The sequence below is a fragment of the Caulobacter sp. UNC358MFTsu5.1 genome, assembly GCF_000712075.1.
In the GTDB taxonomy this organism is placed as follows: Bacteria; Pseudomonadota; Alphaproteobacteria; order Caulobacterales; family Caulobacteraceae; genus Caulobacter.
In genome coordinates this window covers 124,092-234,720 of sequence record NZ_JONW01000010.1, presented here as the reverse complement: position 1 = coordinate 234,720, position 110,629 = coordinate 124,092, and the positions used below count along the sequence as shown (strand labels likewise).

106 protein-coding genes, 1 other RNA gene, 2 pseudogenes and 1 riboswitch are annotated in these 110,629 nt (G+C 69.4%); of the genes and pseudogenes, 55 read left to right on the top strand and 54 right to left on the bottom strand.

The features are described 5' to 3' along the window. Positions 1 to 87: 87 nt before the first annotated feature. From BR39_RS26610 to BR39_RS0120470, 8 genes are all read left to right on the top strand, one after another. A complete protein-coding gene (locus BR39_RS26610; RefSeq protein ID WP_029915667.1) occupies positions 88 to 387 on the top strand; it encodes an Atu4866 domain-containing protein in 300 nt (99 codons plus the stop codon). Beyond that, positions 353 to 717: a transfer-messenger RNA gene (gene ssrA / locus BR39_RS26240) on the top strand. The genes BR39_RS26610 and ssrA overlap by 35 nt, the downstream gene beginning before the upstream one ends. Before the next feature lie 244 nt (positions 718 to 961). Then, on the top strand, positions 962 to 1,447 hold the full coding sequence (locus BR39_RS0120495) for an SspB family protein (RefSeq protein WP_029915666.1): 486 nt from the start codon (positions 962 to 964) through the stop codon (positions 1,445 to 1,447). A 4-nt stretch (positions 1,448 to 1,451) separates the two neighbouring features. Beyond that, positions 1,452 to 1,937, top strand: coding sequence for a PaaI family thioesterase (locus BR39_RS0120490; protein WP_029915663.1), 486 nt, complete (start codon positions 1,452 to 1,454; stop codon positions 1,935 to 1,937). Between the two features lie 7 nt (positions 1,938 to 1,944). Further along, complete coding sequence (locus BR39_RS0120485; protein ID WP_029915661.1) at positions 1,945 to 2,721, top strand: C13 family peptidase; 777 nt, start codon at positions 1,945 to 1,947, stop codon at positions 2,719 to 2,721. A 245-nt stretch (positions 2,722 to 2,966) separates the two neighbouring features. Next, positions 2,967 to 3,308 carry a ClpXP protease specificity-enhancing factor SspB gene (locus BR39_RS25915; protein ID WP_081916943.1) on the top strand — a complete coding sequence of 114 codons (342 nt, stop codon included), beginning with the start codon at positions 2,967 to 2,969 and terminating at the stop codon, positions 3,306 to 3,308. Between the two features lie 150 nt (positions 3,309 to 3,458). Next, entirely contained in the window at positions 3,459 to 5,621 is a 2,163-nt protein-coding gene (locus BR39_RS0120475) for a serine hydrolase (protein WP_029915658.1), read from the top strand. A 196-nt stretch (positions 5,622 to 5,817) separates the two neighbouring features. Then, complete coding sequence (locus BR39_RS0120470; protein ID WP_029915656.1) at positions 5,818 to 6,207, top strand: hypothetical protein; 390 nt, start codon at positions 5,818 to 5,820, stop codon at positions 6,205 to 6,207. Here the strand turns inward: BR39_RS0120470 and BR39_RS0120465 are convergent. The 4 genes from BR39_RS0120465 to BR39_RS0120450 all read right to left on the bottom strand — a co-directional run bounded on the left by BR39_RS0120465 (position 6,169) and on the right by BR39_RS0120450 (position 8,818). Further along, a complete protein-coding gene (locus BR39_RS0120465; RefSeq protein ID WP_029915654.1) occupies positions 6,169 to 6,555 on the bottom strand; it encodes a RusA family crossover junction endodeoxyribonuclease in 387 nt (128 codons plus the stop codon). The two genes, BR39_RS0120470 and BR39_RS0120465, sit on opposite strands and share 39 nt — an antisense overlap. Continuing rightward, positions 6,555 to 6,878 carry a YbjQ family protein gene (locus tag BR39_RS0120460; RefSeq protein ID WP_029915652.1) on the bottom strand — a complete coding sequence of 108 codons (324 nt, stop codon included), beginning with the start codon at positions 6,876 to 6,878 and terminating at the stop codon, positions 6,555 to 6,557. The genes BR39_RS0120465 and BR39_RS0120460 overlap by 1 nt, the downstream gene beginning before the upstream one ends. A 55-nt stretch (positions 6,879 to 6,933) precedes the next feature. Continuing rightward, a complete protein-coding gene (locus BR39_RS0120455; RefSeq protein WP_029915650.1) occupies positions 6,934 to 8,127 on the bottom strand; it encodes an acyltransferase family protein in 1,194 nt (397 codons plus the stop codon). A gap of 154 nt (positions 8,128 to 8,281) precedes the next feature. Beyond that, positions 8,282 to 8,818 carry a DUF1697 domain-containing protein gene (locus BR39_RS0120450; protein WP_029915648.1) on the bottom strand — a complete coding sequence of 179 codons (537 nt, stop codon included), beginning with the start codon at positions 8,816 to 8,818 and terminating at the stop codon, positions 8,282 to 8,284. A gap of 129 nt (positions 8,819 to 8,947) precedes the next feature. Between BR39_RS0120450 and fumC the strand changes: the two genes are divergently transcribed. The 5 genes from fumC (at position 8,948) to BR39_RS0120425 (ending at position 12,116) form a co-directional block, all read left to right on the top strand. Continuing rightward, positions 8,948 to 10,339 carry a class II fumarate hydratase gene (gene fumC, locus BR39_RS0120445; protein ID WP_029915646.1) on the top strand — a complete coding sequence of 464 codons (1,392 nt, stop codon included), beginning with the start codon at positions 8,948 to 8,950 and terminating at the stop codon, positions 10,337 to 10,339. Between the two features lie 63 nt (positions 10,340 to 10,402). Further along, positions 10,403 to 10,849, top strand: a complete 447-nt coding sequence (locus BR39_RS0120440) for a GNAT family N-acetyltransferase (protein WP_029915644.1) — start codon at positions 10,403 to 10,405, stop codon at positions 10,847 to 10,849. Continuing rightward, complete coding sequence (locus BR39_RS0120435) at positions 10,846 to 11,523, top strand: phytanoyl-CoA dioxygenase family protein (RefSeq protein ID WP_029915642.1); 678 nt, start codon at positions 10,846 to 10,848, stop codon at positions 11,521 to 11,523. The genes BR39_RS0120440 and BR39_RS0120435 overlap by 4 nt, the downstream gene beginning before the upstream one ends. Positions 11,524 to 11,564: 41 nt before the next feature. Further along, a complete protein-coding gene (locus BR39_RS0120430) occupies positions 11,565 to 11,807 on the top strand; it encodes a type II toxin-antitoxin system CcdA family antitoxin (protein WP_051695968.1) in 243 nt (80 codons plus the stop codon). A gap of 30 nt (positions 11,808 to 11,837) precedes the next feature. Continuing rightward, positions 11,838 to 12,116, top strand: a complete 279-nt coding sequence (locus tag BR39_RS0120425; RefSeq protein WP_255347304.1) for a CcdB family protein — start codon at positions 11,838 to 11,840, stop codon at positions 12,114 to 12,116. Here BR39_RS0120425 and BR39_RS0120420 read toward each other — a convergent pair. Beyond that, positions 12,113 to 12,514, bottom strand: a complete 402-nt coding sequence (locus BR39_RS0120420; RefSeq protein WP_029915639.1) for a YccF domain-containing protein — start codon at positions 12,512 to 12,514, stop codon at positions 12,113 to 12,115. The two genes, BR39_RS0120425 and BR39_RS0120420, sit on opposite strands and share 4 nt — an antisense overlap. A 178-nt stretch (positions 12,515 to 12,692) precedes the next feature. On the opposite strand from BR39_RS0120420, the gene BR39_RS0120415 reads away from it, so the two are divergent. Next, positions 12,693 to 13,547: an FkbM family methyltransferase gene (locus BR39_RS0120415; RefSeq protein ID WP_029915638.1), complete on the top strand. Its 855-nt coding sequence runs from the start codon at positions 12,693 to 12,695 to the stop codon at positions 13,545 to 13,547. A gap of 4 nt (positions 13,548 to 13,551) precedes the next feature. Here the strand turns inward: BR39_RS0120415 and BR39_RS0120410 are convergent, their stop codons facing one another. Then, positions 13,552 to 14,127, bottom strand: coding sequence for a hypothetical protein (locus BR39_RS0120410; RefSeq protein WP_231499524.1), 576 nt, complete (start codon positions 14,125 to 14,127; stop codon positions 13,552 to 13,554). A gap of 34 nt (positions 14,128 to 14,161) precedes the next feature. Next, positions 14,162 to 15,172 (bottom strand): polyprenyl synthetase family protein, encoded by a 1,011-nt coding sequence (locus BR39_RS0120405; protein ID WP_197026736.1) that lies wholly within the window; start codon positions 15,170 to 15,172, stop codon positions 14,162 to 14,164. 170 nt (positions 15,173 to 15,342) lie between these two features. Between BR39_RS0120405 and BR39_RS0120400 the strand changes: the two genes are divergently transcribed. Next, entirely contained in the window at positions 15,343 to 16,071 is a 729-nt protein-coding gene (locus tag BR39_RS0120400; protein ID WP_029915634.1) for a tRNA1(Val) (adenine(37)-N6)-methyltransferase, read from the top strand. 52 nt (positions 16,072 to 16,123) lie between these two features. Beyond that, a riboswitch (cobalamin riboswitch) is annotated at positions 16,124 to 16,352 on the top strand. A 119-nt stretch (positions 16,353 to 16,471) separates the two neighbouring features. After that, the gene (metE, locus tag BR39_RS0120395) at positions 16,472 to 18,799 is read left to right on the top strand and encodes a 5-methyltetrahydropteroyltriglutamate--homocysteine S-methyltransferase (protein ID WP_029915633.1); all 2,328 of its coding nucleotides are present in this window, start codon (positions 16,472 to 16,474) and stop codon (positions 18,797 to 18,799) included. Positions 18,800 to 18,885: 86 nt separating this feature from the next. On the opposite strand, the gene BR39_RS0120390 is transcribed toward metE, so the two are convergent. Then, positions 18,886 to 19,449, bottom strand: coding sequence for a nucleoside 2-deoxyribosyltransferase (locus BR39_RS0120390; RefSeq protein ID WP_029915631.1), 564 nt, complete (start codon positions 19,447 to 19,449; stop codon positions 18,886 to 18,888). Positions 19,450 to 19,498: 49 nt separating this feature from the next. Here BR39_RS0120390 and BR39_RS0120385 point away from each other — a divergent pair, with 49 nt between their 5' ends. Further along, positions 19,499 to 20,323 carry a CAP domain-containing protein gene (locus BR39_RS0120385; RefSeq protein WP_029915629.1) on the top strand — a complete coding sequence of 275 codons (825 nt, stop codon included), beginning with the start codon at positions 19,499 to 19,501 and terminating at the stop codon, positions 20,321 to 20,323. 67 nt (positions 20,324 to 20,390) lie between these two features. On the opposite strand, the gene ilvC is transcribed toward BR39_RS0120385, so the two are convergent. After that, positions 20,391 to 21,410, bottom strand: coding sequence for a ketol-acid reductoisomerase (gene ilvC, locus BR39_RS0120380; RefSeq protein ID WP_029915627.1), 1,020 nt, complete (start codon positions 21,408 to 21,410; stop codon positions 20,391 to 20,393). 167 nt (positions 21,411 to 21,577) lie between these two features. Between ilvC and BR39_RS0120375 the strand changes: the two genes are divergently transcribed. After that, complete coding sequence (locus tag BR39_RS0120375) at positions 21,578 to 22,513, top strand: NAD(P)H-dependent oxidoreductase (protein ID WP_029915625.1); 936 nt, start codon at positions 21,578 to 21,580, stop codon at positions 22,511 to 22,513. Here BR39_RS0120375 and BR39_RS0120370 read toward each other — a convergent pair. Then, positions 22,510 to 22,911, bottom strand: coding sequence for a DoxX family protein (locus BR39_RS0120370; RefSeq protein ID WP_029915623.1), 402 nt, complete (start codon positions 22,909 to 22,911; stop codon positions 22,510 to 22,512). The genes BR39_RS0120375 and BR39_RS0120370 overlap by 4 nt on opposite strands. 197 nt (positions 22,912 to 23,108) lie before the next feature. Further along, complete coding sequence (locus tag BR39_RS0120365; RefSeq protein ID WP_029915621.1) at positions 23,109 to 24,038, bottom strand: RcnB family protein; 930 nt, start codon at positions 24,036 to 24,038, stop codon at positions 23,109 to 23,111. A gap of 130 nt (positions 24,039 to 24,168) precedes the next feature. Between BR39_RS0120365 and BR39_RS0120360 the strand changes: the two genes are divergently transcribed. From BR39_RS0120360 to BR39_RS0120325, 8 genes are all read left to right on the top strand, one after another. Next, positions 24,169 to 24,723 (top strand): DUF924 family protein, encoded by a 555-nt coding sequence (locus BR39_RS0120360; RefSeq protein WP_029915619.1) that lies wholly within the window; start codon positions 24,169 to 24,171, stop codon positions 24,721 to 24,723. 204 nt (positions 24,724 to 24,927) lie between these two features. Next, complete coding sequence (locus BR39_RS0120355; protein WP_029915617.1) at positions 24,928 to 25,770, top strand: thymidylate synthase; 843 nt, start codon at positions 24,928 to 24,930, stop codon at positions 25,768 to 25,770. Further along, a complete protein-coding gene (locus BR39_RS0120350; protein WP_029915615.1) occupies positions 25,767 to 26,195 on the top strand; it encodes a PaaI family thioesterase in 429 nt (142 codons plus the stop codon). The genes BR39_RS0120355 and BR39_RS0120350 overlap by 4 nt, the downstream gene beginning before the upstream one ends. A gap of 67 nt (positions 26,196 to 26,262) precedes the next feature. Next, entirely contained in the window at positions 26,263 to 27,360 is a 1,098-nt protein-coding gene (locus tag BR39_RS0120345) for a hypothetical protein (RefSeq protein WP_156035847.1), read from the top strand. Positions 27,361 to 27,407: 47 nt separating this feature from the next. Next, on the top strand, positions 27,408 to 27,923 hold the full coding sequence (locus BR39_RS0120340; protein WP_029915611.1) for a dihydrofolate reductase: 516 nt from the start codon (positions 27,408 to 27,410) through the stop codon (positions 27,921 to 27,923). Beyond that, positions 27,920 to 28,315 carry a hypothetical protein gene (locus BR39_RS0120335; protein ID WP_231499523.1) on the top strand — a complete coding sequence of 132 codons (396 nt, stop codon included), beginning with the start codon at positions 27,920 to 27,922 and terminating at the stop codon, positions 28,313 to 28,315. The genes BR39_RS0120340 and BR39_RS0120335 overlap by 4 nt, the downstream gene beginning before the upstream one ends. Positions 28,316 to 28,496: 181 nt before the next feature. After that, positions 28,497 to 29,408 carry an SMP-30/gluconolactonase/LRE family protein gene (locus tag BR39_RS0120330; RefSeq protein WP_029915607.1) on the top strand — a complete coding sequence of 304 codons (912 nt, stop codon included), beginning with the start codon at positions 28,497 to 28,499 and terminating at the stop codon, positions 29,406 to 29,408. A gap of 105 nt (positions 29,409 to 29,513) precedes the next feature. Further along, entirely contained in the window at positions 29,514 to 30,305 is a 792-nt protein-coding gene (locus BR39_RS0120325; protein ID WP_029915599.1) for an SDR family NAD(P)-dependent oxidoreductase, read from the top strand. Positions 30,306 to 30,436: 131 nt separating this feature from the next. On the opposite strand, the gene BR39_RS0120320 is transcribed toward BR39_RS0120325, so the two are convergent. The 3 genes from BR39_RS0120320 to BR39_RS0120310 all read right to left on the bottom strand — a co-directional run bounded on the left by BR39_RS0120320 (position 30,437) and on the right by BR39_RS0120310 (position 33,171). Then, the gene (locus tag BR39_RS0120320; RefSeq protein WP_029915597.1) at positions 30,437 to 31,528 is read right to left on the bottom strand and encodes an NADH:flavin oxidoreductase; all 1,092 of its coding nucleotides are present in this window, start codon (positions 31,526 to 31,528) and stop codon (positions 30,437 to 30,439) included. 135 nt (positions 31,529 to 31,663) lie between these two features. Next, positions 31,664 to 32,875, bottom strand: a complete 1,212-nt coding sequence (locus BR39_RS0120315; RefSeq protein ID WP_029915595.1) for an acyl-CoA dehydrogenase family protein — start codon at positions 32,873 to 32,875, stop codon at positions 31,664 to 31,666. Positions 32,876 to 32,880: 5 nt separating this feature from the next. Further along, a complete protein-coding gene (locus tag BR39_RS0120310) occupies positions 32,881 to 33,171 on the bottom strand; it encodes a putative quinol monooxygenase (protein WP_029915593.1) in 291 nt (96 codons plus the stop codon). Between the two features lie 169 nt (positions 33,172 to 33,340). Between BR39_RS0120310 and BR39_RS0120305 the strand changes: the two genes are divergently transcribed. After that, positions 33,341 to 34,726: a serine hydrolase gene (locus tag BR39_RS0120305; protein ID WP_051695966.1), complete on the top strand. Its 1,386-nt coding sequence runs from the start codon at positions 33,341 to 33,343 to the stop codon at positions 34,724 to 34,726. Positions 34,727 to 34,733: 7 nt separating this feature from the next. Here BR39_RS0120305 and BR39_RS0120300 read toward each other — a convergent pair whose 3' ends face one another. Continuing rightward, positions 34,734 to 35,039 (bottom strand): hypothetical protein, encoded by a 306-nt coding sequence (locus BR39_RS0120300; protein ID WP_029915589.1) that lies wholly within the window; start codon positions 35,037 to 35,039, stop codon positions 34,734 to 34,736. A gap of 141 nt (positions 35,040 to 35,180) precedes the next feature. Beyond that, the gene (locus tag BR39_RS0120295) at positions 35,181 to 35,876 is read right to left on the bottom strand and encodes a DnaJ family molecular chaperone (protein ID WP_029915587.1); all 696 of its coding nucleotides are present in this window, start codon (positions 35,874 to 35,876) and stop codon (positions 35,181 to 35,183) included. 371 nt (positions 35,877 to 36,247) lie between these two features. Here BR39_RS0120295 and BR39_RS0120290 point away from each other — a divergent pair, with 371 nt between their 5' ends. Next, positions 36,248 to 37,156: a hypothetical protein gene (locus BR39_RS0120290; protein ID WP_029915585.1), complete on the top strand. Its 909-nt coding sequence runs from the start codon at positions 36,248 to 36,250 to the stop codon at positions 37,154 to 37,156. Positions 37,157 to 37,196: 40 nt separating this feature from the next. Here the strand turns inward: BR39_RS0120290 and BR39_RS0120285 are convergent, their stop codons facing one another. The 3 genes from BR39_RS0120285 to BR39_RS0120275 form a co-directional block, all read right to left on the bottom strand. Continuing rightward, positions 37,197 to 38,645, bottom strand: coding sequence for a GH1 family beta-glucosidase (locus tag BR39_RS0120285; protein ID WP_029915583.1), 1,449 nt, complete (start codon positions 38,643 to 38,645; stop codon positions 37,197 to 37,199). Between the two features lie 143 nt (positions 38,646 to 38,788). Continuing rightward, positions 38,789 to 40,621, bottom strand: a complete 1,833-nt coding sequence (locus BR39_RS0120280) for a DUF885 family protein (RefSeq protein ID WP_029915581.1) — start codon at positions 40,619 to 40,621, stop codon at positions 38,789 to 38,791. An 85-nt stretch (positions 40,622 to 40,706) separates the two neighbouring features. Next, entirely contained in the window at positions 40,707 to 41,447 is a 741-nt protein-coding gene (locus tag BR39_RS0120275; RefSeq protein ID WP_029915579.1) for an SDR family oxidoreductase, read from the bottom strand. 168 nt (positions 41,448 to 41,615) lie between these two features. On the opposite strand from BR39_RS0120275, the gene BR39_RS0120270 reads away from it, so the two are divergent. Further along, entirely contained in the window at positions 41,616 to 42,179 is a 564-nt protein-coding gene (locus BR39_RS0120270; RefSeq protein WP_231499522.1) for a TetR/AcrR family transcriptional regulator, read from the top strand. A gap of 21 nt (positions 42,180 to 42,200) precedes the next feature. Here BR39_RS0120270 and BR39_RS0120265 read toward each other — a convergent pair whose 3' ends face one another. Further along, positions 42,201 to 42,809 carry an FMN-dependent NADH-azoreductase gene (locus tag BR39_RS0120265; protein WP_029915575.1) on the bottom strand — a complete coding sequence of 203 codons (609 nt, stop codon included), beginning with the start codon at positions 42,807 to 42,809 and terminating at the stop codon, positions 42,201 to 42,203. Positions 42,810 to 42,930: 121 nt separating this feature from the next. Here BR39_RS0120265 and BR39_RS0120260 point away from each other — a divergent pair, with 121 nt between their 5' ends. Next, complete coding sequence (locus tag BR39_RS0120260) at positions 42,931 to 43,842, top strand: LysR family transcriptional regulator (RefSeq protein WP_029915574.1); 912 nt, start codon at positions 42,931 to 42,933, stop codon at positions 43,840 to 43,842. Between the two features lie 108 nt (positions 43,843 to 43,950). Here BR39_RS0120260 and metH read toward each other — a convergent pair whose 3' ends face one another. From metH to BR39_RS0120215, 9 genes are all read right to left on the bottom strand, one after another. Beyond that, positions 43,951 to 46,620 (bottom strand): methionine synthase, encoded by a 2,670-nt coding sequence (gene metH / locus BR39_RS0120255; protein WP_051695964.1) that lies wholly within the window; start codon positions 46,618 to 46,620, stop codon positions 43,951 to 43,953. Then, positions 46,617 to 47,018, bottom strand: coding sequence for a DUF4259 domain-containing protein (locus BR39_RS0120250; RefSeq protein ID WP_029915570.1), 402 nt, complete (start codon positions 47,016 to 47,018; stop codon positions 46,617 to 46,619). Before BR39_RS0120250 ends, metH begins: the two co-directional genes overlap by 4 nt. A gap of 2 nt (positions 47,019 to 47,020) precedes the next feature. Next, a complete protein-coding gene (locus tag BR39_RS0120245; RefSeq protein WP_029915568.1) occupies positions 47,021 to 48,025 on the bottom strand; it encodes an ATP-grasp domain-containing protein in 1,005 nt (334 codons plus the stop codon). A gap of 3 nt (positions 48,026 to 48,028) precedes the next feature. Continuing rightward, the gene (locus BR39_RS0120240; protein WP_029915566.1) at positions 48,029 to 49,105 is read right to left on the bottom strand and encodes a homocysteine S-methyltransferase family protein; all 1,077 of its coding nucleotides are present in this window, start codon (positions 49,103 to 49,105) and stop codon (positions 48,029 to 48,031) included. A 95-nt stretch (positions 49,106 to 49,200) separates the two neighbouring features. After that, on the bottom strand, positions 49,201 to 50,058 hold the full coding sequence (blaCAU, locus tag BR39_RS0120235) for a CAU/MBL1b family subclass B3 metallo-beta-lactamase (RefSeq protein ID WP_369795663.1): 858 nt from the start codon (positions 50,056 to 50,058) through the stop codon (positions 49,201 to 49,203). Between the two features lie 14 nt (positions 50,059 to 50,072). After that, positions 50,073 to 51,017: a methylenetetrahydrofolate reductase [NAD(P)H] gene (gene metF, locus BR39_RS0120230; protein ID WP_029915562.1), complete on the bottom strand. Its 945-nt coding sequence runs from the start codon at positions 51,015 to 51,017 to the stop codon at positions 50,073 to 50,075. Further along, on the bottom strand, positions 51,014 to 52,003 hold the full coding sequence (locus BR39_RS0120225) for a metalloregulator ArsR/SmtB family transcription factor (RefSeq protein WP_029915560.1): 990 nt from the start codon (positions 52,001 to 52,003) through the stop codon (positions 51,014 to 51,016). Before BR39_RS0120225 ends, metF begins: the two co-directional genes overlap by 4 nt. A 97-nt stretch (positions 52,004 to 52,100) precedes the next feature. After that, entirely contained in the window at positions 52,101 to 52,475 is a 375-nt protein-coding gene (locus BR39_RS0120220) for a VOC family protein (RefSeq protein WP_029915558.1), read from the bottom strand. 2 nt (positions 52,476 to 52,477) lie between these two features. Beyond that, a complete protein-coding gene (locus BR39_RS0120215) occupies positions 52,478 to 52,843 on the bottom strand; it encodes a helix-turn-helix domain-containing protein (RefSeq protein WP_231499521.1) in 366 nt (121 codons plus the stop codon). A gap of 31 nt (positions 52,844 to 52,874) precedes the next feature. Here BR39_RS0120215 and BR39_RS27130 point away from each other — a divergent pair. Together BR39_RS27130 and BR39_RS27125 are read left to right on the top strand one after the other, a co-directional pair. Then, positions 52,875 to 53,207: pseudogene (locus BR39_RS27130) on the top strand (carboxymuconolactone decarboxylase family protein); the annotation flags it as partial. A gap of 3 nt (positions 53,208 to 53,210) precedes the next feature. Further along, a pseudogene (locus tag BR39_RS27125) lies at positions 53,211 to 53,417 on the top strand (carboxymuconolactone decarboxylase family protein); the annotation flags it as partial. Here the strand turns inward: BR39_RS27125 and BR39_RS0120205 are convergent. The 3 genes from BR39_RS0120205 to BR39_RS0120195 all read right to left on the bottom strand — a co-directional run bounded on the left by BR39_RS0120205 (position 53,414) and on the right by BR39_RS0120195 (position 55,742). Then, positions 53,414 to 54,070 carry a hypothetical protein gene (locus BR39_RS0120205; RefSeq protein WP_029915551.1) on the bottom strand — a complete coding sequence of 219 codons (657 nt, stop codon included), beginning with the start codon at positions 54,068 to 54,070 and terminating at the stop codon, positions 53,414 to 53,416. The pseudogene BR39_RS27125 and the gene BR39_RS0120205 overlap by 4 nt on opposite strands. Positions 54,071 to 54,076: 6 nt before the next feature. Further along, positions 54,077 to 55,036, bottom strand: coding sequence for a 2-hydroxyacid dehydrogenase (locus tag BR39_RS0120200; RefSeq protein ID WP_029915549.1), 960 nt, complete (start codon positions 55,034 to 55,036; stop codon positions 54,077 to 54,079). Positions 55,037 to 55,190: 154 nt separating this feature from the next. Further along, entirely contained in the window at positions 55,191 to 55,742 is a 552-nt protein-coding gene (locus BR39_RS0120195) for a type 1 glutamine amidotransferase domain-containing protein (RefSeq protein WP_029915547.1), read from the bottom strand. 152 nt (positions 55,743 to 55,894) lie between these two features. Here BR39_RS0120195 and BR39_RS0120190 point away from each other — a divergent pair, with 152 nt between their 5' ends. Next, on the top strand, positions 55,895 to 56,311 hold the full coding sequence (locus BR39_RS0120190) for a hypothetical protein (protein WP_029915545.1): 417 nt from the start codon (positions 55,895 to 55,897) through the stop codon (positions 56,309 to 56,311). Positions 56,312 to 56,378: 67 nt separating this feature from the next. Here BR39_RS0120190 and ettA read toward each other — a convergent pair whose 3' ends face one another. Next, positions 56,379 to 58,046, bottom strand: coding sequence for an energy-dependent translational throttle protein EttA (gene ettA / locus BR39_RS0120185; RefSeq protein WP_029915544.1), 1,668 nt, complete (start codon positions 58,044 to 58,046; stop codon positions 56,379 to 56,381). A gap of 183 nt (positions 58,047 to 58,229) precedes the next feature. Between ettA and BR39_RS0120180 the strand changes: the two genes are divergently transcribed. The 3 genes from BR39_RS0120180 to lepB all read left to right on the top strand — a co-directional run bounded on the left by BR39_RS0120180 (position 58,230) and on the right by lepB (position 63,136). Further along, positions 58,230 to 59,714 carry an alpha/beta hydrolase gene (locus BR39_RS0120180; RefSeq protein WP_029915542.1) on the top strand — a complete coding sequence of 495 codons (1,485 nt, stop codon included), beginning with the start codon at positions 58,230 to 58,232 and terminating at the stop codon, positions 59,712 to 59,714. A gap of 141 nt (positions 59,715 to 59,855) precedes the next feature. Further along, complete coding sequence (locus BR39_RS0120175; RefSeq protein ID WP_029915541.1) at positions 59,856 to 62,234, top strand: TonB-dependent receptor; 2,379 nt, start codon at positions 59,856 to 59,858, stop codon at positions 62,232 to 62,234. Between the two features lie 134 nt (positions 62,235 to 62,368). Continuing rightward, positions 62,369 to 63,136, top strand: coding sequence for a signal peptidase I (gene lepB / locus BR39_RS0120170; RefSeq protein WP_029915537.1), 768 nt, complete (start codon positions 62,369 to 62,371; stop codon positions 63,134 to 63,136). A gap of 83 nt (positions 63,137 to 63,219) precedes the next feature. Here the strand turns inward: lepB and BR39_RS0120165 are convergent, their stop codons facing one another. Both BR39_RS0120165 and BR39_RS0120160 read right to left on the bottom strand, forming a co-directional pair. Beyond that, a complete protein-coding gene (locus BR39_RS0120165) occupies positions 63,220 to 63,555 on the bottom strand; it encodes an EF-hand domain-containing protein (protein ID WP_029915535.1) in 336 nt (111 codons plus the stop codon). A 237-nt stretch (positions 63,556 to 63,792) separates the two neighbouring features. Beyond that, positions 63,793 to 65,802 carry an SPFH domain-containing protein gene (locus BR39_RS0120160; RefSeq protein ID WP_029915533.1) on the bottom strand — a complete coding sequence of 670 codons (2,010 nt, stop codon included), beginning with the start codon at positions 65,800 to 65,802 and terminating at the stop codon, positions 63,793 to 63,795. Between the two features lie 210 nt (positions 65,803 to 66,012). Here BR39_RS0120160 and BR39_RS0120155 point away from each other — a divergent pair, with 210 nt between their 5' ends. Continuing rightward, positions 66,013 to 68,229, top strand: a complete 2,217-nt coding sequence (locus BR39_RS0120155) for a S9 family peptidase (protein WP_029915531.1) — start codon at positions 66,013 to 66,015, stop codon at positions 68,227 to 68,229. An 83-nt stretch (positions 68,230 to 68,312) separates the two neighbouring features. Here the strand turns inward: BR39_RS0120155 and BR39_RS0120150 are convergent, their stop codons facing one another. Next, positions 68,313 to 68,846 (bottom strand): AAA family ATPase, encoded by a 534-nt coding sequence (locus BR39_RS0120150; protein WP_029915529.1) that lies wholly within the window; start codon positions 68,844 to 68,846, stop codon positions 68,313 to 68,315. Between the two features lie 947 nt (positions 68,847 to 69,793). Here BR39_RS0120150 and BR39_RS0120145 point away from each other — a divergent pair. Together BR39_RS0120145 and BR39_RS0120140 are read left to right on the top strand one after the other, a co-directional pair. Continuing rightward, entirely contained in the window at positions 69,794 to 70,591 is a 798-nt protein-coding gene (locus BR39_RS0120145; RefSeq protein WP_029915527.1) for a thioesterase family protein, read from the top strand. A gap of 26 nt (positions 70,592 to 70,617) precedes the next feature. Then, positions 70,618 to 72,261, top strand: coding sequence for an amidase (locus BR39_RS0120140; protein ID WP_029915525.1), 1,644 nt, complete (start codon positions 70,618 to 70,620; stop codon positions 72,259 to 72,261). Between the two features lie 32 nt (positions 72,262 to 72,293). Here BR39_RS0120140 and BR39_RS26605 read toward each other — a convergent pair whose 3' ends face one another. The 8 genes from BR39_RS26605 to BR39_RS0120100 form a co-directional block, all read right to left on the bottom strand. Continuing rightward, entirely contained in the window at positions 72,294 to 72,455 is a 162-nt protein-coding gene (locus tag BR39_RS26605; protein ID WP_156035845.1) for a hypothetical protein, read from the bottom strand. After that, the gene (locus BR39_RS0120130) at positions 72,449 to 72,982 is read right to left on the bottom strand and encodes a hypothetical protein (protein WP_029915523.1); all 534 of its coding nucleotides are present in this window, start codon (positions 72,980 to 72,982) and stop codon (positions 72,449 to 72,451) included. Before BR39_RS0120130 ends, BR39_RS26605 begins: the two co-directional genes overlap by 7 nt. After that, a complete protein-coding gene (locus BR39_RS0120125; protein ID WP_029915521.1) occupies positions 72,979 to 74,400 on the bottom strand; it encodes a hypothetical protein in 1,422 nt (473 codons plus the stop codon). Before BR39_RS0120125 ends, BR39_RS0120130 begins: the two co-directional genes overlap by 4 nt. Next, entirely contained in the window at positions 74,397 to 75,908 is a 1,512-nt protein-coding gene (locus tag BR39_RS0120120; protein WP_029915519.1) for a tetratricopeptide repeat protein, read from the bottom strand. Before BR39_RS0120120 ends, BR39_RS0120125 begins: the two co-directional genes overlap by 4 nt. Before the next feature lie 217 nt (positions 75,909 to 76,125). Beyond that, the gene (locus BR39_RS0120115; RefSeq protein ID WP_051695959.1) at positions 76,126 to 76,590 is read right to left on the bottom strand and encodes a hypothetical protein; all 465 of its coding nucleotides are present in this window, start codon (positions 76,588 to 76,590) and stop codon (positions 76,126 to 76,128) included. Positions 76,591 to 76,615: 25 nt separating this feature from the next. After that, complete coding sequence (locus BR39_RS0120110; protein ID WP_029915516.1) at positions 76,616 to 78,325, bottom strand: phospholipase D-like domain-containing protein; 1,710 nt, start codon at positions 78,323 to 78,325, stop codon at positions 76,616 to 76,618. Between the two features lie 79 nt (positions 78,326 to 78,404). After that, positions 78,405 to 79,628, bottom strand: a complete 1,224-nt coding sequence (locus BR39_RS0120105) for an acyl-CoA dehydrogenase family protein (protein ID WP_029915513.1) — start codon at positions 79,626 to 79,628, stop codon at positions 78,405 to 78,407. 14 nt (positions 79,629 to 79,642) lie between these two features. Further along, positions 79,643 to 80,758, bottom strand: coding sequence for an acyl-CoA dehydrogenase family protein (locus BR39_RS0120100; protein ID WP_029915511.1), 1,116 nt, complete (start codon positions 80,756 to 80,758; stop codon positions 79,643 to 79,645). A gap of 138 nt (positions 80,759 to 80,896) precedes the next feature. On the opposite strand from BR39_RS0120100, the gene BR39_RS0120095 reads away from it, so the two are divergent. Beyond that, on the top strand, positions 80,897 to 81,466 hold the full coding sequence (locus BR39_RS0120095) for a hypothetical protein (RefSeq protein ID WP_029915509.1): 570 nt from the start codon (positions 80,897 to 80,899) through the stop codon (positions 81,464 to 81,466). A 770-nt stretch (positions 81,467 to 82,236) separates the two neighbouring features. On the opposite strand, the gene BR39_RS0120090 is transcribed toward BR39_RS0120095, so the two are convergent. After that, complete coding sequence (locus tag BR39_RS0120090; RefSeq protein WP_051695958.1) at positions 82,237 to 83,145, bottom strand: CPBP family intramembrane glutamic endopeptidase; 909 nt, start codon at positions 83,143 to 83,145, stop codon at positions 82,237 to 82,239. A 67-nt stretch (positions 83,146 to 83,212) separates the two neighbouring features. Continuing rightward, the gene (locus BR39_RS0120085) at positions 83,213 to 83,740 is read right to left on the bottom strand and encodes a hypothetical protein (RefSeq protein WP_051695957.1); all 528 of its coding nucleotides are present in this window, start codon (positions 83,738 to 83,740) and stop codon (positions 83,213 to 83,215) included. Positions 83,741 to 83,837: 97 nt separating this feature from the next. Between BR39_RS0120085 and pepN the strand changes: the two genes are divergently transcribed. From pepN to BR39_RS0120070, 3 genes are all read left to right on the top strand, one after another. Then, positions 83,838 to 86,429: an aminopeptidase N gene (gene pepN / locus BR39_RS0120080; protein WP_029915496.1), complete on the top strand. Its 2,592-nt coding sequence runs from the start codon at positions 83,838 to 83,840 to the stop codon at positions 86,427 to 86,429. Positions 86,430 to 86,603: 174 nt separating this feature from the next. Further along, complete coding sequence (locus tag BR39_RS0120075; protein ID WP_029915494.1) at positions 86,604 to 89,138, top strand: PAS domain-containing sensor histidine kinase; 2,535 nt, start codon at positions 86,604 to 86,606, stop codon at positions 89,136 to 89,138. A gap of 7 nt (positions 89,139 to 89,145) precedes the next feature. Beyond that, on the top strand, positions 89,146 to 89,466 hold the full coding sequence (locus tag BR39_RS0120070; protein WP_029915492.1) for a low molecular weight protein tyrosine phosphatase family protein: 321 nt from the start codon (positions 89,146 to 89,148) through the stop codon (positions 89,464 to 89,466). Here the strand turns inward: BR39_RS0120070 and BR39_RS0120065 are convergent. Next, entirely contained in the window at positions 89,463 to 89,951 is a 489-nt protein-coding gene (locus BR39_RS0120065) for a hypothetical protein (protein ID WP_035018806.1), read from the bottom strand. The two genes, BR39_RS0120070 and BR39_RS0120065, sit on opposite strands and share 4 nt — an antisense overlap. A gap of 166 nt (positions 89,952 to 90,117) precedes the next feature. On the opposite strand from BR39_RS0120065, the gene pelA reads away from it, so the two are divergent. From pelA to BR39_RS0120040, 5 genes are all read left to right on the top strand, one after another. Further along, positions 90,118 to 91,449, top strand: coding sequence for a pectate lyase (pelA, locus tag BR39_RS0120060; protein WP_029915489.1), 1,332 nt, complete (start codon positions 90,118 to 90,120; stop codon positions 91,447 to 91,449). 105 nt (positions 91,450 to 91,554) lie between these two features. Then, complete coding sequence (locus BR39_RS0120055; protein ID WP_029915488.1) at positions 91,555 to 94,035, top strand: TonB-dependent receptor; 2,481 nt, start codon at positions 91,555 to 91,557, stop codon at positions 94,033 to 94,035. 169 nt (positions 94,036 to 94,204) lie between these two features. Continuing rightward, positions 94,205 to 94,546: a helix-turn-helix transcriptional regulator gene (locus BR39_RS0120050; RefSeq protein WP_029915487.1), complete on the top strand. Its 342-nt coding sequence runs from the start codon at positions 94,205 to 94,207 to the stop codon at positions 94,544 to 94,546. 24 nt (positions 94,547 to 94,570) lie between these two features. Then, positions 94,571 to 95,047: an SRPBCC family protein gene (locus BR39_RS0120045; protein ID WP_029915486.1), complete on the top strand. Its 477-nt coding sequence runs from the start codon at positions 94,571 to 94,573 to the stop codon at positions 95,045 to 95,047. A gap of 42 nt (positions 95,048 to 95,089) precedes the next feature. After that, complete coding sequence (locus BR39_RS0120040) at positions 95,090 to 95,743, top strand: glutathione S-transferase family protein (RefSeq protein ID WP_029915485.1); 654 nt, start codon at positions 95,090 to 95,092, stop codon at positions 95,741 to 95,743. On the opposite strand, the gene BR39_RS0120035 is transcribed toward BR39_RS0120040, so the two are convergent. Then, on the bottom strand, positions 95,740 to 97,128 hold the full coding sequence (locus BR39_RS0120035) for a PAS domain-containing methyl-accepting chemotaxis protein (protein WP_051695956.1): 1,389 nt from the start codon (positions 97,126 to 97,128) through the stop codon (positions 95,740 to 95,742). The genes BR39_RS0120040 and BR39_RS0120035 overlap by 4 nt on opposite strands. A gap of 232 nt (positions 97,129 to 97,360) precedes the next feature. Between BR39_RS0120035 and BR39_RS0120030 the strand changes: the two genes are divergently transcribed. Further along, complete coding sequence (locus BR39_RS0120030) at positions 97,361 to 97,774, top strand: PAS domain-containing protein (protein WP_081916929.1); 414 nt, start codon at positions 97,361 to 97,363, stop codon at positions 97,772 to 97,774. Here the strand turns inward: BR39_RS0120030 and BR39_RS0120025 are convergent. Further along, positions 97,771 to 98,397 (bottom strand): glutathione S-transferase family protein, encoded by a 627-nt coding sequence (locus BR39_RS0120025; RefSeq protein ID WP_029915480.1) that lies wholly within the window; start codon positions 98,395 to 98,397, stop codon positions 97,771 to 97,773. The genes BR39_RS0120030 and BR39_RS0120025 overlap by 4 nt on opposite strands. A gap of 96 nt (positions 98,398 to 98,493) precedes the next feature. On the opposite strand from BR39_RS0120025, the gene BR39_RS0120020 reads away from it, so the two are divergent. Next, entirely contained in the window at positions 98,494 to 99,828 is a 1,335-nt protein-coding gene (locus BR39_RS0120020) for an MFS transporter (protein ID WP_029915479.1), read from the top strand. Here the strand turns inward: BR39_RS0120020 and BR39_RS0120015 are convergent. Further along, positions 99,825 to 100,007 (bottom strand): hypothetical protein, encoded by a 183-nt coding sequence (locus BR39_RS0120015; protein WP_029915478.1) that lies wholly within the window; start codon positions 100,005 to 100,007, stop codon positions 99,825 to 99,827. The two genes, BR39_RS0120020 and BR39_RS0120015, sit on opposite strands and share 4 nt — an antisense overlap. A gap of 223 nt (positions 100,008 to 100,230) precedes the next feature. Here BR39_RS0120015 and BR39_RS0120010 point away from each other — a divergent pair, with 223 nt between their 5' ends. The 3 genes from BR39_RS0120010 to BR39_RS0120000 all read left to right on the top strand — a co-directional run bounded on the left by BR39_RS0120010 (position 100,231) and on the right by BR39_RS0120000 (position 103,658). After that, the gene (locus tag BR39_RS0120010) at positions 100,231 to 101,736 is read left to right on the top strand and encodes an MFS transporter (protein ID WP_029915477.1); all 1,506 of its coding nucleotides are present in this window, start codon (positions 100,231 to 100,233) and stop codon (positions 101,734 to 101,736) included. Positions 101,737 to 101,850: 114 nt separating this feature from the next. After that, positions 101,851 to 103,161: an adenylosuccinate lyase gene (gene purB, locus BR39_RS0120005; RefSeq protein WP_029915476.1), complete on the top strand. Its 1,311-nt coding sequence runs from the start codon at positions 101,851 to 101,853 to the stop codon at positions 103,159 to 103,161. Positions 103,162 to 103,169: 8 nt separating this feature from the next. After that, the gene (locus BR39_RS0120000) at positions 103,170 to 103,658 is read left to right on the top strand and encodes a DNA-deoxyinosine glycosylase (RefSeq protein ID WP_029915475.1); all 489 of its coding nucleotides are present in this window, start codon (positions 103,170 to 103,172) and stop codon (positions 103,656 to 103,658) included. 237 nt (positions 103,659 to 103,895) lie between these two features. On the opposite strand, the gene BR39_RS0119995 is transcribed toward BR39_RS0120000, so the two are convergent. The 3 genes from BR39_RS0119995 to BR39_RS0119985 are packed head-to-tail and all read right to left on the bottom strand — an operon-like array spanning position 103,896 to position 106,853. Continuing rightward, on the bottom strand, positions 103,896 to 104,336 hold the full coding sequence (locus BR39_RS0119995) for a cupin domain-containing protein (RefSeq protein ID WP_029915474.1): 441 nt from the start codon (positions 104,334 to 104,336) through the stop codon (positions 103,896 to 103,898). A 10-nt stretch (positions 104,337 to 104,346) separates the two neighbouring features. Further along, complete coding sequence (locus BR39_RS0119990; protein ID WP_029915473.1) at positions 104,347 to 105,699, bottom strand: Gfo/Idh/MocA family protein; 1,353 nt, start codon at positions 105,697 to 105,699, stop codon at positions 104,347 to 104,349. A 14-nt stretch (positions 105,700 to 105,713) separates the two neighbouring features. Further along, the gene (locus BR39_RS0119985; RefSeq protein WP_029915471.1) at positions 105,714 to 106,853 is read right to left on the bottom strand and encodes a Gfo/Idh/MocA family protein; all 1,140 of its coding nucleotides are present in this window, start codon (positions 106,851 to 106,853) and stop codon (positions 105,714 to 105,716) included. Positions 106,854 to 107,063: 210 nt separating this feature from the next. On the opposite strand from BR39_RS0119985, the gene BR39_RS0119980 reads away from it, so the two are divergent. After that, positions 107,064 to 109,073, top strand: a complete 2,010-nt coding sequence (locus BR39_RS0119980) for a M13 family metallopeptidase (protein ID WP_029915469.1) — start codon at positions 107,064 to 107,066, stop codon at positions 109,071 to 109,073. 83 nt (positions 109,074 to 109,156) lie between these two features. On the opposite strand, the gene BR39_RS0119975 is transcribed toward BR39_RS0119980, so the two are convergent. Beyond that, the gene (locus BR39_RS0119975; RefSeq protein WP_029915467.1) at positions 109,157 to 109,474 is read right to left on the bottom strand and encodes a DUF1476 domain-containing protein; all 318 of its coding nucleotides are present in this window, start codon (positions 109,472 to 109,474) and stop codon (positions 109,157 to 109,159) included. 302 nt (positions 109,475 to 109,776) lie between these two features. Between BR39_RS0119975 and purC the strand changes: the two genes are divergently transcribed. Then, positions 109,777 to 110,535: a phosphoribosylaminoimidazolesuccinocarboxamide synthase gene (purC, locus tag BR39_RS0119970; RefSeq protein WP_029915465.1), complete on the top strand. Its 759-nt coding sequence runs from the start codon at positions 109,777 to 109,779 to the stop codon at positions 110,533 to 110,535. Positions 110,536 to 110,629 lie beyond the last annotated feature (94 nt).

Here is a 110,629-nt window from a genome sequence, read left to right as displayed (position 1 = left end):
GCCCCAGGCCGCGCCACGGTGGTTCGTCGCCGCCTGGCTGACCGCCACCGCCCTCATCACCGCCGCTTCAGCTATCGGAGCTTCCCATTGATCGGCCGCCGCATCTCGGGCGTCTGGGCCAGCGCCAACCAGGCGGTCGCCCTAGAACTGAGCCTCGACGGCCGGTTCGAGGAGCGTCATGACGGCGAGCTGGTGTTCGAAGGCCACTACGAGCTGGTCGGCGACGACGTGCGCCTGTTCGAGGACGGCGGCGGCCAGCTGACCGGTCGCCTGACCGAGGGCCGCCTGAGCCTGACCCCGCCGCCCCCGGCCCAGCGCCGCCGCCACCCCCGCTACGGCCAAAAGTACGGGCGGCCTTCCATCCATGCCCCCCAGCCTCTATATTGAGTCCGTCCGGGTTCGCCCGGACTATGGGGATAAACGCGCACGTAATAAGCGGACTGGACCCGGGTGCGATTCCCGGCGGCTCCACCAAAACCTCCCGAGTTATCACGGGAATGCATGGGGCCGATCAGCATCGACAGACGTGTAAAGGTGTCTGCTTTCTCTCGGCGTGGCTCACCGTATCGGGCCGCTAAACTAACTGCGAACGATAACTTCGCTGAAGAGTTCGCCATCGCCGCGTAATGCGGTGCGGGTGATCTCGCCTCTTAAGTCCTAGGGGTTCAGATCCTTAGGCGGGGCCCGGAGGGAGCCTGCCAACAGAATCCCTCCACTTTCCACGACATCGCCGAGGCTCCCTCCTCTTCCTTGCGAAGGGATGCGGGAGCCTGCCAACAGAATCCCTCCACTTCCTCCCTCGCGAAGCGGGGGAGGTGGCGCGGCGCGAAGCGCCGTGACGGAGGGGGCCAGCGCCGACCTCCTCTTTCTTCGAAATTCGCCACTCCCCCCACCTTCTCGCCGCCCCCGCGACAGGCTAATCTGCGCGCTTCGTTCCAGTTCTCGCTTTACGATGGACCGCATGGCCCAGACCAATCCGCCTGAAGACCTGATGCAGTACGAGGCGATGGCCCAGGACGCCCTGCGCGGCGTCGTGAAGGCCGCGTTGAAGAAGGCCGCCGCGCCCGGCGGCCTGCCCGAACCGCACCACCTCTACATCACCTTCAAGACCCAGGCGGCGGGCGTCTCCGGTCCCCAGGACCTGCTGGGCAAGTATCCCGACGAGATGACCATCATCCTGCAGCACCAGTACTGGGACCTGGCGCCGGGCGAGACCTTCTTCTCGGTCACCCTGAAGTTCGGCGGCCAGCCCAAGCGGCTGTCGATCCCCTATGCGGCGGTGACCCGGTTCTACGACCCGTCGGTGCAGTTCGCCCTGCAGTTCGAGGCCCCCGAGATCGTGCCGCAGGAGCCCGAGCCGGACCCGGAACCCGAAGTGGTCGCGACCACCGAGGGCGGCGAGGAAGCGCCGAAGATCATCTCCCTCGACCAGTTCCGCAAGAAATAGCCGCGTGAGCGACATCGCCCCTAAAGACTTGGTGGGGGAGACTCCGCAGACCCTGACGGACGAGGCGATCCTCGCGCGGTTCCACGCGTCCAAGAACCCGCCGGGCAGCGCCCGCACCCTGGGCTTCCGCATGCTGTCGGTCAGCCAGGCCGAACGCCGGGTCGAGATCGCGTTCGAGCCGTCGGTCGAGGCGGTCGGCAATCCGATGGGCCAGGTCCAGGGCGGCTTCGTCTGCGCCATGCTGGACGAATGCATGTCGGTGGCGGGGATGATCACCTCGGGCATGACCTGCGTGGTCCCCACCCTGGAGATGAAGACCAGCTTCCTGCGTCCCGCCCTGCCCGGCCCGCTCAAGGGCGTGGGCTGGGTGGTCAAGTGGGGCAAGACCGTGTGTTTCCTCGAGGGCGAGCTCTACGACCCCGAGGGCCGGCTGCTGGCCAAGGCCAGCGCCACGGCGATCCCGACGCCGTTCACGAAGTTCAAGAAGTAGCGCGGCCATGCGGCGGTTCGCGAGCCTGGTCCTGGGTTTGCTTCTGTCGCTGTTCGCGCTGTCCGCGTCCGCCCAGGCGCGGACCGCTCCGCCCTTCGCCAACTGGGCGGCCGTGGTCGTGGCCGGCGACTGGCACGCCCATTCCGGCGCCCCCACCGAGGCCTTCGACAACGCCCGCCGCGACGTCGGCGCCACCCTGGCCGGCCTGGGCTTCTCGCCGGACGCCATTCGCCAGTACTCCGTGCGCCCCCAGCGCTACCCCGCCGTGAAGCCGGGCAAGACCGACCTGCGCGCCATCCACGCCGATCTGAGCGCCCTGGCGGCCAAGAACACCGCCGGCTGCCTGTTCTACCTCACCAGCCACGGCGCGCCCGAGGGCGCGGTGCTGGACGAGGACATCCTGCCGCCCAGCCTGCTGGCCGCGGTGATCGACGACGCCTGCCCGGCGCGCCCCTCGATCGTGGTGGTGTCGGCCTGCTTCTCGGGCGTCTTCGTCCGTCCCCTGCAGCGCGACGACCGGATGATCCTGACGGCGGCGCGGTCGGACCGCACCTCGTTCGGCTGCAGCGAGGACGACAAGTACCCCTATTTCGACGACTGCTTCCTGTCGTCCGCCCCGACCGCCCGCGACTTCGCGGCCCTGGGCCGGGCGGTGCAGGCCTGCGTGGCCCGGCGCGAGCGCGACACCGGGGCCAAGCCGGCCTCCGAACCCCAGCTGTGGATCGGCGCCGGCCTGCGGCCGCTGCTGCCGCTGTATGCGTTCCCCCGCGCCCCCTCGCGCTAACGCCGCCGCCTGGTTGACACGTAGCTTGACCGGACCCTTCCCTCCGACACCGTCGGCCTCTACGATCATCGGAGGTTGATTAGGGACGGGGGCTTGGTTTGGCGACGCATTCTCCGTTCAAGGGCATTGGCCTGGCGGTACTGACCGGCCTCTTGTCCCTGGCCCACGCCGTAGGACAATCCGCGCACGCCCAGGATGGTCCTTCCGAGCCGTCCCTAGCCTGCGAAGCCACGACCCGGGCGGACATGGGCAACGCCTTGCGGAGCGCGTTGACTTACGCGGCGGCCCCCGGCGGATTGCCCGAACCGCACGCGCTCAACATCACCTTCAAGACGGCGGTTCCGGGTGTTTCCCTCCCCGCCTATCTGGCCGCCCAGTATCCCGACGAGATGACGGTGATCCTCCAGTACCAGTACCGGGACCTCTCACTTGGCAAGTCCCGATTCGAGGTGACCCTAAGCTTCAAAGGTCGCCCGGAACGCGTCTCGGTTCCCTACGCGGCCGTGACAACCTTCTCCGATCCGGCCTCGGGCTTGTGCCGGTTCTACAGCCCCGACGCGGCCTCGCAGGCCGTCGCCACGCTCTAGCGCCCGAGAGGACGCCTTTTCGGTCATTGCCGAAGGATCAAGCGTCCACGGGAAAGCGCCCAAGGCCGGCCACAGACCCTTTGATCCCCGGCCGGAACACCCTAGAAGTCTGCTCACCCTTATTTTCCATGAGCCGACGAGGTCTTGTTCGTGACGCTGCGTCTTTCGTTCAGGGCCGTTCTTTCGGCGGCGATCATCGGCTGCGGTCTGTTCGGCGCGACGATGGCCGAGACCCAGGACGCCGCGCCCATTGCGCCGCCGCCGTCGGCGCCGGCCGCCAACCTGCCCTCGGCCCCGGTCCCCTATACGGCCACCGTCCGCCGCCGCGCGCCGCGTCCGCGCGCCGCCGCTCCGGCCGCGGTGACGCCCGCCGCGACGCCCGCGTCCCCGACCGCCGCGGCCGCGACGCCCGACGCCGCTGCGCCGCCGGTCCTGACCAGCCACGCCCCCCTGCCGGTCGCCGACCTGGAATCCTATGTCGACGGCGTCGTGCGCGACCGCATGGTCCGCGACCACATCGCCGGCGTGACCATCGCCGTTGTCCAGAACGGCCAGGTGGTGCTGAAGAAGGGCTACGGCGTGGCCAGCCTGAAGGACGGCCGCAAGGTCGATCCCGACAAGACCTTGTTCCGCATCGGCTCGATCTCCAAGACCTTCACCTGGATCGCCCTGATGAACGAGGTGGACGCCGGGCGCATGCGCCTGGACACCCCGATCAACATCTACCTGCCCGAGAAGCTGCAGCTGAAGGACCAGGGCAAGAAGACCCCGGTGCGACTGCGCGACCTGATGACCCACACCGCCGGGTTCGAGGACCGGGCCCTGGGCCAGCTGTTCGAGCGCGACCCGCGCCGCGAACGGCCCCTGGAGCTGTACCTGCGCCAGGAGCGCCCCAACCGCGTGCGCGAGCCGGGCCTGCTGCCGGCCTATTCGAACTACGGCGTCGGCCTGGCCGGCGCGGCTCTGGCCAACGTCACCGGCCAGCCGTTCGAGAAGGAGGTCGCCGACCAGGTGATCCTGCCCGCCGGCCTGACCCACACCACCTTCCGCGAGAACCGTCCGTGGCGTGACGACCTGCCGCCCCCAATGGCCGCGAACCTGGCCGCCGACCTTTCGGACGGCTTCCGCTGGACCCCGCTGGGTTTCCAGACCGAGGATCCCGAGTTCATCGGCCACATCGCGCCCGCCGGCGCCGCGTCCAGCACGGCCGGCGACATGGCCCGCTACATGACCCTGCTGCTGAACGGCGGGACGATCGACGGCAAGACGGTCTTCTCGCCCAAGACCAGCGCCCTGTTCCGCACGCCGATGTACCGCCCGGCCGAGGGCGCGCCCGGCTGGAACGCCGGCTTCATGGACATCCCCCTGCCCGGCGGCAAGCGCGGCTTCGGCCACGCCGGCGCCACCCTGTGGTTCCACTCCAACATGGTCATGGTTCCCGAGCTGGGCTTGGGCGTCTTCGTGGCGGTCAACACCGACACCGGCGCCGACCTGCCCGCCACCCTGCCCGCGACGATCATCGAGCGCTTCTACGCCCCGCGCCCGGACATCCCCGCCGCCAGCCCGATCTCGCACGACGAGGCCCGCGCCTATGAGGGTCGGTTCCTGACCACGCGCCGCTCGTACGGCGGGCTGGAGGGCTTCATCGACCGCCTGATCGGCGAGGCCTCGGTGCGCGCCGCGCCGGACGGCCGCCTGACCCTGACGATCGACGGCCAGTCCAGCCAATGGACGGCGACCGGCCAGCCCGACACCTTCGCCCCGGTCAGCGGTCCCGGCCTGCTGGTGTTCCAGCGCGACGACGGCAAGGTCGTGCGCTTCTTCTCGCCGATGGGCGGCGCGGCGTTCGAGCGCATCGGCTTCCCGCACCAGCTGGGCCTGCTTATCGCCTTCGCCGTGCTGACCGCCCTGGCGGCCGTGGCCACCCTGATCGGCGTGGCCACCCGGGACCGCCGCGAGGCGCGCCAGACCCCGACCCAGGCCCGCGCCAGCCTGATGCAGACCATCCAGTCCATCCTGTGGCTGATCGCCCTGATCGGCGTGGGCGTGTTCGCCGGCGGGGCGTCCGACGTGGCCAACGTGGTCTATGGCTGGCCCAGCGGGTGGCTGCTCAGCGCCTCGGCCTGCGCCTTCGTCTCCGCCTGGCTGACCATCGCCACCCTGGCCATGCTGCCGGTGGTGTGGCGCGGCGGCCGGCGGGTCGACAGCTGGACCTCGCTGCGCAAGCTGGCCTTCACCTGCACGACCCTGATCTTCCTGGGCTTCACCCTGCTGCTGGGCGCCTGGGGCTTCCTGGAATTCTGGAACACCTGACTTTTATCCGCTCATCCCGGCGAATGCCGGGACCCAGATGGAATGGCTTTGAGGCTGACGCCATCAGCACCGCGCCCTTCCAATCATCCACACCGCCATAGGATCTGGGTCCCGGCATTCGCCGGGATGAGCGGAGTTTAAATCGGCACGTCCCATGCACCACCTCTCCCGAGCAAGCCTCGGGGGAGAGCCGATCGTGTCAAAACTGGACGCCGCCATCTTCGGTCTGGCCGGCCTTATGGCCTGGCTCGCGGCCACCCTGTTCTACGCGGCCTACGGCGGCGGGCTGCTGGAGAAGGCCTTCTGGTTCTACGCCCTGAACGCCTTCGCGGCGGCCGCGGCGGCCACCTTCGTCTTCCAGGTCGCCGCGCGGCTGCGGCGCATTCCCCGCGCCCGGCGGCTGTTCCCGGCCATGGCCTTCGGCCTGCCGATCCTGGCCGGCGCCGATCTGGTTCTGGCCCACTTCGAGAAACTGATGTCCGACGACCCGGCCAGCGTGGGCCGCTACGGCGCCTTCATGCTGGTTCTGCTGGTCTCGGTGGGGGCGTCAATCTTCGAGCGTGGACCGCAGAAAGCGCGAGTCTAGCTTCCGCACCACGATGACGATGCGCTCGCGCTCGGCCGGTCGGCGCTCGACCAGCAGTCGGGCCACCTGGGCGTCGTCGTGAAAGGCGTAGCCCTTGATGGCGTCCAGCAGGGCCTTGGCCAGGTTGTCCAGGTCCATCCATGGCGGCTCGCCGACGAACTCCATGCCGATCTCGACCGAGAACTCGCCCCAGGCCGGGCGCGAGCCGCGCCAGACCTTGCGGAAGAACTCGTAGATCAGGGGCTTGTAGTACTTGGCCTGGGTGGTCAGGCCGTCGACCACCAGGGTCAGCTGGCCGTCCGCCTCGCGGGCCCGGACCTTGCCGTGATGCGTCCAGCCGTCATCCATTACGCGATCGGCTCGACCTTCACGGCCGTGCCGTAGGCCAGGACCTCGGTGATGCCTTCCATGATCTCGTTGGCGTCGTAGCGCATGGCGATGACGGCGTTGGCGCCCAGTTCGGCCGCGTGGGCCGTCAGCAGGTCGTAGGCCTCCTTGCGGGCCGCCTCGGCCAGGTCAACATAGATCGACAGCTTGCCGCCGAAGATCGACTGGATCGATCCGCCGATGTTGCCGATCACGCTGCGCGAGCGGACGGTGACGCCGCGCACCAGGCCCAGATGGGCGACGATGCGATAGCCGGGCAGATCGTTGGTGGTGGCGACGAGCATGGGATGTCTCCTGACGTCCCGTCCGTATATCGGACCGCCCGCCGCCTCGCCATCACTAGAGCCGCAGGTGGATTCCCTTGCGATGCAGCGGGGCGATCGCCGCGGTGATCAAGGCCAGAATCGCCAGGGCGCACAGAAACGAGGCCAGATAGGGATCGGTGGTCAGGCGCTGGGCCGTCTCGTAGCCGAAGCCCTGGGGCGTCAGGTCGGTCCCGCCCGTCCGATGGATCAGCGCCAGGCCCGCGCAGGCGCCCAGCACCTGCGAGACCACGAAGGCCAGGATGGCGTTGCCGCCCAGCACCTTCAGCGGCGCGGCGACGATCTCGATCGCCCGGAGCTTCAGGACCACCTGCAGCACGATCAGGGCGACCAGCGACGCGCCGCTGCTGAACAGGGCGAAGCTGGACGTCCAGATCCGCTTGTTGACCGGCACGACCGGGTCCAGCGCAAGGCCGACCATCACCAGGGCCGCGCCGAGGACCAGCAGCGGGACCAGCCCGCCCGCCGTCTCCCCGCCCCGCTCCGCGCGCCGGGTCAGCAGGGCGGCGGCGATCGCGCCGACCAGGACGTTGACCGTGGCCGGGAAGGTCGAGAGCAGCCCCTCCGGATCGTAGGTCACGCCCACGCCCTCGGTCAGGCCGTAGGGCCACAGGTGCGGGATCGTGAACACCGCCCGGTCGATGAAGGCCGGCAGCGAGCCGTTGGAGTCCAATCGCCCGACGCCGAAGCCGGGAACCGGCGTGAAGGCCAGCAGCGCCCAATAGCCGACCAGCAGCGCCGCGGCGGCCAGGGCGGCGCCGCCGATGTCGATCCGCAGCGTCCCGTCGGCGGCGGGCTTGGCGGGCAGCAGGCAGATGGCGCTGGCCAGGGCGTAGCAGAGGCCGATCCGCTGCAGGATGCCGGGGATGCGCAGATGGGCCAGGTCGAAGGTGGGCAGGGCGTTGAGCACGAGGCCCAGCAGGATCAGCAGGCCGGTGCGCCGGGCGATCTTGATCCACAGCGCGGCGGACGTCGGGTCCCCGGCCCGCAGGCGCGGCGCCGACAGGCCGATCGCCATGCCGACGCAGAACAGGAAGGTGGGGAACACCAGGTCGGCCGGGGTCCAGCCGTTCCAGGCCGCGTGCTTCAGCGGCGCGTAACTGTGATCCCAGGACCCCGGACTAGTCACCAGGGTCATGCCCGCGACCGCCAGTCCTCTCAAGACATCGAGCGCAATCACTCGCCCGGATCCGACTTTCGTCGATCCCATGGTCACCTCCCCTATCGTTGCGGGAGTTATGACCAAGAAAGACAGCGCTGTCAAATATGAGATGATTTTTCGATTACCTGATCACTCCCGTGCTGGGATGGATTTCAGGCCGTTTCGAGCTTCAAAGCCTTATGAAACAAACGGATGATCGCAGTCAGAGCCCGACCATCGCCGCAAGCTTCAGGACGGTGTTCCAGTTGCGGGCCGTGCCCAGCGGGGCCCGCTTGGTCTTCTTCCAATCGCGATCCAGCATCGAATGGCCGACGTCGTCGGGATAGTCGATGTAGAGCTCCCGCGTGCCGACCTTGAAGGTCTCGGGGCCCGTGATCGCCGCGCGCAGGATCGCCTCGTCCTCGTCCGGCAGCCGCGCCTTCATGAAGTGCACCAGCAGGTGGTTGGGGTGGCTCTTGACCTCGTCCGGATAGGGATTGCCGTCGATGATGGCCTTCAGCTCGGCGGGCGATCGGACGAAGAACTCTGTGCGCAGGCCCATGCGCTTCTCGAGGCCGTCCTCGAGGCGCTTCTCGATGTCGGCGTCCCCGCCCTTGCCCCACAGCACCAGGTTGCCGCTGGCCAGCAGGGTCTTGGCGTCGTCGAAGCCCAGGTCCTTGGCCAGGCCCAGCAGGTCGTCCTTCAGCACCTTGCGGCCGCCGACATTGACGCCGCGCAGCAGGGCGATGTGAGGGCTCATCAGACGAACTCCGTTCTTCGAACGTTCTTGTCGTAACCTCGCCGTCGCGCCTTCGCAAGCCGGGAGCGTTGCCCTCCGCGCGCCTTGGGTCTAGACCCCGCTCGACCGTTTTTCCGGGAGACCCGCCGCATGACCGCCACGCGCAACGAGACCGACACCTTTGGCCCGATCGCCGTCGAGAACGACAAGTACTGGGGCGCTCAGGCCCAGCGTTCGCTCGGCAACTTCAAGATCGGCTGGGAGAAGCAGCCGCTTCCCGTCGTCCGCGCCCTGGGCATCGTCAAGCGCGCCGCAGCCGAGGCCAACCTGGCCCTGGGCAAGCTGGACCCGAAGATCGCCGAGACCATCGTCGCCGCGGCCAACGAGGTGATCGAAGGCAAGCTGAACGAGCACTTCCCGCTGGTGGTCTGGCAGACCGGCTCGGGCACCCAGTCGAACATGAACGCCAACGAGGTGATCTCGAACCGCGCGATCCAAATGCTGGGCGGCGAGATGGGCAGCAAGAAGCCCGTCCACCCCAACGACCACGTCAATATGAGCCAGTCGTCGAACGACACCTATCCGACGGCGATGCACGTGGCCTGCGCCGAGCAGATCGTCCATGACCTGCTGCCGGCCCTGAAGCACCTGCACGCGGCCCTGAAGGCCAAGTCCGACGCCTGGGCCAAGATCATCAAGATCGGCCGCACCCACACCCAGGACGCCACGCCCCTGACCCTGGGCCAGGAGTTCGGCGGCTACGCCCAGCAGGTCGAGAACGGCATCGCCCGCATCGAGAGCACCCTGCCGGCCCTGATGCAGCTGGCCCAGGGCGGCACCGCCGTCGGCACCGGCCTGAACGCCCCGATCGGCTTCGCCGAGAAGGTGGCCGCCCAGATCGCCGCCATCACCGGCCTGCCCTTCACCACCGCCCCGAACAAGTTCGAGGCCCTGGCCGCCCACGACGCCATGGTCTTCAGCCACGGCGCGATCAACACCGTCGCCGCCAGCCTGTTCAAGATCGCCAACGACATCCGCTTCCTGGGCAGCGGCCCGCGCGCGGGCCTGGGCGAGCTCTCCCTGCCGGAAAACGAGCCGGGCTCGTCGATCATGCCGGGCAAGGTCAACCCCACCCAGTGCGAAGCCCTGACCCAGGTCTGCGTGCAGGTGTTCGGCAACCACGCCGCCGTCACCTTCGCCGGCAGCCAGGGCCACTTCGAGCTGAACGTCTTCAACCCGGTGATGGCCTACAACTTCCTGCAGTCGGTGCGCCTGATGGCCGACGCCGCGATCAGCTTCACCGACAACTGCGTCGTCGGCATCGAGCCGCGCGTCGACAACATCAAGAAGGGCGTCGAGAACAGCCTGATGCTGGTCACGGCCCTGAACGGCAAGCTGGGCTACGACATCTGCGCCAAGATCGCCAAGACCGCGCACAAGAACGGCACCACCCTGCGCGAGGAAGCCGTCGGCGGCGGCTACCTGACGAACGAAGAGTTCGACCAGTACGTCCGCCCCGAGAACATGATCTCGCCGGGCTAAGCGCATTCCGCCGAAGTGGAAGCCGGTTCGGCGATCAGAATGCGCGCCAACTAGGAGTCCTTCTTGATCCAGCTGATCCGGATCATCGACGACCTGCCGGACGGCTTCGACGCCCTCCTCGCCGACGCGGCGAGCGAGGGCGTCCGCAACATGGCGCTGTTGGCCCAGGGCTGGGCCGACCGCTGCCAGCGCTTCGACCGCGACGGCGAGGCCCTGCTGGGCGCCTTGCTGGCCGGCGAGCTGGCGGGGATCGGCGGCCTGTCCGTCGAGACCGCCGCCGCCGAGCCAGCCCGCCGCGTGCGCCGCTTCTACGTCCGCCCCGCCTTCCGCCGCCAGGGCGTGGCGCGCACCCTGGCCTCGGCCCTGGTGCAGGAAGCCCTCGACCAGGTCGACCTCCTGACCTGCAACGCCGCCGCCTCCCCCGCCGCCGCGCCGTTCTGGGAAGCGCAGGGCTTTTCGCCAGATGCTTCAGGCCCTTGGACGCATGTGCTGCGGCGGAGTCTCGGATGAGCGCACCTCTCGACTTCGCCCGCGACGGCGCGGCGCTGTTTCCCGGCGCGCTCGCCGCCCGGACCGTCGAAACCCTGCGAACCCTGGCCGACGAACGCGTCGGCGCCCGGCCAGGCGCAAGACTGCGGGGCGACGCCATCCTGGCCGACCTGCTGGCGCCGGCCGGAACGATCGGCGCCCTGGCCGCCCGCCTCACCTCCCCCGCCGCTCGTCCCGTGCGCGCGGTGATGTTCGACAAGACGCCCGACGCCAACTGGGCCGTGGCCTGGCATCAGGATCGCGTCCTGCCGGTCGCCCAGCGGGTCGAGGTCGAGGGCTTCGGCCCCTGGTCGACTAAGGATGACCTGTTGCACGTCGCACCACCGTTCGAGATCCTGGCGCGGATGGTCACCTTGCGCGTCCACCTCGATCCCGTCGACGCCGCCAACGCCCCGCTGCGGGCGGCCCTCGGCTCGCACCGCCTGGGCCGCGTGGCCGCCGGGGACGCAGCCGCCCGCGCCGCAGAGCATCCAGTGATCGACTGCCTGGCGGAAACCGGCGACGTCTGGGCCTACGCCACCCCGATCCTGCACGCCTCGGACCGCGCCGAACCGCCGCGCCGTCGCCGCGTTCTGCAGGTCGACTACGCCGACTTCGACTTGCCGGGCGGCTTGGCCTGGGCGGGATTGGCCTGACGCCCCGAGCTGTCGGCCCGGCGCCGTGTTAGCCTTCGCCCATGGGCAAGGTCGAACTCGACATCGGCGTCGATCCGGAGCTGCTGGCGCAGGCCAAGCGGCTGCGGATTTCCGTCGCCGGCATGAGCGAGACCCAGCTGCGGCTGCACCTCCAGAAGATCGACCCCGCCGGCGCCGAAGAGCGTGCGCGGCGGTGGGCTGAGGAGAACGCCGAGGCGATCAAGGAACACAACGAACGCATCGCGCGCCGAGGCCTGATCTCGGACCACTTCAGAAAGTGGTGATTTGCGGCAGTTCGACGTCTTCCGAAATCCATCTCTGGAAGCTCGGAGGTCGCGCCCTTCCTTGTGATGCTTTCATCGCATCACTTGCGCGGCATAGACGAGATCATTGTCGCGCCGCTGGTCAACGATGCCGCCGAAACCGTGGGCGAACTTGAGATCCTTGCGGAAGTTGAAGGCGAACGCCTGACCCTGGTGATCAGCGAAATGTTCAGCGTCACGCCGACTGGACTGCGCGGTGCGGTCGACAACCTGTCCTATCTCGAAGACGATATCCGCCGCGCCGTCGATCGCTTGTTCACCGGCTTCTAGCGCCGGTCCACCACCGTCCGGCCGATCGGGGCGATGGCGGCGATGGCCAGCTGCAGGTCCTTGATGGCGAACGGGATGCCGATGATCGTCACGGCCTCGGCGGCGGCGGCGATCAGGTGCGACAGGGCGATGTACCAGCCGCCCAGCACGAACCAGATCACGTTGAGCACGCAGCCCAGGCCGCCGGTCCCCAGGTCCTCGCGGCCGGTCACCAGCTCGCGGGGGACCATCTCCTTGCCGAACGGCCAGAAGGCGAAGCCGGCGATGCGCCAGGCCGCGCCCGCATAGGGCAGGCCCACGATGGTGATGGCCAGCAGCGCGCCGCCCAGCAGCCAAAGGCAGCCCGAGATGAAGCCGCCGCAGATGAACCACAGGATGTTGAGCAACAGGCGGATCATGACCGTCTCCGACGCGCGCCTCCGGGCGCGACCTAGGCGTGCGACGAATCGCGGACGATGTCGAGCTTCACCTTTCTCCTCCGGCGGACGTGACCTTGCCACAAGCTGACGCTATGTGACGGTCCAGAAACAAATGTCGCGCCTTTGATTCCGAGGCGCCGCGCCGCACGAGGTCACGATGGGTCTGTTCCGTAAGAAGAAGCACCAGGCGATCTCCCTGCCGGTCGGCGTCACCCCCGTCCCCGCCTCGGTCAAGTTCCGCGGCTGCACCTTCCGCATGCCCGACCACTGGGTGATCACCAAGCAGCTGCTGGACGGCAAGAACTACGAGCCCTGGGTGCTGGACTACTTCCTGCAGATCCTGAAGCCCGGCATGACCGTGCTGGACGTCGGGGCCAGCTGGGGGGCCTTCGCCCTGCCCGCGGCCAAGAAGGTCGGGCCCGACGGCCGGGTGATCGCCATCGAGATGAGCCCGGGCAACGGCCGGGTGATCCTGGAAAGCGCCAAGGCCAACGCCATCGACAATATCCGCCTGATCCTGGTGGGCGTGTCCGACCGGCTGGAGACGGCCTTCCTGCGCCGCCAGACCATGCACAACAACCACCAGCTGGAACCGGCCGGCCAAGCCGCGCCCGACGACCTGAGCGACTACGACTTCGCCCCCGTCGTGCCGATCGACCTGCTGCGCGGCGAGCTCGGTCAGGTCGACGTGATGAAGATCGACATCGAAGGCATGGAATACCGCGCCTTCATGGGCGCCAAGGCGTTCATGGCCGAACAGAAGCCGATCACCTTCCTGGAATATTCGCCGGCCTTCCAGGCCGAGACCTCGCGCGCCGAGGGCTCGGCCCTGCTGGGCTTCTTCCTGGACCTGGGCTACGGCGTCGAGATCCTGCACCGCAAGAAGAAGCGCGAGGCCGTGAAGGGCGCGACCGCCGCCGAGGTGATCGCCAATGTCGATGCGGCCTGGAAGCGCCACGTCGAGGACGACAACGGCACCCACCTGGACCTGTGCCTGAAGGCGAAGGCCTAGCCGCCTACTTGATCAGCTGCCACGTGCGCGCCCACCGGCCCTTGCCGAAGCGCGTGAGGATCAGCAGGTAGAGGCCGGCATAGATCACCGTGCCGACGCCCACGAGGCCCATCGCCCAGGGGCCCGGCGCATGCCAGGGCGGCGGGACCAGCCAGTTGTGCGGCGGGGCGGTCAGCTCCAGCCACAGCCCGCCCACCCAGGCCAGCGAGAACAGCAGCACGGCCGGATAGCGCAGGACCGGGCTCTTCTGGACCAGCAGCAGGAACTGCACGAAGGCCACGACCAGGCCGGCGGCGATCGCCGCGCCGGCCGTCAGCCAGCCGTTATGCGCCAGGGCCTTGACCCGCACGCCGGCCGAGAAGGCCGCCCACAGCGGGGCCCACAGCACCGGACCGAAGGTCAGCAGCAGAATCCCGAAGCCGATCACCACGCCCAGGCCGCCGCCGATCACCTTGCCGGCCGCCTCGCCCGCCTCGTGCGCATGGCCGTGACCGTGCGGATCGCCGCTGGGATTGTCCGGCGTGGTCTTCAGCACGGTGTTGAGGGACGGCAGCGGGCCTTCCGGCGGCAGCGGAAGCATGTTGCTGAGCTTGGATCCCCCCGGCCCCATCGCGTCAGGTCCGTCGGCTGACCGCGAAGTCGGCCAGGCTTTCCAGGCTGGTGCGCCAGTCGTTGGCCGGGAAGCCCGACAGCGCGGCCTTGGCCTTGTCGGCGTAGCCGCCCGCCAGGTCCAGCGTGGCTTCCAGCGCGCCGGTGCCGACGATCAGCTCGCGGGCCCGGCGGAAGTCGGCTTCGGTCTGCTCGCGGCGGCCGATGGCCCGTTCCCAGAACTCGGCCTCGCGCGGGCCCGAGCGGGCGATGGCCAGCAGCAGGGGCAAGGTGGCCTTGCCTTCGCGGAAGTCGTCGCCGGCGTTCTTGCCCAGGGCCTCGGTCGTGCCGCCGTAGTCGAGGGCGTCATCGGCCAGCTGGAAGGCCAGGCCCAGGTTCATGCCGTAGTCGCGCAGGGCGTTGGACTTCTCGGCCGACACCCCGGCCGAGACGCCCCCGGCCTCCGAGGCCGCGGCGAACAGCTCGGCGGTCTTGGCGCCGATGATCTCCAGATACAGGGCCTGGGACAGGTTCAGGTCGTGGCTGCGGGTGAGTTGAAGCACTTCGCCTTCGGCGATCACCCGGCTCGCACGGGCCAGGATCTCCAGCGCCTTCATCGAGTTGGTCTCGACCATCAGTTCGAAGGCCCTGGCGAACAGGAAGTCGCCGACCAGCACGCTCTGAGCCGCGCCCCAGATCAGGTGGGCCGCGACCTTGCCGCGCCGCAGCTGGCTGCCGTCGACCACGTCGTCGTGCAGCAGGGTGGCGGTGTGGATGAACTCGACGGCGGCGGCCAGCTTCAGGCAGGAGTCGTTGTCCGAGCCGGCCAGGCGCGCGGCGGCCACGGTCAGCAGCGGGCGCAGGCGCTTGCCGCCGGCGGCGATCAGGTGCTCGGCCAGGGCCGGGATGACCGGAACCTCGCTCTGCATGCGCGCGGTGATCAGGGCGTCGACCCCAGCCATGTCGGCGGCGGCCAGCCGCACGAGACGATCCACCGATCCCGGCTCCCGGGCGAGGGTCGCTGCAGCTGCGTCCAAAACCATACTCTCCCTGCTGACGCCCGCCGGAGGTCGGCTTGCGCCTCGCGTCCCTTGGGCTTGATCAGCCGTTGCGAGCGACAATGCTGGCGGGATAGGTCAGGGTCAAGGCGAGCACAAGGCTTGAAACGTTGCCGGACGCGTTACCCACATCCCCCGAGCCCCTCGCGGTGACCGAAGACGCCGTCCTGAACGGCCGCGTCAAGCTGCGCCAGGCCGTGGCGGGCTACCGGGCCGGCATGGACGCGGCCCTGCTGGCGGCCGCCTGCGACGCCGCCCCCGGCGACCGGGTGATCGAGGCCGGCTGCGGCGTGGGCGGCGCGCTGCTGGCGGCGGCGACCCGCCGTCAGGGCGCCCGATTCGTCGGGCTGGAGCGCGATTCCGCCGCCGTCGAGCTGGCGCGGGGCAATGTCGCCCTGAACGCCCTGGCTGATCGCGTCGAGATCGTCGCCGGCGACGTCGAAGCCGGCTTCCGCGCCCTGGACCGGCCCGTGTTCGACGCCGTGATCAGCAATCCGCCCTTCTTCGACGACCCCGCCGCCCTGCGCGCGCCCGCGCCGGAGAAGTCCGGCGCCTGGATGGCCGACGGCGGCCTGAAGGCCTGGACCGGTTTCTGTCTGAAGGCGGTGCGCGAGGGCGGGACCATCACCCTGATCCACCGCGCCGACCGCTTGGCCGACCTCCTGGCCCTGCTGGCGCCCAAGGCCGGCTCGTTCCGGATCCGCCCCGTCGCGCCCTTCGCCGACGCCCCGGCCAAGCGGGTGATCGTGCGGGCGACCAAGACCGGCAAGGCGCCGCTGGTGCTGCTGCCGCCCCTCGTGCTGCACGAACGGGAGGAATCGGGGCACTCGCCCCAGGCGGAGTCGATCCTGCGCGGCGACGCGGCGCTCGGCTGGTGAAAATCATATAAGGATATCTTTATATCCCTCTTGACGGTCGGCTGGAACGGGCGCTCTCTAGGCTCGTCGTGGTCTGCGGACGTTCGCGTCCGGAGCTAAGAGGGAAGTCGGTGCGGGGGTGAAATCCCAAATCCGGCGCTGCCCCCGCAACTGTGAGCGGCGAGCCGCTGTCCGATACGTGTCACTGACGCGCCGAAGCTGGATCGGTGGCGTGTCGGGAAGGCCAGGACAGGGGCGCTGACCCGTGAGCCAGGAGACCTGCCCCGACAGATAACGTCCTCCGGCGGGGTGCCCGGTCTGGTCGCTTGCAAAGGCGCGGCCGGGGCGTGAGCACCCGTGCGCGACCGGCCGCGCGCGCCCCGATCAGCCTCCGCCTTCACACCGGCAGAGGCTTTTTGAAATGACCGTCACCGTCGCCACCCTGGGCTTTCCCCGCATCGGCCCGCGCCGCGAGCTGAAGCTCGCGCTCGAGGACCATTGGGCGGGCAAGACCGACGCCCCGTCCCTGCTCGCCACCGGCGCCGGCCTGCGCGCCCAGGCCTGGAAACGCCAGAAGGCCCTGGGCGTCGATCACGTGCCCAGCAACGACTTCTCGCTCTACGACCACGTGCTGGACGCCAGCGTCATGGTCGGCGCCATCCCCGCGGCCTACGGCCGGGTCGGCGACGCCGTCGACACCGCCACCTACTTCGCCATGGCGCGCGGAACCCAGGGCCAGGCCGAGGCCTGCGAACACGGCCACGTCCACGGCCACGGCGCGGGCCTGCCGGCCATGGAGATGACCAAGTGGTTCGACACCAACTACCACTACCTGACCCCCGAGGTGTCGCGCGACCAGGTCTTCGCCCTGGCGTCCACCAAGCCGATCGACGAATTCCTGGAGGCCAAGGCCCTGGGAATCCGCACCCGCCCCGTGCTGCTGGGCCCGGTCACCTTCCTGAAGCTGGCCAAGAGCCGTGATCCGGACTTCTCGCCCCTCACCCTGCTGTCGTCGCTGATCCCGGTCTATGTCGAGGTGCTGCAGCGCCTGACAGCGGCCGGCGCCGACTGGGTGCAGATCGACGAACCCTGCCTGGCCCTGGACCTGACCGAGTTCGAGCGCGGCGAGCTGCGCCGGGCCTACGGCCTGCTGACCCACGCCACGCCCGGCCTGCGGATCATGCTGACCAGCTATTTCGGAGCCTATGGCGACAACCTGTCGACCGCCGCCAACCTGCCGGTCGACGGCCTGCACATCGACCTGGCCCGCGCGCCCGAGCAACTGGACGCGGTGCTGTCGGCGACCCGCGAGGGGCTGGTGCTGTCGCTGGGCGTGATCGACGGCCGCAACGTCTGGCGCGCCGATCTGGAGGCCCTGCTGGACCGCCTGGACCCGATCGTCTCCAAGCGCGGCGGCGACCGCGTGATCCTGGCGCCGTCGTGCTCGCTGCTGCACACCCCGATCGACCTGGAACTGGAGACGGCCCTCGATCCGGAGGTCCGTCAATGGCTGGCCTTCGCCGTCCAGAAGATCGAAGAGCTGGCGATCCTGGCCAGGGCGCTGAACGAGGGCCGCGAGGCCGTCCGTCCGGCCCTGGAGGCCGCCTCCAAGGCCGCCGCGGCGCGTCGGGCCTCGCCGCGCATCCATGACCCGGCGGTCCAGGCCCGGCTGGCGGCCGTGACGCCGGACGACGCAGAACGCGCCTCGCCGTTCGCCCAGCGTATCGCCCTGCAGCAGGCCCGCCTCAACCTGCCGCCGCTGCCGACCACTACGATCGGCTCGTTCCCCCAGACCAGCGCCGTGCGCAAGGCCCGCGCCGCCCACGCCAAGGGCGCCCTGGCCGACGCCGACTACCAGGTCTTCCTGCGCGAGGAGACCGCCGCCGCCGTGGCCTGGCAGGAGGAGATCGACCTGGACGTGCTGGTGCACGGCGAGTTCGAGCGCAACGACATGGTCCAGTACTTCGGCGAGCAACTGGCCGGCTTCGTGTTCACCAAGCACGCCTGGGTGCAGTCGTACGGCTCGCGTTGCGTGCGGCCGCCGATCATCTACGGCGACGTCTCGCGTCCGCGACCGATGACGGTGGAGTGGTGGCGCTACGCCCAGTCGCTGACCGACCGGCCGATGAAGGGCATGCTGACCGGCCCGGTCACCATCCTGCAGTGGTCGTTCGTCCGTGACGACATCCCGCGCAGCCGGACCTGCCGCCAGATCGCCCTGGCCATCCGTGACGAGGTGCTCGACCTGGAGGCGGCCGGGGCCAAGGTCATCCAGATCGACGAGGCGGCCCTGCGCGAGGGCTTGCCCCTGCGCCGCGCCGATCGCCAGGCCTATCTGGACTGGGCGGTGGAGGCCTTCCGCCTGACCGCCTCCGGCGTCCGCGACGAGACCCAGATCCACACCCACATGTGCTATTCGGAGTTCAACGACATCATCGCCGCGATCGGGGCGATGGACGCCGACGTCATCTCCATCGAGACCGCGCGCTCGAAGATGGAGCTGCTGGACGCCTTCGAGGCCTACGCCTATCCGGCCGAGATCGGGCCCGGCGTCTACGACATCCACGCCCCGCGCGTGCCGGGGTCCGAGGAAATGGTCGCCCTGCTGGCCAGCGCCGGCGCGCGCCTGTCGCCCGGCCAGCTGTGGGTCAATCCCGACTGCGGCCTGAAGACCCGCAAGTGGGACGAGGTCCGCCCGGCCCTGGTCAACATGGTGGCGGCGGCCAAGGCCGCGCGGGCGGCGTTGTAGCCTGAAGAAGGGGACACACACTCACCCCACGGTCTTCGCCGAACTGGCTAGGCCTTGCCGTGAGTGTGTGTCCCCACCTTAATCCCCTACTCCGCGTACAGCGCCAGGGCGTCCAGGCACATCTCCAGGCCCGTCAGGTCGTGCAGCGGGTCATCGGTGATGATCACGAACAGCCGCCGGGCCTCGGCCCACAGCATCAGGGTCTCGGGCAGGCCGAAGTCCTCGACCACGCAGCCGTCGCCGTCGCGCCAGACGCCGTGCTCGTCGCGCTGGGCGCCGACGTGCACCTCGACGCGGTCGACATATTCGGCCTCGCTCTCGTCGGCGATGTTGACATAGGCCATGATCGGCCGCCCCAGCCCGGCCAGCACGCCGGCCTCGAAGGCGGCGGCGCTGGCGCAGGACGGGCCGCGGAACGGGGTCAGGTTGATGATCCCGGCGTCCGCCTGCCGCAGCTTGGCCATCCTCTCGGCGTACAGTTCCCGAGCCTGGACCTCGACATTGTCGGCCTGGGTCTCGACGATGGCGGGAGCGGTCAGGCCGGTGAAGCCGTTATCAGCACAGAGGGCGCGTTGGCGCGAACCTTGCGCCTCGGCGTCGGGAAGCCAGGGTTCGGGTCCGGCCAGCCAGATGGAACGTACGGGTCTCATGGCCCTTAGAACTTGCCGAAACGGGACGCTGTCAACCGCCTTGAGGACCATGCTCGCCCCCAAAACCGTCCTGGACCGCCGCACCCTGATCGCCGCGACCGCCTCCGCCCTGGTCCTGCCCGGGCTCGTCCCCGCCCGCGCCGGGGCCGCCATGAGCGACCCGTGGCTGGCCTATGACCGCCGCCTGCGCCGCCAGCTGGCGGAAAACCGGGGCGACTTCGATCCCGATTTCGAGACCGACCTGCACGATCTGGGCGACATCTTCCGGCGCGCCCAGGGCCTGGCCGCCCTGGCGCCCGATCCCGGCCTGACCCTGGCCGCCCGCGCCCACGCCGCCGACATCGCCCGCACCGGCGTCTTCGACCACATGACCCGCGAAGGGTTCGGCCCGGCCGCCCGCGTGGGCCTGCTGGCCCGCGACCTAGTGGGGGCCCCGGGCGAGAACATCGCCGAGCGGCTGAACGCCAGCGGCGCCGTGCGCCCCGACCAGATCATGGGCCAGTGGAAATCCAGCCCCGGCCACCGCGCCAACCTGCTGGCGCCCGGCTTCACCCACGTGGGCTACGGCGTGCTGCGCCAGGGCCGCGAGGTGATGGCGGTCGGCGCCTATGCCGAGGTCTCGGCGCGCCTCTCCGCCCCCGCCCCGCTGCGCGTGGCGTCGGTCGGCGTGATCGCCGCGGCCCTGTCCGGCGCCGTCCCGCGCATCGACCAGTTCTCGGTGTCCGAACCGGGCGGCGAGGCCCTGGTCGAGACCTATGTCGAGAGCCCCAACGCCCAGACCCTGCCGCCCGGCGCCTGGCAGTTGCGCCCGCACCTGTCGACCGGTCCACGGAAGTATCAGGTGGCCTGGGGGCCGGTCTTCGTGCTGGGGTGAGCGCACAACGAAAAACGGCGGGCCCTTTCGAGCCCGCCGTTCGTCGTTTCAGCGATGAAGCCGAAGCCTAGTTCTTGGCCACGTCCACCAGCTTGTTCTTGGCGATCCAGGGCATCATGGCGCGCAGGCGGCCGCCGACTTCCTCGATCTGGTGCTCGGCCGAGCGGCGACGGGTCGCCTTGAAGCTGGGCTGGCCCACCTGGTTTTCCAGCATGAAGTCGCGGACGAACTTGCCCGACTGGATGTCGTCCAGCACGCGCTTCATCTCGGCCTTGGTCTCCGGGGTGATGATGCGCGGACCGGTGACGTATTCGCCGTACTCGGCCGTGTTGCTGATCGAGTAGTTCATGTTGGCGATGCCGCCTTCGTACATGAGGTCGACGATCAGCTTCAGTTCGTGCAGGCACTCGAAATAGGCCATTTCGGGCGCGTAGCCGGCTTCCACCAGCACTTCGAAACCGGCGCGGACCAGCTCGACCGTGCCGCCGCAGAGGACGGCCTGCTCGCCGAACAGGTCGGTTTCGCATTCCTCGCGGAAGTTGGTCTCGATGATGCCCGAGCGGCCGCCGCCGATGGCGCTGGCGTAGGCCAGGCCGAGGTCGAGGGCGTTGCCGGTGGCGTTGTGGTGCACCGCGATCAGGCAGGGCACGCCGCCGCCCTTCTGGTACTCGCCGCGCACGGTGTGGCCGGGGCCCTTCGGGGCGACCATCAGCACGTCGATGGTGTCCTTGGGCTCGATCAGGCCGAAGTGCACGTTCAGGCCGTGGGCGAACAGCAGGGCCGCGCCGTCGCGGATGTTGGGCGCGATGTCGTTCTTGTAGATCGCGGCCTGATGCTCGTCGGGGGCCAGGATCATCAGCAGGTCGGCCCAGGCGGCGGCTTCGGCCACGGTCATGACCTTCAGGCCTTCGCCCTCGGCCTTCTTGGCGGTCGGCGAGCCGGCGCGCAGGGCGACCGCCACGTTCTTGGCGCCGGAGTCCCGAAGGTTGAGCGCGTGGGCATGACCTTGCGAACCATAGCCTACGATCGCGATCTTCTTGTCCAAGATGCGAGCGAGGTCGGCGTCGCGATCATAATAGACGCGCATGTTTTTTCTCCAAGACTGGTCAAATACGGCCGCCCCACGCAACGGCGAAGCGACAAAGGCCGGGCGTTTGAGCGTTTTTTTGCCGTTTCGTCAAGGCGATGACGACAGAACGTTGTGACCCGAAAGCCTCTGTGGCGACGTTTTAAGCCTTGAGGCGTTCCACCGCCATGGCCAGCCCGCGAGAAGCCCCCGAAGACGCCCCGATCGTTTCCCCTGAACCCGCCGAGGATCGCGCCCTTCGCGTGCTGCTGATCGCCGGCTCGCAGCGGCGGCACAACAGCTGTCCGGGCCTGGACTCCAAGGCTCGGGCGCTCATGCTGCGAATGGCCGCACGCCTGCCGGCCGCGTGGCAGATCGACACCGAGGACCTGGGCAACCAGCACGGCAAGCCCAAGATCCAGGCCTGCAACGCCTGCGTTTCCTCGTCGATGGCGCTCTGCGTCTGGCCCTGCAACTGCTACGGCCCGCGCAGCACCACCCAGCCCGATCTGATGTGGGACCTGGACCTCTACGGCCGCCTGGCCCGCGCCGACGCCTGGGCCTTCATCGGTCCGACCAACTGGTACGGGCCCACGACCAATTTCAAGCTGATGTTCGACCGGCTGGTCTGCGCGGCGGGCGGCAATCCGCGTCCCGACCTGATCGACAAGAAGGACACGCTGAAGGCCCAGGCCCTGGAGCGCTCGCCACAGTGGAAGCGGCTGACGAAGAACCACCTGGAGGGCCGCACGGCCGCCTTCTTCACCTATTGCGACGGCGGGGCCAACGAGATGGGCGAGGACGGTCGGCCCAAGCTGGTCAAGGAGAAGGCCTGGTTCGATCCGAAGAAGGAGCCCTACGCCGACGAGCGGCTGGCCTATCAGGGCCTGGTCTGGCAGTGCCGCTACAGCGGGATCGAGGTCCCGGACGAGCTCTGGACCGCCGGGGTGTTCGGTGAAGGCAAGCCCTATGCCGACGACCAGGCCGACGACATGATGGCCGAGGCCGATCATGTCGCCCAGTTCGACGCCTGGGTCGAACGCTTCGTCGCCCATGTGGTCCCGAAGGGGATCGTGGCCACCAAGGACGACGAGCGGGCGGCGAAGTCGACGACGAACGTCTAGGCGGTCGCCCCGTCGCGCCACGGGAACAGCGCCCGCAGCGCCGGGGTCCGCAGCCACAGGCCGCCCCACATGAACAGGCCCAGATAGATCGAGAACAGCTCGTGGCTGAACAGCGGGTTCTCGACCCGCACCTGGGTGGCCATGGCCCCGCCCAGCAGACCGGTCATCAGCACGGCGCCCAGCAGGGCGGTGCGCGGGAACAGGTACAGGGCGACGAAGGTCAGCTCCATGATCCCGATCATCAGGACATAGTCGGCCTTCCAGCCCAAGGCCGTCAGGGTGTCGGCCGCCACCGGCATGCCGGTCAGTTTCGGCAGGACGGACGCGCCCAGCATGAACAGGGCGAACAGGCCGGTCAGGACGCGTCCGGTCCAGACCATGGGCGAAGCTTTCAACATCGTCGTTCCTTTCGAGGCCGCGACACGGCGGGGAAGGCGTTGCGCCTGGGCCCCTAGGACGCGCGTTCGGCCCGCCGGCCGACACGCCGCCTCGAAAAACTTCACCGCCCTGGCCTTGGCCCGCGGGCGACCGCGAGAAACGACAAACCCCGGGCGGATGGGAATCCGCCCGGGGCTCGCTCAGGACAGGACCGGTCCTACCAGAACAGGCCGTAGTAGACGCTCAGCACCTGGCCGCTCCAGACGTCGACCAGCAGGGCGTCGTTGCCGACGCGGACCCACTCGCAGCCGACCGGCGGATACGGCAGGCCGTACTGCCAGGCGTCCAGGTAGTAGGACGACCCGTACCAGCCGCCGGGCAGGTAGTCGCCGAACGACCAGTGGCGCACGTAGAAGCCGCGCGGATAGCGATAGGCCGGGGCGCGATAGCGCTGCACGGCGCGGTAGGACGGACGGTACTGGCGCTGGTCGTAGCGCGGGCGGTCGTTGTCGCGGTCGCGCCAGCGGCCGTCGCCCGGGCGCGGACCGGGACGGCCCTGGTCGCCGCGTCCGGGACCACGGTCCCAGCCGCCGTTCTGGGCGTTACGGTCCCAGCCGCCGCGACCGTCACGGCCGTCACGATCGCCTCGGTTCTGGTCGCCGCGATTCTGGTCGCCACGATTTTGGCCCTGGTCGGGTCGGCCTTGGTCGGGACGGCCCTGGTCGCCGCGGTTCCAGCCGCCGCCGCGTCCGCCTTGGCCGCGCCAGCCGCTGTCGCCGCCCTGTTGCGGCGCCTGAGCCTGGGGCGCGGGGGCGGGCTGCTGGGGCTGAGGCGCCGGCCGGTCGCCGCGGTCGGGACGGCCGCCGCGGTCACCACGGTCGCCGCCGCCGGACTGACGCCAGCCGCCGCGATCCCCGCCGCCCGACGGCGGCTGCGACTGTTGTTGAGGCTGCTGCTGCGGCGCGGCCTGGGGCTGCTGCTGGCGCCAGCCGCCGCCGTCGCCGCGCCCGCCGGCGCCCGGCCCGCGCTCGCGGCCCTGGCGGTCGACGCGCTCGGCGCCATCTTGTCCCAGGCCCGCGCCGGCGGCGTGCGCCGAGACCCCGCCCAGTAAGGACAGAACCACAGCCGTCGTGATCAGACGTTTCATTGCTTTCCAAGTGCTCCAAGGGGCCTTGCATCGGCCCTGTCGCTCATCCCTTGTAAGCAGTGTCGTCCTTGCTCGATGAACCGCGTTTGAACGACGCGATCCGTCGAACGCCGCCGCCGGGAGAGACTTGATGACCGCCAAACCACAGGACGTGCTGGGCTTCTGGACCGCCGCCGGACCCGACAAGTGGTTCGCCAAGTCCGACGCCTTCGACGAGGCCATCCGGCTGAAGTTCGAACCCGTCCACCTGGCCGCCGCGCGGGGCAAGTACGATGCCTGGGCCGAGCAGGCCGAGGGCGCCCTGGCCCTGCTGATCCTGCTCGACCAGTTCCCCCGCAACCTCTACCGGGGCGGCGGCCACGCCTTCGCCACCGACGGCAAGGCCCGCGCCATCGCGGCCGCCGCCATCGCCGCCGGCCACGACAAGGCCGTCGAACCCACGCTGCGGCCGTTCTTCTACCTGCCCTACGAGCACTCCGAATCCCTGGCCGACCAGGAGACCAGCATCGGGCTGTTCGAAGGGCTGCTGAAGGACACCGGCGACGCCGACAGCCTGAAATGGGCCATCGCCCACCGCGACATCATCGCCCGCTTCGGCCGGTTCCCGCACCGGAACGCCGCCCTGGGCCGCACGACCACGGCGGCGGAACAGGCGTTCCTCGACGAGGGCGGCTTCGCGGGTTGAAGGAACACGCCTTCCCTCCCCCTTGTGGGGAGGGGGGACCAGCGAAGCTGGTGGGTGGGGTCTGCTGACTCATCAAACCCCACCCGACCCTGGCTCCGCCAGGGCCACCCTCCCCTCAAGGGGGAGGGACAAGTCTCCATCGGATGTGGATGAGTGCCTGTGCCGCACTGGATGGAAGGCTGATTCTGTCCCACCTTGGGGACCATGAACGCCATCGCGCCGATTCACGCCGAACAGGCTCCCGCCGACCATCCCGAGCGGCAGTACCTGAACCTGCTCGCCGACATCCTGGAGAACGGCGTCCAGCGCGGCGACCGCACGGGCACCGGCACGCTGGGCGTGTTCGGGCGGCAGATCCGCTTCGACCTGTCGCAAGGCTTCCCGGTGCTGACCACCAAGAAGCTGCACCTGCGCTCGATCATCGTCGAGCTGCTGTGGTTCCTGAAGGGCGACACCAACGTGCGCTACCTGCAGGACAACGGCTGCAAGATCTGGGACGAGTGGGCCGACGAGAACGGCGACCTGGGTCCGGTCTACGGCAAGCAGTGGCGCTCGTGGGCCGCGCCCAACGGTCAGTCGATCGACCAGATCGCCAACCTGGTCGAAGGCCTGAAGACCAATCCCAACAGCCGCCGCCACATCGTCAGCGCCTGGAACCCGGCCGACGTCGAGGACATGGCCCTGCCGCCCTGCCACTGCCTGTTCCAGTTCTTCGTGGCCGACGGCAAGCTGAGCTGCCAGCTCTACCAACGCAGCGCCGACGTGTTCCTGGGCGTGCCGTTCAACATCGCCTCCTACGCCCTGCTGACGATCATGGTCGCCCAGGTCGTCGGCCTTGAGCCAGGCGAGTTCGTCCACACCTTCGGCGACGCGCATCTCTACCTGAACCACCTGGACCAGGCCCGCGAGCAGATCCAGCGCGAGCCCAAGCCCTTCCCCACCCTGAAGATGGCCGACAAGCGCGACCTGTTCGCCTTCGAATACGAGGACTTCCAGCTGGAAGGCTACGAGGCCCACCCGCACATCAAGGCGGCGGTCGCCGTTTGACCTGGGCCACCGACCGGCTCGACCAGATCAAGGGCGGCGACGTCGTCCTGCCGGCCGTGGTCCAGACCCTGAAGCTGGGCGGCCTGGACGACTGGGGCGACGGCTGGGTCCGCAAGACCTGGACGCCCGCTCCCGAACTGCTGAACGTCGACGGCTCGCTGTTCGGCGGCTACATCGCCGCCCTGGCCGACCAGATCCTGGCCTTCGCGGCCATGACCGCCGCGCCGGCCGACGCCATGTTCCGCACCAGCAACCTGAAGGTCGACTTCATCCGGGTGGGCAAGGCCGAGGTCCTGACGATCGAAGGCCGGGTGGTCGCCCGGACCAAGGGCATGATCCACGTCGAGGCCGACTTCCGCCGCCCCGACGGCGAGCTGATCGCCCGCGCCTCGGCCCAGCAGGTCGTGGTCCCCTTCGGCGGCTGACCGCGACCGCCGTCTTCCCCCTCAATGAACCTGTGGTAGAGCTTTCACCTCGAGTTGGGGGATGCTCATGCGGTTTCAGGTCTTTCGCGCACTGGCCAGCGCGCTTGTCGCGGCGCTGACCGTCTCGTCGGCCCAGGCCGCCGCGCCGCCCCCGGTCAGCCTGCGCTCGACCATCATCGTCCCGGTCATCCCGCAGGGCTGGTTCGTCGGGACCTATTCGGCCGACGGCCGCTCGGAGCTGGGCGAGATCACGCCCAAGGATCAAGGCGGCGCCGCCTATGTCGATCTGATCGGCTTCAGCGTCACGCCCGTGCCGCCGGGCGCCACCTTGGCGCAGGTGATGGAGGGCGTCCGCCAGTCCAAGAATGCGCGCTGCGCCGAGCAGAGCAAGCGCGTGGTCGTCGATCCCGCCCTCCCGGGCTGGGGCCAGATCATGGTCTACTGCCTGTCGCCCAAGGACGGCGACACCGTGCTGGAAATCAGCGCCATGGCCTTCCAAGTCCGCGACGACTACCTGTTCTCGACCTGGCGCGCCCGGCGCGAACCCGTGGCCAAGATGGCCGCCTTCATCAAGGCGCGCCAAGCCTCGAGCGCACCGATCACGGTCCAGCGCGAAGGCGCCTGGCGCTTCGACGAGACCGGGCTGGACAAGGCCGACCCCGGCTTGGCCGCCAGCTTGTACGGCGAACTGGCCAAGACCGAGATCTGCAATCTTTCGGCCGGCGAGATCTGCCCCTCGCTGCGCGCGCCGCCGGAGATCGCCGCGCCCACGATCGCCATGCTGCACATCGACGGCACGAACGAACTGACCATGCGCCAGACCATGACGGGCGCTGACGGCAAGCCGGTCAGCGAGATCGCCAAACAGACCCTGGCCGCCGTCAAGGACGGCTCGGCGGACAAGCCGTTCGAGACCCTGCAGGCGATCTCCCTGACCGATCACGACTGGTCGAGCGGCGCCGGTCTCGCCGCCGCCCTGGCCCAGCCGCTGGCGGGCGCGCGGTCGGGCGGCGGGACCCTGTCGGCGGTCGATCACGGGGCGAAGGCCGATCTGGCCACCCGGGGGCGGATGCAGGCCTATGTGGTCATGCTTTCCCGACTCGTCTGGCGGGCCGGCGTGACGCCCGAACGCGAGCATTTGGTGCTGACCGCTCCCGCCCGCTAGCGTCGACTCATCGACATCCTGCGGGGTTGGGGGCTAAGACAGGCCCCATGTCCGTTATCCTTACCGTCGGCCCTGTAGCCCGTTCGCTCAACGGCGTCATCGGCCGCGACAACGACCTGCCCTGGCGGTTGAAGTCCGATCTCCAGATCTTCAAGGCCTGCACGATGAGCAAGCCGGTGATCATGGGCCGCAAGACCTGGGACAGCCTGCCCCGCAAGCCCCTGCCCGGCCGGATGAACATCGTGCTGTCGCGCGACGGCTCGTTCGACCCTAGCCAGGCCGTGGTCTGCGAGAGCTTCCTGGAGGCCGTGCAGATGGCCAAGGAACAGGCGGCCGAGGACGGCGTCGACGAGGTCTGCGTGATCGGCGGCCGGGCCCTGTTCGAGACCGCCCTGCCCAAGGCCAGGCGCCTCTACCTGACCGAGGTCCAGGCCAAGGTCGAGGGCGACGTCAGCTTCCCAGCCTTCGACGAAGCGGCCTGGACGGAAGTGCGCCGCGAGGCGCATCCTGCCGGTCCGGACGACGACCACGCCTTCGTCTTTCGTGTGCTGGAGCGCCGATGATGCGTCAGCTGACCGCCCTGCTCTGCGTGCTGGCCCTGGGCGCGGCCGGAGCCGCCTCCGCCGACGTCAGCCTGGGCCAGAGCGACAGCCTGGCGCGGGCCGCAGCCACCGACGTGGTGATCTTCAACGTGGTCAAGGTGCGGCCGCTGGACGGCGGCGAGGTCGCCAGCTGCCGGGTGTTCGGCCGGGCGATCCGGGCCGAGCGCGGCAAGCGCTTCAAGCCCCGCCAGTCCGTCCGCCTGACCGTGCCCTGCGCCATGGAGGGCGCCGACGCCTCGGACGCCACGCCCAAGTGGGTGGACCGCGAGGCCCTGGTCCGCTCGGCCCACGGCCGCGCCTTCCTGGGCGGCGACGGCGGCCTGATCGCCTATGAGCTTTATGATCTGAACTAGAGCCGGGGACATGCCCTTGCGGCGTGTCTCCAAGTCTTGGCTCCGTGACTGCCGATGGGGACACGCCGCAAGGGCGTGTCCCCGTCCCGGACGCTGCCCCACCGGAAACTTGCCGCCACCTTCAAACGCCCGTTTACTCCCTGGGCGCGCCCGTCAGAGGCGTCATCCCAGGGAGAGACGCATGCAGCTGGAACTCGTCGCCGAGGGTCTGCGGTTTCCGGAAGGCCCGATCGCCATGGCCGACGGCTCGGTGATCCTGACCGAGATCCAGGGCCAGGTCCTGACCCGGGTGCATCCCGACGGCCGCAAGGAGACCGTCGCCGAGGTCCCCGGCGGCCCCAACGGCTCGGCCATCGGCCCGGACGGGGCCATCTACGTCACCAACAACGGCGGCGCCTTCCAGTTCTTCGAGGCCAACGGCCTGAACATCCCCGGCCCCACGCCGCCGACGCACACGGGCGGCTCGATCCAGCGGGTCGACATCGCCACCGGGGCGATCACCACGCTCTACACCGAATGCGACGGCAAGCGGCTGGTCGGGCCCAACGACCTGGTGTTCGACAAGCAAGGCGGCCTCTGGTTCACCGACCACGGCTGCTCGACGCCCGAGGGCCGCAAGTACGGGGCGCTGTACTACGCCCTGACCGACGGCTCGAAGATCACCCGCTGGCGCGACCACTTCGTCTCGCCCAACGGCGTGGGCCTCTCGCCCGACGAGAAGACGGTCTACATGGCCGACACCATGCTGGGACGGCTGTGGTCGTTCGACGTGGCCTCGCCCGGCGTCCTGGCCGACCCCGCGCCCCTGCAGCCCGGCAACGTGGTCTGCAACCTGCCGGGCTACCAACTGCTGGACAGCCTGGCGGTCGAGGCCGACGGCAAGGTCTGCGTGGCCACGATCATCAACGGCGGGATCACCGCCTTCTCGCCCGACGGGACCACCGAGCACTTCGCCTTCCCGGACGTGATCGTCACCAACATCTGCTTCGGCGGGGCCGACATGCGCGACGCCTGGATCACGGCGTCGGGCACCGGCAAGCTCTACAAGGCCCGTTGGCCCAGGCCGGGCCTGAAGCTGAATTTCAACGCGTGATCGTCCTGATCGTGACTTGAATTCACAAGTCCAGGTCGCCGCGGCGGCGTAGTTTGGCGTCGTCGCGGGACCATCTGAGGCCTCGTCAGACAACGGAGCCCAGCCATGGACCTCAAACTGCAAGACAAGACCGCCCTGGTGACCGGCTCGACCGCCGGCATCGGCCTGGAGATCGCCCGCACCCTGGCCGTGGAAGGCGCCAAGGTGTTCGTCACCGGCCGCAGCCAGGCCAAGCTGGACGAGGCGCTGGCCGACATCCGCGCCTCGGGCGGGGACAAGGTCGAGGGCGTGCTCGCCGACGCCGGCACGGCCGACGGCGCCGCCGCCATCCTGAAGGCCGTCCCCAGCATCGACATCCTGGTCAACAACCTGGGCATCTACGAGATGAAGGCGTTCGCCGACATCCCGGACGAGGACTGGCTGCACCTGTTCGAGGTCAACGTGATGAGCGGCGTGCGCCTGTCGCGCGGCTATTTCCCCGGCATGCTGGCGCGCAACTGGGGCCGGGTGATCTTCATCTCCAGCGAAAGCGGCCTCGCGATCCCGGGCGAGATGGTCCACTACGGCATGACCAAGAGCGCCCAGCTGGCCGTCGCCCGCGGCATGGCCCAGCAGACCAAGGGCACCGGCGTGACGGTCAATTCCGTCCTGCCCGGCCCGACCCGCGCGGCGGCCATCGCCGACTTCCTGAAAAGCGTGTCCAGCAACCCGGACGCCTCGACGGCGGAGCACGAGGCCGAGTTCTTCTCCAAGCACCGCTCGTCGTCGCTGCTGCAGCGGATGATCGAGCCGCAGGAGATCGCCAGCCTGGTGGCCTATGTCGCCAGCCCCCTGTCGGCGGCGACCAACGGCGCGTCGCTGAAGGCGGAAGGCGGGCTGGTGACGACGATCGCGTGACGATTGCTCCCTCCCCTTTATGGGGAGGGTGGACGCGAAGCGGACGGGTGGGGCCTGCTGACTCATCAAGCCCCACTCGACCCTGGCTCCGCCAGGGCCACCCTCCCCACGAGGGGGAGGGAAAGCTCAGATCAGTACAGCACCCCCAGCGCCGAGCGCTCGAAGTTCTTCAGCTCGTCCGTCCGGCCCTCGTGGACCTTCACCACCCATTCGGGGTCCTGCAGGATCGCGCGGCCGACGCCCACGAGGTCGAACTCGTCGCGCTCCAGGCGTTCCAGCAGGCCGTCCAGCGAGGCCGGCTGGCTGCCTTCGCCGCCGAAGGCCGCGATGAATTCGCCCGACAGGCCCACCGAGCCCACCGTGATGGTCGGGGCGCCGGTCAGCTTCTTGGCCCAGCCGGCGAAGTTCAGGTCGCTGCCCTCGAACTCCGGCTCCCAGAAGCGGCGCTGGCTGCAATGGAAGATATCGGCCCCGGCGTCGGCCAGGGGCTGCAGCCAGGCCTCCAGCAGCTGGGGCGTCTCGGCGTTCTTGACCGCGTAGTCCTGCTGCTTCCACTGCGACAGGCGGATGATCACCGGATAGTCCGGGCCGACGGCGGCGCGGACGGCCTTCAGGATCTCGGCGGCGAACTTGCTGCGCTCGCCGATGGTGGGCCCGCCGAACACGTCGTCGCGGACGTTGGTGCCGTTCCAGAAGAACTGATCGATCAGGTAGCCGTGGGCGCCGTGCAGCTCGATGGCGTCGAAGCCCAGGGCCTTGGCGTTACGCGCGGCGTCGGCGAAGGCGGCGATGGTGTCGGCCACGTCCTCGTCGGTCATCGGCTCGGTGAACGGATTGCCGCCCGCCTTGGAGAGGCCCGAGGGGCTGTCGATCTTGCCCAGCACGTCCTTGCCCTTGGCCGAGCCCACGTGCCACAGCTGCGGCGCGATCAGGCCACCGGCCGCGTGCACCTCGTCGACCACCTTCTTCCAGGCCGCCAGCTCCTTCTCGCCATGGAAGCGCGGGATGTTGGCGTCGTTCAGCGAGGCCGGCCGGGCCACGCCCGTGCCCTCGGTGACGATCAGCCCGACCTGGTTCTCGGCGCGCCGGCGGTAGTAGGCGGCCACGTCGTCGGTGGCCACGCCGCCGGGCGAGAACGACCGCGTCATCGGGGCCATCACCACCCGGTTGGGCAGCTTCAGCGACTTGAATTCGAACGGCTTGAACAGGGCGTCGAGGGCCATGGGCGGCTCCGGAGAAAACAGTTGTTTGAAAGCTTATGCGGTGGGTTTCGTTTCAAGACCACGCAGAAAAACTGAAACCAAGTTTGGAGCCGCAAGACGCCCCCTCCGTCGGCTTCGCCGCCACGTCCCGCAGCGTCAGATCCCCAGCACCAGCTTGGTGATGATGTTCTTCTGGATCTCGCTGGAGCCCGCATAGATCGTGGTCTTGCGGTAGCTGAAATAGGCCGGGGCGACGGGGCCGGCGTAGTCGGGACCCGCGCGGCCGTCGTTGGTCGGGGCCCAGGTGTCGCGGACGAACGGCGCGGCGTAGCTTCCCACCGCCTCCAGGGCCAGTTCGGTGATCGCCTGCTGGGTTTCCGAACCGGCCAGCTTCAGCATCGACGAGGCCGAGCCCACCGTCTTGCCCGCCCCGCGCCCGGAGAAGATCCGCAGCTCGGTGGCGTTCAGCGACTCCACCGCGATCTCCAGCTCGGCGACCTTGCGGCGGAACTCCGGATCGTCGATCAGCGCCCCGCCGTCGTCGGCGCGCTCCAGGGCGGCCATCTTCTTGACCTTGCGCAGCATGTGCATCAGGCCCGGTGCGTAGGCGTTGCCACGCTCGAACTCCAGCAGGTACTTGGCGTAGGTCCAGCCCTTGTTCTCCTCGCCGATCCGGTTGGCGACCGGCACGCGGACATTGTCGAAGAAGACCTGGTTGATCTCCTGCTCGCCCTCGGCCGGGCCGTCCAGGGTGGGCAACGGCTTGATCTGGATGCCGGGCAGGGTCATCGGCAGCAGCAGGAAGCTGATCCCCTCCTGCGGCTTGCCCTCGGTCGAGGTGCGCACCAGGCAGAACATCCAGTCGGCCCACTGGGCGTGGGTGGTCCAGATCTTCGAGCCGTTCAGCACGTAGTCGTCGCCGTCTCGCTCGGCCTTCATCTGCAGGCTGGCCAGGTCCGAGCCCGAGCCAGGTTCGGAATAGCCCTGGCACCACCAGATGTCGGACGACAGGATCGGCGGCAGGTGCTGGGCCTTCTGTTCGGGCGTGCCGAACGCCATGATCACCGGCGCGCACATCTTCAGCCCCATCGGCGAGGGGTTGGGCGTGCCGGCCAGCGACAGCTCCATGTTGAAGATGTAGCGCTGCGACGGCGTGAAGCCCGCCCCGCCCAGCTCGACCGGCCAGTCGGGCGCGACCCAGCCCCGCTCGTACAGCTTCTTCTGCCACTTCACCTGGCCGGCCTTGTCGAGATAGCCGTTCTTCGACTGCGCCACCTTGCGGCGCAGGTCGTCGTCGAAGGCGGTGGCGATCCAGTCGCGGACCTCCTGCTGGAAGGCCAGATCCTCGGGCGAGAAGGCGAGATCCAAGGCCCCTACTCCACCGCGTCCAGATATTCGATCTCGGGAGCGCCGGCCATGAACGGCCCCATGGCCGCGCCGGCGGCCTTGAAATAGTCGGTCCCTCCGTGATGCTTGAGCGCATCCTTCGAGGCGTAGAGCTCCAGCACCTTGTAGACGCCGGCCTCGGCCCGGCTGCGGGTCAGCTGATAGACGAGGCAGCCCGGCTCGTTGGCCTTCACCTTGCTCTGCAGGTCCAGGAACACCTTCTCGAAGTCCGCCGCCTTGTCCGGTTGCACCTTCAGCACCGCCACCACGCCGATCATGTCGTCCTCCCGCGAACAGTTGTTTGAACCACTGTCCAGCAAGACGCCGCCGAGGGCAAGGGGCGCTCCCCGCGCGGCGCCGCTTGACAACCCAAGGTCGCGCCTATCGAAAATGGAGAAACCAGGGGGCCCCATGACATCGACGCGCCGAGACCACCTCCGCGGAGCCTTGGCGCTGGCCGCCGCGACGACCGTTCCGGTCGCCGCGTTCGCGGCCGACGCCCCGCCGATCGGCGTCTGGTCCGGGACGATGATCGCCGAAGGCCGCCCCTATCGTTCGAAGGTGACGGTGGCCGACGGGCGGGCGAGCCTGACCATCATCGACATGGGCGAGCTCACGATCGAGGCCAGCCGGTTCCAGTGGTCCGCCCCGACCCTGTCCGTCGAATGGAAGACCAACGACATCGCCTTCGAGGGCCGCCTTTCGGGTCCCGACGCGCTCGAGGGCGTCGTCACCCAGGACGGCCAATCCTATCCGATCAAGTTCAGGCGCGGCGACCTGTTCAAGGTGGACCGGACGGTGCTGGCGCCGGGGCCGCTCACGGCGGCCCGGCTGACGCAACTGCACGCGATCTCCGGCGCCCCGGCCTTCGGAGCGGGCTGGGCGTTCAAGGGCGGCCCGGACAACGTGCTGGTCGAAGGCCGGCGCTCGACGGAAGCGGCGATCCCGGTCGCCGCCTCGGACCAGTGGCATATCGGCTCGGACACCAAATCGATGACCGCCACCCTGGCCGCGCGGCTGGTCGAGGCGGGACAGATCGACTGGACCACCACCATCGCCCAGATCCTGGGTCCCCGCATCGGTTTCGACCCGGCCTACGGCCAGGCCAACCTGCTGCACCTGCTGTCGCACCGTTCCGGCCTGGCGCACGACGCGCCCGATCCCGACGCCCGGTTCAGCCGGCTGCCGCTGGCCGATCCGCGCGCCGAACGGCTGGCCTATGCGCAGGCGGCCCTGAAACCGCCGCCCCTGGCGGCGGTCGGCCAGGTCGAGAGCTACAGCAACGCCGGGTTCGTGGTCGCGGCGACCATGCTCGAGACTGTGACGGGCCGATCCTGGGAGCAGTTGATGCGCGAGCGGGTCTTCTCGCCCCTGGGCATGAAGAGCGCCGGCTTCGGCCCGCCCCAGGCCGGCCGCCCGCCTCGGCAGCCCCTGGGTCACGCCCGAGGCCTGGACGGCGCCCTGCATCCCGAGACCCGGCGCGACAAGGCCGACCTGCCCGTCGTCCTCGGCCCGGCCGGGCTGGCGCACGTCGGTCTCGGCGACCTGCTGACCTATCTGAAGGCCCATCGTGATCGCCCCGAGGCCTTCCTGAGCCGGGCGTCGTGGGAACGCCTGCAGACCCCGCCCTTCGGCGGCTACTCCGCCCTGGGCTGGGGCGTCGACGCCAACGGCAGCCTGGGTCACGTGGGGTCGAACGGCCTGTGGTGGGCGCACGTCTTCATCGACCGGCCGGCGGGCATGGTGTTCGCGGGCGTCCAGAACGCCGTCACGCCGGAGGCGCAGTCGGTGATGCAGCAGGCGTTGGAGGCGGCTCGGCTGAGCCGGGCCTAGGCGGGTCTCAGCGCCGCTCGTTCCAGCCGTAGGCCACCCAGGAGTGCCCGCCCATGTGGCGAGCTTCGATCAGGCCGGGATCGCCGCTGGGGGCGGCGGCGCGGGCGGAGGAGCGGCCGCGGAAGGCGAAGGCGGCCAAGCCCAGGAGCGCGGTGGCCATGAAGCCGATGACCACCAGGGTGGCGGCGAACACCACCGCGATCACGGCCGCGACGGCGACGGCGACCGAGGTGGCCACGGCGCCGGCCACAGTGGCCAGGCTGCGCCAAGCGATACCGGTAGCCTTGCCTGAAGAAGTGCCAACCGTCTCCATCGTCGTCCTCGCAGGCGTGCCCCGCCCTCGCAAATCAAGATGGGGCGCCACTCGTGAACGTCAACTGAACACCCAGCGGATCGTTCCGCAAAATGAATTCCGCTCTAACCACGGCGAAATGACGGCTTAGTTCGCGGCCAACTAGTTCGCGGGGAGGCCGGCCAGTTCGCGGCGCTCGCGCATCACCGTCGAGAAGGCGGCGTTGATCGCGGCCGACTTGGCCTCGGCCACCTCGATGAACTCCAGCGGCAGGCCGCGGGCCCGGGCCCGGTCGGGGTGGGCTTCCGACATGGCCGAGCGCCAGGCCTGGTGCACCACCGCGTCGTCGGCGTCGGCCGGCACGTCGAGGATCCGGTACGGGTCGTCCGGCTCGGTCCCCACGTGGGTGGCGGTCAAGCGGCGGAACGACAGGGGCGACATGCCGAACAGGTCGGCCACCCGCTCCAGATAGGCCAGCTCCTCCTGGGTCACCGCCCCATCGGCCTTGGCGATGTGGAACAGGCCGTCCAGCACGTCCTCGAGGATCTGCGGACACGTGCGGTAGCGCTTGGCCAGCCGCTTGGCGTAGCTCTCGAAGCCGTGCGTCGTCTGCCGCGCCAGGTCGTACAGGCGATGGATGTTGTTCTCCGACTCGGGGTCGGGGTGGAACACCTCGGCGAAGGCGGCGTACTCGTCGCCGTCGGCCGAGCCATCGGCCTTGGCCAGCTTGGCCCCCAGGGCCGTGACCGCCGTCGAGAAGGCTGGGTCCTGGCCCGGCAGGCCGGGCGGACATTCCTGGCACTCGGCCAGGTCCAGCCGCCGCGCGGCGAGGGTTGCGATGTTACGCCAGAAGGTCATGGCAGCGACGACAGTCCAGAAGCGTGGCGGAGTGATGACGGCGGAGGCACGTCCCCGCCTCTCAACGGACCACGCTCCCTTTTCGCCTTCTAGCACAAAAACGCCGCGCCCCCACCCGGTCCTTGCTGCGGCGCACATTGAAACTTTGTAACGTGTGGAAGAACGGGCAATCTTCGCAACGCTCGGCTGTACACAGGAATCTTTGCCGCAAGAGGGAGCTTTTTGGCTTATCCGTTCGTTATGGCGCCGCTTGGCCGACCGCGGTGCAAAACATCCGGGCGCCACGCTCCGGTCCCAATGAGGCCGGAAATGCTCTATTCGAACGCGACCGACTCTCTCGAGCGACGCCCTACAAGAGGACTTCCGCCCGCATGGCGACCGCCTTCCTTTTCGCCCTGGCCCTGATCGCCCAGGACGCTCCCGTCTCCACCGCGCCGGCTCCGACCGCTCCTCCGCCCCGCACCACCCCGGCCGCCACGCCGCCGACGGACGACTACGGCTATGTCGGCTGGTGCTATGGCGCGCTGGGCGGCTATGTCGAGCTGTACGACAAGGTGATGCCGGAAGTGACCCGCATCGAGAAGACCTTCCCCGGCCCGGACGGTTTCGCCGCGGCCATGAAGGAATATCCGGCCATGCGCGACCAGGCCAAGAAGGACCTGGTGGTCTACCGCTCGGCCATCGTCGCGGCCGAGAAGGCCAGCCCCCGTCCGATCTCGGAATACGGCGCGGCGGCGATCAAGAAGGGCCATTCGGTCTGGGCCGGCGCCGACCAGGTCGAGAAGGCCCGCCTGGCCCAGGTGTGGATGAGCTGGAGCCCGCCCGGCGACTGCGAGACCCGCGCCAAGGCCCTGGAGACCAAGTCCAACCTGTTCGGCCAGGCCCTGAACTACAACGTCAAGAAGGGAGCGCCCGCGCCCGCCGAAGCGCCCCCCGCTCCGGAAGCCCCGCCCGAGACCGCGCCCGAAGCCCCTCAGGCGGCCGAGCCCGAGGCTCCGGCGCCGGTCGCCGAGACCCCCGCGCCCGTGGCCGAAGCCCCGGCCAAGCCCGCCGCGACCAAGGCTTCGACGGCCAAGCCCGCCCCGAAACCGGCCACGACCAAGCCCGTCGCCAAGAAGCCGGCCGCGGACCTGCCGCCGATCGGCGCCAAGCCCGCCGCCATGCCGATCGCCGCCAGGGGCGAGATCATCATCGACCCCGCCGATCCCAAGCCCTGCGCCGGCACGCTGACGCCCGCCAAGCGTGGCGGCAAGAACGTGCTGATCTGCAAGGCGGACTGAACGATCGGGGACATGCGCCTGCGCATGTCCCCGGCCGCGTCTACGCCGTCGGCAACGTCCCCGTCGTCGCCACCTGCCTGAACCAGGCGTAAGACGCCTTGGGCGTGCGCACGCCCGTGGTCCGGTCCATCGCCACCAGGCCGAACTTCGACGTGTAGCCGATGTCCCACTCCCAATTGTCGATCAGGGTCCAGGTGAAGTAGCCGCCGATCCGCGAGCCGGACTCCATGGCGCTCTTCACCGCCTCCAGGTGGCGGCGCAGGTACTGGCTGCGGAAGCCGTCGTCGATCACCGCCGGGCCGTTGCCGAACGGGTCCGAACAGCCGTTCTCGGTGATCATCACCGGCGGGTTGCCGTAGTCGTCGCGGACCATCTTCAGCACCTCGGCCAGGCCAGACGGGTCGATCTGGCGGCCGAAGGCGTCCAGTTCCGCGCCCTTCGGCGGCGCGCCGGGCGCGATATGGCTGGGGCTGGCCAGGTCCAGCTTCACATAGGCCGGGGCGTAGTAGTTGACCCCCAGGAAGTCGATCGGCTGCCGGACGGTCTTCAGGTCGCCGTCGCGGACGTGCCCCTTGAGGAAGTCGTCCATCAGCCCCGGATAGGTCCCCTTCAGCAGCGGGTCCAGCCAGGCGCGGTTCCACAGGGCGTCCAGCCCGCTCGACGCCGGGCGGTTCCAGAACGCCGCCGCCCCGCCCGCCGGCCGGCAGGGCTGCAGCGCCTGGGTCGTGCCGATCTTGAGGTCGCCGTGGGCCGCCCGCAGGGCCTGGATCGCCAGCCCCTGCCCCAGGTTCATGTGGTGGGTGGTGGGACCCAGCAGGGCGATGTCCTTCAGCCCCGGCGCGTGCTCGCCCAGCACGTGGCCGAACACCGTGTGCACGGCCGGCTCGTTGAGGGTGATGAAGTGCTTGAGGCGGTCGCCCATGCGCCCGGCCACGGCGGCGGCGTAGTCGGCGAAGCTCTTGGCGGTGTCGCGCGCGCTCCAGCCGCCCTTGTCCTGCAGGGCCTGGGGCAGGTCCCAGTGGAACAGGGTGGCGTAGGGCGCGATCCCCTTGGCCAGGCACGCGTCGACCAGCCGCTCGTAGTGGTCCAGGCCCGCGGCGTTGACCGTGCCCGACCCGGTCGGCAGCACCCGCGACCAGGCCATCGAGAAGCGGAAGGCCTTCAGCCCCGCCCCGGCGATCAGATCGACGTCCTCGGCGTAGCGACGGTAGCTGTCGGTGGCGACGTCGGCGTTCGAGCCGTCCTTGATCTTGCCGGGCAGCTTCTCGAACGTGTCCCAGATGGTGGCGCCGCGTCCGTCGGCGGTGGGCGAGCCCTCGGTCTGGAAGGCCGCCGTGGCCACGCCCCAGACGAAGTCGCTGGGGAATTGCCGCGACTTGACGGTCGCCTCGGTCGGCCCGGCCCGCTCGCAGCCGCTCAGGCTCGCGGCGGCCGCCCCGCCCACGGCGAGCGCGCCCAGCGCCCGGCGGTTGATGCCCTTGTCGCCCACGTTCGCCCCCTTATGCCCGCCGGGGATCGAACGCCCCCGTGCGGGAAGAGGATGGGGGTAAATCGATAGCTTTGGCTAGCTCCCCCGGCATCCCCTGCTCCGCTCATCCCGGCGAATGCCGGGATGAGCGGGTTTATGGGGCCTTAAACCGCGCGCCTACCCGCGATGTACGTGTCGATCACGCCCTCCAGTTCGGTCAGCGGGACGTTGCCGCCCATCACCACCGCGTCGTCGAAGGTGCGCAGGTCGAAGCGGCCGCCCAGCGCCGCCTGGGCCTTGCTCCGCAGGCGGACGATCTCGCTGTGACCCACCTTGTAGCCGCAGGCCTGGCCCGGCCAGGCGCAGTAGCGGTCCACCTCGCCCTGCACCTCCTCGCGGGTCGAGCCGTTGGTGGTGACGAACCAGTCGATGGCCTGGTCGCGGGTCCAGCGCTTGGCGTGGATGCCCGTATCGACCACCAGGCGGCAGGCGCGGAAGGCGATGGACTGCAGATAGCCCAGCTGGCCCAGCGGATCGCCCTCGTAGACGCCCAGCTCGTCGGCCAGCTGCTCGGCGTACAGCGCCCAGCCTTCCGAATAGGCGTTGAAGGCCAGCAGCGAGCGCACCAGCGGCAGCTTGTAGGTGTACTCGCCCTGCCAGATGTGGCCCGGCAGGCCCTCGTGATAGGTCAGGGTCGGCAGGCCGTAGCGCGGCCACATGCCCGTGTCGCGCAGGTTGATGTAGTAGTTGCCGGGCACGGTCCCGTCGATCGAACCGGCCGCCGCATAGCCGCCCGGCGCGCCGTCCTGGATCTCGACCGGCACCCGCTTGATCAGCAGGTTGCCCGGCACCAGCGTCGCGAAGGCCTTGGGCAGGCGCGTGCGGATGTCGGCCACCCGGCCGTTCAGATAGGCCAGGATCTGGGCCCGGCCCTCGTCGGTGTTGGGGAACAGGTTCTCGGGCTTCTCGCCCAGCGCCTTCATCCGCGCGCCGACGCTGCCCTGGGTCAGGCCCTGGGCCTTCAGCAGACCGTCCATGCGGGCGAACAACGCCTTGAGCTGCTCCTGGCCCATCTGGTGGACCTCGTCGGGCGTCATGCGGCTGGTGGTGCCGGCCCGCAGCGCCCAGGCGTAGTAGGCCTCGCCGTTCGGCAGCTTCCAGGCGCCGGCGTCCGACGTGGCCTTGGCGCGGTGGGCCAGCAGCTCGGCGATCTGGCGGTCCATGGCCGGGGCGATCTTGCCCTCGACGATGGCGGCGGCGCGGCGGGCGTGGTCGCCCGGGATGTCCTTGGCCTTCTTGGCCAGGCCGGCGACCAGACCCCAGTCCGCGATCGGCTGGGCGCGGGCGCCCTTCTGCTGCTTCAGCGTCTTGTCCAGCAGGAAGTCCGGCGCGATCACGCCCTGGGCGCCGTCGTGCTTCAGGCGCGCCGTCTCGCCGTCCAGCTGGGCGGCGTAGAGCTCCAGGCGATGCAGGTAGGACTCGACGTCCGCCGCATTGGCCACGCCGTGCAGGCTGTCCAGGAAGTCCGGCGTCTCGACGAACGCCCCGGTGTTCTGGGCCACCACATACGGCGCGTTGCGGTACGACCACTGCGACGACAGGCCGATGGCGTCGCCATAGGGGAAGTCGAAACCCTCGACGGCCAGTTCGTGGGCGGTCTGGACCACGCCCAGGTCGAGCGCGGCGGCGGGGCTGAGGGTCTTGCGGTCAACCGCCTTCATCTTGGCCACCCGGGCCTTGGCGGCGGCGGCCAGCTTGGCCCGGCCCTCCAACGAGCGGTCGGTCAGACTGGACTTCAGGGCGGCGCGCTTGTCCTTGTCCAGACCCAGGGCCGAGGCGTTCTCGGGATATTCCCGCATCAGGTCCTCGGCGACCTGGGACAGCAGGGCCTCGGCGGCGGCGTCGCCGGATGCGGCGGCGAGGGCCTTGCCCGTCGTCCCCAGGGCCAGGGTGGCGGCGCCCAGCGCCAGAACGTCGCGTCGATTGAACTGGCTCATGCTGGGTCTCCCGGATTCGCCGGGAAACCTAGCCGAGTTCGACGGGGACGCACACTCGCCGAGCCTGCGTCCCCGTTTCGGTCGTTTAGGCGTTGACGCCGCCGTCGATGGTCAGGCCCGCGCCGTTGATGAACCGGCCTTCCGGGCCGGCCACGAAGGCCACCAGGGCGGCGATGTCCTCGGGCTTGCCGTATTCCGGGATCGCCATCTGGGCGCGCAGGCCGTCGGCCTGGGGTCCGCTGGCGGGGTTCATGTCGGTGTCGGTCGGACCCGGATGCACGACATTGACGGTGATCCCGCGCGGACCCAGGTCGCGGGCCAGGCCCTTGGTCCAGCCGACCAGGGCCGACTTGCTCATGGCGTACATGGAAATGCCGGGGGTGAAGACGCGCTCGGCCAGGCAGCTGCCGATCGAGATGATGCGGCCGCCCTGCGGCAGGTAACGGGCGGCGGCCTGCGAGGCCACGACCACGGCGCGGACGTTGACGGCCAGGATCGCGTCGATGTCGTCCAGGGTCAGGCCCTCGATCGGCCCGCCGCGCGCCAGGCCGGCGTTGTTGACCAGGATGTCCAGCCCGCCCAGCGCCGCCGCGGCGTCGTCCACCGCCTGGCGCACGGCGGCCGGATCGGCGGCGTCCGCCTTCAGGGCGACGGCCTTGCGGCCGAGGGCCTCTATGCTCCTGACCACTTCGGCGGCCTTGTCGGCCGACCGTTCGTAGGTGATCGCCACGTCGGCGCCGTCCTGGGCCAGGCGCAGGGCGATGGCCGCGCCGATGCCCCGACTGGCGCCGGTGACCAGGGCGCGCTTCCCGCTGAGATCGCTCATATCGATTCCTTTCTGTGTCGATCGATACAGAAATAGCTATGACCTTGTCGCCCCAGATCAAGGGCCTTATTTATCGATCGATACAGAATTCATGAAAGTTGCGATTTCACAATGGCGGAACGAGGACGACCGCGGGGTTTCGACCGCGACGCGGCCCTGGCGAGGGCGATGGAAGTGTTCTGGGCGCGCGGCTACGAGGGCGCGTCCATGAGCGAGCTGACGACCGCCATGGGCATCGCCTCGCCCAGCCTCTACGCGGCCTTCGGCTGCAAGGAGGCGCTGTTCGCCGAAGCCTTGGCCCTGTACGGGGCCACCGAAAACGAAGGGATCTGGGGCGGGCTGGAGACGGCCGCCACGGCGCGGGAGGCGTGCGAAGGCATGCTGACGGCCTCGGCCCGCGCCTTCACCCGGCCCGACAAGCCGCCGGGCTGCATGGTGGTGCTGTCGGCCCTGCCCGGCGGCGACGCCAACGGGGCCCTGCGCGAGGCGCTGGTGCGCGGCCGGGCCGGCGCGATCGATCTGCTGGAAGCCCGGCTCCGGCGGGGCCAGGTCGAGGGCGACGTGCCGGCCGGAACCGATGTCCGAGCCGTCGCCACCTATCTGGCCACCGTCCAGCAGGGCATGTCGATCCAGGCCCGGGACGGCGCGACCCGGGCGACCCTCGAGGGGATCGTCCGGGCCACGATGGCGGGATGGGACGGGCTGATGGACAGCCTCCGGACCGACGCCTGACGCGGGTCCGGAGCGCGACCTCTAGGCCGCCAGCTTCAGGATCTCGCCCTGGGCGGTTTCCAGCGACTTGCCGCGGGCTTCCTCGCCCAGGGCCACGCCCTCCGCGCGGATGAAGCGGATGTCGGTGACGCCCAGGAAACCGAACAGGCCCTTCAGATAGGTCTCCTGGTGGTCCATGACGGCGGCGGACGTGCCCTCGCCGTAATAGCCGCCGCGCGACGAGGCGATGATCACCGTCTTGCCGCCGGCCAGGCCCTCGGGGCCGTTCTCGGTATAGCGGAAGGTGCGGCCGGCCACGGCGACGCGGTCGATCCAGGCCTTCAGCTGGCTGGAGATCGAGAAATTGTACATCGGCGCGCCGATCACCACGATGTCGGCGGCCAGGAACTCGTCGATGGCGGCCTGGCCCGAGGCGATGTCGGCGGCGATCGCGGCGCTCTCCGGCGTCGCGCCCTGGCCGGCGGCCAGGTGGGCGCCCGTCAGGTGGTCCAGCGGCTGGGCGGCCAGGTCGCGATAGACGATGTCGAGACCGGTATGCTGGGCGGTCTGGGCGGCGACGATCGCGGCCGACAGCGTGCGGCTCACCGAGCCGGCGCCCAGGATGCTGGAATCGATGTGAAGCAGTTTCATGACCTTGGAACTCCGAAGCGCCCTATGGCGCGACGGGTGATTTAGGCCTTTCGAACCCAGCGCAGCAGCCTATATGATTGGATGATATCCATCGCCAGAACCGATGGATGAGGATCGATCGATGTTGGACGGCGTCACCCTCGACCAGATGCGCACCTTCCTGGCCGCCGCCGACGAGGGCAGCTTCTCGGCGGCCGGACGCAGGCTGGGCCGGGCCCAGTCGGTGGTCAGCCAGACCCTGGCCAACCTCGAGGGCCAGATCGGCGTGCGGCTGTTCGACCGCGCCGCCCGCCTACCCGTCCTGACCGAGGCCGGCCGGGCGCTGCTGGTCGAGGCGCGCGAGGTGGCCGGGCGCATGGACGCCTTCAAGGCCCGCGCCGCCAGCCTGGCCGGAGGGCTGGAGCCCGAGGTCTCGATCGTGGTCGACGTGCTGTTCCCGATGGTGGTGCTGACCCACGCCATCGGCGACTTCCAGCACCACTTCCCCGACACCACGTTGCGCATCCATGTCGAGGCCCTGGGCGCGGTGCTGGCGCCCGTGCTGGACGGCCGCTGCGCCTTCGGCGTGATGGGCTCGCTGCCCGACGCGCCGCCGGAACTGACGCGCGAGCGGCTGATCTCGCTGCGCATGGTGCAGGTGGCCGCCGCCGGCCATCCCCTGGCCGCCCTGCCCGGCCCGCTGAGCCCCGAGGACGTGGCGGGTCACATCCAGCTGGTGCTGACCGACCGTTCGAAGCTGACAGAAGGCCGGGAGTTCGGGGTGTTCTCGGCCCGCACCTGGCGGCTGGCCGACATGGGCGCCAAGCACGCCTTCCTGCGCGCGGGCCTGGGCTGGGGCGGCATGCCCTGGGATCGGGTCGAGGACGACATCGCCGCCGGCGACCTGGTCGAGCTGAAGATGCGCGACGCCCCGGCCGGCGGCTACATCATGCCCATGTACGCCGCCCATCGCGCCGACACACCGCCGGGTCCGGCGGGACGCTGGCTGATCGAGCGGCTGAAGGACACGGCGGAACGGTGTCCGGCGCCTTAGGCGGCCCAGCCCCCTCCGGCCCTTCGGGCCACCTCCCCCAAAGGGGGAGGATCTACACCGAGCAGATGCTCCCCCTCTTGGGGAGCTGTCGCGGAGCGACTGAGGGGGTTACGCCGCCTCGCCTCGCGCCCGAGCGGCCGGGTCATAGTTGAGGATCGGCGACAGCCACTTCTCGGCCAGGGCCAGGTCCCAGCCCTTGCGGCGGGCATAGTCCGCGACCTGGTCGAGATCGACCTTGCCGACGCCGAAATAGTGGCTCTGCGGGTGGCTGAAATAGAAGCCCGAGACCGCCGCGCCGGGGCTCATGGCGTAGCTCTCGGTCAGGATCATGCCGGTGGCCGCCTCGGCGTCCAGCAGCTTGAACAGCGTGCCCTTCTCGGTGTGGTCGGGCTGGGCCGGATAGCCGGGCGCCGGGCGGATGCCCTGGTACTTCTCGGCGATCATCACGTCGACGTCCTCGCACTCGTCGGCGGCGTAGCCCCACAGCTCGACGCGGGCCTTGTAGTGCAGCCACTCGGCGAAGGCCTCGGCCAGGCGGTCGGCCAGGGCCGAGGCCATGATGGCGCTGTAGTCGTCGCCGGCGTCCTTGAACTTCTTGACGATCTCGTCCTCGCCGTGGCCGGCGGTGACGGCGAAGCCGCCCATGTAGTCGGCGCCCTGCCCCACCGGCGCGACGAAGTCGGCCAGGGCCAGGTTGGCCTTGCCCTCGGACTTGTCCATCTGCTGGCGCAGGGTGAACAGGCGGGTCAGCTCGGTCGAGCGGGTTTCATCTGTATAGAGAACGATGTCGTCGCCGTCGGCCTGGGCCGGCCAGAAGCCGACCACGCCCTTGGCCCCGAACCACTTCTCGGCCACCACCTTGTCGAGCATGGCGCGGGCGTCGCGATAGAGGTCGGTGGCGGCCTGACCGACGACGTCGTCCTCCAGGATCTGCGGGAAGCGGCCGATCAGCTCCCAGCTGGCGAAGAACGGCGACCAGTCGATGAACGGGACCAGCTCCTCCAGCGACGGCTCGAAGGTCCGCGCGCCGATGAAGGCCGGCTTGGGCGGGACGTAGCCGGCCCAGTCGATGACGTACTTGCGCTTGCGGGCCTCGTCGATCGCCGTGCGGGCCTTGACCGTCTGGCCGCGGGCGTACTGCTCGCGCACCTTCACGTACTCGGCCCGGGTCTCGGCGATCACCCGGTCGCGCTCGTTCGCCGACAGCAGGTTGGAGACCACGCCCACCGCCCGGCTGGCGTCCAGCACGTAGGTGGTCGGACCGGCGCGATAGGCCGGCTCGATCTTGACCGCCGTGTGGGTGCGGCTGGTGGTGGCGCCGCCGATCAGCAGCGGCATGGTGAAGCCCTGGCGCTCCATCTCGGCGGCCACGAACACCATCTCGTCCAGCGACGGGGTGATCAGGCCCGACAGGCCGATCATGTCGACCTTGTGCTTGCGGGCCTCGTCGAGGATGCGGTCGGCCGGGACCATCACGCCCAGGTCGATGACCTCGTAGTTGTTACACTGCAGCACGACGCCGACGATGTTCTTGCCGATGTCGTGGACATCGCCCTTGACGGTGGCCATCAGCACCTTGCCGGCCTGCTCGCGCGGCTTGCCGGCCTTCTCGGCCTCCATGAACGGCTCGAGCCAGGCCACGGCCTGCTTCATAACGCGGGCCGACTTCACCACCTGGGGCAGGAACATCTTGCCCGAGCCGAACAGGTCGCCGACCACGTTCATGCCGTCCATCAGGTGGCCTTCGATCACGTGCAGCGGACGCTCGACCGACAGGCGGGCTTCCTCCGTGTCCTGATCGATATAGTCGGTGATGCCGTTGACCAGGGCGTGGGTGATGCGCTCGTTCACCGTGCCGTTGCGCCATTCCAGGTTGGCGGTCTGGACCTGGCTCTTGTCGCCCTTGTAGCGCGGGGCCATGTCGACCAGGCGCTCGGTGTTGGAGACGTTGGTCCGCTGCGGGCGGTTGAGGATCACGTCCTCGACGGCCTCGCGCAGTTCGGGGTCCAGGGTGTCGTAGACCGGCAGGTCGCCGGCGTTGACGATGCCCATGTCCATGCCCGCCTCGATGGCGTGGTACAGGAACACCGAGTGGATCGCGCGACGCACCGGCTCGTTGCCGCGGAAGCTGAACGACACGTTCGACACCCCGCCCGAGATGCGGGCGTAGGGACAGCGCTTCTTGATCTCGCGCGTGCCCTCGATGAAGTCGACGGCGTAGTTGTCATGCTCCTCGATCCCGGTCGCCACGGCGAAGATGTTGGGGTCGAAGATGATGTCTTCCGGCGGGAAGCCCACCTTGTCGACCAGGATGTTGTAGGCCTTCTCGCAGATCTCGATCTTGCGGGCGGCGGTGTCGGCCTGACCGACCTCGTCGAAGGCCATGACCACCACGGCCGCGCCGTAGCGCAGGCACAGCTGGGCCTGTTCGATGAACTTGGCCTCGCCCTCCTTCATCGAGATCGAGTTGACGATGGCCTTGCCCTGCACGCACTTCAGACCGGCCTCGATCACCTCCCACTTGGAGCTGTCGATCATCACCGGCACCCGCGCGATGTCGGGCTCGGCCGCCATCAGGTTCAGGAAGGTGATCATGGCCTGCTTGGAGTCCAGCAGGCCCTCGTCCATGTTGACGTCGATGACCTGGGCCCCGGCTTCCACCTGCTGGCGGGCCACGGACAGGGCGGCGGCGTAGTCGCCCTCGACGACCAGCTTCTTGAACTTGGCCGAGCCGGTGACGTTGGTGCGCTCACCGATATTGACGAAGACAGGTCTCATTGGGCTTTGCTCAAGGTCGATTGCAGGGCGGCGATCTGGGTGAGCCACGCGTCGTGGCCGTCACCCTCCTGCCAGAGTTCGTCGAGTTCGGAAGCCGGGGCCACCACGCGGGCCAGGGCCGACCGCGCCAGGGCGACCGAGCCTTCCGGCGGCGCGCCGAGGGCGGCTTTCAGCTCGCGGTGATTGTCGGGAAGGATCGTCGCCTCGCCGACCGCGGCCGCGACGATGGCGGCGGCGGCCACGGCGATCTGGCCCTCGGGGGCCTCCAAATAGCCCGCCGTCTTGGAGACGTGGTCGAGCGCCTGCGTGATCGTGCGCCAGCCGGGCGCCTCGGCCAGGTCTTCGATGAAGTCCAGCGCGTCGTCGTTGTCGAAAGGTCCGTGGGCCCAGGCGCTCATGGTCAGGCCGCCCCTTCGCTGACGCGTTTGGCGCGCGCGACCGCCAGGGCGATCTGGCCGTCCAGGAAGTCGCGGAACGCGATCCCCTGGGCCTTCAGCGACTTGGGATACAGCGAGGCGGCCGTCATGCCCGGCAGGGTGTTGATCTCCAGGAAGATCGGGCCGTTGGGGCTGACGATGAAGTCGCTGCGCGAATAGCCGCCGGCGCCCACGGTCTTGTGGGCCTTCAGGGCGGCGTCCTGCATGGCGGCGTTGATCTGCGGCGCGAAGGTGGCCGGGCAGATCTCTTCCGTCGTCTTGGCCAGGTACTTGCCGACATAGTCGAAGGCGCCGTCGGCCGGGCGGATTTCGACCGGCGGCAGGGCGAAGACCTCGCCGTCCTGCTCCAGCACCCCGCAGGTGGCCTCGAAGCCGGTCACGAAGGGCTCGATCACATAGGCCTCGCGCGCGGCGGCGGCCCGAAGCGCGTCCAGGTCGGCGGCCTGGCTGACGAAGATCAGGCCGTAGCTGGAGCCGTCGGCCACCGGCTTGGCGACCAGCTTGCCGTACTGGGCCAGCGCGGCTTCCGCATCGGCCAGCTCGACCGTCGAGGGGGCGACGACCCCGGCCTTGGCCACGGCGGCCTTGGTGGCGATCTTGTCGAAGGCCAGGCGGCTGGACTTGCTGTCCGAGCCGGTGAAGGCCACGCCCCGCGCCTCGCAGAGGGCCGCCAGGTCGCCGTTCTCGGCCGCGCCGCCGTGCATGCCCAGGAACAGCACGCGGTCCTCGGCCTTGGCCTTGTCGAGCGCGGCCTCGATGCCGCCGATCGGCGCGCCTTCGGTCGGCAGGTCGATCTCGAACGGCCGCTCATGGCCCTGCAGCACCGCGTCGCTGGCGATGTAGACCTGGTCGTCGGGCGCCCAGAACCACAGGTCGGCCTCGGGCAGCGCCTTGGCCAGAGCCTTGGCGCTGGCCACCGAGACCAGGCGCTCGCGGCTCATGCCGCCGAAGAGAAGAGTGGTGCGCATCTCTTAAGCCAGCTCGAACGGTTCCAGGCCCGCCAAGCGCATGGCCTTGGGACGCTCGGGGATGGCCCGGGGCTTCACGCCGCGCACCTCGTCGGCCACATGGCGGATGTGGTCGGGGGTGGTGCCGCAGCAGCCGCCCAGGATGTTGACGATGCCGTCCTTGGCCCACTCGTGCAGCTGGTGGCCGGTCTGGTGCGGCTCCTCGTCGTACTCGCCCATGGCGTTGGGCAGGCCGGCGTTCGGATAGGCGGCGACCAGGGTGTCGGCGATGCGGGCCATCTCGGCGATGTGCGGGCGCATCAGGTCGGCGCCCAGGGCGCAGTTGAAGCCCACGGCGAACGGCTTGCAGTGCTTGATCGAGTTCCAGAACGCCTCGGCCGTCTGGCCCGACAGGGTGCGGCCCGAGCGGTCGGTGATGGTGCCGCTGATCCAGATCGGCAGCTCCTCGTGGCCCTCGTCGCGCAGGTCCAGGATCGCCTTGATCGCGGCCTTGCAGTTCAGCGTGTCGGTGATGGTCTCGATCAGGAAGAGGTCCACCCCGCCCTCGTAGAGCGCCGCCACCTGCTCGCGATAGGCCTGGTAGACCTGGTCGAAGGTCACCTTGCGCGCGCCGGGGTCGTTCACGTCCGACGACATCGACAGCATCACGTTCAGCGGGCCGATCGAGCCGGCGATGAACTTCGGCGTGGCCGGGTTCTCGGCGTTCCAGCGGTCGGCCACCGAACGGCCGATGCGCGCGCCCTCGAAGTTGATGTCGCGTACGGTGACGGCGTCCAGGCCGTAGTCGGCCTGGGCGATGGTGGTGCCCGAGAAGGTGTTGGTTTCGGAGATGTCGGCGCCGGCGGCGAAATAGGCGTCGTGCAGCTCGGCCACCAGGTCTGGCCGGGTCAGGCACAGGATGTCGTTGTTGCCCTTCATCTGGCCGTCGTAGTCGGCGAAGCGCTCGGCGCGATAGTCGGCCTCGGACAGCTTCTTCTTCTGGAACATCACGCCCCACGAGCCGTCGAGGATCAGGATGCGGTCCTTGGCGGCGGCCTTCAGCGCGGCGATGCGTCCAGCTCGGGTGGTGAGATCGGTCATGGTCGGCTCCTGCCGGAGGGGGAGTCCGGCGTTCGGGGGTCTTTCTAGCGCTTCGCGAGGAAGCGGAACTCAAATCTGCCGGCGCGGGGCCGGCGTCACGGTTTGCGGGCGGCCTGCTGCTCGGCCAGCGCCTTGTCGAAGGCCGCCTCCGAGGTGGTGGCGTAGCGGGCCAGTTCGGTGGGATCGACGAAGGCGTTGACGTCGCCGCTCAGCATCTTCCTGCGCTTGGCCAGCAGGTTCCCCTGCTCCTCGTGGCTGGGCAGCATCACGTCGGTGGGCAGGGCCTTCAGCGCCGCGAAGGTGGCGCGGTAGTCGGCGACGATGGTCTTGTAGGTCTTGTTGCCCACCAGCACGTTGCCGGCCACCGAGGTCGAGCAGTTGAAGGTCACGTTCAGCGGCCGGTCGCGGTCGACCACCTGGGTGGTCCAGGTGGTGCAGCCGATCGTGTGGCCGGGCGTCAGGTGGGCGATCAGGGTGATCTCGCCCAGCTTCAGCTTCTGGCCGTCGCCGAACGCCTTGTCGACCTTCACGGCCGGGAACGGCGTCAGGCCGTTGTCGTTGTCGCCGAAGTGCTGGCCCTTCTCGAGCGCCGGCTCGTCGGGGCGCGAGGCCCAGACCTTGGCGCCGGTGTCGGCCTTCAACTGGGCCAGGCCGCCCGCGTGGTCGTAGTGGGCGTGGGTGTTGATCAGGATCTTCACGTCCGAGAGCTTGAAGCCCAGGGCCTGGATGTTGGCCTCGATCAGCTTGGCCCCGGCGGCCGACGGCCCGCTGTCGAGCAGCACGTGGCCCTCGGACGACGAGATCAGCCAGGCCGACAGGCCTTCGGAACCGACATAGTAGATGTTGCCGACCACCCGGTAGGGGCGGATCGGCTTGGTCCAGTTGGCCGGATCGTCGGCGTGCGCCGTCGTCCCGGCGACGCAGGTCGCCAGGGTCAGGGCCGCCAGGAGGATCGAGGCCGCCCGTTTCACGCCGCGGCCTCCGACGCCGTGGGCGCGGTTTCGCGCACGCCCAGCACGCGGCAGATCGCATAGACCAGGTCGGCCCGGTTCAGGGTGTAGAAGTGGAAGTCGCTGAAGCCCTGCTCCTGCAGCTTGGCGCACATCTCGGCGGCCACCGAGCAGGCGATCAGGCGGCGGGTGTCGGCGTCCTCGTCCAGGCCGTCGAACAGGTTGGCCAGCCAGCCCGGCACCGCCGTCTGGCAGGCGGCCGACATCTTCACCAGACCCTTGAAGTTGGTCACCGGCATGATGCCCGGCACGATCGGGATGGTGATCCCGGCCTTGCGGACCTTGTCCACGAACCGCAGGAAGGCGTCGGTGTCGAAGAAGAACTGGCTGATCGCCAGGGTGGCCCCGGCGTCGACCTTGGCCTTCAGGACCTCGACGTCGTGATCCAGCGACGGGCTCTCGGGATGCTTCTCGGGATAGACCCCGACCAGCACGTCGAACGGCGCGATGCCCTTGATCGCCGAGGTCAGCTCGGTGGCGTTCTTGTAGCCGTCCTCGCGGGGCACATAGACGCCGCCGATGCCGCCCTCGCCCGGAGGCGGGTCGCCGCGCAGCGACACGATGTGGCGCACGCCCGTCTCCCAATACTCGCGGATCACCTCGTCGACCTCGTCGCGGCTGGCGCCGACGCAGGTCAGGTGGGCGGCGGGCTTCAGGGTCGTCTCTTCGAGGATGCGCTTGACGGTGCGGTGCGTGCGCTCGCGCGTCGAGCCGCCGGCCCCGTAGGTCACCGAGACGAAGGCCGGGTCCAGCGGGGCCAGGCGCTTGATCGCCGCCCACAGGTTCTCTTCCATCGCTTCCGTCTTCGGCGGGAAGAACTCGAACGAGACGCGCGGGCGGTCGGTGCGCTCGCCGGCGCGGGCGACCGGACCCAGGACGCGGCGGGGAGTAGGAACGGTCATGCGGCGCTTCTTTCAGCGTTCTTGGCGGCGGTTCGGGTCACCGGACGGCGGGCCGTCCAGATCTTGACGGTCAACCCCTCGGCGGAGGTCGGCGGCAGGGCGATGTTGGCGTCCAGGACCAGGCCGGTGGCCTCGATCCAGGGGATGATCTCGGCGTCGGCGAAGCCCAGGCGGCGATGCTGGTGGCTCTCGCGCAGGGATTCGTGGTCGTGCGGCGCGAAGTCGGCGATCAGCAGCAGGCCGCCGTCGGCCACCAGGCGCGCGGCCTCGGCCACGGCCGCGGCGGGGTCGCCCAGATAGTGCAGCACCTGGTGGACGGTCACCAGGTCGGCGCAGCCGCCCGGCAGGCCGGTGGCGAAGATGTCACCGTGGCGCAGTTCGCACCGCGCCAGGCCCGCCTTGGCCACCTCGTCGCGGGCGATGTTCAGCATCTGCTGCGACAGGTCCAGGCCCAGGGCCATCCCCGCGCGGTTGCCGAACAGGGTCAGCATGCGGCCCGCGCCCGCGCCCAGGTCGACCATCTCGTCGAAGGGCCCCTCGCCCGCCGCCTGCAGGATGGCGGCCTCGACCTCGGCCTCGTCGACGTAGAGCGAACGGATCTCGTTCCAGCGCGCGGCGTTGCGGGCGAAATAGGCCTGGGCGCCGGCCGTGCGCTCGGCGCGCACCAGGGCCAGACGTTCGGCGTCGCCCTGGACGACGGGGTCGTGCGGATCGATCAGGTCGAGGGCCTGATCGATCACGGCGCGGCCGGGCGACTTCAGGGCCAGGCGATAGAAGACCCAGGCGCCGTCGGGAAACCGCTCGACCAGCCCGGCCTCGGCCAAAAGCTTCAGGTGACGCGAGACGCGGGGCTGGCTCTGGTCGAGGATCCGGCACAGCTCCAGCACCGACAACTCCTCGGCCGCCAGCAGGGCCAGCACGCGCAGGCGGGTCGATTCCCCCGCCGCGCGCAGCAGATCCACGACCTGTTCGGACGACACCTTCATAGGGGATATAAAGATATCTTTATGTCCGATTTGGCAAGCTAAATCCGATCCCGCGACGGCGAGACGCGACGCGGCTCAAGCGGACCGGCGCGGCAAACTATGCCTCGGCGGAAGGCTTTGACGGCTGCCAGAGCTCGATTTTGACCCCGGCCGGATCGATCATCCAGGCGAACTTCCCCATGCCTTCGTCGTCCTGCCGCCCGGTCGGCTCCACGCCCTCGGACGCCGCGCGGGCCAGCACCCCGTCCAGGTCGTCGACGATGAAGTTGATCATGAACCCGGCCTGGGACGGCTCGAAGTAGCGCGTCGCGGCGTCGAACGGCGCCCAGGTGACCGCCCCCACCTTGGGATGCTGGAACATCGCACCCCAATCCGACACCTCCAGGCCCAGCACCCGGGCGTACCAGCCCCGCAGCGCGGCCGGATCCTCGGCCTTGAAGAACACCCCGCCCAGTCCCAGGACCTTCGCCATCCTCAGCCTCCCAGTTCGTCCGCCCAGGCCTGCGACCAGGCCATCAGCGGCCAGAGGGCCTCGATCAGCGCCGCCCCGCGCGGGCTGAGACGATAGCCGTCCTCGGCCGACACGATATCAGCGGCGCGCAGTTCCGCCAGACGGGTGTTGAGCGTGCCGGGCGGCAGCTCGGCCGCCGCCTGCAGGGCGCGGAAGGTCAGGACCCGCCCCTCGCGCAGCTCCCAGACGATCCGCAGCGCCCCGCGCCGGCCCAGCAGGTCCAGCGCCGCCATGATCGGCTTGCCGGTCGTCGAGCCGCGAACGGCGCGCCCCGGCAGAGGCGCCTCCAGGGGCGCTTCATTTTTTGTAGCAATATCGCGATCCGTCATGATACAAATTTTGTAGCATGGAGGATTTCGCATGTCGCCCAGGATCGCCCCGGCCACGCCGCCCTACCCGCCCGCCGTCGCCCAGACGCTCGACCGGCTGAAGACCCCCGGCGACGAACCGCTGTCGCTGTTCCGCACCCTGGCGCGGGACGAGCGGCTGTTCGCCCGCTTCACCGGCGGCGGCCTGCTGGATCCCGGCCGCCTGCCCCTGCGCGAGCGCGAGATCGTCATCCACCGGACCTGCGCCCTGAACCGCTGCGGCTATGAATGGGGCGTGCACGCGACCCTCTTCGCGGAGGCCGCCGGACTCGACGCCGAACAGCTGGCCGCCACCACGACGCCGGGCGTCGCCGCCTGCTGGACCCCGCGCGAGGCGCTGCTGATCGCCTTCTGCGACGCGGTCCACGTCCAGGCCGATATCGACGACGCGCTGTGGGCGCGGCTGGTCGAGGCCTTCTCTGAGGAGGCGCTGATCGAGCTGATGATGTTGGCCGGCTTCTACCGGACGGTCAGCCTTCTGGCGAACGGCCTGCGGCTGGAACCGGAGGCCTTCGCGGCGCCCTTCCTGGCCTAGCCGCAGCGGTCGGCGACCTTGGTCCAGACCTCGCGAACCGTCACGGTCGGACCGTTGGACGCGGCGGCACCGCCCAGGCTGGCCTTGAGCGCCGCCAGCTGCTGCTTGGCGGCCTCGGCCTCTTCGGGCGGACCCGAGCGGATGGTCTCCTCGATCTGGGCGATGACCGGGGCCATGGCCGCCGTCGTGCGCGGGTCCGTCCCGGCCGCCGGCGCCGTGACGATCCGGGTCTCGAACGTGTGCTCCCAGCGCCCGTCCGCCAGCCGCCGCCAGTTGGACGACAGGGTCTGGCCGCCGGCGCAGACCGCCTGCTGGCTCGAGCCGCCGCCCGGAAGGGCGCTGTACGCCCGGTTGACGCAGGCCGCCGCGCCCGGCGGCGGGGGACCCGATCCCGAGCAGAAGCGGTTGGGCCCCTGCCCCGGATAGTCCTGCCGCGTCGTGGTCCCGTCGGGGGCGGACTGCTCGACCGTGACGTTCCCCGTCGCGCCGTCGACCCGCTGCACGGATTTCAGGACCATCGGCCCCGCGTGAGAGAGAGTGGTCGTCTCGGAGTCGATCCGGTACTCGCCCGGCGACGGATGGGTCGCGTCGGCCGCCAGCACGGCGACGGCCGACACCAGGGCGATCGCGCCGCCCAGGCCGAGGGCTTTCATCCGCGCCTAGCCGTCCACCGGCGAGGCCAGGGCCTCGCCCTTGAAGAACCGACGCAGGTTCTCGACCGTCAGCCCGACCATGGCCGGGATGCTGTCCAGGGTCGCGCCGGCCGTGTGCGGCGTCAGCACGGTGTGGGGCACGCCGGCCCAGCGCGCGGCCGGGGTCGGCTCGTGGTCGAACACGTCCAGCCCCGCCATGCCCAGGCGGCCGTCCTTGAGGGCGGCGATCAGGGCGTCCTCGTCGACCAGCGAACCGCGCGCCACGTTGACCAGCAGCCCCTGCGGCCCCAGGGCGTTGAGCACGGCCTCGTTGATCATGTGCCGGTTGGTGGCGTCCGGCCGGGCGCACACCACCAGGATGTCGCTGTCGCGGGCCAGGTCCAGCAGGCTCTTGGCGCGCGGTCGCTCGGTCTCCTTGGGGCGCGGCGCCCACCACGAGACCTTCAGTTCGAAGGCCTCCAGCCGCTGGGCCACCGCCTCGCCGATATGGCCCAGGCCGACGATGCCGGCCTTGCGGCCGCGCAGGCCGTGGCGGGGGCTCATCCGCTCCATGCTGGTCCAGTGGCCGCTGCGCAGCTTCTGGTCGCCCTCGACGATGCCGCGCCAGGCGGCCAGCACCAGGCCCACCGCGTGGTCGGCGACATCGGCGGCGTTCAGGCCGGTGGAATGGGTCACGGCGATGCCGTGCTGCTTGCACCATGGCACGTCGACGCCGTCATAGCCGACGCTGACGCAGGCGATCAGTCCCAGCCGGGGCATCTCCGACAGCAGGTCCTTGGCCAGCACCATCTCGCCGGCGTGGACGATGGCCCGCACCTGGCGACCCGGCCCGTCGAGGAACGCCAGCCGATCCGGATAGTCCCACAGCCTGTGCACCTGGTACGCCCCCTCGAGAAGCGGCTGCAGCGGCATCAGCATCTCGTGGGAAAGGACGATGTGGGGCTTTTCGGCGGGCGTTTGGGGCATGCCTGTTCTCCATCCCGAACGACGTTGGACCAACGCGGCCCACGCCTTCGCGATCTGTACCTGAAGATCGGAATCCAGTTCGCGGGATCAAGCTACTCCAGTTCCCCGCGAACGCCATCGGCGCCCCGATCCCGGAGATGTGATCACGCGAATCCTAATGACGCCCCTCGGCGAATTCCTCGATCATCTTGGCGCAGAAGGCCGGCAGGTCGTCCGGCTTGCGCGAGGTGACCAGACCCTGGTCGACCACGACCTCGCGATCCGTCCAGTGCGCGCCGGCGTTGCGCAGGTCCAGCTCCAGCGACGGCCACGAGGTCATGTGCTTGCTCTCAACCCCGCCCGCGTTGATCAGGGTCCAGGGGCCATGGCAGATCGCCGCGATCGGCTTCTTCTGGGTGACGAAGTGGCGGATGAAGGCGATGGCCTTGGGCTCCAGCCGCAAGGCGTCGGGGTTCATCACCCCGCCCGGCAGGACGAGGGCGTCGTAGGCGGCCGCATCGGCAGAGGCCAGTTCGCGGTCCACCGGCACGGCGGAACCCCAGCCATGGCTCTTCCAGCCCTTGATCTGGCCGGCCTTGGGCGAGACCACCTCGACGCTCGCCCCGGCGGCCTTCAGGGCCTCGACGGGCGTCTCCAGTTCCGACTGCTCGAAGCCGTCGGTGGCGAGGACGGCGACCTTGCGGCCGGCGAGGGTCTGATCGGGCATGGGGCCTCCGGGCTGGCGAGGAACTGGCCAGCGAAACCCGGCCGCGCGGCGATGGGTTCCCCGCGAAAGGCCAAGCTGTGAACCGTCGCCGCGCCGAAGGGTTTCATTTGCCGACGCGTCCTTTCGGCGCGCCAGGCCTGGAGAAAACTCCCATGATGATCAGAACGCTCGCCGCAGGCGTCGCGCTGGCCGCGCTCGTCTCGGGCGCCGCCGTGGCCGCGCCGCAAGCCAAGGCGGCCGCGGCCATCGGTCCGTCGCAGCCGATCCCCTACGCCCAGCTGGACGCCTATCTGAAGGCCTCGCCCAAGGTCCGGGCCAGCAAGGACTGGTGGAGCGGCTCGGCCTCGACCGGCATGTCCACCGACACCGCCGCCACGGCCCCGCCCGCCTCGACCTCGACGACCACCGACACCTCGGTGAACCCGTCGGCTTCGACCAGCATGCCCTCAGACTCCTCGACCAGCATGCCGTCCACGCCGCCGACCATGCCGGACTCGGCCACGCCCGCGCCCGGCTCGAACCTGCCCGGCTCGACCACGACGCCCGGCGCGCCGACCGAACCGAAGTAGGCTCCGGAACGAAGACGGGGCGACCCTTTCAGGCCGCCCCGTCCGAAGTCCGACGATCCGTCCGCGCCTAGCGGGCGAACTTCTGGAACTTGATGCGCTTGGGGATCAGGCTGTCGGCGCCCAGGCGGCGCTTCTTGTCTTCCTCGTACATCTCGAAGTTGCCTTCGAACCATTCGACGTGGCTGTCACCCTCGAAGGCCAGGATGTGGGTCGCCAGGCGGTCCAGGAACCAGCGATCGTGGCTGATGACCACGGCGCAGCCGGCGAACTCTTCCAGGGCCTCTTCCAGGGCCTGCAGGGTCTCGATGTCCAGGTCGTTGGTCGGTTCGTCGAGCAGCAGCAGGTTGCCGCCGGTGGCCAGGGTCTTGGCCAGGTGGACGCGGTTGCGCTCACCGCCCGACAGCAGGCCGACCTTCTTCTGCTGGTCGCCGCCCTTGAAGTTGAAGCTGCCGACATAGGCGCGGCTGTTGATCTCGCGCTTGCCGACGATCATCACGTCGGTGCCGCCGCTGATCTCTTCCCAGATGGTCTTGTTCGGGTCCAGCGCGTCGCGCGACTGGTCGACATAGGACAGCTTGACGGTCTCGCCGACCTTGACCGTGCCCTGGTCGGGCTGCTCGCGGCCGGTGATCAGCTTGAACAGCGTGGACTTACCCGCGCCGTTCGGGCCGATGACGCCGACGATGCCGTTCGGCGGCAGCTTGAACGACAGGTCCTTGAACAGCACCTTGTCGCCGTATTCCTTCTCCAGGCCGGTGACCTCGAGCACGACGTTGCCGAGGCGCGGACCGGGCGGGATCTGGATGTGGGCCTGGGTCTGGGCGGCGCGGGCGTTCTCCTGCGCGGCGACCATCTCCTCGTACGACGCCAGACGGGCCTTCGACTTGGACTGACGGGCCTTGGGCGAGCTGCGGACCCATTCCAGTTCGCGGGTGAGCGCGCGCTGGCGGGCTTCCGATTCCGACTGCTCCTGGACGACGCGCTTCTGCTTCTGCTCCAGCCAGCCGGAGTAGTTGCCCTCGTAGGGGATGCCCTTGCCGCGATCCAGCTCCAGGGTCCACTTGGTGACCTGGTCCAGGAAGTAGCGGTCGTGGGTGACCAGGATCACGCAGCCCGGGAACTCTTCCAGGTGGTGCTGCAGCCAGGCCACCGACTCGGCGTCCAGGTGGTTGGTCGGTTCGTCGAGCAGCAGCATGTCCGGCTTGCTGAGCAGCAGGCGGGCCAGGGCGATGCGGCGCTTCTCACCGCCCGACAGGCTTTCGATGTTGGCGTCGTTGGGCGGGCAGCGCAGGGCGTCGATGGCCATCTCGACCTTGGAGTCGATATCCCACAGGTCGCGGGCGTCGATGATCTCCTGGAGCTTGGTCATCTCCTCCATGAGTTCGTCGGAGTATTCCTCGCCCAGCTTGTTCGCCAGCTCGTTGTATTTGTCGAAGACCTTCTTGTCCTCGCAGTCGGCGATGACGTTGCCCCAGACATCCAGGGTCGGGTCCAGCACCGGCTCCTGCGGGAGGTAGCCGCGCTTGATGCCGTCGGCGGCCTTGGCCTCGCCCGAGAATTCCTTGTCGAGGCCGGCCATCACCTTCAGCAGGGTCGACTTACCCGAGCCGTTGACGCCCACGACGCCGATCTTGGCGTCGGAGTAGAACGACAGCCAGATGTTCTCGAAGACCTTCTTGCCGCCGGGATAGGCCTTGGTCAGGCCTTGCATCTGGAAAATATATTGCTGAGCCATGGGGGGCGTCGGCCTCTTCGGTATTTTCGGATCGGGGGTCGGGCGCTCAGATAGCCTTCGGGGCGGGTTTACGCAATCTCGGCCGCTCCCGGACTCCGCCTCGCCGATGGCGAATTGTCTCGACGGCGGGTCTGTTGATACCAAGAGGGACGAACCGCGGCTCGCCTGGGGGATTTCGCCGCCATGATCAAGCGCCTCGCCCTGCTCCTGTCGCTGGCCTTGGCGGCCCCCGTGACCGCGCAGGAGATCAAGGGCGGCCGCCACGCGGGCGAGCTCGCGGTCGCGACCGGCGCAGCGACGGCGATCGACGGCTCGTCCATGCCCTACGAGATCGGCACACTCTACGTGCCCGAAAACCGCGACAAGCCCGGGAGCCGGCTGATCGGGGTGGGCTTCGCCCGGGTGAAGGCGACCCGGCCCACCGGCGCGCCGCCGATCGTGCTGCTGGCAGGCGGGCCCGGCGCCACCATGCTCGACATCGTGCTGGACCACGACGAAGCCGCCCGGCGCAGGGTCAAGGTCTGGCAGGCCTACGCCGAGGTCGCCGACTTGGTCGTCATCGAACAGCGGGGCTACACCCTGCGGGGCGACCTGATGACCCTGAAGACCCCGCCCCTGCCCCTGGATCGGCCGGGCGCGACGGCCGACGACGTGGCCATGGTGCGCGACATGGCCCGCCGCGCCCAAGCTGCCTACCCCCGGGCGGACCTGTCCGGCTACAGCATCGGCCAGATCGCCGACGACGTGGCCGACCTGGCCCACGCCCTGGACTATCCGAAGATCAGCCTGGTCGCCGCCAGCTTCGGGTCACAGTGGGGCTTCGCGGTGATGAAGCGTCATCCGGGCCTGGTGGCGCGGGCGGTGATCACGTCGGCCGAGCCCCTGGACTACGGCTATGACATGCCGTCCCAAGTCTACGCCGTCTACCAGCGCATCGCCTGGGAGGCAGACCGGGATCCCGGCCTGAAACCTTGGATGCCGCCCGGCGGGCTGCTGGCGGCGATCGAGGCCACGCGCGCGCGACTCGAGACCGCGCCGGTGACGGTGGCCACGCCGGACGGAACGGTCGTCCTGGGCGTCGAGGACTATCAGTACGCCCTGCTGGACGCCGCCCAGCACGCGGCCGGCTTCCCACGCTTCGTGCTGGATGCCTATCACGGCCGCTATGACGCCTGGGCCCGCGACGCGATCGCCGAACGCGCCGCCGGCGAGCGCTCGCTGATCAATCCCCTGATCAACATCGGCCTGGACATGACGGCTGAGCGGAAGGCCCTGCTGCGGACCGATCCGGCCTTGCCGGTCATCGGCCGATGGGACTTCGAGTCCTACATACAGACCAAGGGCGAATGGCCCACGCCCGACGCGGGCGACGCCTTCCGGCGGCCGGTGCGCGACACGACGCCGATCCTGTTCGTGCAAGGCGACTGGGACCCCTCGACGCCGATCGAGAACACCCTGGCCATGCTGCCCTGGTTCCCCAACGCCCGGATGATGATCCTTCACCGGGCCCAGCACGGCGGGACCTTCCAGTGGCTGCGGACACGTCCCGAGCTGGCCGCCAAGGCCTACGAGTTCCTGCGCTCTGGTTCCCTGGAAGATCTGCCCAGCCAGGCGGACCTGGATCCGGTGACCTTCGCCCGGCCCGAAGCCCCGCCCCCGAGCCCGTAAGGCTTTCAACGTCGTCATCGTTTGTTCGCCGGACTGTCGAACAGTCGACACACGGCCGTCGCCGAGGCGTCACCGAGCACTGTTACCGCAGCTCTCCAAGCCGGCGCCGCTCCCCTGAGCGCCGGCGTGGGGATCCAATCGATGAAACGACACCTGATGCTGGGCGGGGCCTTGTGCGCCCTGCTGTCGGCCACGCCGCTCCTGGCCCTGGCCGCCGAACCCGCCGCGGCCGCGGCTCCCGCCGACGCCGCTCCGGCCGACGCCAACGAAGTCGACGCGGTCATCGTCCTGGGCCAAGGCCAGAGCCGCCAGGTCCAGACCATCAACACCACCCAGATCGAAGTCCTGGCCGCCGGCTCCAGCCCGCTGCGCGCCATCGAGAAGCTGCCGGGCGTCAGCTTCCAGTCGGCCGACGCCTTCGGCGCCTACGAGTGGTCGACCCGCGTCGCCATCCGCGGCTTCGACCAGAGCCGCCTGGGCTTCACCCTGGACGGCGTGCCGCTGGGCGACATGAGCTACGGCAACTACAACGGCCTGCACATCAGCCGCGCCGTCACCAGCGAGGACCTGGGCAAGGTCGAGCTGGCCCAGGGCGCCGGCTCGCTGTCGACCGCCTCGACCTCGAACCTGGGCGGCACGCTGCAGTTCTTCACCCGCGACCCGTCGCAGGAGTTCCACGTCCAGACCAACGCCACCCTGGGCTCGGACTCGATGTACCGGGTGTTCGGCCGCGTCGACACCGGCGCCATCGAAAGCCTGGGCGGCCTGCGCGCCTACGTCTCGGCCGTCGACCAGAAGGCCGACAAGTGGAAGGGCGGCAGCGAGCAGAAGCAACGCCAGTACGACGCCAAGATCGTGCTGCCCCTGGGCGAGGCCGGCTCGCTGACCGCGTTCTATAACCACTCCGAACGCCGCGAGCAGGACTACCAGGACATGTCGTTCGACATGATCAAGCGCCTGGGCCGCGACTGGGACAACTTCCAACCCGACTGGGCCAAGGCCATCGGCGTCGCCACCGTGCTGAACAACCCGGCCTACTACGCCGGCCCGACCCCGATCCTGAACGGCGGCTACTGGACCGGCGTGGGGACCAACCCCTACGCCCAGTACGGCGTGGCCACGCCCGACGACGCCTACTACGCCGGCGCCGGCATTCGTGACGACGACATCTACGCCGTCACCCTCAAGCACGACCTGGGCGACAAGGCCCGCTTCGACCTGACGGGCTACGGTCACAAGAACCAGGGCCAGGGCCTGTGGTACACGCCCTACACCGTCAGCCCCGGCTACGGCACGGTGGGCTCCAACGCCGCCCCGCTGTCGATCCGCACCACCGAGTACGACATCGACCGCAAGGGCCTGATCGGCAACGTCTATGTCGACCTGGGCAGCCATGCGATCAGCGCCGGCTTCTGGACCGAGGACAACGACTTCCACCAGGCCCGCCGGTTCTACGCCGAGACCCTGGACCACCCGTCGCGCGACCCGCTGGACTTCCAGTCCAACCCGTTCCTGACCTCGTGGGAATACAAGTTCAACACCAAGACCACGACCGGCTACATCCAGGACGTCTGGTCGGTGACCGACGCCCTGAAGGTCAACTTCGGCTTCAAGGCCCTGAAGGTCGAGAACGAGGTCAAGTCGATCGTCGGCAGCCTGAACGGCAAGATCGAGAGCAAGGACAGCTTCCTGCCCCAGATCGGCGTCGTCTATGATCTGGACAACGGCGTGGAGCTGTTCGGCGGCTACACCGAGAACATGGCCGCCTTCGTCTCGGCCGCCACCTCGGGTCCGTTTGCCTCGCAGAACCAGGCCGTGGTCGACTACATCCGCGACAACCTCGAGCCCGAGACGTCCAAGACCTTCGAAGGCGGCGTGCGCTACCACAACGACCGCTTCCAGGGCGTGGCCGCGCTCTACCACGTCGACTTCGAGAACCGCCTGGACAGCGCCAGCACGGCCCCGCCGATCCTGGGCCTGCCCGCGGTGCTGTCGAACGTCGGCGCGGTCGAGACCAAGGGGATCGAGCTGGCCGGCCAATACCGCCTGACCGACGCCTGGTCGCTGTACGGCTCCTACGCCTACAACGACTCCCAGTACAAGGACGACGTCCCGGGCGCGAACGGCGCGGTGGCCATGCACACCGAGGGCAAGGACGTGGTGTTCACGCCCAAGCACCTGCTCAAGGGCACGCTGGGCTACGACGCCGGCCTCGGTCTCTTCGCCAATCTCGGCGTCAGCTACACCAGCTCGCGCTGGTACACGTTCGAGAACAACGGCGGGAAGGTCGACGGCTTCACCGTCGCCGACCTCACCGTGGGCTACCGCTTCAACGGCGAAACCAACGCCTGGCTGCGCGGCCTCGAAGTCCAGGCCAACATCACCAACCTGACCGACGAGGACTACATCTCGACGGTGGGTTCGGGCGGCGCGGCCAAGGCCGACCCGGCCGGCACGGCCATGACCCTGCTGCCGGGCGCCCCGCGCCAGTACTACGTGACGATCCGCAAGCAGTTCTAGGCTTCGGCGTCAAAGCATCGAGAGGGGGTCGGAAGCACGTCTTCCGGCCCCTTTCTCGTGTCCGGACAGGATTCCGCCGCTGTCCCGACAGGGCTTTGCTGGTCTTTCGCGGCGGGGCGGGCCGTTCTGCGGACATGACCGAGACACATCCCTCCCCCGCCCGATCCGCCGCCGGCCTCGGCCGCGAGATCCTCGACATCGCCCGCACCGTCGGCCTGGCCCTGACCACCGCCCTGGCCTTGCGGATCGTGCTCTTCCAGCCCTTCACCATCCCCTCGTCCTCGATGGAGCCGGGCCTCGTCACCGGCGACTACATCGTGGTCTCCAAGCTGGCCTACGGCTGGAGCCGCGCGTCGCTGCCCCTGAACCCGCCGCTGTTCGAAGGCCGCCTGCTGGAGCGCACGGCTCGACGCGGCGACGTGGTGGTGTTCCGGCTGCCGCGCGATCCGTCCCAGACCTGGATCAAGCGCGTGATCGGCCTGCCCGGCGACCGGGTCCAGGTCCAAGGCGGCCAGGTCTTCGTCAACGGCCAGGCCCTGGCGCAAACGGCCATCGGCCTGACATGGGACCACGATGCGCCGGACCGGCGGGTGCTGGCCGCCGAGGAGCGCGCCCCCGACGGCCGCCGGTACGTCACCTATGACGGCGGACCTGGCCAGCCGGGCGACGACACCGACGTCTATGTCGTGCCGCCGGGCCAGTACTTCGTGATGGGCGACAACCGCGACAACTCGCTGGACAGCCGCTTTCCGCGCGAGCTGGGCGTGGGCCTGCTGCCGGCCGAGAACCTGGTGGGCCGGGCGAAGGTCGTGCTGCTGTCCTGGCGACCGGGCGCGTCCATCCTCAAGCCCTGGACGTGGCTGGACCTGCAGTGGGACCGCTTCCTGAAGCCGATCCGGTAACGGCTGGGGACATGCCCTCGCGCGTGTCCCCATCAGCATGCACCGAGCCAGGACCTGGGGACACGCCCAAGGGCATGTCCCCGTCAGCGCCGGCTGAACTCCTCGCGGCTCAGCACGCCGTCATGGTTGGCGTCCAGGCGCTCGAAGGCCGCGTGGGCGGCGAGCGGACGGGCCAGCGAGGGGGCGGCGACCGCGCCGACGGCCAGGCCGGCCACCGCGGCGGCCACGACCCGCCACACCAGGTTGGACCGGCCGGGCCTGGCCGTCCGGCCTTGCAGTTCCTGATCGATGAAGACGCGGACCGCCTCGCTGGCCGTGCGCCGCGTCTCGCGGCACCGCGCCATGAAGGCGACCTTGGTCTCGTACGGCAGACGGACCTCGAGCATCTCGCTCTTCTTGGGCGGCTTGCCAGCGCTCATGGGAACATCCTCTCGGCCTAGGCCCGAGAGCTAGCATCTTTCCCAGCGGCCAAAAAGAAAGCCCGGACCAAACGGACCGGGCTTTTGAAGTCGTTAGGGAGGAAACGCCCAGGAAGGGCAGAGGCGCTCGGCGCCTCACGGGGCTGCTGGTACCGCTAACAGCGTGCGATTGCAAGCGATTCCCAACACGGAAGGCGCGGCGAGCTGACGCACCCGTCGCTCGCCGCTTCCCCGCCCCTACTCGGCCGCCTCCTCCTCGTACTGGACCGGGGCGGCCTCGACCGCCAGGCCCAGCTTCTCGGACATCAGCAGAGTCAGCAGGGCCTGCATCACGCCGCCCGAAGCGCCCTCGCCGCCCGCGCCGGTGATCTGGACCTTGGGCACCACGTCGACGCCGCTGGTCTCCAGGGCCTCGGCGAAGCGCTCGGCCACCTGGCGGGCCAGCTGGTAGCGGGCGCCGCCCGAGGCCTCGACCTGGCTGGCGATGGCCTCGGCGGTGGCGAGACCGACCTTGGTCACCTTCTCGGCCTCGGCCCGCGCCAGGGCCACGACCTTGCCGGCCTCGCCCTCGCCGAGCAGGCGGGTGGCGTCGGCCTCGGCCTTGGCCAGGGTCCGGCGCTGCTGGGCCTCCTGCTCCGAGCGGGCCAGGTTGGCCTTACCGGCGTTCTGCTGCACCTGGATCGACAGCTGGCTCTCGGTGATCGCCGTCTGCTGCTTGGCCAAGGCCTCGGCCTCGCGCAGCTCGCGCTCCTTCTGGGCGGCGAACTTCTGCCGCTCGTAGGTGCCGACCTGCTCGTCGGCGATCTGCCGCTGGCGCAGCTGGGTCAGGATCTTCTCGATCTGGTCGTCGCCGCTGGCCGAGGGACGCGGCGTGCCGATCAGGACCTCCTGGAGCTCCAGGTTATAGAGGCCGAACTTGGCCTTCATCTCCTCGCTCGACTGGCCCTGGATCGCGCTGCGGTCCTGCAGGAGCTCGATCAGGGTGCGGGTCTGGCCGATGTTCTTGAAGTAGGCGCTGACCATCGGGTCCAGGGTCTGCTCGACCAGCTTCTTGATATCGCCGAACCGTTGGATGACCAGCGGCGCCTTGCGGTAGTCGATGTGGACCACGACCGAGACCGGCAGGGTCGGCTCGAACGCGTCGCGGGTGATCAGCGACACCTCGGCCAGGTTCTCGTCGAACTTGTGCGAGCCCACGGCCATCGTCTCCCACTTCAGGATGAAGTTGGTGGTCGGCACCATGGTCACGCGGCCGGCATAGGTGTTGAAGGCGTACTTGCCCGGCAACAGCGGGTCGCGCCAAACACCGCGCTCGCCGTTGGCCACCAGCTCGCCGTGGCGATAGCCCTCGCCCGACGTGTCTGCGCCCAGCGCGCCGGTATAGGACACCACCACGCCCACCTGGCCGACCTCGACCACGGTCTTGTTGATCCGCTCGACGGTCGCGAACAGCCGGTTGATGTAATAGGTGCCTTCGACCAGCACCTGCAGCTGGCGACCCTTGCGGCCGCCGGCGGCCAGGAACTTGCCGGCCTCCTGGAAGCTGTTGTGGAAGGTCGCCGGATCGTCCGGGTCGCCGCCCACCAGCGGCGCGATCAGCTCGCCCGACGGCAGCCCTGGGCCGTCATGCACGGTGATCACCCCGATCTGGTCGTCGGCGTCCTTGATCACGACCGGTTCGAAGCCGCCGCGCTCCTCGATGATCTCCGACATCTGGGCCAGCAGGGCCGCCTCGTCGCGGTCCAGGCTGAGGGCGAAGGTCCGGTCCTTGGTCACCACCACGAACTGGGCCAGGTTTATCGCATAGGCGCCCTCGCGCAGGATCTTGCGTTGCGGGCCCTTCTGGCCGCCGGCCTCGAGGAAGGCGCGGGCGTTCTGGAAGTCGACGCCCTCGGGGTGCGTCGCCAGGGCCTGGTCGGCCTGCAGCGGCGCGCCGTCGCGGGCGAAGACGTAGCCGATCCGCCCCTGCGGAATCGTCACCAGGGTCTGGACGTGCAGCCGGTACTGGAACGGGAAGAAGAAGTGCAGGCCGCCGCGCAGGACGTCGGGCTGGAAACCCGCCTCCTCCTTCAGCGCGATCAGGCCGCCGGCGATCGAACCGCGCCGGCTCCACAGCTTCTCCACCACCGCCACGCGGTTGTTGCCGATGTAGCGGATCATACCCGACAGCGCGACGAACGCCGCCAGAGCGAGCACGACGAAAAGCGCCGAACCGACCAGCGGTCCCAACGCCAAGACGTTAGACATTTAGGTAGCCCCATATGGCCGCCTGGGAAGCGATCATCGCTCCATGAAACAGCGGCCACGCTTCAGGTATGCATGCTGCGGCGCAGCGCAATCATGGGGCGATCACATCGGATCACGGACGCGAGAACTTCGTTACGGGAAGTTTATCCGACTAGTTTTCTCCCACTTCCCTGCTGACAACGGCCGCGCTTCTGCATAGCGTCCCGCGCCATGATCAGACCCTCGCTCCTGGCCATCGCGGCCTGCCTCGCCCTGTCGTCGCCGGTCCTGGCGGAAAAACTGACCCCGGAGCGGATCTTCGCCGACCCGGCCCTGAACGGTCCCACGGCCAAGGGCGTGGCCCTGTCGCCGGACGGCAAGCGGGTGACCTATCTGAAGGGCAAGGCCGAGGCGGCCAACGTCCAGGACCTGTGGGCGGCCGACGTCAAGGGCGGCGAGCCCTACCGGCTGATCGACTCGGCGGCCCTGTCGTCGGGCGGCAAGGAGCTGTCGGAAGCCGAGAAGGCCCGCCGCGAACGGGCCCGCGTCTCGGCCCGCGGCATCGTCGAATACAGCTGGGACGAGGAAGGCCGCTTCATCCTGGTGCCGCTGGACGGCGACCTCTATCTGGACAGCGTCGCCGACGGCAAGGTCACCCGCCTGACCCAGACCCCGGGCGACGAGGTCGACGCCAAGGTCTCGCCCAAGGGCGGCTTCGTCTCCTACGTCCGCGACCAGAACCTCTACATCAAGCCGGTGGCCGGCGGGGCCGAGAAGGCCCTGACCACCGAGGGCAAGGACGCCCTGTCGTTCGGCACGGCCGAGTTCGTCGCCCAGGAGGAGATGGACCGCTTCACCGGCTACTGGTGGAACCCCGCCGAGACCAGCATCGCCTATACCCGCGTCGACGAGAGCACGGTCGACGTGATCCCGCGCGCCGACATCGGCCCGGGCGGCGCCACGGTGGTCGAGCAGCGCTATCCGCGCGCCGGCCGTCCCAACGCCGTAGTCGACCTGTTCGTCCAGGACCTGGCCACCGGCAAGACGGTCCAGATCGACCTGGGCCCGAACAAGGACATCTATGTCGCCCGCGTCGACTGGTCGGCCGACGGCAAGACCCTGTACGTCCAGCGCCAGACCCGCGACCAGAAGACCGTCGAGCTGATCGCTTATGACCCGGCCACGGGCATGGGAAAGACCATCGTCACCGACACCGACGCCCACTGGATCGAGCTGGGCGACGACTTCAAGCCGCTCAAGGACGGCACGTTCCTGTGGTCGTCCGAGAAGTCGGGCTACAAGCACCTCTACCACTACGCCGCCAGCGGCAAGCTGATCGCCCAGATCACCCAGGGCGACTGGCCGGTGAACGCCCTGGAGGGCGTGGACGAGGCCCGCAAGACGGCGATCTTCTCGGCCTCGATCGACACCCCGCTGGAGCGCCGCATCTACGAGGTCTCCTATGCCAAGCCCGGCAAGCCCAAGGCCCTGACCCCGGCCGGCGGCTGGTGGACGGCCAAGGTCGCCGAGACCGGCGGCGCCTTCACCGCCGGCTACAGCGATCCCAAGACCCCGCCGCAGACCGCGCTTTACGACAACACCGGCAAGCGCGTCCGCTGGATCGAGGAGAACAGGCTCGACGCCAGCCACCCCTACGCGCCCTACGCCGCCACCCTGCCCGTCCCCGAGTACGGCACACTGAAGGCTTCGGACGGCGAGGTGCTGCACTACGAGATCCTCAAGCCGGTCGGCTTCGACCCGGCCAAGAAGTATCCGGCCATCGTCTCGGTCTACGGCGGCCCGCACGCCCAGACCGTCAGCCGCTCGTGGCAGAAGGTGTCGGAGCGTCCGTACCTGGAAGACGGCTACGTCATCTTCAAGCTGGACAACCGCGGCAGCACCAACCGCTCGGCTAAGTTCAAGCGCGCCCTGGACCGCCGCATGGGCACGGTCGAGGTCGAGGACCAGCTGGCCGGCGCCAAGTTCCTGGCGGGCCTTCCTTACGTCGACGCCGACAAGCTGGGTGTCATGGGCTGGTCGTACGGCGGGTTCATGACCCTGATGCTGATGACCGCGCCGGACACCCCGTTCAAGGCCGGCGCCGCGGGCGCTCCGCCCACGGAATGGGGTCTGTACGACACCCACTACACCGAGCAGTTCATGGGCAAGCCGGACGAGAACAAGGACGGCTACGCCAATTCCGACGTGCTCAACCGCCTGAAGAACCTCAAGCCCGGCAGCCTGCTGCTGCTGCACGGCATGGCCGACGACAACGTCATCTTCGAGAACAGCACCCGCCTGATCGCGGCGCTGGAGACCAAGGCCATCCCGTTCGAGATGATGCTCTATCCGGGAGAGCGCCACAGCGCGCCCGGCAGCAAGACCAAGGGCCTCCACGTGCTGAAGACGCACCTGGAATTCTTCGATCGGCAGCTGAAGGGGCAGTAGGCGAAGCGGGGGACACGCCCTTGGGCGTGTCCCCAGAGCTCGCACGGCGGTTGGGGACACGCCGCAAGGGCATGTCCCCGCCCCTACTCCGTCCCGAGCCTCTCCAGCACGAACTCAGCTCGAGCGCCGACGCCGGCCTTCGGCAGGATCGTCACCGCGTAGTCCAGCCGCTCATAGGCTTCCAGCAACCGCCCATACTCCGCCGACGCCGCCTCGAACCCGTGGAGCCGCTCCGGGTCGTTGACGTAGATCTCCGGCCAGGGTGGGGCCAAGAACACTTGGCGGTGGTAGCGATGGGTCCGGCCCAGCGGCTCTAAAGCCGCTTCGCCCGTCGCGTGCTCCAGGGCCGCCGCGGCGTCGACCAGGCCCCGGTCGAAGAACACCCAGCCTTCGGCCACCGCCGCGACCTCGCGATCCGCTAGGGCCATGGCGACGGCCCGCCGCGCGAAAGCCGCCGGATCGACCCAAGGTAAGGCCGCCCCGTCGCCGGCCAATTCCTCCAGCACGATCCGCCGCCCGGGTTCCTCCACAATGACATGGCCTCGCCGCCGGAGTTCCTCCAGCAAGGTCGACTTGCCGCCGCCGGAACAGCCGGAGATCACGACGAAACGGTTCAAGGTCGAGCCTCCTTCCAATTCCCCCTCTCTCTTTGAGAGAGGGAGGGACCCGCCGCGAAGCGGTGGGAGGGTGAGTGGTTACAGTCTCTCAGGACGAAGCGGTGACGAAGACGGATCTGGATCGACGGCCGTACCGACAGTGGACATCTGGATTGTTTCGAAAGGGCTCGACGGCTGCGGGTTTGCCGGCCGGCGGTGAAACCACTCACCCTCCCACCGCCTGCGGCGGCGGGCCCCTCCCTCTCTCAAAGAGAGAGGGATTCTGAAGCGCCTATCCTATGCGGATAGCGAACGAACCCGAGCGAAATCAACGTCCTGAACTTTCTCGACCCCGATCTGTCCCCACCTTCCAAACCCGCCGTATCCTGTACCCACCTCGCCGCACCGGAAAGGGCGCATGGCCAGCGACCGATGCGGCGGCGGGGGGCGATCGAGCGGGACTGGGCTGGAGGGGGTTACTCCAGCGTGTCCGGGGACTTCCATCGTTGGGGAGCCCGCCCGCCGTCGGCGTCGAACGGGGACAAAGCGCGTGTTCGCCCTTAGGCCCGCGCCCCCGGCGGCCGGGAAAGCTGGAAACAGCCGCCCCGGGTCCGGCTAAGCCTCAACAGGGCTGCCCACCGGACGCTGGCGGATAACGCATCGCGCGGAGCGACTGGCTTCGTCGAAACGGTACACACTTTTGCACTCCGGACGTCGTCCGGCGCTCCGCGTCCCTTTCCACCAGCTCACAGCCATTGGCGTGGGATCACACCGACTTGCCCCCACCTGGCGGCTTCGCCGCCTGTCCGCCCCCGTAGGGGGCGGAGCCTTCGCACCAGCGCTCTCCCCCCGCGGGGGAAGACGACCGCGAAGCGGTCCGTAGGGGGCAAGTGTTCGCCGCACCGCCCTTGACTTCCGTAGCGAAAGAAAACGAACCTTCGCATGCGAAACAATCCAAGGCCCACAGCGTGACCTCCTACACCGACCTCCTCGCCGCCATGACCGCCGCCGACACCGGCTTCACCGCCCCAATGAAGGTCAATGTCACCGACGACTGGCGCCAGGGCCGCACCACCTATGGCGGTCTCAGCGCGGCGCTGTGCGTCGAGGCGGCCCAGCGGACCTTCGCCGACGCCCCGCCCCTGCGCTCGGCCCAGTTCGCCTTCGTGGGGCCGGCGGCGGGCGAGCTGTCGATCCAGGTCAGGCCGCTGCGCCAAGGCAAGTCGACCCTGTTCGTCGCCGTCGACCTGGTGGGCGAGCAGGGCGTGGCCACCCACGGCGTGCTGACCTTCGGCGCGGCCCGCGCATCGGTGGTGGCCTATGGCGAGGTCCCCTGCCCGACCGTGGCCCCGCCGCAGGCCTGCGAGCCCTTCTTCCCTGGCGAGCGCGGCGGCCCCAACTTCACGGGGCAGTTCGAGGTGCGCATGGCCGGCGGGGCGCGACCGCTGTCGGGCGGGGCTCCGGAATACCTGCTGTGGATCCGTCACCGCGACCCGGCCGCCCGCACGCTGTCGGCCCTGGTCGCCCTGGCCGACACCCCGCCGCCCCCGGCCATGACCCTGTTCCCGACCTTCGGCCCGATCTCGACCATGACCTGGGCCCTCGACATCGTGGGCTTGCCGGATGCGAAAGACGACGGCTGGCGGCTGCTGCGCAGCCGGGCGGAGACCATCGCCGACGGCTATTCGACCCAGGAGATGCACCTGTGGGACGCCGCCGGAACGCCGTTGATCGTTGCGCGGCAGAACGTGGCGGTGTTCATCTGAGGACTGGCCAAGTTGGGGGACGACGCGTGACTCGGAAGACCTTGCTGATCGGCGGCGCGATGGCCGCGCTCCTGTCCTGCGCGACGCCTTCGCTGGCGGCCCCGGCCCCTCAAAAGTCGAGCGTCATGGACGCCAAGACGCCGGACGAGTTCCTCAAGGCCCTGGCGGGGCCCCGCGACTTCGACATCATGCCGCGTGGCGGCTCCATCACCGAGACGCAGGCCAGCCTGAGCCGCGGCAGGTCCACCGCGAACGACGAGGTCCTGTACCTGCTCTGGGCCTATCACATCCACAACTCCAAGCTCCACGCCGTCATCGCCCTGAATCCGCACGCCCTGGCCGACGCCCGGGCGCTGGACGCCGAGCGCCAGGCCGGCAAGGTCCGGGGGCCGCTGCACGGCGTGTCGATCCTGCTGAAGGACAATATCGAAAGCGCCGACGACACGGCCACCACCGCCGGCTCGCTGGCGCTGAAGGACAATGTCACCAACCGCGACGCCCCGCTGGTCAAGCGACTGACCGACGCCGGCATGGTGATCCTGGGCAAGACCAACCTGTCGGAATGGGCCAACATCCGCTCCAACCACTCGATCAGCGGCTGGAGCGCGGTGGGCGGCACGGTGCGCAATCCGTATGTGCTGGACCGCAGCGCCTGCGGCTCGTCCAGCGGTTCGGGCGCGGCGGTGGCGGCGTACCTGGCCCCGGCGGCGATCGGCACCGAGACCGACGGCTCGATCACCTGCCCCGCCGCGATCAACGGCCTGGTCGGCCTCAAGCCCACCGTCGGCCTCGTCTCGCGCACCCACATCGTGCCGATCAGCCACAGCCAGGACACCGCCGGCCCGATGACCCGCACGGTCACCGACGCGGCCCTGGTGCTGACCGCCATCGCCGGCTCCGACCCCGCCGACCCGGCGACCAAGGAGGCCGACGCCCGCAAGACCGACTACGCCAAGGGGTTGTCGAAGGACGCCCTGAAGGGCGTGACCCTGGCCGTCGCACGCTTCTACACCGGTTATTCGCCGGGCACGGACGCGGTGTTCGAGCAGGCGCTGAAGGACCTCAAGGCCCAGGGCGCGACCCTGGTGGACGTGAAGGATTTCGACGAGGGCCCGATCGGCAAGGCCGAGGGCGTGGTGCTCTACACCGAGCTGAAGGTCGACCTGAACGCCTACCTGGCCTCGACCGACCCGGCCAAGGTCAAGACCCGCACGCTGGAGGACCTGATCGCCTTCAACAAGCAGACGCCCAAGGAGCTGGAATGGTTCGGCCAGGAGAGCTTCGAGAAGGCCCAGGCCACCAAGGGCTATGACGATCCGGAGTACATCAAGGCCGCCGCCGACGCCAAGCGCCTGGCGGGGCCCGAGGGCATCGACAAGATCCTGAAGGACACGGGCGCGATCGCCATCGTCGCCCCGACCACCGGCCCGGCCTGGACCATCGACCCGCTGAACGGCGACCACTACGGCGGCTCGTCCACCACCCTGCCCGCCGTGGCCGGCTATCCGCACCTGACCGTGCCGATGGGCGCCGTCGGCGGCCTGCCGGTGGGCTTGAGCTTCATCGGCCCGGCCTGGAGCGAGGCGCGGCTGCTGAACCTGGGTTACGCCTACGAACAGGCGACGCACCGGCGCAAGGACCCGAAATTCCTGCCGACGGTGGCGCCATAGACGCCCTCTCCCCATGGGAGAGGGTTCAAGGTTCAGACCTTCGGCCGGATCTTGTCGATCGGCGGCGGGGGCGGCGTCACGCGGGAGACGTCGGGCGACGGGACCGGCGGTGTGCGGGGGGGCGGATAGTAGCGATGCCCGCAGCCGCACAGGGCCAGGGCCAGGCCGCCCAGAAGCAGGGTCGTCCTCAGCATCCCGGACGTCCGTCGCCGCGCGGACCCAAGCCCAGGCCGCCGTTCGCGCCGAGGCCCAGCCCTTCGCGGAAGCAGCGGTTGTCGCCGCGCGGGTCCCAATACTGCGTCGAGCCGTCCGGAGCCCGGAACGCCCAGCGTTCGCCGGTCTCGCCGGTGCGGCCGGTGACCTGCATGTCGCCCGGTCCGCTGGAATTGACGCGATAGGCGTCGCCCGACAGGCGGTCGACGGCGCAGGACTCGGTGACGCCGGGCCGGCTGAGGTCGCCGCGCAGGGCGGCCGACGAGCCGGTGTCGCGGTTGAACGCGCTGACCTCGGTCTGCCCCTTGCCGCCGACGAACACCTGGGTGCCGGTGGCGCGATCATAGGTCATGACGTCGGGCGCCTCGCCGGTAAGGGGCGCGCCGCAGGGCATGGGGCGGCTGGCGGGACCGGTCCCGGCCAGGACCCGATCCTGGGCCGAGGCGACGCCGACCAGGCTGGTCGAGGCGACCAGGGCGGCCATCAGGCCGACGGCGAGCTTGCTCATCGCGGGGATCCCCCTTGCTGAGGAGTGGACGGGACATAGGGCTGCGGCGAGCCCGGGCCGACCGGTCCGCCGGCCAGGGCGGGCGCGGCGACGTCGGCCGTGACGATCGCCTGGGGCCAGTAGCCGTCGAAGTCCTGGCGGGCCCGGTCGCGGGGCGTGCGGAACAGCTCCGGCCCCTCGAACCACGGCTGGCAGGTCAGCTTGCCGTCGAAATAGCCGGTGATCAGGGCCTCGCAGCCGCCCGGCTTGGCGTAGACGCGGTTGTCGCGGGCCCGCACCTGGGCGCCGTTGTCGGCGAACAGGCCGGCGCGCATCACCCCGGCGATGGCGTTGTCGGCGGCGTAGACCGTGCCCGAGCCGGCGTAGACGCCCACGTCGGTGGCTTCGAGTTTGCCGTCCAGCACCCGCACGTCGGCGTTCTCGACCACCACCGCCCAGTCGGCGTCGCGGACCACGGGGCGCAGCAGGGTCGTCTCGTCGCCGCCGCCCACATAGATGCCGCGCGAGAAGCCGTCGACATAGAGGCCTTCGATCTGCACCAGCTGCGAGCGGTTCATGCCGGCCAGCACGAAGCCGGCCGAGTTGCGGCTGCGGCTGGAGCCGGTCCAGTCGCCCAGGCGGACGACGCGCATGTCGCGGATGCGGCTGTCGTCGCCGGCCTCGAACGCCGCGCCGATCGCGGTGGCCGCGACCTCGACATTGTCGGCCATGACCGTGCCGGTCGCCTTGACCACCGCCTGGCGGGTGCGGCCGATGAAGGTGGTGTTGGCGACCTCCAGGCGGCTGTCGCTCAGGTCCAGCGCCGAGCCCTCGCCGTCGTAGCGAACGACCACGTCCTTCAGGGCCAGCTCGGTGGCGCGGCCGGTGATGCACGAATTGGAGCCGGCGCGCATGGCGTCGATGCCCACGCCCTCGATCACCACGTAGCCCACGCCCGGCGCGATGCGGATGCAGGGCTGGTCGATCGCCGCGGCCAGGATCGGCCGGCCGCGCGACGGGACATAGCCGTCGACCTCGATGGTCACCGAACGGGTGATGTTCAGCGAGTCCACGCAGGCCCCGCCGCCGCGCGAACGCAGGGTCAGGGTGCCGCCCTCATAGAGCCGCTCCAGCGCGTCGCTGACCTCGCCCGGATAGGCCCGGTCGCAGTCGACGAAGGTGTGATAGCGCCCGCCGCCCCGGCCGTAGCCGCCATCGCCGTACCCGTAGCGCGGCTTGTGCTTGCGGTAGTGCCGGGTTCCGCAGCCCTTGGACAGGTTCGGCTCCAGCAGGAGGCCGAAGCACGGACGGATCTGCTGGTCGATCTTGGCGTCGGGCGATCCCGCGACGGCGGCCTCGGGCGCGACGCCCAGCGCCAGCCCGCCGACCACGGTGGTCCAGGCCGCCAGGGCCGCGACGAACGTGCGGGGGCGGATCATCGATAGTCCCTTTCGGCATAGGGCGGCGGCCGTGACTCGCCGGAGGCGCGCGGCGGCCGCGAGACCTGGGAGAGCAGCTGCTGCAGGCGCCAGACCGACGGCTTGAAGCCGGCCAGGGCGCCGTCCAGCTGGTAGACCACGGCCTTGGCCCGGTCCTGGTCGGCCACGCCCTGCAGGCCCAGCGAGAAGAAGGTCGACATGGCGTACTTGGCCTCGGCCGACCCCTGGCGTTCGGCCTCCTCGTACCAGTGGTAGGCCCGGGCGTAGTCGCGCGGCACGCCCACGCCCTCGGAGTACATGACCGCCAGGACCAGCTGGGCCTTGGACGAGCCGTTGACCGCCGCGTACTGGACGGCCCGCACCTTCTCGATGCCCGACAGGCGGCCGGTGATCGGCCGGCCGATCATGGCCTGGAAGGTCTGGGCGTCGTTGACGCTGAGCATGTGCTCGTCCAGCACCGGCGCCGGGATCACCCGCAGATAGGCCAGGGCCTCGCCGATGTGCACGAACGGCAGCTCGTTCATCCGCGCCAGGGCCGCTTCCTTGGCGTCGCCCGACGGGTCGCTCTCGTCGGAATGCGGCACGCCGCTGTCCGGCGATTCGGGCGGGTAGAACTCGTAGGGCGGGATCCAGCGCTTGGCCTTGGTCTCGACGAAGCCGCCGTACGAAGCCCGCTGCGGCGAAGAGCGCTCGAAGTCCTTGAGCATCACATAGGCCGACACGTCGCCCGTCTGCACGGCCAGGTAATTGTAGAGATAGGCGTCGACGTCGTTGCGGCGGAACAGGTCCAGGGCGGCCGGCGCGCCCATGCGCTTGGCCGAGCCGTAGGCCTCGATGGCCTGCGGGTTGTCGGACGGCTCGCCGAACGGCCCGAAGAAGCCGTCGTGCATGCGGGCCAGGGCTCGGTAGCCGTCGGCCCCCTGGGTGGAAAGTATGTAGATCACGCGGTTGCGGACCTTCTCGCGTTCCTCGGTCGACATCCGCGACAGAAGACGGTCCAGGGCGCCGTAGGCGGCGTGCCGCTCGAAGGCCCGGCAGTCGTCGAATCTGGACAGCGGCCCCTGGTCCTTGCCGCCGCGCCGCTCGTACGCCGCGATGGGCGAATAGCCGCCGGAATTGGCCAGGGCCATGGCGTACCAGACCGCCGCCTCGACCGGATCTTCCAGGTTCTTGTCGACCGCGCGCTGGCCCTCGTAGCGACGGGCCAACTCCAGCTGGGCGAAGAAATCGCCGCGGAATCCGCCCTGGCGAAGCGAGCGGATTTCCTGCTGCTGCTGATTGAACTGGCCGGAAACCCCTTGCGCGGCCTGGGGCCGGGGGCAGGCGCTGGCGCGCTTGTGGAACAGGAAGCTGGGTCCCGTGTCGCATCCGACGAGCGGAATCACGACCGCCGCCACCACCGCCCCGACCGGCAAGCGGCGGATCAGCGTCGCGCGGTTTTCAACCACATAGGCCAGCCCTCGCTTGAGGGCGGCGAGATGAGAAACAGCATTGCTGGTCTCGTGCATCGCTCCCCCCTCAGCACGCCGTTAACCATGATTGACAAATCCACTCATGTGCTTGGCCGTAAGGACTGTCAAGCTCGTGGAACGCCGTTCGCGAGACCGTCATGAAAGTGCCCACAGAAGGATTCCCGCCTCAGGGGAATCCCTAGGTTTTCAGTCATGGTCACGCTTGTTTTTGCGAGACTTTGGGTCAAGTCCGGCCGGCCGATCCGGCAGGCGGTCAAAGCCGCTCGCGGCGGACCCTGGCGATGGCCTTGAGCACCTCGTCGCGATTCTTGGCCGCCTTGGCCCAGGCCGGCAGGCGCGAGACGATCGAGGCGTTGCGGACCCCGCCGTCCGGCGCCGGAGTCTCCTCGTGCAGCGCGCCGGCCAAATAGCGCTCCAGGTAGTCGAGATGGTCCTCGTTCCAGGCGACGAGCGCCCCGTGGCGCGTCTCGGCCCGCAGGCGCGGCGGTCGGCCCATGAACGGATCGGCGACCACGCCCATCGGCGTTTCCGGCTGGTCCCGCGTCAGCCCGCAGTCCTCGCAGACCAGACGGCGGGCGGCGAAATCGACGGGGCGGCCGCCGGGATCGCCGACATGGATCACCGCCCTGCCCGCGCAGGCCGGACAATCGACCAGCAGGCGACGGCCGAAGGCTTCCGGCGGCAAGGCCGCCACGCGCGACCGGGATGTCTGGCTCATGGGCGCTCCGCGAAGAGCGCGCAGACTAGGTGTTCATCCCCAGGAAGGACAGCCGGTCGCGTTGCTCCCGAGTGCCCGGCGTGAAGTACTTCACCGACCAGCTGTCGTCGTCCTTCAGGGCGAAGACCTGGTTGGCCTGCAGCTTCTCGTCCTTGCGCGAGCGGAACCAGTAGTGCTCGAACATCCGCATGAAGTCGGCCACGTAGACGTCGGCCACCGCCGTGTCGCCGCGGAAGACCAGCACGTTGGAATCGTTGGCCACGGTCGAGTTGGTCGAGAAGTTGGCCGACCCCGTGACCAGCACCGGATCCGGACCGAACGGGTCGGCCAGGATGATCTTGGAGTGGATGTGGATGCCGGCGTGGTGGAAGCTCTCGTCGACCATCAGCCGATCGCGGTCCAGCTTGCGCTTCTGGAAGTCGGCCAGCTTCAGGCCCTCGAAGGGCTTGGCCACGGCGGCCATGTTGCCGGGGTCGGCGTTCAGCTTGTCGATATTGCCCTTCTCGCCGTACGACCCCTCCTTGTCGGCCAGCAGGAAGCGCATCGCGCCGTCGGTCGGGGTTCCTAGAACGTTGCGGATCCGCTCGTGCAGGGCGAACGGCGCGCTGACCATCAGCACCTTGGCCGTTCTGCAGATGTCGGCGTAGAGGTCGATCATCGACAGGCCGTTCTGCGGCGAGAACAGCGGCGTCGCCCCGTGGGCCAGGGTGTCGCGCGAGGCCGGGACGGGGGTGATCACGTCGTTCTTGGCCTGGGTCTCGTCGATGCTGAGGTCCTGGGTCAGGACCTGGAAACCGGCTTCGTAGCGTTCGGCCACGGCCGTGTCGTAGATCGCGTGGCCGACGTTCAGCTGGCCGTAGATGCCGCCTTCGGTCCAGTTGGTGCCGCCGGTCCACACCGCGATCGGCTTAAGGGCGCCCGTCGCGTCCTTCTTCAGCAGCACCAGGTACTTGTTGTGCATGATCGCCGAGCCCTTGGTGCGGGCCGTGGTGGCGAAGGTGACGCCCAGGCTGGCGATGGCGTGCTGGTTCTCGGCCTTCGTGTTGCCGCCGGCCCGGGCGTGATAGACGATGTGCACCTCAGCCCCGCGCCCCTGGGCCTGGATCAGCGCCTTGATCGGGGTGGGCTTCTCGAATTCGTAGATGCAGCCGTGCAGGGCGTAGTCGGGCCCGTCGGCCTTGGCGATGAAGGCGACGATCGCCTCCTCCAGCCCGCGCGACAGCCAGGTCAGGGCGTCGGGGATGTCGTCGGGATCGTTGTCGCCGAACCGGTTCACATAGGCCTGGCTGGCCGCGGCGCCGCGGTTGAAGAAGACCGAGGTGGCCTCGTTGCGGCAATCCTCGGTGCGCAGCTCCAAGGCCACGCCGCCGGCGATCACGTCGAAGCCGCCGGGGCGCTCGGCCAGCAGGCCCTGGGCGATGATGTCGGCGGGCGTCCCGTAGCGGGCGATCACCCGGTAGCGGTAGAGGCGGCCCGGCTCGGTGGTGTAGTCGCCCCAGCGGAACTTCTGCAGCGGCGCCCGGGCCGTCGTCACCTGTTCGGCGCGCGGGTCGCTCAGGAACCGCAGGGAATTGGGCAGCCAGCGGCGGTCGCCCGTCTCGACGTCGGTGCGCTCTATGGAGAAGCCCAGGCAGCCGGTCCGCCGTGCGTCGGCCAGATCGAACGCCAGCAGGACGGCGTGGGTCCCCGCGATGATCCTGACCGTCAGACCGTCCTTGGAAGCTCTCGCACGCATCGCCCACCCTTCCCGTGATCTTTCGCGGGAGGATGGACGAGACGCACTTTAAAGGCGAGTCATGTTCGACGAACCCCGGTCACCGCCCGGTCGGCATGTCCTTGAAGGCCACGTCCTTGTCGACCCGCACGTCGCCGGGCAGGCCCAGGACCCGTTCGGCGATGATGTTCTTGAGGATCTCGTCCGTGCCGCCGGCGATCCGCAGGCCCGGGGCCCACATCAGGCTCTGCTGGAACGCCGCCTCCATGGGGGCCAGGGCCGGATCGGTGAGGATCCCGTACTCGCCCTGCGCCTCGACGGCGGTGTTGGCCAGGTCCTGCAGCTGGTTGGCCGAGATGATCTTGCCGATCGAGCTCTCGGGTCCCGGCGTCTGGCCGCGCGACAGGGCGGTCATGGTCCGGAAGCGGGTGAACTTCAGCCCCTGGGAGTTGACGTACCAGTCGGCCAGCTTCTCGCGGAACGCCTGGTCCTTCAGGGCCGGGCCGTTAGCGCCCGACAGGCCGCGGGCCAGCTCCATCACCTGGCGGTAGTCCGGACCGGCCGAGCCGCCGACGGCCAGGCGCTCGTTCATCAGGGTGACCAGGGCCACCTGCCAGCCCTGCCCCACCTCGCCGAGGCGCTGGCTGTCCTTGACCCGCAGGTCGGTGAAATAGACCTCGTTGAACTCGCGGCCGCCAGACATCTGGTGGATCGGCCGGCACTCGACCGCGGCGTCGCGCATGTCGATCCAGAACATGGTCAGGCCCTTGTGCTTGGGCACGTCGGGATCGGTCCGGACCAGCAGGATGCCGTAGTCGCAATAGTGGGCGCCGGTGGTCCAGACCTTCTGGCCGTTGATCACCCAGTCGTCACCGTCCTTCACCGCCCGGGTCCGCAGCGCCGCCACGTCCGATCCGCCGGCCGGCTCCGAGAACAGCTGGCACCAGATCTCCTCGCCCTTCACGGCGGGCGAGACGAAGCGCTTCTTGGTGTCGTCGTTGGCGAAGGCCATGACGGTGGGCACGCACATGCCCAGGCCGATGGTGAAGTAGCCGTACGAGACGCCGGCCTTGGCCTCTTCCTGGCCGAAGATCACCGACTGGATCGGCGTGCCGCCGGCCCCGCCGATGGCCGCGGGCCAGGTGATGCAGGCGTAGCCGGCCGCCGCCTTGCGGGCCTGCCAGGCCTTGCCGGCCGCCATGTGCTCGGGCGTGGTCGGCTTGGGATCGCCGTGCTCGGCGCGATGGGCGGCGGCGTTCTCGGCCAGCCAGGCGCGGGCCTTCTCGCGATAGGCGGCTTCTTCGGGGGAGTCGTTGAAATCCATGATCTTCAGGTCCCTTAAGCCGCGTTCTTCTTCTCGAGTTCGCTCACCAGCCGCTCCTTCCAGAGCTTGGGCGAACCGGCCACCAGGCTCAGCTGCCGCGAGCGGCGGTAGTAGAGGTGGCAGTCGACGTCCCAGGTGAAGCCCATGCCGCCGTGCACCTGGACGCTTTCCTTGCTGGCGAACCAGAAGGCGTCCGAAGCGGCGATGCGGGCGGCGGCGGCGGCCGTCGGCAGCTCCGGCGCGTCGACGTTCAGGGCCCAGGCCCCGTAGTAGGCGTTGGAGCGGGCGACCTCGTTCTTGACGTACATGTCGGCCAGCTTGTGCTTGATCGCCTGGTAGCCGGCGATCGTCCGGCCGAAGGCGTAGCGGCCCAGGGCGTATTCCTTGGCCATCTCCAGGCAGCGGTCGGCCCCGCCCAGCTGTTCGAAGGCCAGCAGCACGGCGGCGCGGTCCAGGATCGCCTGGACCAGCTCGAAGCCCTGCCCCGGCTCGCCCAGCCGGTCGGCGCTGGCGCCCTCGAAGGTCAGGCGGGCCACGCCGCGCGTCGGGTCCAGGCTCTGCAGGGTCTCGACCTTGACGCCGCTGGCCTTCAGGTCGACCAGGAACAGGCCGGGACGCCCGCCCTCGTTGGCCAGCACCAGGGCCATGCCGGCCGCGTCGCCGTCGGTGACCGGGATCTTGACGCCCGACAGCTTGCCGCCCTCGACCCTGGCCTGCAGCGAAGACGGGGTGACCACGCCTGGGCCTTCCGAGGTCGCCAGGCAGCCGATCAGCTCGCCGGCGGCGATGCGCGGCAGGACGGCGGCCTTCTGGGCGTCGCTGCCGTGGGCCATCACGGCCTCGGCCAGGATGTAGACGGTGGAGGCGAAGGGGATCGGCGCCACCGCGCGGCCCAGCTCCTCGGCGATGGCGCACAGCTCCACCCGCCCCAGGCCCAGGCCGTTGTACTCCTCGGGAATGGCCGCCCCCAGCCAGCCCTGCTCGGCCACGGCGGCCCACAGGCCGTCGTCGTAGCTCCTGGCCGGATCGTCGAGCACGCCGCGCACCACGGTCGACGGACAGCGGGCGGCGAGGAACTTGCGCGCCTCGTCCTTGAGGAACTTCTGATCGTCCGAATAGTCGAAATCCACGTGGATTTCCTCCCTTGGACCGCTCTGCCGGCGGCGTCGGGAAGCACGATGAACGATCGTTCGTCCGAGGGAAAGATTGACCTCGCGTCAAGGATTTCAGGTTCTTATGGCGGCCCCGAACTCAGAGAGAACGTGTGCGTGGCCAAGACCGTCTTCCAGCGGAACCAGAAGGTGTGGGTCGAGAGCGTCGGCGCCTGGGCCACGATCGAGAAGATCGTGCCGGTCTGGGCCAAGGGCTTCGACGAACCCGTGCGCGTCACCTACGACGTCGGCCTGGGCCGCGAGTTCCAAGCCAGCGAGCTGAAGCCGGAAGACCGCATCGACGAAGCCGGCGCCGCGGCCACCGCCAACTGGCGCATCCTGCGGGCCCGCAACAAGTGGCAGCAGGAGAGCGACTGCCTGCACCATCCCTATCCCGGCACCTATCCGGTGGTGGTCACCGATCCCAACGACTGGGGCGGCTGGCGCACGCCGGGCGCCGAGTATGATCGCGACCCGCGCAAGATCGAGTTCCAGGCCCGGCTGATCGCCGCCGCGCCGCAACTGCACGCCCTGGCCCGCCAGCTGGTCGAGCTGGCCGCCGACAGCCCCGAGGACGCCCCGCCGGCCCTGGTGGCCCTGGCCCAGCGCGCCTCGGCCATCGAACGGGCGCTCCACGAAGTGCCCGCTGCGGCCGAAGCCGCGCCGGGCGTCGTCGAGGCGGGCTGAAGCCGGGGACATGCCCTCGGGCGTGTCCCCAACAGCCTCCACGGCGCCAGGACTTGGGGACACGCGCGAGCGCATGTCCCCGGCCGGGAACCCGGCGGGTGATGGGAAGGGTGCGAAGCGCCCGGGCCTCGCCCGGAAAAGCTTTGATGTTGTTACCGTTTCGACGAAGTGCAGGCGCTTCGCGCGACCGTTATCCGAAAGCCCGCGACGTTGAGCCCTGGTAGGGCCTCGCCGCCTTGAAGCCTCCGACGGGCGGGGCCGGAGCAACGCCTCCAGTCCCGGACCGCGAGCGCGTCACCGCCCGCCTGCCGCCAAGTCGGCCCCCATCCAACGCCGTTTATTTTCGAGGCCCGGCCGGCACCAGATGGACAGGGTTGTCCTCCGAAGAGAACACCGACAGAGCTTCCCGCTCGATCGCCCCCGAAAGCCGCATCGGTCGCCGTACGTGCGCCCTCCCCCGCCTTCAGGTCACATCAAGATACGGGCGCCTGGAAGGGTGAGGATAAGTTCGGTCGAAAAAGTTCAAGACCTTGAAAACGCTGAACTTCATTCGCTATCAGCCGAGGATAGATGGCCCTTCCCTCCCTTTTGTGGGGAGGGTGGCCCTGGCGGAGCCAGGGTCGGGTGGGGTTTGCTGACTCAGCGAAAAGCCCCGGCCGACACCCTGCACCGATCCCCCACCCGACCCGCTACGCGGGCCACCCTCCCCGCAAGGGGGAGGGACGGGGTTCTTGGTGAGGACACGCCCAAGGGCATGTCCCCGGGCGGCTCTAGGCCGCGTCGGGCGCCGGCTTGAAGTTGCCCCGCTTCCACGCCCAGTACAGCACCGCCACCGCCACGGCGGTGCCCACCACCATGGCCGGGACCGAGGCCTCCGGCCCGAAGGGACCGCCGCTCAGCCAGTCGGGCGCGCCCGCCTTGGGCTGGCTGAGATAGAGGCTCTGCTTGACCGGCAGGCCCGACACCCGCGCGCCGAAGATCCAGCCCTGGGTGAAGTTCCAGGCCCCGTGCACGCCGATGGAGATCCACAGCCGGCCGGTCAGCAGGTAGAACGAGGCCAGCATCAGGCCCGCCTCCACCGCGATGGCGACGGCCGCGATCGGGCTGGCGTTGGGGTTGCCCAGGTGCGCCAGGCCGAAGAACGCCGCCGAGACCGCCAGGGCGGGCCACGCCCCGAAGGCGCGCATCAGCAGCCGCAGCAGGATCGCCCGGAACATCAGCTCCTCGAAGCTGCCCGAGGAGACGGCGACGCCGATCATCTCCCAAGGCGACGCCGCGCGCGGTCCGGTGATCTCGTAGAGGCCGGAGAACACCAGCGCCCCGACCACCACGACCATCATCGCCACGCCCAGCCCGACGCCGACCAGCAGTTCCCAGGCGGCCTGCTTCAGCGCCAGTTCGCCGGGCCAGCGCGCCTCCGCCCCCTTGGTCAGGAGCGCGTAGAGGCCCAGGGCGGCGATGCTGACCACGGCCGTGAGCAGGGCGCCCGGCGCCGGGGCCATGAAGGCCCGGTCGGGCGAGGTGAGGAAGGCCAGGAGGCCGTAGATGAAGCCGAACAGGACGAACAGCGCCGCCCCCCAGCCCAGCGACCGCAGCCAGCGCAGCGGCCCGGGATGCAGGACGCGACGCGAGCCGATCTCCAGCCCGGCGACCGACGGCGAAACTTCTGTATGCGACATGAAACGGCTCCCCGGAACGAGCCCGAAGCCTTGGCGGGTTCGCGTCCGGGTTCAAGTGAAGAACTGTTCAGGCTTGGCCGTCCGTCGCCGCCGCCTCCGCCGCCGGGGGCCAGTCACGGCCCGAACCCGGCCGGCGCAGGCGTCCGTGGGTGGTGAACTCGACCACCGGCCGCACGACGCCCAGGTCGACCTCGCCGCCCGTCGGCGTCAGTCGCCAGCAGCGCCGCCCCACCCAGATCAGCACCTCCAGCCCGTCGGCCGCCCCCGCGGCGGCCCAGCCGCGCAGGGTGGCCTCGAACGGCGCGCGCCGCCAGGCGGTCGGCTGGCTGGGATCGAGCTCGACATTGACGGTCCGCCCGCCCTGCCCCGCGTGCAGCACGAAGCCGCTGCGGTCGGGCCGCCAGGCTTCGTCCAGCCGCTCGTCCAGCAGCCAGTCGCAGGCGAAGTCGGCGCAGCCCCGGGGCCGGACCTCGTAGATCCCGCAGCCCTTGTCGCGCTTGTAGTAGCGGCACCAGACGTGCGGCGCCTTCTCCAGCTCGCGCACGCCGATCAGCTTGCAGCACTGACCGCACGCGCCGCATTCCCGCACGCTCATGGACCATCCCCGGATCGATGGCGGCACACGCGGACAAATCGACGATCGGGTCAAGTGCGCCCTCGCCCCGCCCCACGTCCTTGCCTACATTGGCCGCATGCGCACAGACACGCCCCAGCCCGTCCGCCTGTCGGACTACCGCCCGTTCCCGTTCACGATCGAGACCACCGCCCTGGAGTTCCGGCTGGAGCCCAGCGCGACGCGGGTCAAGGCGACGCTGGCGATCAAACGTAGCGGCGCGGCGGGCGAGCCGCTGTTCCTGAACGGCGAGCGGCTGAAGCTGATCTCGGCGGCCATCGACGGCCAGGCGCTCAGCGCCAACCAATACCGCCTCGACGGCGAAGGCCTGACGATCCACCAGGTCCCGGACAGCTTCGTCCTGACCACCGAGGTCGAGATCGATCCGTCGGCCAACAAGGCGCTGATGGGCCTGTACATGTCCGGCGGCCGGTTCTGCACCCAGTGCGAGGCCGAGGGCTTCCGGACCATCACCTTCTTCCCCGACCGCCCGGACGTGCTGAGCCGCTTCACGGCGCGGATCGAGGCCGACAAGGCCTTCGCCCACCTGCTGAGCAACGGCAACCTGCTGGAGTCGGGCGAACTCCCCGGCGGCCGCCACTTCGCCGTCTGGAACGACCCCTTCCCCAAGCCGGCCTATCTGTTCGCCCTGGTGGCCGGCGAGCTGGACGTGCTGGAGGACAGCTTCGTCACCATGAGCGGCCGCACTGTGGCCCTGAAGGTGTTCGTCGATCCCGGCCAGGCCCCGCGCGCCGCCTACGCCCTGGACGCCCTGAAGCGTTCGATGAAATGGGACGAGGAGGCGTTCGGCCGCGAATACGACCTGGACCTGTTCATGATCGTCGCCGTGCGCGACTTCAACTTCGGGGCCATGGAGAACAAGGGGCTGAACATCTTCAACAGCAGCCTGCTGCTGGCCCAGCCCGAGACCGCCACCGACATGGACTACGAGCGCATCGAAAGCGTCGTGGCCCACGAGTACTTCCACAACTGGACCGGCAACCGCATCACCTGCCGCGACTGGTTCCAGCTGTGCCTGAAGGAGGGCCTGACGGTCTTCCGCGACCAGAGCTTCAGCGCGGACATGCGCGGCGAGGCCGTCCAACGGATCAAGGACGTCAAGGCCCTGCGCGCCCGCCAGTTCGCCGAGGACGCCGGCCCCCTGGCCCACCCGGTGCGCCCCAACAGCTATCTGAAGATCGACAACTTCTACACGGCCACGATCTACGAGAAGGGCTCCGAGCTCATCCGTATGCTGAAGACGATCCTGGGCGCGGCGACCTTCCGCAAGAGCCTGGACCTCTATTTCGAGCGCCACGACGGCGAGGCGACCACGGTCGAGGCCTTCATCGCCTGCTTCGCCGACGCCTCGGGCCGCGACATGAGCGACTTCTTCGCCTGGTACGAACAGGCCGGGACCCCGGCGGTGTCGCTGACCCACGCCTATGACGCGGCCGCCAAGGCGCTGGAGATCACCCTCGCCCAGTCCACCGCCCCGACCAACGGCCAGCCGACCAAGCGTCCCCTGCCCGTGCCGGTGACCATCGGCCTGCTGGACGGCGACGGCGCGGTGCTGCGCGACAGCGAGGTGGTGCTGCTGGACGCGGCGTCCAAGACCGTGCGCTGGGAGGGCGTGGACCGCGCCCCGGTGGTCTCGGCCCTGCGCGGCTTCTCGGCCCCGGTGAACCTGACCGCCGACACCCGCGCCGTCGACCGCTACGTCCAGTTCGCCGCCGATCCCGACCTGTTCAACCGCTGGGAAGCCGGCCAGACCCTGGCCCGCGAGCTGATCCTGGGCCGCGCCGCCGGAACGCCGGATGAGGTCGGCGAGGAGCGCTACGCCGACGCCCTGGGCAAGGCCCTGGTCGACGACGCCTCGGACCCGGCGTTCAAGGCCCTGCTGCTGGCCCTGCCCACCGAGGGCGACCTCAGCCTGGCGGTCGAGCCCGTCGATCCGGCCGCGATCCACGCGGCGCGCGACCACCTCAAGACCGTCATCGCCGTCCACCTGGGCGACCTGCTGCGGCGGCTGCACGGCGACCTGCAGAGCGGCGGCGAGTTCTCGCCCGACGCCCGGGCGGCCGGCAAGCGCGCCCTGCGCAACGCCTGCTGCGACCTGCTGGCGGCCGACCCGCACGCGGTCAATGTCGAGCGCGTGGTCGGCCACTTCGATAGCGCGGCCAACATGACCGACGCCATGGGCGGGCTGTCGGCCCTGGTGACGATCGGCGGCGCGCCCGCCGAGAAGGCCCTGGCCGCCTTCCACGCCCAGTGGCGGCACGAGCCGCTGGTGCTGGACAAGTGGTTCGCCGCCCAGGCCCGCGATCCGGGCGACGGCGCGATCGGCCGCATCCTGGCCCTGACCGCCCATCCCGACTTCGATGCCGGCAACCCCAACCGCCTGCGGGCCCTGGTCCAGGGCTTCGCCAGCGGCAACCCCGCCCGTTTCCACGACGGGAGCGGGGACGGCTATCGCTTCCTGGCCGACCAGATCCTGGCGGTGGACGGCTTCAACCCGATGACGGCGGCCCGGCTGGTCGAGCCGCTGGGGGCCTGGCGGCGCTACGTCCCCGCTCTGGGCGCCCTGATGCGCGAGCAGCTGGAGCGCATCCGGGGACACGAAGGCCTGTCGAAGAACGTGCTGGAGCTGGTCTCCCGCGCCCTGGACTGAGGCCTTCGCGTCCCGCTGCGGCGAGCCTGGGGCGATTCTCCGGCGGACCGGTTGCGACTAAAGGGCTCATGCCTTGTCAAAACCACGGTTCGGCGGTGACGCGCCCCTTCCGCCTGCGGTAGATTCACCATGTCGGCGAAGTGACTCGCCGGAGGCTTTCTGGAGCATTGGGCGTTGGAGCGTGGCGGGGCGAGAACCGGGAGGCTGGCGGGGGCCGGTCTTTCGGCGGCGGGCGCGGCCCGCTCCCGCGCCGCGCGGTCGCCGTCCCAGGCCTATGTGCGCCTGGCCATCCTGGCCGCCCTGCTGCTGCTGGCGGTCTACACCGCCTTCGGCGTCAACCGGCTGAAGGACGAGGCCAACGCCCCGCCCGGCGGCGCGACCCTGGCCGTCCAGGCCAAGCTGGTGGCCGCCGCCGCCGAGACCAACCTCGCCGCCCAGCGCGCCGGCCTGTCGGCCGCCGCCGACCTGCTGCAGCGCGACCCCAACAACCCGATCGAGGCGGCCGAGACCGCCCTGCGCGCCGCCGGCGGCGAGGCCATGGCCGTGGCCGTGGTCGGTCCGGCCGACGTCCTGGCGGTCGCGGGCCGCGACGCCTCGGCGGACTGGAAGACCGTGGCCCGCACGGCTGGCGGCTCGGGCCGCAGCCTGTGGATCGGCGGCGGCGCGGCCGGCCGCCTCTATGTCGCCGTGGCCACGCCGGTCGCCGGCGGGCGCGGCTTCGTCATCGCCTCCAGCGACCCCACCCGCCTGATCGCCGAACCCGCCAAGGGCGCGGCCGCCGCCCTGATGCTGTCCGACGGCCGCATCCTGGCCGGGGGCGGCCGTCCGATCCAGGGCGCGAGCACCCTGCGCGAGGCCTTCTCGCTGTCGATCGACGACGTCGGCGACGGCGCGGCGGCCCTGCGCGGCCAGGCGGTCGACGGCCAGGCCCTGGACGTCGCCATCCAGCCCCTGGCCCAGGGCGACCTGCTGGCCGCCGCCGCCGCCAAGCCGCGCACCGTGGCCAATATCGACCGCCAGGTCATGGAGGGGGCCTTCTCGCTGCTGGCCCCGCTGGCCGTCGGCATCGCCCTGGCCCTGATGCTGATGCTGCAGAGCCGCCGGGTCGAGACCGCCCAGCAGGAGTTCGTCGACAGCGAGCAGCGCTTCCGCCTGGCCGTCGAGGCCGCCCGCTGCGGCATCTGGGAGTGGGAGCTGAGCGGCGACCAGGTGTTCATGTCCGACGTGACCGGCGCGATGTTCGGCTGGGGCGGCGGCGGGGTGGTGCCGGGGCAGGAGCTGCTGGACCGCGTCTCGGTCGACCACCGCGACAAGGTCCGCCAGGCCCTGGCCAACGCCGCCACCTACGGCGCGTTCGACGTGTCGTTCCGCGTGCCCTCGCGCGACGGCGGCCGCGCCATCTGGATCGACGCCCGCGGCCAGGGCTTCGGCAAGCCCGGCGAGGACGGCTATTCGCGAATCATCGGCGTGGCGCTGGACGTCACCGAGGAGCGCCTGGCCCAGGCCCGCGCCCAGGCCGCCGAGAACCGCCTGCGCGACGCCATCGAGAGCGTGTCGGAGGCCTTCGTGCTCTGGGACCGCCAGGGCCGGCTGCTGATGTGCAACCGCAACTACCGCAACGTCTTCAACCTGGAGCCCAAGCTGCTGAAGCCGGGCGCGCCGCGCCACGAGGTCAACCGCTTCGCGGCCCTGGCCATCAAGCACGACCAGCCCGCCCCCGACGGGGCCAAGGGCGTGCGCGAGGCCGAGCTGAACGACGGCCGCTGGATCCAGATCAGCGAGCGCCGCACGGCCGAGGGCGGCCTGGTGATGACCGCCGCCGACATCACGGCCATCAAGAACCAGGAAGAGGCCCGCCGCCTCAACGAGGAGCAGCTGCAGTACGCCGTCACCGGCCTGGAGCGCAGCCAGGAGCAGTTGGCCGAGCTGGCGCGCAAGTACGAGATGGAGAAGGTCAAGGCCGAGGGCGCCAACAAGGCCAAGAGCGAGTTCCTGGCCAACATGTCCCACGAGCTGCGCACGCCGCTGAACGCCATCAACGGCTTCTCCGAGATCATGATGAACGAGATGTTCGGCCCGCTGGGCGACCAGCGCTACAAGGGCTACAGCCTCGACATCCACAATTCCGGCCAGCACCTGCTGGCCCTGATCAACGACATCCTGGACATGTCGAAGATCGAGGCCGGCAAGATGAACCTGAAGTTCGAGCCGCTGAACCTCGAGGACGTCACCGAGGACGCCGTGCGCCTGGTGCGCAACCGCGCCGAGTCCGCCGGCCTGAAGCTGGAGATCGACTTCCCGCCCCTGCCCGAGGTCGAGGCCGACTACCGCGCGGTCAAGCAGGTGCTGCTGAACCTGCTGTCCAACGCCATCAAGTTCACGCCCCGCGCCGGCCGCGTCACGGTCCGCGCCGAGGTGCGCCGCGACCCGCTGGGCGAGCGCGTGAAGGTCTCGGTCACCGACACCGGAATCGGCATCGCGCCGGAGGACCTGGCCCGCCTGGCCAAGCCCTTCGAGCAGGTCGAGAGCCAGCACTCCAAGACCACCCAGGGCACCGGCCTGGGCCTGGCCCTGACCAAGTCGCTGGTCGAGATGCACGACGGCGCGCTGGAAATGACCTCCACCCCCGGCGAAGGCACCACGGTCAGCTTCGTCCTGCCGATCAACCAGAGCGGCCTGTCGTCCCTGCGCGACTTCGCGGCGGCCTGACCCCCGCGTGAAGAAGGTCCTGTTCGTCTGCAGCCAGAACAAGCTGCGCAGCCCCACGGCCGAGCAGGTGTTCGCGACCTGGCCGGGCGTCGAGGCCAGCTCGGCGGGCACCAATCACGACGCCGAGGAGCCCCTGACCGGCGAACTCGTCGAATGGGCCGACATCATCTTCGTGATGGAGCGGGCTCATCGCAACAAGCTGTCCAAGCGCTTCAAGCGGCACATCAAGGGCCGGGTGATCTGCCTGAACATCCCCGACGACTATGAGTTCATGGACCCGGCGCTGGTGGCCCTGCTGAAGGCGCGGGTCGCCCCGCATCTTCCCTAGGTCCGCCGCCAGGCCAGCATGTGCGGATAGGGCCGCTCGCCCGTCGCCTTGGCGCGGTGGGGTTCGCGGGTCAGGCCCCACATGGCCAGCATCGGCACGCCGACATAGCCGCCCTCCGCGAAGTTCTCGATCAGCGCCTTGGCCCCGCCGCGATAGCCGCCGGCGTGGAACAGGACGTCCGGGGACAGGCCGATCTCCAGCGCCGCGGCGTAGGACCAGGCGATGGCCGCCATCTCCTCGCCGGGATCATCGGAGACCCCGTCGTCCGGCCGGGCCGGATCGCCGACGGCGACATGGCCGGCCTCGTGCAGCAGGTCGCCGGGCCAGGCCAGGCGCGCGGGATCGACCCGCAGCCGCCCGGCCGCCACGACGACGCCGGGCAGGAAGGTCTCGCCGTCCAGCGACGCCACCTCCACCGGGACGCCGATCCAGCGCAGGAACGCGACGATGCGGCCGACCAGCGGATCGGCGAAATCGTCGGCCATGATCTCCGCCGCCCCTGGCGTCGCCATCGCGTCCCTCCCGTGCGGTCCGGATCAAAGCCGCTCCGCCCCGGCCCGTAAACCCAGCCCGAAAAATGGGGTGCGCTCGAAAGGCTTTGGGCGGACGTTTCGCGGACGGCCGACGCGGCCGAAACGTCGGATACCGCCCATGACCTTCCGCCCCCTCCCCGCCGCCCTTCCCCTGAGCGTAATGACCCTGAGCGCCGTGCTGCTGTGCGGCGCCGCTCAGGCCGCCGTCGTGGGGACCAACACTCCGGCCCAGGCTATCAGCGCCGCGCGCATCGAGGCCCTGCCCGCCAAGGATCGCGACGCCTGGAGGGCCTATCTGGCCCGCTCGGACCAGCAGGAGCGCGCCGACCGCGCCGCCCTGGCCGCCGAGCTTAAGCCTGGCCAGCCGACGCCCCCGCCGCCAGAGGAGGGCCCCGGCGGCCCCAGGGCCATGCCGCTGGACCGCGACGCGGCCTGGTACGCCACGCCCGAGGCCCGCCACGTGGCCGACGTCATCGTCAGCTTCCAGACCCCGGCCGGCGGCTGGAGCAAGAACCAGCCGCGCACCGGCGCCCCGCGCCAGCCGGGCCAGCCCTACGCCCCCGACAACGTCTCCAAGTACCTGGCCGCCGGCGACTTCGACACGCCGCGCGACCCGCACTGGAACTATGTCGGCACGCTGGACAACGACGCGACGATCACCGAGCTGCGCTTCCTGGCCCGGGTGGCCGGCCAGGCGCCCGGCAAGGAGGGCGACGCCTGGCGCGCCAGCTTCCTGCGCGGCGCGCGCTACCTGCTGGCCGCCCAGTTTCCGAACGGCGGCTGGCCCCAGGTCTGGCCGCTGGAGGGCGGCTATCACGACGCCATCACCTATAACGACAACGCCGTCACCGAGGCCGCCTCGCTGCTGACCGACGTGTCCAAGGGCCAGGGCGACTACGCCTTCGCGCCGGCAGACCTGCGCAAGCATGCGGGCGCCGCCGCCGAGCGCGCGGTGGCCTGCGTCCTGGCCACCCAGGTGGCGGTCGACGGCAAGCGCACGATCTGGGCCCAGCAGCACGACGCCCTGACCCTGAAGCCCGTCGCCGGCCGCAACTTCGAGCCGGCCGAGCTGTCGACCGAGGAGAGCGCCGACCTGCTGGTCTATCTGATGAGCCTGCCCGATCCCTCGCCGACCCTGGTGAAGGCCGTCCATGCCGGCGCCGACTACCTGGCCGCCCACGCCCTGCACGACCAGGCCTGGACCGGCGGCAAGGACACCGAGGGCGGCCGCCGCCTGACGCCCAAGCCGGGCGCCGGTCCGCTGTGGGCCCGCTACTACGCCGCCGCCACCGGCCAGCCGGTCTTCGGCGACCGCGACAAGACCATCCACGACGACGTCAACGAGCTGACGCTCGAGCGGCGAAATGGCTACGCCTGGTTCAACACCAGCCCAAAAAAGGCGCTGGACGCTTACGCCGTCTGGAAAAAGGCCCATCCGCCGGCCGGTTGAGGCGGCGTCACAAACCCTTCGCTCAACCCTCGCGGAAGCGTCGCAGGCTTGCCCTAACACCCCGGACCTCACCGCCCGTCGGGGGCGGAGTCCGAGGGGTCTTCCATGTCTGTGAAACCGCACCGCCTAGCGCTGCTGGCGGCCTGTGCCTTCAGCGTCCTGACGATCGCCGCCCCGGCCCTGGCCGCGCCGGCCGACACGGCCGCCTCGCCCGTCGCCGCCCCCGCCGATCCCGCCGCCGCCCCCACGGACGCCGACGACGCGGCGGTCGAGGGCCTGGTGGTCACCATGACCAAGACCACCCGCTCGGCCGTGACGCTGGGCGCGACCGAGATGCAGAAGATCCTGCCGGGCATCAACCCGCTGGGCGCCATCCAGACCCTGCCGGGCGTCTCGTACCAGACCGCCGATCCGTGGGGGAACAACGAGCAGAACACCTCGCTGTTCGTGCACGGCTTCAGCATCCAGCAGTTGGGCTTCACCCTGGACGGCGTGCCGCTGGGCGACCAGCAGTACGGCAACTACAACGGCCTTTCGCCCCAGCGCGCCGTGATCAGCGAGAACGTCAGCCGCGTGATCCTGTCCTCGGGCGCCGGCGACCTGGGCGTGGCCTCGACCAGCAACCTGGGCGGCGCGATCGAGACCTTCACCCGCGACCCGCTGGCCGAGCGCGGCGGCCAATACAACCAGACCCTGGGCAGCTACGCGGCCAACCGCATGTACCTGCGCCTGGAGACCGGCGACCTGGGCGGCGGCAATTCGGCCTACGTCTCGTTCCTGCACCAGGACCAGCGCGCCTGGGACTTCCAGGCCCACCAGCGCGGCAACCAGTTCAACGGCAAGTTCGTGCACGACGGCGAGCGCGGCAAGCTGACCGTCTTCGCCGACTACTCCAAGAAGGTCGAGCCGAACGAGGACTCGATCGTCCATCCCAACGTCGGCACCAACCTCCACACGGCCAGCGACCAGTCGACGCCCTACACCCGGCCGTTCCTCTATCCGGACTATGAGGGGGCCCTGGCCTATCTCTCGAACGCGGGCGCGCCCCCGGCCTCGGCGGGCAACAACTTCCGCAACTACCACAGCGCCGCCCAGCGCATGGATGCGCTGGCCTACGTCAAGTACGACTACAAGATCGCCGACAACGTCACCTGGTCGAACCAGGTCTATTTCCACCACGACGAGGGCCGCGGCGTGGTCGCCGGTCCGATCAACCAGGCCGGCCTGCCCGCCCTGTTCGCGGTCTACTATCCCAACCAGGACCTGAAGACGGTGTTCGGCGGCACCGGCTACGCCGTGCGCACCACCGAATACCTGATCAATCGCGGCGGCTTCATCTCGAACGCCGACTGGACCCTGGGCGACCACCAGATCCAGGCCGGCGTCTGGTACGAGCACAACAAGTCGTCGACCCAGCGCGCCTGGTACCCCTTCGCCGCGTCCTCGACCGACCTGACGCCGTACGACATCCCGACCAACAAGAACTTCACCCAGTACGCCAGCCAGATCGACAACGACGTCGTCCAGCTGCACGTGCAGGACCAATGGCGGATCCGCCCCGACCTGCTGCTGCAGTACGGCGTGAAGTCCAGCCTGCAGTTCGCCGAAGGCACGGTGCCGATCCAGCAGAAGAACGCCCCGGGCAACACCAACCCGACCCTGCTGCCCAGCGGCGAGATCGACACCAAGGAATGGTTCCTGCCGCAGGTGGGCGCGATCTGGGACGCCACCGAAAACGAGCAGGTGTTCTTCAACATCCAGAAGAACCTGCGCCAGTTCGTGACCTACGGCGCGGGCGGCCTGTCGCCCTGGAGCCTGGGCAGCCAGGCGGCGTTCGACCTGTTCAAGCAGACCGCCAAGCCCGAGACCGCCTGGACCTACGAACTGGGCCTGCGCACCCATCACGAGCTGTCGAGCGGCCCGATCACCGGCTTCCAGGCCCAGGCCAGCGTCTACCACGTCGACTTCTCCAACCGCCTGCTGCAGACCAGCGCCACGCCGGTGATCTCGTCGCTGGTGGCCGGGGCGGCGATCCTGTCGAACGTGGGCAGCGTCAAGACCGACGGCGTCGACATCGCCGCCACCTTCAACTTCGGCTCGCACTTCTCGTTCTACGACGCGGTGTCCTACAACCGTTCGAAGTACCAGGACGACTACGCCACGCGCAGCTACGTCAACACGGCCGGCCAGACGGTGACCAATCCGGACCCGACCAAGCCGGTCATGGTGCCCACGGCCGGCAAGTCGGTGCCCAATTCGCCCGAGTGGCTGAACAAGTTCGTGGCTAGCGCCCACTTCGGATCGTTCGACGCCCAGCTGGTCGGCGACTATGTCGGCAAGCGCTTCGCGACCTATACGAACGACCTCAGCGTCGACAGCTACTTCCTGCTGGGCCTGCAGGCCTCCTACACCTTCCAGACCCCGGCGGGCTCGGTGTTCAAGAGCCCGAAGATCAGCCTGAACGTGACCAACCTGGCCGACGAGAAGGGCGACCTGGAGGTCGTCGTCGGCCAGCCGACCAACACCTACAACACCTATCCGATCCCGCCCCGGCAGGTCTTCGTGACCCTGTCGACGGCGTTCTAGGGCTGAGCGACCCGCCACGGGTTTCCTCCCCTTCCCGTCGGCGGGCTACGCTCGCGTCGAACGCCCCGGACCCCGCGTCCGGGGCGTTTTTCGTTCGGCGCGCGGGCATACTTAGGCGATCGACAAAGTATTTCTTGACGACGACGGCGACGTGGAAATACTTAGGCTCATGACTAACCAACAGCCATCGCTCGACCTGATGTTCCAGGCCCTGGCCGATCCCAGCCGGCGCAGCATCGTCGAGCGGCTGTGCGCCGGCCCGGCCTCGGTCAGCGAGCTGGCCCAGCCCCTGGCCATGTCCCTGCCCTCCGTCATGCAGCACCTGCAGCTGCTGGAGGGCAGCGGCCTGATCCGTTCGGAGAAGGTGGGGCGGGTGCGGACCTGCCGCCTGGAGCCGGAAGCGCTGAGCGCGGCGGAAACCTGGATCAACCAGCGCCGCATGCTGATGAACCGTCGCCTGGACGCCCTGGGGGAGTACCTCCGCGCCACGGCGCACGAAGACGACGCCTGAACCCCGCCTCGAGAGGAAATGACCATGACCGAACGCTCCGTCGTCCACGCCACCTTCGTCATCGACCGGGTCTATGAGGCCACCCCCGCGCGGGTGTTCCGGGCCTTCTCCAATTCGGAGATCCGCCATCGCTGGTTCGTGCGGTCCGAGAACTGGCCGAGGGCCGAGTACAGCTACGACTTCCGCGTCGGCGGCCAGGAGCGGGGCGACTTCAGCCCCGACGGCAAGATGAACATCATCAACGAGACCACCTATTGGGACATCGTCCCCGACGCCCGGATCATCTTCGCCTACGCCATGTACATCGACGGCAATCGCATCTCGGTGTCGGTGGCGACCGTGGAGATCAAGCCCGACCCCAAGGGCGCCAAGCTGACCTACACCGAACAGGGCGCGTTCCTGGACGGCTACGACTTCCCCGCCCAGCGCGAGCAGGGCTGCCGCGAGCTGTACGACCTGCACCTGGCCAAGGAACTGGCGCGCGAGGACGCGGCGGCCTAGTCGCCCTCCTCGCCCTGGACCCCATCCCAATAGCGAGATCCCATGTCCCTGACGCTGCACATGCACCCGCTGTCCTCGTACTGCTGGAAGGTGCTGATCGCCCTCTACGAGAACGCCACGCCGTTCGAAGCCCGCCTCGTCGATTTCAGCGACCCGGAGGGGATCGCCGCGTTCAGGGCGCTGTGGCCGACGACCAAGATGCCCCTGCTGTGCGACGCGGCCCGCGACCGCACGGTCCCGGAGACCTCGATCATCATCGAGTACCTGCAGGCGGCCTATCCGGGCCCGGTGCGGTTCATCCCCGACGATCCGGAGGCCGCCCTGCGCACGCGGCTGATGGACCGCCTGTTCGACCTCTATGTGATGACGCCGATGCAGGCGATCGTGGGCGACCGGATCCGCCCGGCCGACGCCAAGGACCCGTACGGCGTGATCCAGGCCCGCGCGCAGCTGGCCATGGCCTACGGCCTGCTGGAGGGCGAACTGGCGGGCCGGACCTGGGCGGCGGGCGAGGACTTCGGCCTGGCCGACTGCGCGGCCGCCCCGGCCCTGTTCTACGCCAACAAGGTGGCGCCGCTGACCGACTCCCACCCCAAGGTCTCGGCGTATCTCGACCGCCTGCTGGCCCGCCCGTCGTTCGCGCGGGTGCTGCAGGAGGCCGAGCCCTATTTCGCGATGTTCCCGGCCGGCGACTAGGCGGCGCGGCGCGAGGGCTGGGCCGTCTGGCCGGTTCGGAACCGCGCCACCATCCGCCCCAGATCGCCCGCCTCGTTGCGCAGGTTGGCCGCGGCCGCGGTGGCCTCCTCGACCATGGCGGCGTTCTGCTGGGTGACCTGGTCCATCTGGTTGATCGCCGAGTTCACCTGGTTCAGGCCCGTGGCCTGTTCCTGCGAGGACTGGGCGATCTCGGAGATCAGGGTGTCGATCTGCGAGACCTTGCCGACGATGCCGCTCAGGGCCTGGCCGGTATCGCCGACCAGCTGGACGCCGCGCGCCACCTGCGAGGTGCTGCTGGCGATCAGGGCCTTGATCTCCTTGGCGGCCTCGGCCGAGCGCTGGGCCAGGGCGCGGACCTCTTGCGCCACCACGGCGAAGCCGCGGCCGGCGTCGCCGGCCCGGGCGGCCTCGACGCCGGCGTTCAGGGCCAGCAGATTGGTCTGGAAGGCGATCTCGTCGATGACGCCGATGATCTGGGTGATCTGGCCCGAGCTCTGCTCGATCTCGCCCATGGCGGCGACCGCGTCGCGCATGACCTCGCCCGAGCGGGCGGCCTCCTCCCGGGCGCCCGAGGCGGCGGCGGACGCCTCCTTGGCGCCGACCGCGCTGCGGCGGACGGTGGCGGTCAGCTGGTCCAGGGCCGCGGCGGTCTCCTCGAGGCTGGCGGCCTGCTGCTCGGTGCGGCGCGACAGGTCGTTGGAGGCCGAGGCGATCTCGTCCGAGCCGGCCTGCAGGCCGCCGGTCGCCGAGGCGATCGCGCCCATGGCTTCGCGCAGGCTGTCGATGGCCGCGTTGAAGTCGTCCTTGATCTGCTGGTAGCGCCCTTCGAAGCGCGCCTCGATGCCAGCGGTCAGGTCGCCCCCGGCCAGGCGGCGCAGGCTGTCGGCCAGGGCCGAGACCACCGCGCCCTGCTCCTCCTCGCCGCGCTGGCGCTCGGCCTCGGTCCGCGCCCGCTCCAGCTCGATCCCGGTGACGTCGGTGGCGAACTTGATGACCTTGAAGGGCTTGCCGTTTTCGTCGAGCACCGGGTTGTAGGACGCCTGGATCCAGACCTCCTTGCCACCCTTGCCGATGCGCAGGAACTTGGCCGCGACGAACTCGCCGGCGTTCAGCCGCGCCCAGAAGGCCCGGTAGTCGGCGCTGGCCGCCTCGGCCGGCGGCACGAACAGGCTGTGATGGCGACCTTCGATCTCGGTGGCCGCGTAGCCCATGGCCCCCAGGAAGTTCGGATTGGCCCGGATGATCGTGCCGTCCAGCTGGAACTCGATCACCGCCTGCGAGCGCTCCATGGCCGCGACCTGGGCCTCGAGGCTGCGCATCCGCTGGACGTCGGCTTTGCGAGCGGAATTTTGACCTGAGAACATTGTTGCTTTCGTCTCGCAAATGCAGCGGTAGAAAGCTTTAGGCATATCGACGATTAACGATATCCTAATTACAAAACAGCGCTCGACCACAACTCACAAGTGAGCCGAAAAGTCCTTTTGGCATAAGATAATTACTCGGGTTGCGAGGATTAATGAATCCCTAATTCAATTTTCCCGGACATAAAAGCTTCACGGGTATATAGCCACGGGCGGCTAAGCCCCGGAATCCAGTATGCCTTTGCGTGATCTCATCTCGGCCCTGGCCGACGACCTCGATATCGGCGTCGTGCTGACGGATGGGCAGCTGGCGCCGCCGGGTCCCCACATCCTCTATGTGAATACAACGTTTGAGCGCATGACCGGCTTCGACCGGGCGGAAATCCTGGGAAAAAATCCTCGAATTTTTCAGGGGGCGGGCACGAGCCTTGCCGCGCGCAAGCGACTGGCCCGCGCCCTGCGCAACGGCGAGCGCCACACCACCACCCTGGTCAACTACCGCAAGACGGGCGAGGCCTATCTCTGCGCGATCGACGTCTTCCCGATCGTGGCCCCCGACGGCGCCCTGATCAGCGCCGTCGCCCTGGAACGCGAGGTCGAGCGCAAGCCGGGCCGTCGACCGACCGCCCGGACCGGCAAGTCCGGCTAGACCAGGCTGTCGGCCTCCCAGGCCAGGAACTCCGGCGCCTGCAGCAGGCGCTCGCAATAGGCGCCCGCCGGACCCGTGTCGCCATAGTCCGACAGATGGATCCCGTAGGTGCGGAAGCGCGTGGCGACCGGGGTGTAGAAGGCGTCGGCGATCGACCACCCGCCCACCAGGAACGGCCCGCCCGAACGCTTGAGCAGCTGGTTCCAGCGCTCGACGATCTTGCGTACGTCCTTCTGGGTGGCTTCCGAGATCGCCACCACGCCGGGCGTCGCCTCCAGCGCCATCGGGCATTCGCCGCGCAGCGACGAGAAGCCCGAATGCATCTCGGCCGCCGCAGACCGGCCCAGCGCCCGCAAGGCGGGGTCCTGGGGCCAGAGATTGGCGGCGGGGAACTTCTCGGCCAGGTATTCGCAGATCGCCAGGGAATCCCAGACCGTCAGGTCGCCGTCCTTGAGCACCGGCACCAGGTGGCTGGGCGAGTGCTTGGCGATCTCGACCTCCGAGGTCCCGACCTGGCGCAGCTCGACCACGGTCTCCTTGAACGCGGCGCCGGTGCGCTTCAGCGCCAGCCAGGGCCGCAGCGACCAGCTGGACCACTTCTTGGTGCCGACGACGATTTCCATGGCGGACTCCTGAGCCGAGAACGGGGGTGGCCAATGGCCTTACCCCGCGCCTACAGTCGCCTCAACGATTAGAACAACTGTTCGAGGGAGGACCTCATGGCGGAAGCCGCGATACCGTCGCCGGTGATCAATCCTGTTTCGTCCGGCTATCGCCGCTACGCCCTGTGGGTGCTGCTGATCATCTACACCCTCAACTTCCTGGACCGGCAGGTGGTCAACATCCTGGCCGAGCCGATCAAGCGCGACCTCCACCTGGCCGACTGGCAGCTGGGCATGATGACGGGCCTGGCCTTCGCGATCTTCTACACCGTGCTGGGCATCCCGATCGCCCGCCTCGCCGAGACGAAGAACCGGCCCTTCATCATCGGCGCCTCGGTGGCCGCCTGGAGCGCCTTCACCGTCCTGTGCGGCTTCACCCAGAACTTCTGGCAGCTGATCCTGGCGCGGATCGGGGTGGGCGTCGGCGAGGCAGGCTGCACGCCGCCGGCCCACTCGCTGATCACCGACTACGTGCCCAAGGACAAGCGCGCCGGGGCCATCGCCTTCTATTCGATCGGGACGCCGCTGGGCACGCTGGCGGGCATGGCCATGGGCGGGCTGGTGGCCGACGCCTACGGCTGGCGCGTGGCGTTCATGGTGGCCGGCGCGCCCGGCGTGCTGTTCGCCCTGATCGCCGCCTTCACCCTGGTCGAGCCGCGCCGGCAACTGGCCGCCGACATCGCCGCCCGCGCCGCCTCCAAGATCAGCTTCGGCGCCGCCCTGGCGGTGCTGGCCACCAAGAAGACCTTCTGGCTGATCGCCCTGGCCGCCTCGATCAAGGCCTTCGTCGGCTACGGCCACGCGCCGTTCACGGCCTCGTTCTTCTTCCGCGTCCACGGCGCCGAGGTGGCCGAACTGGCCGCGCGCTTCGGGCTGAAGTCGGCCGGCTTCCTGGGCCTGGCCCTGGGCCTGATCGGCGGGACGGCCGGCGTGATCGGCGCCTGGCTGGGCGGCCTGCTGGCCGACCGGCTGGGGGCCAAGGACCTGCGGGCCTACGTGATCGTGCCCGCCATCGCCTCGCTGGTCACGATCCCCTTCTACATCCTGGCCGTCAGCGTCGGCTCGCCGATGGCGGCGATCGGCGTCCTGACCATCCCGGTGCTGCTGGGCACCCTTTGGTACGGGCCGGTCTACGCCACGGCCCAGAGCATCGTCGATCCGGCCATACGGGCCACGGCCTCGGCGGTGCTGCTGCTGATCATCAACCTGATCGGCCTGGGCCTGGGTCCCGTCGCCGTCGGCGCGCTGAGCGACCTGCTGGCCGGACCGGCCGGACTGGGCGAGGCCCAGGGCGTTCGCTGGGCGCTGATCCTATCCACCCTGCTGGGCCTGGTCGCGTTCGGCCTGTTCTGGGCCGCCCGCAAGACCATCCGCGAGGAGATGGTCGCCTAGCCGCGCGACGTGGCGCGCATGGTCCTAGGAAAGCAGTAGGCCCAGGGATGGACCTCGACCGGGCCGTCGTCGCCGCGATCCAGCACGCGGTGCGATCTGGCGCGGTTCAGCTCGGTCAGCGGGATGATCTCGGCGCCGCGCGGCGGGGCGGTCGGTTGGGGACGGTGCAGGGCGTGCATGGCGGACCTCCGGGTGACGACCGTCTGACGCGGTCGCTTGAAGGCGCCAGTAGAGGCCTCCCGGCCTGAACCGGCATGAGCGTCGTCGTTGTCCGAGGTTCATCGAAGCGCCGCGAAATCGCCGCGATCTCCCCGCGCCCATTTCCCCTCTGGCGCTGGCGCTTCCCTTACGTCTACAGTCGGCCCAACGATTAGAACAAATGTTTGAAGGGAGAGGCCCAGGATGGCGCAGGCGAGTACGCCTGGCGGCGCGCAGCCGCTGTATTCCAATGGCTACAAGGCCGCGGTGCTGGGGCTTCTGCTGGCCACCTACACCTTCAACTTCATCGACCGCACGATCATCGCCACCATCGGCCAGGCCATCAAGGTCGACCTCAAGCTGACCGACACCCAGCTGGGTCTTTTGGGCGGCCTCTACTTCGCCCTCCTCTACACCCTGCTGGGCATTCCGATCGCCCGGATGGCCGAGCGCTGGAACCGGGTGACGATCATCTCGGTCTCGCTGGTGGTCTGGTCGGGCTTCACCGCCCTGTGCGGCAGCGCCGCCAGCTTCGCCCAACTGGCCCTCTACCGCTTCGGCGTCGGGGTCGGCGAGGCCGGCTGCTCGCCGCCCAGCCACTCGCTGATCAGCGACTATTACGAGCCCAAGAAGCGCGCCTCGGCCCTGTCGATCTATTCGTTCGGCATCCCCCTGGGCACGATGTTCGGGGCGGTGGCCGGCGGCTGGCTGGCCCAGGAGTTCAGCTGGCGCGTGGCCTTCGTGATCGTCGGCCTGCCCGGCATCCTGCTGGCCGTGCTGGTCAAGCTGATCGTCAAGGAACCGCCGCGCGGCCATTCGGAGGTCAAGGAACGCCCCCTGGAGGCCGAGGACGTCGTCATCGAGCCGGAGAAGCCGCCCTTCTCGCTGATCAGCGAATTCTCCGAACTCTGGGCGGTCTTGAAGGTGCTGGCCTTCAAATGGCCCGTGGCGAACATGGTGCTGGGCGTGACCATCGCCTCGTTCGGCTCGTACGGTTCGGGCGCGTTCGTGCCGCCCTATTTCGTCCGCACCTACGGCCTGGGCCTGGCCCAGGTGGGCCTGATCGTCGGGCTGATCGGCGGCTTCTCGGCCGGGGTCGGCACCCTGGTCGGCGGCTTCCTGACCGACTGGACGGGCAAGCGCAGCGCCAAGTGGTACGCCCTGGTGCCGGCCCTGGGCCTGGCGATCTGCACGCCGATCTACATCGCCGCCTACCTGCAGACCAACTGGCAGACCACCGCCCTGATCCTGCTGGTCCCGGGCATCTTCCACTACACCTACCTGGCCCCGACCTTCGGCGTGGTCCAGAACTCGGTCGAGCCGCGCCGACGGGCCACGGCCACGGCCCTGCTGTTCTTCTTCCTGAACCTGATCGCCCTGGGCGGCGGGCCGGTGTTCACCGGCTGGCTGATCGACCACCTGGCGCGGTTCCACTTCAACCATCCGGAAGCCTCGTCGATCTTCCACGCCCTGGGCGGCTCGTTCACCGACCCGGGCGCGGCCAGCTTCACGGCCCAGTGCCCCGGCGGCCTGGCCCCCAAGGGCTCGCCCGCCGACCTGGCCAAGGCCTGCCACGGCGCCATGGCCCGGGCGACGCAGCAGGGCATCATCGTCTCGCTGTGCTTCTACGCGTGGGCGGCGCTGCACTACGCCCTGGCGGCGATCGGCATGGTCAAGCACATGCGCGAGCGGGCGGCGGCGCAGGCTTAGAGCCGGCGGCAAGGTCGGGGACAGGCGCATGCGCCTGTCCCCGACCGCCTCACCGACCCAAGTAATAATCCCCTTCCCTTGACTCCCCCGGCGGACGGGACCAAACGCCCGCCCATGATCACCCGCTATTCCCGCCCCGAAGCCGCCGCCATCTGGTCCAGCCAGACCAAGTACAAGATCTGGTTCGAGATCGAGGCCCACGCCGCCGACGCCATGGCCGAGCTGGGGGTCATCCCCAAGCTGGCCGCGCAGACCATCTGGGAAAAGGGCCGCGACGCGGTCTGGGACAGCGACCGCATCGACGAGATCGAGCGCGTCACCAAGCACGACGTCATCGCCTTCCTGACCCACGTGGCCGAAATCGTCGGCCCCGAGGCCCGCTTCCTGCACCAGGGCATGACCAGCAGCGACGTGCTGGACACCTGCTTCGCCGTGCAGCTCTCCAAGGCCACCGACCTGCTGCTGGAGGACGTCGACCTGATCCTGGCCGCCCTGAAGCGCCGGGCCATGGAACACAAGATGACCGTCTGCGTCGGCCGCAGCCACGGCATCCACGCCGAGCCCATCACCTTCGGCCTGAAGCTGGCCGGCTACTACGCCGAGTTCCAGCGCGCCAAGGAGCGCCTGGCCATGGCCAAGTTCGAGATCGCCACCTGCGCGATCTCGGGCGCGGTGGGCACCTTCGCCAATGTCGATCCGCGCGTCGAACAGCACGTGGCCGACAAGATGGGCCTGGCCGTCGAGCCGGTCTCGACCCAGGTGATCCCGCGCGACCGCCACGCCGCCTACTTCGCCGCCCTGGGCGTGGTCGCCTCGTCGGTCGAGCGCCTGGCCACGGAAATCCGCCACCTGCAGCGCACCGAGGTGCTGGAGGCCGAGGAGCCGTTCGATCCGGGCCAGAAGGGCTCGTCGGCCATGCCGCACAAGCGCAACCCGATCCTGACCGAGAACCTGACGGGCCTGGCCCGCCTGGTCCGCTCGGCCGTGACCCCGGCCATGGAGAACGTCGCCCTCTGGCACGAGCGCGACATCAGCCACTCGTCGGTCGAGCGCGGCATCGGGCCGGACGCCACGATCCACCTCGACTTCGCCCTGCGCCGCCTGGCGGGCGTGATCGAGCGCTTCAACATCTACCCCGACAACATGGCCAAGAACCTGGACAAGCTGGGCGGCCTGGTGTTCTCGCAGCGCGTGATGCTGGCCCTGACCCACAAGGATGTGTCGCGCGAGGACGCCTACGCCGCCGTCCAGGGCAACGCCATGAAGGTGTGGCGCGGCGAGGGCCGGTTCATCGATTTCCTGAAGGCCGACCCGGTGGTCTCCAAGGCCCTGACGGACGCCGAGCTCGAGGAACTGTTCGACTACGGCTACCACACCAAGAACGTCGACGTGATCTTCAAGCGCGTGTTCGGCGAGCAGGGCTAACCTGCCGCATGACCCGCAAGGCGGGCTTCCCGGCGGTCGTCGACGCGGACACCCGCGTCCTGATCCTGGGCAGCCTGCCGGGCGAGGCTTCGCTGGCCGTCCGCCAGTACTATGGCAATCCCCGGAACGCCTTCTGGCGGCTGATGGAGGGCGTGCTGGGCGCGCCCCTCGTTCCGCTGCCCTATGACGACCGGCTCAAGGCCCTGCTGTCGCACGGCGTGGGCCTGTGGGACGTGATCGCCGAGGCCCGCCGCCCCGGCAGCCTGGACGCCGCCATCCGCGACCCGGCGGCCAACGATCTGGTCGCCCTGATCGAGACCCTGCCGGCCCTGCGGCTCGTCGCCTTCAACGGCGGCACGGCGGCGAAGCTAGGCGGCAAGTTGATCGGCGAGCGGATCCAGACCATCGCCCTGCCCTCATCCTCTCCAGCGCACGCGGCGCGGACTTTCGAGCAAAAGGCTGAGGCGTGGTCCGCCTTGAAAACCCCTCTCTCATAGAGAGAGGGAGGGGCCCACCGCGCAGCGGTGGGAGGGTGAGAGGTTACACTCTCTCCGAACGAAGCTCTGACGAAGACGAGGTATGTCGGCGGCCGCATCGGTAATGGCGGCTCTTGAGGACGCTCAACGGCTCTCGGTTTGCCTGCTGGCGGTGAAACCTCTCACCCTCCCGCCACCTTCGGCGGCGGGCCCCTCCCTCTCTCTATGAGAGAGGGGTTTTAGGGCGCGGTTCCCGCCTTATCCCACCTTCCCGCTCTTCCAGTTGATCACGTGATACACCGCGTTCGTCGTCCCGACGTTGCGCAGCGCATGCGGGCTGTTGGACGCATTGAAGATCACCCCGCCCGGCCCGACCGTCTTCCAGACGCCGCCCGACAGGGTCTCGACCTGGCCCTCGCGGATGATCACCAACTCCTCGTTCGGATGGGTGTGCGGCGGGTGCGAGCTGGTTCCCGGCTTCAGGGTGGTGACGTGCAGTTCCAGCTCGTCCAGCGTGGCGGTCGGGCCGCGCGCGACCTGGGCGTAGGTTCCCACGTCCGTGTCGTGCGGCTTGAGGTCCTCCCAGCGCCAGACCGACGGACCGATCAGGGCGGGCTTGGCTTCCTGGGCCGCGGCGACGGCGGCGACCGTCAGGGCGGCCGCGCCCAGGGCGACGGCCAGGTCTCGCTTGGTGAGCATGATCGGGATCCTAGAAGGTGTAGGGCTTGCGTTGCGGGCGGCTGAGCAGGGCGTTGGCGGCGTCGTCGCCGATGAAGCGCTCGGCCTTGGGGTCCCACCGCAGCCGCCGGCCGCTCTTCATCGCCGCGTGGTGCAGCAGGCAGGTCGAGCAGGCGCGGTGGCCGACCTCCGCCGGGGCCGAGGGGGGCCGGCGGCTGCGGATCGAGTCCAGCCAGTCGCCGTGCTGCTCCTCGGAGCGGCGCAGGTGGATCTCGTCGGGTCCGATCACGCTGTCCAGGATCCTGGGATCGCTGGCGGCCAGGGTCGGGGTCGGCTTGGCCCCGAAGCTGGGATCGCTTGAGGTGACGGCGCCGTCGCGGGCGACGAAGATCCAACCCTCGGTCCCGATGAACTTCACCCCGTTCGGGAAATCGCCCGAGATGTCCATGGTGACGCCGTTGGCGTAGCGGGCGTGGGTCAGGAACTTGCCGTGCACGTTCCACAGGCCGCTCTTGGGGAACTCGGCCGAGCCCCAGACCTCGACCGGGCCCGAATGCTCCATGTCCATGCCCCAGTGGGCGGTGTCGACGTGGTGGGCGCCCCAGCCGGTGATCATGCCGGCCCCGAACTGCTCGCAGCGCAGCCAGCCGGGCCGGTCGAACGAGCCCTGGGGATGGACCCGCATCTCGGTGTAGTAGGCCTCCGGCGTCGAGCCCAGCCAGGCGTCGTAGTTCAGGTTGGCCGGGATCGGCTGCTCCGGCGCCTCGGGGCCGGACGGGTCGCCCGGCAGGCCGACCTCGACGCGCTTCAACTGGCCGATGCGGCCGTTGCGGACCAGCTCGCAGGCGCGGCGGAACTGCGGCCACGGCTTGTCCGAGCGCTGCTGCGAGCCGATCTGCAGGATGCGGCCAGTGGCGGCCACGGCGTCGGCCAGGGTCCGTCCCTCGGCGATGGTCAGCGAGGCCGGCTTCTGCAGATAGACGTCCTTGCCCGCCTTGACCGCGTGCACGGCCAGGATCGCGTGCTGGTGGTCGGGCGTGGCGATGATCACCGCGTCGATGTCCTTGGCCGCCAGCAGCTCGTGGTGGTCGGCGAAGGTCCGGGCGCTGTCCCAGGGGCGGCCGTACTTCTTGCTGTAGGTCTCGTCGACCAGCTGCTTGCCCAGCGCCAGGCGCTTGGAGTCGACGTCGCACACCGCCAGGATCTGGGCGTGGTCGTACTTGAAGGTCTCGGCCATGTCGTGGCCGCGGGCGATGCGGCCCACGCCGATGACGCCGATGTTGATGCGGTTGCTGGGGGCGTTCTGGCCGAACACGGTGGCCGGCACGATCGTCGGGAAGGCGACGGCGGCGCCCAGCACGGCGCGGCGGGAAAGCTTGCTCATGGCATCCCCTCCCCTCAGGCCGTGACCGGCCGGGTGGCGTTCTTCTGGGCGGTCAGCACCAGTTCGGCGGCCAGCAGGGCCTGGTCCTGGTCCTGGGCGACCGAGGTGCGCTCGACGATGTCGGCCACGAACTGCGGGCCGAACGGCAGGATGACCTTGGAGCAGTCGATGTAACGCGCCTGCTTCCGGTCGACGATCAGCAGGTGGTCGCCGCCGGGTCGGCCGGTCGGATCGACGTACTTGCGCAGCTCGATATAGCCCTCGGTCCCCAGCAGGAAGAGCCGGCCGTCACCCCAGACGCCCAGGCCGTCGGGCGTGAACCAGTCGACCCGGACATAGCCCGTGCCGCCGTCGCCCGTCAGGGTCATGTCGCCGAAATCCTCGAACTTCGGATGCGCGGTGTTGTTGAGATTGCCGGTCTGGCTGGAGACCACGTGGGCGGTCTTGCTGCCGGTGTAGTAGAGGAACTGATCGGCCTGGTGCGAGCCGATGTCGGTCAGGATGCCGCCGTAGCGGGCCTTGTCCCAGAACCAGTCGGGCCGGCCGGTCCCGATCCGGTGCGGAGCCAGGTTGACCGTCTGGACCACCTTGCCGATCGCCCCGGCCTGGACCAGCTCGCCGGCCTTGACCGCGGCCGGCACCTCCAGGCGTTCGGAATACATGATCGCGTACTTGCGGCCGGTCTTCTTCACCGCCGCCCGCACCTGGGCCAGCTGGGCCAGGGTGACGATGCCCGGCTTGTCCGACAGGTAGTCCTTGCCCGCCGCCATGACCCTCAGGCCGAGGGGCGCGCGCTGGTCGGGGATCGGCGCGGCGGCGACCAGCTGGATCGACTTGTCCTGCAGGATCTCGTCCTCGCTGCGCGCCAGGGGCACGTCGCCGAACTGCTTGCGGAAATCGGCGATCTGCTTGGGGTCGGTGGCGTAGACGCTGACCAGCTCGCCCCCGCCCCGCTTCACCGCCGCCGTCATGCTCATGATGTGATAGTGATCAAGGCCGATCACCGAGAAGCGGATGCGGTGCTTGGGCGCGGCGCTCGGGTCGGCGCCCGGCGCGGCGACCTCCTGGGTCGCGCCTTGGACGGGCAGGCCCGCCACGGTCCCCGCGAGTCCCGCCGCCAGCAGAAAGCCGCGCCGACTGGCCAGATCGTTCATGTCGTTCCTCCCAGGTCCGGCGACATCCTCGCCTTGGCCGCCTTGGTCTGACCAATGATCGGCCGGTCATCAGACCATTGAATCCGCCGAAAGGAAAACGCCTTTTGAAGGCGCAGGCGTCCGCCCCGCGCCCACATTACAATGTTTTCATCTGCGCCCATCCGGCATCTGGGGCAGCATCGCCGTTTCGGGGATGTTCAGGACCACATCATGCGCAACCTTCTGCTGGCCGCCGCCTCGGCGTTCGCCCTCTCTGCCGTCGCCGCCACAGCCTTCGCGGCCGATCCGCCCGCTAAACCAATGTACGGCGACTGGGGCGTCGACCTGACCGCCGGCGACAAGTCCGTCTCGCCCGGCGCGAACTTCGACAAGTACGCGAACGGCGCCTGGGCGGCCCGCACCCAGATCCCGGCCGACCAGGGCTCGGCCGGGGTGGGCTACGACGTCTACAACCGCTCGCAGGACCAACTGCGCACCCTGATCGAGACGGCCGAGCCGTCGACCCAGATCGGCGCGCTGTACAAGAGCTTCGTCGACGAGGCCAAGGTCGAGGCGGTCGACGACAAGCCCCTCAAGGCCGACCTGGCCAAGATCGCCGCGATCAAGACCAAGGCCGACTTCACCGTGGCCATGGGCCACACCCAAGGCGGTTTCGGCAGCGGGGTGTTCTCGCTGGACATCTATCCGGACGCCAAGAACCCCGAGATCAACACCCTGTATATCGGCCAGGCCGGCCTGGGCATGCCCGACCGCGACTACTACCTGACCGACGGCTTCAAGCCCCAGCGCGAGGCCTATCTGGCCTTCATCGAGCGCGCCCTGAAGATGGCCGGCTACCCGGACCCGGCCAAGTCGGCCGCCGACGTCCTGGCCTTCGAGACCAAGATCGCCAAGGTCAGCTGGGAGGTCGCCGAGCGCCGCGACATCGACAAGACCTACAACCCCACCACCGTGGCCGAGCTGAACGGCTACGCGCCCTTTCCCTGGTCGCCCTACCTGGCCGCCGCCGGCATGCCGGGCCTGACCAAGGTGGTGCTGGGCGAGAAGACCGCCGTGCGCGACATCGCCAAGGTCTATGACGAGACGCCGCTGGAGACCCTGAAGGCCTGGCAGACCTACAACGTCATCGCCGAGACCTCGCCCTACCTGTCCAAGCGCTTCGTCGACAGCCGCTTCGAATACATCAAGGTCCTGACCGGCCAGTCGGCCCTGCGCCCCCGCTGGAAGCGCGGCGTGCAGCTGGTCGACGGCAGCCTGGGCGAGGTGGTCGGCCAGACCTATGTCGCCAAGTACTTCCCGCCCAGCTCCAAGGCCCAGATGGTCGATCTGATCGCCAACCTGAAGACGGCGATGGCGGCGCGCATCCAGAAGGCGCCGTGGATGAGCCCGGCCACCAAGACCGAGGCCCTGGCCAAGCTGTCCAAGATGCAGGTGATGGTCGGCTATCCCGACAAGTGGCGCGACTATTCGGGCCTGAAGCTGGACGTGAACGACCTCTACGGCAACGTCGCGGCCAGCCGGAAGTTCGAGTGGGCCTATCAGCTGAGCGACCTGGGCAAGCCGGTCGATCACGGCAAGTGGGGCATGACCCCGCAGACCGTGAACGCCTACAACGGCGGGCTGGAGAACAAGATCGTGTTCCCGGCCGGCATCCTGCAGGCGCCCTATTTCGACCCCAACGCCGATCCGGCGGTGAACTACGGCGCGATCGGCGCGGTGATCGGCCACGAGATCAGCCACGGCTTCGACGACCAGGGCCGCAAGATCGACGCCACGGGCAAGCTGCGCGACTGGTGGACGCCGGAGGACGCCAAGCGCTTCGACGCCCAGGCCGACGTGCTGGGCAAGCAGTACGACGCCTACGAGCCGGTCCCCGGCTCGCACATCAACGGCAAGCTGACCATGGGCGAGAACATCGCCGACCTGGCCGGGCTGCAGGTGGCGCTGGACGCCTACCACGCCTCGCTGGGCGGCAAGCCGGCGCCGGTGATCGGCGGACTGACGGGCGACCAGCGCCTGTTCCTGGCCTTCGCCCAGTCCTGGCAGGAAAAGGCCCGCGACGACTCGCTCAAGCAGCAGATGGCGTCCGACCCGCACTCGCCGTCGTCGTTCCGCGTGGTGGGCCCCACCCGCAACGTCGACGCCTGGTACGACGCCTTCGGGGTCAAGCCCGGCGACACCTACTACCTGCCGCCCGAGGCCCGCTCGCGGGTCTGGTAGGGATCAGGAACGCAAAAGGGCCGCCCCGAGGGCGGCCCTTTCAGCATCCGAAGGCCGGAAAGCCTATTCGCCGGCGGCGAGCTCTATTCGCCGGCGGCGATCTGGCCGCGGGCCAGGGCCAGCAGCTCGTCCATCTTCCGGCGGACCTCGCCTTCGCTGACATTGACGCCCGAGCCCTTCAGGTCGCCGGCGACCTTGCGCAGCACGTCCTCGTCGCCGGGCTGCTCGAAGTCGGACTTCACCACGGCGCGGGCGTAGTCGTCGACCGTCGCCAGGCCCATCAGCTCGGCCGCCCACTCGCCCAGCAGGCGGTTGCGACGGGCGGTCGCCTTGAATTCCTGTTCCTGCTCCAGCGCGAACTTGCGTTCGAAACCCTGTTCGCGTTCGTCGAAGGTGGTCATGAAAGCCCCAATAGTCTCTGAGCCGGCTCCATATCCCGTGGCGAGCCGCCCGGCAATCGTAAGCAACGCCGCATCGCGCCCGATCCGTTCACAAAGCCGCTCACAATACCGCCGCCGAGGCTAGGGCCGTTTGCGCCAAGGACTGCGTTCAGCTAGTTTCGGGACGACATTTTTCGTGAGCGGCCTTGAGTCGAACGCCGCGCGCAGCTATCCGCCGCGCGCGCTTTTCGTTTCTCCGGAGAATTCCGGCCGGATTTTTCCGGGAGGGCGCGCCCGCAGCCAGAAGGGCCTCGACGAGAGCCATGACCACCCGCCGCAAGAAGATCTACGAAGGCAAGGCCAAGATCCTGTACGAGGGCCCCGAGCCGGGCACCCTCATCCAGTACTTCAAGGACGACGCCACCGCCTTCAACGCCCAGAAGAAGGCGGTCCTGGAAGGCAAGGGCGTGATCAACAACCGCATCAGCGAGTACATCATGACTCGCCTGAACGCGATCGGCGTGCAGAACCACTTCATCCGCCGTCTCAGCCTGCGCGAGCAGCTGATCAAGGAAGTCGAGATCATCCCGCTCGAGGTGGTGGTGCGCAACATCGCCGCCGGCTCGATCGCCACGCGCCTGGGCCTGAGCGAAGGCACCCCGCTGCCGCGCTCGATCATCGAGTTCTACTACAAGGACGACAAGCTGGGCGACCCGATGGTCTCCGAGGAGCACATCACCGCGTTCAACTGGGCCGCCACCCAGGAGATCGACGACATGATGGCCATGGCCCTGCGGGTGAACGACTACCTGTCGGGCCTGTTCAGCGGCGTGGGCATCACCCTGGTGGACTTCAAGATCGAGTTCGGCCGCGTCTATGAAGGCGACTTCAGCCGCGTGATCCTGGCCGACGAGATCAGCCCCGACAGCTGCCGCCTGTGGGACTCGGCCACCAACGAGAAGATGGACAAGGACCGGTTCCGCCGCGACCTGGGCAACGTCATCGAAAGCTACACCGAAGTGGCCCGCCGCCTCGGCATCATGAAGGAAATGCCGACCGTCATCCAAGGCGGCGTGCATTAGGTTGGGATCTCCTCCCCCGTGCAACGGGGGAGGTGGCGCGATGCGCGGCATCGTGACGGAGGGGGCGCACCGCCCGATTGCTGTGGATGGGACG

What these genes read in the sequence shown, in the direction of transcription:
- BR39_RS0119980 (WP_029915469.1), top strand. Translation starts at nt 107,064, where the DNA reads ATGCGCAACCTTCTGCTGGCCGCCGCCTCGGCGTTCGCCCTCTCTGCC.
- BR39_RS0120160 (WP_029915533.1), bottom strand. Translation starts at nt 65,802, where the DNA reads ATGTCTAACGTCTTGGCGTTGGGACCGCTGGTCGGTTCGGCGCTTTTC.
- BR39_RS0120130 (WP_029915523.1), bottom strand. Translation starts at nt 72,982, where the DNA reads ATGAGCAAGCTCGCCGTCGGCCTGATGGCCGCCCTGGTCGCCTCGACC.
- BR39_RS0120240 (WP_029915566.1), bottom strand. Translation starts at nt 49,105, where the DNA reads ATGACCGATCTCACCACCCGAGCTGGACGCATCGCCGCGCTGAAGGCC.
- BR39_RS0120265 (WP_029915575.1), bottom strand. Translation starts at nt 42,809, where the DNA reads ATGAAACTGCTTCACATCGATTCCAGCATCCTGGGCGCCGGCTCGGTG.
- BR39_RS0120190 (WP_029915545.1), top strand. Translation starts at nt 55,895, where the DNA reads ATGATGATCAGAACGCTCGCCGCAGGCGTCGCGCTGGCCGCGCTCGTC.
- BR39_RS0120415 (WP_029915638.1), top strand. Translation starts at nt 12,693, where the DNA reads ATGGGTCTGTTCCGTAAGAAGAAGCACCAGGCGATCTCCCTGCCGGTC.
- BR39_RS0120430 (WP_051695968.1), top strand. Translation starts at nt 11,565, where the DNA reads ATGGGCAAGGTCGAACTCGACATCGGCGTCGATCCGGAGCTGCTGGCG.
- purB (WP_029915476.1), top strand. Translation starts at nt 101,851, where the DNA reads ATGATCACCCGCTATTCCCGCCCCGAAGCCGCCGCCATCTGGTCCAGC.
- BR39_RS0120370 (WP_029915623.1), bottom strand. Translation starts at nt 22,911, where the DNA reads ATGTTGAAAGCTTCGCCCATGGTCTGGACCGGACGCGTCCTGACCGGC.
- BR39_RS0120485 (WP_029915661.1), top strand. Translation starts at nt 1,945, where the DNA reads ATGCGGCGGTTCGCGAGCCTGGTCCTGGGTTTGCTTCTGTCGCTGTTC.
- metE (WP_029915633.1), top strand. Translation starts at nt 16,472, where the DNA reads ATGACCGTCACCGTCGCCACCCTGGGCTTTCCCCGCATCGGCCCGCGC.
- BR39_RS0120085 (WP_051695957.1), bottom strand. Translation starts at nt 83,740, where the DNA reads ATGAGCGTGCGGGAATGCGGCGCGTGCGGTCAGTGCTGCAAGCTGATC.
- BR39_RS0120280 (WP_029915581.1), bottom strand. Translation starts at nt 40,621, where the DNA reads ATGAGCCAGTTCAATCGACGCGACGTTCTGGCGCTGGGCGCCGCCACC.
- BR39_RS0120025 (WP_029915480.1), bottom strand. Translation starts at nt 98,397, where the DNA reads ATGGAAATCGTCGTCGGCACCAAGAAGTGGTCCAGCTGGTCGCTGCGG.
- purC (WP_029915465.1), top strand. Translation starts at nt 109,777, where the DNA reads ATGACCACCCGCCGCAAGAAGATCTACGAAGGCAAGGCCAAGATCCTG.
- BR39_RS0120450 (WP_029915648.1), bottom strand. Translation starts at nt 8,818, where the DNA reads ATGAGCCCTCACATCGCCCTGCTGCGCGGCGTCAATGTCGGCGGCCGC.
- BR39_RS0120375 (WP_029915625.1), top strand. Translation starts at nt 21,578, where the DNA reads ATGGCCAGCCCGCGAGAAGCCCCCGAAGACGCCCCGATCGTTTCCCCT.
- BR39_RS0120420 (WP_029915639.1), bottom strand. Translation starts at nt 12,514, where the DNA reads ATGATCCGCCTGTTGCTCAACATCCTGTGGTTCATCTGCGGCGGCTTC.
- BR39_RS0120165 (WP_029915535.1), bottom strand. Translation starts at nt 63,555, where the DNA reads ATGAGCGCTGGCAAGCCGCCCAAGAAGAGCGAGATGCTCGAGGTCCGT.
- BR39_RS0120195 (WP_029915547.1), bottom strand. Translation starts at nt 55,742, where the DNA reads ATGCCCGATCAGACCCTCGCCGGCCGCAAGGTCGCCGTCCTCGCCACC.
- BR39_RS0120180 (WP_029915542.1), top strand. Translation starts at nt 58,230, where the DNA reads ATGATCAAGCGCCTCGCCCTGCTCCTGTCGCTGGCCTTGGCGGCCCCC.
- BR39_RS0120030 (WP_081916929.1), top strand. Translation starts at nt 97,361, where the DNA reads ATGCCTTTGCGTGATCTCATCTCGGCCCTGGCCGACGACCTCGATATC.
- BR39_RS0120250 (WP_029915570.1), bottom strand. Translation starts at nt 47,018, where the DNA reads ATGAGCGCCTGGGCCCACGGACCTTTCGACAACGACGACGCGCTGGAC.
- BR39_RS0120355 (WP_029915617.1), top strand. Translation starts at nt 24,928, where the DNA reads ATGAACGCCATCGCGCCGATTCACGCCGAACAGGCTCCCGCCGACCAT.
- BR39_RS0120220 (WP_029915558.1), bottom strand. Translation starts at nt 52,475, where the DNA reads ATGGCGAAGGTCCTGGGACTGGGCGGGGTGTTCTTCAAGGCCGAGGAT.
- ilvC (WP_029915627.1), bottom strand. Translation starts at nt 21,410, where the DNA reads ATGCGCGTCTATTATGATCGCGACGCCGACCTCGCTCGCATCTTGGAC.
- BR39_RS0120110 (WP_029915516.1), bottom strand. Translation starts at nt 78,325, where the DNA reads ATGCGTGCGAGAGCTTCCAAGGACGGTCTGACGGTCAGGATCATCGCG.
- BR39_RS26605 (WP_156035845.1), bottom strand. Translation starts at nt 72,455, where the DNA reads ATGCTGAGGACGACCCTGCTTCTGGGCGGCCTGGCCCTGGCCCTGTGC.
- BR39_RS0120460 (WP_029915652.1), bottom strand. Translation starts at nt 6,878, where the DNA reads ATGCTCGTCGCCACCACCAACGATCTGCCCGGCTATCGCATCGTCGCC.
- BR39_RS0120245 (WP_029915568.1), bottom strand. Translation starts at nt 48,025, where the DNA reads ATGCGCACCACTCTTCTCTTCGGCGGCATGAGCCGCGAGCGCCTGGTC.
- metH (WP_051695964.1), bottom strand. Translation starts at nt 46,620, where the DNA reads ATGAGACCTGTCTTCGTCAATATCGGTGAGCGCACCAACGTCACCGGC.
- BR39_RS0120040 (WP_029915485.1), top strand. Translation starts at nt 95,090, where the DNA reads ATGTCCCTGACGCTGCACATGCACCCGCTGTCCTCGTACTGCTGGAAG.
- BR39_RS0120155 (WP_029915531.1), top strand. Translation starts at nt 66,013, where the DNA reads ATGATCAGACCCTCGCTCCTGGCCATCGCGGCCTGCCTCGCCCTGTCG.
- BR39_RS25915 (WP_081916943.1), top strand. Translation starts at nt 2,967, where the DNA reads ATGGGCAACGCCTTGCGGAGCGCGTTGACTTACGCGGCGGCCCCCGGC.
- BR39_RS0119985 (WP_029915471.1), bottom strand. Translation starts at nt 106,853, where the DNA reads ATGAACGATCTGGCCAGTCGGCGCGGCTTTCTGCTGGCGGCGGGACTC.
- BR39_RS0120260 (WP_029915574.1), top strand. Translation starts at nt 42,931, where the DNA reads ATGTTGGACGGCGTCACCCTCGACCAGATGCGCACCTTCCTGGCCGCC.
- BR39_RS0120120 (WP_029915519.1), bottom strand. Translation starts at nt 75,908, where the DNA reads ATGCACGAGACCAGCAATGCTGTTTCTCATCTCGCCGCCCTCAAGCGA.
- BR39_RS0120275 (WP_029915579.1), bottom strand. Translation starts at nt 41,447, where the DNA reads ATGAGCGATCTCAGCGGGAAGCGCGCCCTGGTCACCGGCGCCAGTCGG.
- ettA (WP_029915544.1), bottom strand. Translation starts at nt 58,046, where the DNA reads ATGGCTCAGCAATATATTTTCCAGATGCAAGGCCTGACCAAGGCCTAT.
- BR39_RS0119990 (WP_029915473.1), bottom strand. Translation starts at nt 105,699, where the DNA reads ATGAGCAAGCTTTCCCGCCGCGCCGTGCTGGGCGCCGCCGTCGCCTTC.
- BR39_RS0120125 (WP_029915521.1), bottom strand. Translation starts at nt 74,400, where the DNA reads ATGATCCGCCCCCGCACGTTCGTCGCGGCCCTGGCGGCCTGGACCACC.
- BR39_RS0120435 (WP_029915642.1), top strand. Translation starts at nt 10,846, where the DNA reads ATGAGCGCACCTCTCGACTTCGCCCGCGACGGCGCGGCGCTGTTTCCC.
- BR39_RS0120295 (WP_029915587.1), bottom strand. Translation starts at nt 35,876, where the DNA reads ATGACCTTCTGGCGTAACATCGCAACCCTCGCCGCGCGGCGGCTGGAC.
- BR39_RS0120300 (WP_029915589.1), bottom strand. Translation starts at nt 35,039, where the DNA reads ATGGAGACGGTTGGCACTTCTTCAGGCAAGGCTACCGGTATCGCTTGG.
- pelA (WP_029915489.1), top strand. Translation starts at nt 90,118, where the DNA reads ATGACCTTCCGCCCCCTCCCCGCCGCCCTTCCCCTGAGCGTAATGACC.
- BR39_RS0120495 (WP_029915666.1), top strand. Translation starts at nt 962, where the DNA reads ATGGCCCAGACCAATCCGCCTGAAGACCTGATGCAGTACGAGGCGATG.
- BR39_RS0120340 (WP_029915611.1), top strand. Translation starts at nt 27,408, where the DNA reads ATGTCCGTTATCCTTACCGTCGGCCCTGTAGCCCGTTCGCTCAACGGC.
- BR39_RS0119995 (WP_029915474.1), bottom strand. Translation starts at nt 104,336, where the DNA reads ATGCTCACCAAGCGAGACCTGGCCGTCGCCCTGGGCGCGGCCGCCCTG.
- BR39_RS0120330 (WP_029915607.1), top strand. Translation starts at nt 28,497, where the DNA reads ATGCAGCTGGAACTCGTCGCCGAGGGTCTGCGGTTTCCGGAAGGCCCG.
- metF (WP_029915562.1), bottom strand. Translation starts at nt 51,017, where the DNA reads ATGACCGTTCCTACTCCCCGCCGCGTCCTGGGTCCGGTCGCCCGCGCC.
- BR39_RS0120385 (WP_029915629.1), top strand. Translation starts at nt 19,499, where the DNA reads ATGCTCGCCCCCAAAACCGTCCTGGACCGCCGCACCCTGATCGCCGCG.
- BR39_RS0120270 (WP_231499522.1), top strand. Translation starts at nt 41,616, where the DNA reads ATGGAAGTGTTCTGGGCGCGCGGCTACGAGGGCGCGTCCATGAGCGAG.
- BR39_RS0120325 (WP_029915599.1), top strand. Translation starts at nt 29,514, where the DNA reads ATGGACCTCAAACTGCAAGACAAGACCGCCCTGGTGACCGGCTCGACC.
- BR39_RS0120105 (WP_029915513.1), bottom strand. Translation starts at nt 79,628, where the DNA reads ATGGATTTCAACGACTCCCCCGAAGAAGCCGCCTATCGCGAGAAGGCC.
- BR39_RS0120015 (WP_029915478.1), bottom strand. Translation starts at nt 100,007, where the DNA reads ATGCACGCCCTGCACCGTCCCCAACCGACCGCCCCGCCGCGCGGCGCC.
- BR39_RS0120455 (WP_029915650.1), bottom strand. Translation starts at nt 8,127, where the DNA reads ATGGGATCGACGAAAGTCGGATCCGGGCGAGTGATTGCGCTCGATGTC.
- pepN (WP_029915496.1), top strand. Translation starts at nt 83,838, where the DNA reads ATGCGCACAGACACGCCCCAGCCCGTCCGCCTGTCGGACTACCGCCCG.
- BR39_RS0120215 (WP_231499521.1), bottom strand. Translation starts at nt 52,843, where the DNA reads ATGACGGATCGCGATATTGCTACAAAAAATGAAGCGCCCCTGGAGGCG.
- BR39_RS0120055 (WP_029915488.1), top strand. Translation starts at nt 91,555, where the DNA reads ATGTCTGTGAAACCGCACCGCCTAGCGCTGCTGGCGGCCTGTGCCTTC.
- BR39_RS0120010 (WP_029915477.1), top strand. Translation starts at nt 100,231, where the DNA reads ATGGCGCAGGCGAGTACGCCTGGCGGCGCGCAGCCGCTGTATTCCAAT.
- BR39_RS0120200 (WP_029915549.1), bottom strand. Translation starts at nt 55,036, where the DNA reads ATGCCCCAAACGCCCGCCGAAAAGCCCCACATCGTCCTTTCCCACGAG.
- BR39_RS0120310 (WP_029915593.1), bottom strand. Translation starts at nt 33,171, where the DNA reads ATGATCGGCGTGGTGGCGGTGCTGAAGGTGCAACCGGACAAGGCGGCG.
- BR39_RS0120360 (WP_029915619.1), top strand. Translation starts at nt 24,169, where the DNA reads ATGACCGCCAAACCACAGGACGTGCTGGGCTTCTGGACCGCCGCCGGA.
- BR39_RS0120090 (WP_051695958.1), bottom strand. Translation starts at nt 83,145, where the DNA reads ATGTCGCATACAGAAGTTTCGCCGTCGGTCGCCGGGCTGGAGATCGGC.
- BR39_RS0120035 (WP_051695956.1), bottom strand. Translation starts at nt 97,128, where the DNA reads ATGTTCTCAGGTCAAAATTCCGCTCGCAAAGCCGACGTCCAGCGGATG.
- BR39_RS0120065 (WP_035018806.1), bottom strand. Translation starts at nt 89,951, where the DNA reads ATGGCCGACGATTTCGCCGATCCGCTGGTCGGCCGCATCGTCGCGTTC.
- BR39_RS0120365 (WP_029915621.1), bottom strand. Translation starts at nt 24,038, where the DNA reads ATGAAACGTCTGATCACGACGGCTGTGGTTCTGTCCTTACTGGGCGGG.
- BR39_RS0120020 (WP_029915479.1), top strand. Translation starts at nt 98,494, where the DNA reads ATGGCGGAAGCCGCGATACCGTCGCCGGTGATCAATCCTGTTTCGTCC.
- BR39_RS0120225 (WP_029915560.1), bottom strand. Translation starts at nt 52,003, where the DNA reads ATGAAGGTGTCGTCCGAACAGGTCGTGGATCTGCTGCGCGCGGCGGGG.
- BR39_RS0120000 (WP_029915475.1), top strand. Translation starts at nt 103,170, where the DNA reads ATGACCCGCAAGGCGGGCTTCCCGGCGGTCGTCGACGCGGACACCCGC.
- BR39_RS0120290 (WP_029915585.1), top strand. Translation starts at nt 36,248, where the DNA reads ATGGCGACCGCCTTCCTTTTCGCCCTGGCCCTGATCGCCCAGGACGCT.
- BR39_RS0120345 (WP_156035847.1), top strand. Translation starts at nt 26,263, where the DNA reads ATGCGGTTTCAGGTCTTTCGCGCACTGGCCAGCGCGCTTGTCGCGGCG.
- BR39_RS0120050 (WP_029915487.1), top strand. Translation starts at nt 94,205, where the DNA reads ATGACTAACCAACAGCCATCGCTCGACCTGATGTTCCAGGCCCTGGCC.
- BR39_RS0120335 (WP_231499523.1), top strand. Translation starts at nt 27,920, where the DNA reads ATGATGCGTCAGCTGACCGCCCTGCTCTGCGTGCTGGCCCTGGGCGCG.
- BR39_RS0120320 (WP_029915597.1), bottom strand. Translation starts at nt 31,528, where the DNA reads ATGGCCCTCGACGCCCTGTTCAAGCCGTTCGAATTCAAGTCGCTGAAG.
- fumC (WP_029915646.1), top strand. Translation starts at nt 8,948, where the DNA reads ATGACCGCCACGCGCAACGAGACCGACACCTTTGGCCCGATCGCCGTC.
- BR39_RS0120045 (WP_029915486.1), top strand. Translation starts at nt 94,571, where the DNA reads ATGACCGAACGCTCCGTCGTCCACGCCACCTTCGTCATCGACCGGGTC.
- BR39_RS0120465 (WP_029915654.1), bottom strand. Translation starts at nt 6,555, where the DNA reads ATGGATGACGGCTGGACGCATCACGGCAAGGTCCGGGCCCGCGAGGCG.
- BR39_RS0120175 (WP_029915541.1), top strand. Translation starts at nt 59,856, where the DNA reads ATGAAACGACACCTGATGCTGGGCGGGGCCTTGTGCGCCCTGCTGTCG.
- BR39_RS0120410 (WP_231499524.1), bottom strand. Translation starts at nt 14,127, where the DNA reads ATGCTTCCGCTGCCGCCGGAAGGCCCGCTGCCGTCCCTCAACACCGTG.
- BR39_RS0120390 (WP_029915631.1), bottom strand. Translation starts at nt 19,449, where the DNA reads ATGAGACCCGTACGTTCCATCTGGCTGGCCGGACCCGAACCCTGGCTT.
- lepB (WP_029915537.1), top strand. Translation starts at nt 62,369, where the DNA reads ATGACCGAGACACATCCCTCCCCCGCCCGATCCGCCGCCGGCCTCGGC.
- BR39_RS0119975 (WP_029915467.1), bottom strand. Translation starts at nt 109,474, where the DNA reads ATGACCACCTTCGACGAACGCGAACAGGGTTTCGAACGCAAGTTCGCG.
- BR39_RS0120205 (WP_029915551.1), bottom strand. Translation starts at nt 54,070, where the DNA reads ATGAAAGCCCTCGGCCTGGGCGGCGCGATCGCCCTGGTGTCGGCCGTC.
- BR39_RS0120115 (WP_051695959.1), bottom strand. Translation starts at nt 76,590, where the DNA reads ATGAGCCAGACATCCCGGTCGCGCGTGGCGGCCTTGCCGCCGGAAGCC.